108 protein-coding genes, 1 pseudogene and 1 riboswitch (2 of these 110 cut by a window edge) are annotated in these 112106 nt (G+C 68.4%); of the genes and pseudogenes, 60 read left to right on the top strand and 49 right to left on the bottom strand.

Annotated features, from left to right (window positions below; all coding sequences use genetic code 11):
- The 4 genes from BM345_RS03800 to BM345_RS03780 form a co-directional block, all read right to left on the bottom strand.
- Positions 1-131, bottom strand: the 5' portion of a protein-coding gene (locus tag BM345_RS03800) for a porin (protein ID WP_093375710.1). Its footprint begins 994 nt before the window's first position; the window shows 131 of its 1125 coding nt (coding positions 1-131); the start codon lies at positions 129-131; its stop codon lies beyond the left edge, outside the window.
- Between the two features lie 437 nt (positions 132-568).
- Positions 569-805, bottom strand: coding sequence for a DUF6364 family protein (locus BM345_RS03790; protein ID WP_093375708.1), 237 nt, complete (start codon positions 803-805; stop codon positions 569-571).
- Between the two features lie 58 nt (positions 806-863).
- Positions 864-2357 carry a glycerol kinase GlpK gene (glpK, locus tag BM345_RS03785; RefSeq protein WP_093375706.1) on the bottom strand — a complete coding sequence of 498 codons (1494 nt, stop codon included), beginning with the start codon at positions 2355-2357 and terminating at the stop codon, positions 864-866.
- Positions 2358-2370: 13 nt separating this feature from the next.
- Entirely contained in the window at positions 2371-3147 is a 777-nt protein-coding gene (locus BM345_RS03780) for a DeoR/GlpR family DNA-binding transcription regulator (protein WP_093375704.1), read from the bottom strand.
- Between the two features lie 177 nt (positions 3148-3324).
- Here BM345_RS03780 and glpD point away from each other — a divergent pair, with 177 nt between their 5' ends.
- The 14 genes from glpD to BM345_RS03710 all read left to right on the top strand — a co-directional run bounded on the left by glpD (position 3325) and on the right by BM345_RS03710 (position 17922).
- Complete coding sequence (gene glpD, locus BM345_RS03775; protein WP_254789508.1) at positions 3325-4935, top strand: glycerol-3-phosphate dehydrogenase; 1611 nt, start codon at positions 3325-3327, stop codon at positions 4933-4935.
- Positions 4919-5992 (top strand): ABC transporter ATP-binding protein, encoded by a 1074-nt coding sequence (locus tag BM345_RS03770; protein WP_093375700.1) that lies wholly within the window; start codon positions 4919-4921, stop codon positions 5990-5992. The genes glpD and BM345_RS03770 overlap by 17 nt, the downstream gene beginning before the upstream one ends.
- 4 nt (positions 5993-5996) lie before the next feature.
- Entirely contained in the window at positions 5997-7067 is a 1071-nt protein-coding gene (locus tag BM345_RS03765; protein ID WP_093375698.1) for an ABC transporter ATP-binding protein, read from the top strand.
- A complete protein-coding gene (locus BM345_RS03760; protein WP_093375696.1) occupies positions 7064-7954 on the top strand; it encodes a carbohydrate ABC transporter permease in 891 nt (296 codons plus the stop codon). Before BM345_RS03765 ends, BM345_RS03760 begins: the two co-directional genes overlap by 4 nt.
- Before the next feature lie 16 nt (positions 7955-7970).
- On the top strand, positions 7971-8783 hold the full coding sequence (locus BM345_RS03755; RefSeq protein WP_093375694.1) for a carbohydrate ABC transporter permease: 813 nt from the start codon (positions 7971-7973) through the stop codon (positions 8781-8783).
- Position 8784: 1 nt separating this feature from the next.
- Positions 8785-9093: a DUF2160 domain-containing protein gene (locus BM345_RS03750; RefSeq protein ID WP_093375692.1), complete on the top strand. Its 309-nt coding sequence runs from the start codon at positions 8785-8787 to the stop codon at positions 9091-9093.
- Between the two features lie 90 nt (positions 9094-9183).
- A complete protein-coding gene (locus tag BM345_RS03745; RefSeq protein WP_093375690.1) occupies positions 9184-10917 on the top strand; it encodes an ABC transporter substrate-binding protein in 1734 nt (577 codons plus the stop codon).
- A gap of 125 nt (positions 10918-11042) precedes the next feature.
- Positions 11043-11732, top strand: coding sequence for a response regulator (locus BM345_RS03740; protein ID WP_093375688.1), 690 nt, complete (start codon positions 11043-11045; stop codon positions 11730-11732).
- Complete coding sequence (locus BM345_RS03735) at positions 11713-13299, top strand: sensor histidine kinase (RefSeq protein WP_093375686.1); 1587 nt, start codon at positions 11713-11715, stop codon at positions 13297-13299. The genes BM345_RS03740 and BM345_RS03735 overlap by 20 nt, the downstream gene beginning before the upstream one ends.
- Before the next feature lie 294 nt (positions 13300-13593).
- Complete coding sequence (locus BM345_RS03730; protein WP_254789506.1) at positions 13594-14013, top strand: tripartite tricarboxylate transporter TctB family protein; 420 nt, start codon at positions 13594-13596, stop codon at positions 14011-14013.
- A gap of 10 nt (positions 14014-14023) precedes the next feature.
- Complete coding sequence (locus tag BM345_RS03725; protein ID WP_093375684.1) at positions 14024-15556, top strand: tripartite tricarboxylate transporter permease; 1533 nt, start codon at positions 14024-14026, stop codon at positions 15554-15556.
- A gap of 50 nt (positions 15557-15606) precedes the next feature.
- A complete protein-coding gene (locus BM345_RS03720; protein ID WP_093375682.1) occupies positions 15607-16161 on the top strand; it encodes a histidine phosphatase family protein in 555 nt (184 codons plus the stop codon).
- Positions 16162-16241: 80 nt separating this feature from the next.
- On the top strand, positions 16242-16913 hold the full coding sequence (locus BM345_RS03715; protein WP_093375680.1) for a helix-turn-helix transcriptional regulator: 672 nt from the start codon (positions 16242-16244) through the stop codon (positions 16911-16913).
- Between the two features lie 70 nt (positions 16914-16983).
- The gene (locus tag BM345_RS03710; RefSeq protein WP_093375678.1) at positions 16984-17922 is read left to right on the top strand and encodes a DMT family transporter; all 939 of its coding nucleotides are present in this window, start codon (positions 16984-16986) and stop codon (positions 17920-17922) included.
- 10 nt (positions 17923-17932) lie between these two features.
- On the opposite strand, the gene pepE is transcribed toward BM345_RS03710, so the two are convergent.
- The 5 genes from pepE to BM345_RS03685 are packed head-to-tail and all read right to left on the bottom strand — an operon-like array spanning position 17933 to position 23744.
- Positions 17933-18631: a dipeptidase PepE gene (pepE, locus tag BM345_RS03705; protein WP_093375676.1), complete on the bottom strand. Its 699-nt coding sequence runs from the start codon at positions 18629-18631 to the stop codon at positions 17933-17935.
- 17 nt (positions 18632-18648) lie between these two features.
- Positions 18649-19773: a lytic murein transglycosylase B gene (mltB, locus tag BM345_RS03700; protein ID WP_093375674.1), complete on the bottom strand. Its 1125-nt coding sequence runs from the start codon at positions 19771-19773 to the stop codon at positions 18649-18651.
- Positions 19774-19826: 53 nt separating this feature from the next.
- Positions 19827-21854 carry a transglutaminase TgpA family protein gene (locus BM345_RS03695; RefSeq protein WP_093375672.1) on the bottom strand — a complete coding sequence of 676 codons (2028 nt, stop codon included), beginning with the start codon at positions 21852-21854 and terminating at the stop codon, positions 19827-19829.
- Positions 21848-22816, bottom strand: a complete 969-nt coding sequence (locus BM345_RS03690) for a DUF58 domain-containing protein (protein WP_093375670.1) — start codon at positions 22814-22816, stop codon at positions 21848-21850. The genes BM345_RS03695 and BM345_RS03690 overlap by 7 nt, the downstream gene beginning before the upstream one ends.
- Positions 22817-22823: 7 nt before the next feature.
- Complete coding sequence (locus BM345_RS03685; RefSeq protein WP_093375668.1) at positions 22824-23744, bottom strand: AAA family ATPase; 921 nt, start codon at positions 23742-23744, stop codon at positions 22824-22826.
- Between the two features lie 66 nt (positions 23745-23810).
- Here BM345_RS03685 and BM345_RS03680 point away from each other — a divergent pair, with 66 nt between their 5' ends.
- From BM345_RS03680 to cydX, 12 genes are all read left to right on the top strand, one after another.
- Positions 23811-24764 (top strand): histone deacetylase family protein, encoded by a 954-nt coding sequence (locus tag BM345_RS03680; RefSeq protein ID WP_093375666.1) that lies wholly within the window; start codon positions 23811-23813, stop codon positions 24762-24764.
- The gene (locus tag BM345_RS03675; RefSeq protein ID WP_093375664.1) at positions 24764-26047 is read left to right on the top strand and encodes a mechanosensitive ion channel family protein; all 1284 of its coding nucleotides are present in this window, start codon (positions 24764-24766) and stop codon (positions 26045-26047) included. Before BM345_RS03680 ends, BM345_RS03675 begins: the two co-directional genes overlap by 1 nt.
- Positions 26048-26193: 146 nt before the next feature.
- Positions 26194-26943 (top strand): electron transfer flavoprotein subunit beta/FixA family protein, encoded by a 750-nt coding sequence (locus BM345_RS03670; protein ID WP_093375662.1) that lies wholly within the window; start codon positions 26194-26196, stop codon positions 26941-26943.
- A 19-nt stretch (positions 26944-26962) separates the two neighbouring features.
- Entirely contained in the window at positions 26963-27898 is a 936-nt protein-coding gene (locus BM345_RS03665; RefSeq protein ID WP_093375660.1) for an electron transfer flavoprotein subunit alpha/FixB family protein, read from the top strand.
- 83 nt (positions 27899-27981) lie between these two features.
- Positions 27982-29772, top strand: coding sequence for an acyl-CoA dehydrogenase (locus BM345_RS03660; protein WP_093375658.1), 1791 nt, complete (start codon positions 27982-27984; stop codon positions 29770-29772).
- Positions 29773-29888: 116 nt separating this feature from the next.
- Complete coding sequence (locus BM345_RS03655; RefSeq protein WP_093375656.1) at positions 29889-30848, top strand: NAD(P)H-dependent flavin oxidoreductase; 960 nt, start codon at positions 29889-29891, stop codon at positions 30846-30848.
- The gene (locus tag BM345_RS03650) at positions 30845-32008 is read left to right on the top strand and encodes an acyltransferase family protein (protein ID WP_254789503.1); all 1164 of its coding nucleotides are present in this window, start codon (positions 30845-30847) and stop codon (positions 32006-32008) included. The genes BM345_RS03655 and BM345_RS03650 overlap by 4 nt, the downstream gene beginning before the upstream one ends.
- 262 nt (positions 32009-32270) lie before the next feature.
- Complete coding sequence (gene cydD, locus BM345_RS03645; protein WP_093375654.1) at positions 32271-33959, top strand: thiol reductant ABC exporter subunit CydD; 1689 nt, start codon at positions 32271-32273, stop codon at positions 33957-33959.
- Complete coding sequence (locus tag BM345_RS03640) at positions 33946-35661, top strand: amino acid ABC transporter ATP-binding/permease protein (RefSeq protein ID WP_093375652.1); 1716 nt, start codon at positions 33946-33948, stop codon at positions 35659-35661. The genes cydD and BM345_RS03640 overlap by 14 nt, the downstream gene beginning before the upstream one ends.
- Positions 35662-35709: 48 nt before the next feature.
- On the top strand, positions 35710-37299 hold the full coding sequence (locus BM345_RS03635; RefSeq protein WP_093375650.1) for a cytochrome ubiquinol oxidase subunit I: 1590 nt from the start codon (positions 35710-35712) through the stop codon (positions 37297-37299).
- Positions 37300-37316: 17 nt separating this feature from the next.
- Positions 37317-38471, top strand: a complete 1155-nt coding sequence (gene cydB / locus BM345_RS03630) for a cytochrome d ubiquinol oxidase subunit II (RefSeq protein ID WP_093375648.1) — start codon at positions 37317-37319, stop codon at positions 38469-38471.
- 19 nt (positions 38472-38490) lie between these two features.
- The gene (gene cydX, locus BM345_RS03625) at positions 38491-38622 is read left to right on the top strand and encodes a cytochrome bd-I oxidase subunit CydX (RefSeq protein WP_093375646.1); all 132 of its coding nucleotides are present in this window, start codon (positions 38491-38493) and stop codon (positions 38620-38622) included.
- A 19-nt stretch (positions 38623-38641) separates the two neighbouring features.
- On the opposite strand, the gene BM345_RS03620 is transcribed toward cydX, so the two are convergent.
- A complete protein-coding gene (locus BM345_RS03620; RefSeq protein ID WP_093375644.1) occupies positions 38642-38929 on the bottom strand; it encodes a 2Fe-2S iron-sulfur cluster-binding protein in 288 nt (95 codons plus the stop codon).
- Between the two features lie 86 nt (positions 38930-39015).
- Between BM345_RS03620 and BM345_RS03615 the strand changes: the two genes are divergently transcribed.
- The 5 genes from BM345_RS03615 (at position 39016) to BM345_RS03595 (ending at position 44941) form a co-directional block, all read left to right on the top strand.
- Positions 39016-39534, top strand: a complete 519-nt coding sequence (locus tag BM345_RS03615) for a GNAT family N-acetyltransferase (protein WP_093375642.1) — start codon at positions 39016-39018, stop codon at positions 39532-39534.
- A gap of 13 nt (positions 39535-39547) precedes the next feature.
- Positions 39548-39653: riboswitch (TPP riboswitch) on the top strand.
- Between the two features lie 118 nt (positions 39654-39771).
- Positions 39772-41664, top strand: coding sequence for a phosphomethylpyrimidine synthase ThiC (gene thiC, locus BM345_RS03610; RefSeq protein WP_093375640.1), 1893 nt, complete (start codon positions 39772-39774; stop codon positions 41662-41664).
- Between the two features lie 125 nt (positions 41665-41789).
- A complete protein-coding gene (locus tag BM345_RS03605) occupies positions 41790-42713 on the top strand; it encodes a DUF808 domain-containing protein (RefSeq protein ID WP_093375639.1) in 924 nt (307 codons plus the stop codon).
- A gap of 135 nt (positions 42714-42848) precedes the next feature.
- Entirely contained in the window at positions 42849-44267 is a 1419-nt protein-coding gene (locus tag BM345_RS03600) for a selenium-binding protein SBP56-related protein (RefSeq protein WP_093375637.1), read from the top strand.
- Positions 44264-44941 carry a hypothetical protein gene (locus tag BM345_RS03595; RefSeq protein ID WP_254789501.1) on the top strand — a complete coding sequence of 226 codons (678 nt, stop codon included), beginning with the start codon at positions 44264-44266 and terminating at the stop codon, positions 44939-44941. The genes BM345_RS03600 and BM345_RS03595 overlap by 4 nt, the downstream gene beginning before the upstream one ends.
- A gap of 10 nt (positions 44942-44951) precedes the next feature.
- Here BM345_RS03595 and BM345_RS03590 read toward each other — a convergent pair whose 3' ends face one another.
- A complete protein-coding gene (locus BM345_RS03590) occupies positions 44952-47513 on the bottom strand; it encodes an ATP-binding protein (protein ID WP_093375635.1) in 2562 nt (853 codons plus the stop codon).
- A gap of 16 nt (positions 47514-47529) precedes the next feature.
- Positions 47530-51093 carry a cytochrome P450 gene (locus tag BM345_RS03585; RefSeq protein WP_175544895.1) on the bottom strand — a complete coding sequence of 1188 codons (3564 nt, stop codon included), beginning with the start codon at positions 51091-51093 and terminating at the stop codon, positions 47530-47532.
- 175 nt (positions 51094-51268) lie between these two features.
- On the opposite strand from BM345_RS03585, the gene BM345_RS03580 reads away from it, so the two are divergent.
- The 4 genes from BM345_RS03580 (at position 51269) to BM345_RS03565 (ending at position 54272) form a co-directional block, all read left to right on the top strand.
- Positions 51269-52072: a helix-turn-helix transcriptional regulator gene (locus BM345_RS03580; RefSeq protein ID WP_175544894.1), complete on the top strand. Its 804-nt coding sequence runs from the start codon at positions 51269-51271 to the stop codon at positions 52070-52072.
- Positions 52073-52082: 10 nt separating this feature from the next.
- A complete protein-coding gene (locus BM345_RS03575; protein ID WP_093375629.1) occupies positions 52083-52820 on the top strand; it encodes an adenylate/guanylate cyclase domain-containing protein in 738 nt (245 codons plus the stop codon).
- 25 nt (positions 52821-52845) lie between these two features.
- A complete protein-coding gene (locus BM345_RS03570; protein ID WP_093375627.1) occupies positions 52846-53766 on the top strand; it encodes a lipase family protein in 921 nt (306 codons plus the stop codon).
- A 122-nt stretch (positions 53767-53888) separates the two neighbouring features.
- Positions 53889-54272, top strand: coding sequence for a hypothetical protein (locus BM345_RS03565; protein ID WP_254789499.1), 384 nt, complete (start codon positions 53889-53891; stop codon positions 54270-54272).
- Between the two features lie 116 nt (positions 54273-54388).
- On the opposite strand, the gene BM345_RS03560 is transcribed toward BM345_RS03565, so the two are convergent.
- From BM345_RS03560 to BM345_RS03525, 8 genes are all read right to left on the bottom strand, one after another.
- Positions 54389-54646: an oxidoreductase-like domain-containing protein gene (locus BM345_RS03560; protein WP_093375625.1), complete on the bottom strand. Its 258-nt coding sequence runs from the start codon at positions 54644-54646 to the stop codon at positions 54389-54391.
- Positions 54646-55575 (bottom strand): DMT family transporter, encoded by a 930-nt coding sequence (locus tag BM345_RS03555; RefSeq protein WP_093375623.1) that lies wholly within the window; start codon positions 55573-55575, stop codon positions 54646-54648. The genes BM345_RS03560 and BM345_RS03555 overlap by 1 nt, the downstream gene beginning before the upstream one ends.
- Positions 55576-55744: 169 nt before the next feature.
- Positions 55745-56719 (bottom strand): Bug family tripartite tricarboxylate transporter substrate binding protein, encoded by a 975-nt coding sequence (locus tag BM345_RS03550; RefSeq protein ID WP_093375621.1) that lies wholly within the window; start codon positions 56717-56719, stop codon positions 55745-55747.
- A 51-nt stretch (positions 56720-56770) separates the two neighbouring features.
- Positions 56771-57130, bottom strand: coding sequence for a cupin domain-containing protein (locus BM345_RS03545; RefSeq protein ID WP_093375619.1), 360 nt, complete (start codon positions 57128-57130; stop codon positions 56771-56773).
- 22 nt (positions 57131-57152) lie between these two features.
- Positions 57153-58157, bottom strand: coding sequence for a quinone oxidoreductase family protein (locus tag BM345_RS03540; RefSeq protein WP_093375617.1), 1005 nt, complete (start codon positions 58155-58157; stop codon positions 57153-57155).
- A gap of 1 nt (position 58158) precedes the next feature.
- Positions 58159-59049, bottom strand: a complete 891-nt coding sequence (locus tag BM345_RS03535) for a beta-keto acid cleavage family enzyme (protein WP_093375615.1) — start codon at positions 59047-59049, stop codon at positions 58159-58161.
- On the bottom strand, positions 59046-59813 hold the full coding sequence (locus BM345_RS03530) for an SDR family NAD(P)-dependent oxidoreductase (RefSeq protein WP_093375613.1): 768 nt from the start codon (positions 59811-59813) through the stop codon (positions 59046-59048). The genes BM345_RS03535 and BM345_RS03530 overlap by 4 nt, the downstream gene beginning before the upstream one ends.
- Positions 59814-59862: 49 nt before the next feature.
- Positions 59863-60729 (bottom strand): dioxygenase family protein, encoded by an 867-nt coding sequence (locus BM345_RS03525; protein WP_093375611.1) that lies wholly within the window; start codon positions 60727-60729, stop codon positions 59863-59865.
- Between the two features lie 131 nt (positions 60730-60860).
- Here BM345_RS03525 and BM345_RS03520 point away from each other — a divergent pair, with 131 nt between their 5' ends.
- Positions 60861-61910 carry a LacI family DNA-binding transcriptional regulator gene (locus BM345_RS03520; protein ID WP_093375609.1) on the top strand — a complete coding sequence of 350 codons (1050 nt, stop codon included), beginning with the start codon at positions 60861-60863 and terminating at the stop codon, positions 61908-61910.
- 9 nt (positions 61911-61919) lie between these two features.
- Here BM345_RS03520 and BM345_RS03515 read toward each other — a convergent pair whose 3' ends face one another.
- From BM345_RS03515 to BM345_RS03505, 3 genes are read right to left on the bottom strand one after another with little or no spacing between them, the layout of a single operon-like run.
- Positions 61920-62402 carry a GNAT family N-acetyltransferase gene (locus BM345_RS03515; RefSeq protein ID WP_093375607.1) on the bottom strand — a complete coding sequence of 161 codons (483 nt, stop codon included), beginning with the start codon at positions 62400-62402 and terminating at the stop codon, positions 61920-61922.
- Between the two features lie 41 nt (positions 62403-62443).
- Positions 62444-63022, bottom strand: coding sequence for an NADPH-dependent FMN reductase (locus BM345_RS03510; RefSeq protein WP_093375605.1), 579 nt, complete (start codon positions 63020-63022; stop codon positions 62444-62446).
- 11 nt (positions 63023-63033) lie between these two features.
- The gene (locus BM345_RS03505) at positions 63034-63927 is read right to left on the bottom strand and encodes a dioxygenase family protein (RefSeq protein ID WP_093375603.1); all 894 of its coding nucleotides are present in this window, start codon (positions 63925-63927) and stop codon (positions 63034-63036) included.
- 156 nt (positions 63928-64083) lie between these two features.
- On the opposite strand from BM345_RS03505, the gene BM345_RS03500 reads away from it, so the two are divergent.
- Positions 64084-65013, top strand: a complete 930-nt coding sequence (locus BM345_RS03500) for a LysR substrate-binding domain-containing protein (RefSeq protein ID WP_093375601.1) — start codon at positions 64084-64086, stop codon at positions 65011-65013.
- Positions 65014-65027: 14 nt separating this feature from the next.
- On the opposite strand, the gene BM345_RS03495 is transcribed toward BM345_RS03500, so the two are convergent.
- Together BM345_RS03495 and BM345_RS03490 are read right to left on the bottom strand one after the other, a co-directional pair.
- Entirely contained in the window at positions 65028-65723 is a 696-nt protein-coding gene (locus BM345_RS03495; RefSeq protein ID WP_093375599.1) for a hypothetical protein, read from the bottom strand.
- Positions 65724-65761: 38 nt separating this feature from the next.
- Positions 65762-66088 carry an EF-hand domain-containing protein gene (locus BM345_RS03490; RefSeq protein WP_093375597.1) on the bottom strand — a complete coding sequence of 109 codons (327 nt, stop codon included), beginning with the start codon at positions 66086-66088 and terminating at the stop codon, positions 65762-65764.
- 285 nt (positions 66089-66373) lie between these two features.
- Here BM345_RS03490 and BM345_RS03485 point away from each other — a divergent pair, with 285 nt between their 5' ends.
- Positions 66374-66625: a hypothetical protein gene (locus BM345_RS03485; protein ID WP_093375595.1), complete on the top strand. Its 252-nt coding sequence runs from the start codon at positions 66374-66376 to the stop codon at positions 66623-66625.
- A 27-nt stretch (positions 66626-66652) separates the two neighbouring features.
- On the opposite strand, the gene BM345_RS03480 is transcribed toward BM345_RS03485, so the two are convergent.
- The 5 genes from BM345_RS03480 to BM345_RS03460 all read right to left on the bottom strand — a co-directional run bounded on the left by BM345_RS03480 (position 66653) and on the right by BM345_RS03460 (position 70927).
- Positions 66653-67525, bottom strand: coding sequence for an alpha/beta fold hydrolase (locus BM345_RS03480; RefSeq protein ID WP_217653958.1), 873 nt, complete (start codon positions 67523-67525; stop codon positions 66653-66655).
- A 25-nt stretch (positions 67526-67550) separates the two neighbouring features.
- Positions 67551-68372 carry an alpha/beta fold hydrolase gene (locus BM345_RS03475; protein WP_093375593.1) on the bottom strand — a complete coding sequence of 274 codons (822 nt, stop codon included), beginning with the start codon at positions 68370-68372 and terminating at the stop codon, positions 67551-67553.
- 111 nt (positions 68373-68483) lie between these two features.
- A complete protein-coding gene (locus BM345_RS03470) occupies positions 68484-69569 on the bottom strand; it encodes an SMP-30/gluconolactonase/LRE family protein (protein WP_093375591.1) in 1086 nt (361 codons plus the stop codon).
- Entirely contained in the window at positions 69566-70090 is a 525-nt protein-coding gene (locus tag BM345_RS03465; protein WP_093375589.1) for a hypothetical protein, read from the bottom strand. Before BM345_RS03465 ends, BM345_RS03470 begins: the two co-directional genes overlap by 4 nt.
- An 18-nt stretch (positions 70091-70108) precedes the next feature.
- Entirely contained in the window at positions 70109-70927 is an 819-nt protein-coding gene (locus BM345_RS03460) for an alpha/beta fold hydrolase (RefSeq protein WP_093376221.1), read from the bottom strand.
- 216 nt (positions 70928-71143) lie between these two features.
- Between BM345_RS03460 and BM345_RS03455 the strand changes: the two genes are divergently transcribed.
- From BM345_RS03455 to BM345_RS03440, 4 genes are all read left to right on the top strand, one after another.
- The gene (locus BM345_RS03455; RefSeq protein WP_175544893.1) at positions 71144-73987 is read left to right on the top strand and encodes an ATP-binding protein; all 2844 of its coding nucleotides are present in this window, start codon (positions 71144-71146) and stop codon (positions 73985-73987) included.
- Between the two features lie 129 nt (positions 73988-74116).
- Positions 74117-75106 carry an ABC transporter substrate-binding protein gene (locus BM345_RS03450; protein WP_093375585.1) on the top strand — a complete coding sequence of 330 codons (990 nt, stop codon included), beginning with the start codon at positions 74117-74119 and terminating at the stop codon, positions 75104-75106.
- A gap of 62 nt (positions 75107-75168) precedes the next feature.
- On the top strand, positions 75169-75669 hold the full coding sequence (locus BM345_RS03445; protein WP_139237460.1) for a hypothetical protein: 501 nt from the start codon (positions 75169-75171) through the stop codon (positions 75667-75669).
- Between the two features lie 32 nt (positions 75670-75701).
- Positions 75702-76172, top strand: coding sequence for a GFA family protein (locus BM345_RS03440; protein WP_093376219.1), 471 nt, complete (start codon positions 75702-75704; stop codon positions 76170-76172).
- Between the two features lie 22 nt (positions 76173-76194).
- Here BM345_RS03440 and BM345_RS03435 read toward each other — a convergent pair whose 3' ends face one another.
- Together BM345_RS03435 and BM345_RS03430 are read right to left on the bottom strand one after the other, a co-directional pair.
- The gene (locus BM345_RS03435) at positions 76195-77019 is read right to left on the bottom strand and encodes a transporter substrate-binding domain-containing protein (RefSeq protein ID WP_093375581.1); all 825 of its coding nucleotides are present in this window, start codon (positions 77017-77019) and stop codon (positions 76195-76197) included.
- A gap of 84 nt (positions 77020-77103) precedes the next feature.
- Complete coding sequence (locus BM345_RS03430; protein ID WP_093375579.1) at positions 77104-78024, bottom strand: LysR substrate-binding domain-containing protein; 921 nt, start codon at positions 78022-78024, stop codon at positions 77104-77106.
- Positions 78025-78135: 111 nt separating this feature from the next.
- Here BM345_RS03430 and metC point away from each other — a divergent pair, with 111 nt between their 5' ends.
- The 4 genes from metC to BM345_RS03410 all read left to right on the top strand — a co-directional run bounded on the left by metC (position 78136) and on the right by BM345_RS03410 (position 81490).
- Positions 78136-79305 (top strand): cystathionine beta-lyase, encoded by a 1170-nt coding sequence (gene metC / locus BM345_RS03425; RefSeq protein WP_093376217.1) that lies wholly within the window; start codon positions 78136-78138, stop codon positions 79303-79305.
- On the top strand, positions 79302-79952 hold the full coding sequence (locus tag BM345_RS03420) for an amino acid ABC transporter permease (protein WP_093375577.1): 651 nt from the start codon (positions 79302-79304) through the stop codon (positions 79950-79952). The genes metC and BM345_RS03420 overlap by 4 nt, the downstream gene beginning before the upstream one ends.
- A complete protein-coding gene (locus tag BM345_RS03415) occupies positions 79949-80722 on the top strand; it encodes an amino acid ABC transporter ATP-binding protein (protein ID WP_093375575.1) in 774 nt (257 codons plus the stop codon). Before BM345_RS03420 ends, BM345_RS03415 begins: the two co-directional genes overlap by 4 nt.
- Positions 80723-80911: 189 nt before the next feature.
- Positions 80912-81490 carry a putative pterin-binding protein gene (locus tag BM345_RS03410; RefSeq protein ID WP_093375572.1) on the top strand — a complete coding sequence of 193 codons (579 nt, stop codon included), beginning with the start codon at positions 80912-80914 and terminating at the stop codon, positions 81488-81490.
- A 178-nt stretch (positions 81491-81668) separates the two neighbouring features.
- On the opposite strand, the gene BM345_RS03405 is transcribed toward BM345_RS03410, so the two are convergent.
- Both BM345_RS03405 and BM345_RS03400 read right to left on the bottom strand, forming a co-directional pair.
- Entirely contained in the window at positions 81669-82277 is a 609-nt protein-coding gene (locus tag BM345_RS03405) for a glutathione S-transferase family protein (RefSeq protein ID WP_093375570.1), read from the bottom strand.
- Positions 82278-82414: 137 nt separating this feature from the next.
- Positions 82415-83479 (bottom strand): glutathione S-transferase family protein, encoded by a 1065-nt coding sequence (locus BM345_RS03400; RefSeq protein ID WP_368086471.1) that lies wholly within the window; start codon positions 83477-83479, stop codon positions 82415-82417.
- 254 nt (positions 83480-83733) lie between these two features.
- Here BM345_RS03400 and BM345_RS03395 point away from each other — a divergent pair, with 254 nt between their 5' ends.
- From BM345_RS03395 to BM345_RS03365, 7 genes are all read left to right on the top strand, one after another.
- Entirely contained in the window at positions 83734-85125 is a 1392-nt protein-coding gene (locus BM345_RS03395; protein WP_093375566.1) for an amidase, read from the top strand.
- 35 nt (positions 85126-85160) lie between these two features.
- On the top strand, positions 85161-86060 hold the full coding sequence (locus tag BM345_RS03390) for a tryptophan 2,3-dioxygenase (RefSeq protein ID WP_093375563.1): 900 nt from the start codon (positions 85161-85163) through the stop codon (positions 86058-86060).
- A 142-nt stretch (positions 86061-86202) separates the two neighbouring features.
- Positions 86203-86919, top strand: a complete 717-nt coding sequence (locus BM345_RS03385; RefSeq protein ID WP_254789496.1) for a nitroreductase — start codon at positions 86203-86205, stop codon at positions 86917-86919.
- Between the two features lie 76 nt (positions 86920-86995).
- Positions 86996-87946 (top strand): ring-cleaving dioxygenase, encoded by a 951-nt coding sequence (locus BM345_RS03380; RefSeq protein WP_093375558.1) that lies wholly within the window; start codon positions 86996-86998, stop codon positions 87944-87946.
- Positions 87947-87964: 18 nt separating this feature from the next.
- Positions 87965-88600, top strand: a complete 636-nt coding sequence (gene wrbA, locus BM345_RS03375) for an NAD(P)H:quinone oxidoreductase (protein WP_093375556.1) — start codon at positions 87965-87967, stop codon at positions 88598-88600.
- 157 nt (positions 88601-88757) lie between these two features.
- On the top strand, positions 88758-89669 hold the full coding sequence (locus BM345_RS03370; protein ID WP_093375554.1) for a LysR substrate-binding domain-containing protein: 912 nt from the start codon (positions 88758-88760) through the stop codon (positions 89667-89669).
- A gap of 115 nt (positions 89670-89784) precedes the next feature.
- The gene (locus BM345_RS03365) at positions 89785-90903 is read left to right on the top strand and encodes an iron-containing alcohol dehydrogenase (RefSeq protein WP_093375552.1); all 1119 of its coding nucleotides are present in this window, start codon (positions 89785-89787) and stop codon (positions 90901-90903) included.
- Between the two features lie 82 nt (positions 90904-90985).
- On the opposite strand, the gene BM345_RS03360 is transcribed toward BM345_RS03365, so the two are convergent.
- The 5 genes from BM345_RS03360 to BM345_RS03340 are packed head-to-tail and all read right to left on the bottom strand — an operon-like array spanning position 90986 to position 96268.
- Positions 90986-91321 carry a potassium channel family protein gene (locus BM345_RS03360; protein WP_217653957.1) on the bottom strand — a complete coding sequence of 112 codons (336 nt, stop codon included), beginning with the start codon at positions 91319-91321 and terminating at the stop codon, positions 90986-90988.
- Between the two features lie 36 nt (positions 91322-91357).
- Positions 91358-92389, bottom strand: a complete 1032-nt coding sequence (locus tag BM345_RS03355; RefSeq protein ID WP_093375549.1) for a DUF2955 domain-containing protein — start codon at positions 92387-92389, stop codon at positions 91358-91360.
- Between the two features lie 15 nt (positions 92390-92404).
- On the bottom strand, positions 92405-93553 hold the full coding sequence (locus tag BM345_RS03350; protein ID WP_093375547.1) for an HlyD family secretion protein: 1149 nt from the start codon (positions 93551-93553) through the stop codon (positions 92405-92407).
- Positions 93550-95109, bottom strand: a complete 1560-nt coding sequence (locus tag BM345_RS03345) for an efflux transporter outer membrane subunit (protein WP_093375545.1) — start codon at positions 95107-95109, stop codon at positions 93550-93552. The genes BM345_RS03350 and BM345_RS03345 overlap by 4 nt, the downstream gene beginning before the upstream one ends.
- A 1-nt stretch (position 95110) precedes the next feature.
- Complete coding sequence (locus tag BM345_RS03340) at positions 95111-96268, bottom strand: AI-2E family transporter (protein WP_254789494.1); 1158 nt, start codon at positions 96266-96268, stop codon at positions 95111-95113.
- A 225-nt stretch (positions 96269-96493) separates the two neighbouring features.
- Between BM345_RS03340 and BM345_RS03335 the strand changes: the two genes are divergently transcribed.
- The gene (locus tag BM345_RS03335; protein ID WP_175544891.1) at positions 96494-97123 is read left to right on the top strand and encodes a carbonic anhydrase; all 630 of its coding nucleotides are present in this window, start codon (positions 96494-96496) and stop codon (positions 97121-97123) included.
- A gap of 13 nt (positions 97124-97136) precedes the next feature.
- On the opposite strand, the gene BM345_RS03330 is transcribed toward BM345_RS03335, so the two are convergent.
- The 3 genes from BM345_RS03330 to BM345_RS03320 form a co-directional block, all read right to left on the bottom strand.
- Complete coding sequence (locus BM345_RS03330; RefSeq protein ID WP_093375541.1) at positions 97137-97538, bottom strand: c-type cytochrome; 402 nt, start codon at positions 97536-97538, stop codon at positions 97137-97139.
- A complete protein-coding gene (locus BM345_RS03325) occupies positions 97535-98119 on the bottom strand; it encodes a ferritin-like domain-containing protein (RefSeq protein WP_093375539.1) in 585 nt (194 codons plus the stop codon). The genes BM345_RS03330 and BM345_RS03325 overlap by 4 nt, the downstream gene beginning before the upstream one ends.
- A 105-nt stretch (positions 98120-98224) precedes the next feature.
- Positions 98225-98923 carry an RNA polymerase sigma factor gene (locus tag BM345_RS03320; protein ID WP_093375537.1) on the bottom strand — a complete coding sequence of 233 codons (699 nt, stop codon included), beginning with the start codon at positions 98921-98923 and terminating at the stop codon, positions 98225-98227.
- 265 nt (positions 98924-99188) lie between these two features.
- On the opposite strand from BM345_RS03320, the gene BM345_RS03315 reads away from it, so the two are divergent.
- The 4 genes and pseudogenes from BM345_RS03315 to BM345_RS30375 all read left to right on the top strand — a co-directional run bounded on the left by BM345_RS03315 (position 99189) and on the right by BM345_RS30375 (position 101939).
- Positions 99189-100994, top strand: a complete 1806-nt coding sequence (locus BM345_RS03315) for a PQQ-dependent methanol/ethanol family dehydrogenase (protein WP_093375535.1) — start codon at positions 99189-99191, stop codon at positions 100992-100994.
- Between the two features lie 157 nt (positions 100995-101151).
- Positions 101152-101277 carry a high-potential iron-sulfur protein gene (locus BM345_RS30475; protein ID WP_254789491.1) on the top strand — a complete coding sequence of 42 codons (126 nt, stop codon included), beginning with the start codon at positions 101152-101154 and terminating at the stop codon, positions 101275-101277.
- A 19-nt stretch (positions 101278-101296) separates the two neighbouring features.
- Positions 101297-101461: pseudogene (locus tag BM345_RS30835) on the top strand (response regulator transcription factor); the annotation flags it as partial.
- Between the two features lie 85 nt (positions 101462-101546).
- The gene (locus tag BM345_RS30375) at positions 101547-101939 is read left to right on the top strand and encodes a LuxR C-terminal-related transcriptional regulator (RefSeq protein ID WP_217653956.1); all 393 of its coding nucleotides are present in this window, start codon (positions 101547-101549) and stop codon (positions 101937-101939) included.
- A 304-nt stretch (positions 101940-102243) separates the two neighbouring features.
- On the opposite strand, the gene BM345_RS03295 is transcribed toward BM345_RS30375, so the two are convergent.
- Complete coding sequence (locus BM345_RS03295) at positions 102244-104364, bottom strand: sigma-54-dependent Fis family transcriptional regulator (RefSeq protein WP_093375531.1); 2121 nt, start codon at positions 104362-104364, stop codon at positions 102244-102246.
- Between the two features lie 310 nt (positions 104365-104674).
- Here BM345_RS03295 and pedF point away from each other — a divergent pair, with 310 nt between their 5' ends.
- Both pedF and BM345_RS03285 read left to right on the top strand, forming a co-directional pair.
- Entirely contained in the window at positions 104675-105118 is a 444-nt protein-coding gene (pedF, locus tag BM345_RS03290; RefSeq protein ID WP_254789547.1) for a cytochrome c-550 PedF, read from the top strand.
- An 11-nt stretch (positions 105119-105129) separates the two neighbouring features.
- Complete coding sequence (locus BM345_RS03285) at positions 105130-105972, top strand: type 2 periplasmic-binding domain-containing protein (protein WP_093375527.1); 843 nt, start codon at positions 105130-105132, stop codon at positions 105970-105972.
- Between the two features lie 19 nt (positions 105973-105991).
- On the opposite strand, the gene BM345_RS03280 is transcribed toward BM345_RS03285, so the two are convergent.
- From BM345_RS03280 to BM345_RS03255, 6 genes are all read right to left on the bottom strand, one after another.
- Positions 105992-106399: a DUF779 domain-containing protein gene (locus tag BM345_RS03280; RefSeq protein WP_093375525.1), complete on the bottom strand. Its 408-nt coding sequence runs from the start codon at positions 106397-106399 to the stop codon at positions 105992-105994.
- A gap of 19 nt (positions 106400-106418) precedes the next feature.
- A complete protein-coding gene (gene adh, locus BM345_RS03275) occupies positions 106419-107939 on the bottom strand; it encodes an aldehyde dehydrogenase (protein ID WP_093375523.1) in 1521 nt (506 codons plus the stop codon).
- A gap of 207 nt (positions 107940-108146) precedes the next feature.
- Positions 108147-109298 (bottom strand): CaiB/BaiF CoA transferase family protein, encoded by a 1152-nt coding sequence (locus tag BM345_RS03270; protein WP_093375521.1) that lies wholly within the window; start codon positions 109296-109298, stop codon positions 108147-108149.
- A gap of 16 nt (positions 109299-109314) precedes the next feature.
- Positions 109315-110283, bottom strand: coding sequence for a Bug family tripartite tricarboxylate transporter substrate binding protein (locus BM345_RS03265; protein WP_093375519.1), 969 nt, complete (start codon positions 110281-110283; stop codon positions 109315-109317).
- A gap of 50 nt (positions 110284-110333) precedes the next feature.
- A complete protein-coding gene (locus BM345_RS03260) occupies positions 110334-111140 on the bottom strand; it encodes a citryl-CoA lyase (protein WP_093375517.1) in 807 nt (268 codons plus the stop codon).
- Between the two features lie 146 nt (positions 111141-111286).
- Positions 111287-112106: the 3' portion of a Na/Pi cotransporter family protein gene (locus BM345_RS03255; protein ID WP_093375515.1), read on the bottom strand. Its footprint extends 869 nt past the window's final position; the window shows 820 of its 1689 coding nt (coding positions 870-1689); the start codon falls outside the window, past its right edge — the gene reads right to left on this strand; the stop codon is at positions 111287-111289.

The following is a 112106-nucleotide window of genomic DNA, read 5'->3' as shown; positions in this document are numbered from 1 at the left end:
GTGCGCTTGGCACCGTCCATGTCGATGGACTGCAGGCCCAGGTCCACGCGGCCGAAGACCGTCGAATTCTGCGCCATGGCGCAGGTGCCCATGGCGGCCATCGCCACGGGCAGGAGGCATGTTGCCTTCATTGTTGACTCCCTCAATCTCTTTGTATGTGTGTGTTCGTCGCTCGAAGAGAGCGAACGGAAATGCGCTGCCGGGGCCGTTGCTTTCAGCCCTTGTCTGCTCCTGAACTCGGATGCCGGGACCGCGCGCCCGGACTCGCGTGCCTGCTCAGCGAAGCGCGATCAGGCGGTGGCGGCCGCACGCACAGGGTCGTGCGGGGCCATGCGAGGGAACACGCCGCGCGTGACAGGGCGGGCGTGAATGCTCGATGGGGCAGCTTGCGGCGAGCGCGGGCAGGGCGCGCAAAGGCTGCGCGCCGTGGCATGGGCCGCCATGGGCTGAAGCATGAGCACTTTGCCTCTGCCGGCGTCCGCCTAGGCTTGCTGCAGCCAGCGTCGTGCGGCACCGTGCTGGGGATGGTCGCTGCGAGAGGCGGCCACCAGCACGCTGACGTCCGGCGTCATTCCTGGTCTGCCGCGTCCAGCATGGCCTTGTTGCTGCGGCCATCCAGTCCGGGCACCAGGCCGCCGCGGCCGCGATAGACGGGCAGGCGCGGCGCTTTGGCAGGTGCCTTTTGGGCACGGAGCCGAAGCTGCAGGCCCTCTTCGATCAGCCTTGTGAGGCTGGTCTGCTGCCGGGCGGCCAACGCCTTGGCATCGGCCAGCAGCGCGTCGTTCAGATCGAGTGTTGTTTTCACGGTTCGAAAGCTCCCCAATACAGATTTCTGTACTGTAGGGCGCTTTCATAGGCAGCGCTCAGTTCGCAGTCGCCTGCCGCACCGCGCGCTCCCAGCGCCCCATGGCCGCCTCGGAACGCTCGCGGCTCCAGGTGGGCATGAAGCGCCGCTCCACCTTCCACTGCCTCGACAACTGCGACACGTCGCCATACACGCCACAGGACAGCCCGGCGAGGTAGGCGGCGCCCTGGGCCGTGGTCTCGGTCACCTCGGGCCGCACCACCGGGATCCCCAGCAGGTCGGCCTGGAACTGCATCAGCAGGTCGTTGACGCTGGCGCCGCCATCCACCCGCAGCTCGGCCACCGGGGCGCCGCCGGCGGCCACCGCATCGCGGCTCATGGCCTGCAGCAATGCGGCGCTCTGGTAGGCGATGCTCTCCAGCGCCGCGCGGGCGATGTGGCCCAGCGTGGTGCCGCGCGTGAGTCCGGTGATGATGCCGCGCGCATCCGCGTCCCAGTAGGGCGCGCCCAGGCCGGTGAAGGCCGGCACCATCATCACGCCGCCGGCATCGGGCACGCTCTCGGCCAGCGACTGCACCTGCGCGCTGCCCGGGATGGCCTTGAGCCCGTCGCGCAGCCACTGCACCACGGCGCCGCCGACGAACACGCTGCCTTCCATGGCGTACTGCGGGGTCGCATCGATCTGCGCCGCGCTGGTGACGAGCAGGCCGTTGTGCGAAGGCTGGAATTCCTTGCCCGTGTGCATCAGCAGGAAGCAGCCGGTGCCGTAGGTGTTCTTGGCCATGCCGGCCTGGAAGCAGGCCTGGCCGAAGAGGGCGCTCTGCTGGTCGCCGGCCACGCCGCCCACCGGCAGCGAGCCGCCGAGCAGGGCCGCGTCGGTGTCGGCGAAGTGCGCGCTGGAGGGCTTGACCTGCGGCATCAGCGAAGCGGGAATCTTGAGGGCGCGCAGCAGTTCTTCGTCCCACGTGTTGTGGTGCACGTTGAAGAGCATGGTGCGCGAGGCGTTGCTGACGTCGGTGACGTGCACCTTGCCGCCGGTGAGCTGCCAGATGAGCCAGCTGTCGACGGTGCCGAAGGCCAGCTCGCCGGCCTCGGCCTGCGCGCGCACGCCGGGCACGTTGTCCAGCAGCCAGCGCAGCTTGGTGGCGGAGAAGTAGGCGTCGATCACCAGGCCGGTCTTCTCGCGGATGGTACCTTCCAGGCCCTCCTCCCGCAGCTGCGCGCACAGGGGCTCGGCGCGGCGGTCCTGCCAGACGATGGCGTGGTGCACCGGGCGGCCGGTCTTGCGGTTCCACAGCACGGTGGTCTCGCGCTGGTTGGTGATGCCGATGGCGCGGATGTCCCTGGCCTGCAGCTTCGCCTTGGCCAGCGCCTCGCGCGCGGTCTCGATCTGGCTGGTCCAGATCTCCATCGGGTCGTGCTCGACCCGGCCGGGCTGCGGGTAGATCTGCGTCAGCTCGCGCTGCGCCATGGCCACGATGTGGCCCGTCTCGTCGAACACGATGCTGCGCGAGCTGGAAGTGCCTTGGTCGAGTGCGAGCAGGTAGGTCATGGCGATGATTGGATCAGGCTTTGGCGATCTCCAGGCGGACCTGGGCGCGCTCCAGCAGTTCGGGGAAGGGCGGTGGCGGATCGGCGTCGGTGAACAGGCAGTCGATCTGCGACAGGTCTGCCAGTTGCACCATCGCCGGCCGGTTGAACTTGCTGTGGTCGGCCGCCAGCCACACCTCGCGCGCCTGCGAGATGATGGTCTGCGCCACCTTCACCTCGCGCAGGTCGAAGTCGCGCAGGCTCCCGTCCGACTCGATGCTGGAGATGCCGATGAGTGCGATGTCCACCCTGAACTGGCGGATGAAGTCCACCGTGGCCTCGCCCACGATGGCGCGGTCGCGCGGGCGCACCGAGCCGCCCGCCACGATCACCTCGCAGTCCGGGTTGCCCGAAAGAATGTTCGCCACGTGCAGGTTGTTGGTGATGACGCGCAGGCCGCTGTGGCGCATCAATGCCTTGGCCACCGCCTCGGTGGTGGTGCCGATGTTCAGGATCAGCGAGCAGCCGTTGGGGACCTTGGCGGCCACGGCCCGTGCGATGCGCGACTTGCCCTCGGCATGCAGGGTCTCGCGCTGCTGGTAGCCGATGTTCTCGATGGTGGAGCTGGGCACGCGCACCCCGCCGTGGAAGCGGGTGAGCAGGCCGGCGTCGGCCAGGCGCTGCACGTCGCGGCGCACCGTCTGCAGGGTGACGCCCAGCATGTCGGCCAGTTGCTCCACTGTCACGGAACCGCGCGAACGTACGGTGTCCAGCAGGTTGATCTGGCGCGGATTGGAGTTTTGCAGGGCCATTCGAACAGGCGCGGCTGCCGCAGCCGCGGTTCGCTGGACTTTAAAACGAAACAAAACGAATCTGAGTTTGGGTAAACCCCAGGGAAAATAGCGTTCCGGAGAATCAAAATGAAAAAATACGAACCGCATACGCCAGCCACTGCTGGCAAAAGCACACAAAGGAATGGGGAGCCTTCGGTGAGTTCAGTTCCTTCTTCTTCGCAACCTGAAGACCGTGAACGCTGCGACGTGCTGATCGTCGGCGGCGGCATCAACGGCTGCGGCATCGCGCGCGACCTGGCCGGCCGCGGCTTCAAGGTGGTGCTGTGCGAGAAGGACGACCTGGCCGCGCACACCTCCTCCTCGTCCACCAAGCTCATCCACGGCGGACTGCGCTACCTGGAGTACTACGAGTTCTCGCTGGTGCGCAAGGCGCTGCAGGAGCGGGAGGTGCTGCTCAAGAGCGCGCCGCACATCATGTGGCCGCTGCGCTTCGTGATGCCGCACGACCCGGCCCAGCGGCCGGCCTGGATGATCCGCATCGGCCTGTTCATGTACGACCACCTGGCCAGGCGCGAGGTGCTGCCGCCCTCGCGCGGCATCGACCTGCGCGAGCATGTGGCCGGCGCAGCGCTCAAGAAGGAATTCAAGCGCGGCTTCGTCTACTCCGACGGCTGGGTGGACGACGCACGCCTGGTGGTGCTCAACGCCATCGATGCGCGCGAGCGCGGCGCGCAGGTGCTCACCCGCACCCGCTGCACCAGCGCCCTGCGCGAGGCCGGCGGCTGGAACGTCACGCTCGAAGGCCCCGAAGGCCGACGCGAGCTGCGGGCGCGTGCGGTGGTCAACGCGGCCGGGCCCTGGGCCGAGTCCTTCCTGCGCGGCGTGGCGCGGCCGGCCGCCGGCGAGGCGCTGGCCACCAAGAGCCTGCGGCTGGTCAAGGGCAGCCACATCGTGGTGCCGCGCATCTTCACGCACGCCCATGCCTACATCTTCCAGAACCCCGACAAGCGGATCATCTTCGCCATTCCCTACCAGGACAGCTTCACGCTGATCGGCACGACCGACATCGAGATCGAGGGCGACGACCCCGGCGCCGCGAAGATCAGCCAGGACGAGATCGACTACCTGTGCGTGCAGGCCAGCCGCTACTTCGCCAAGCCGATCACCAAGGCCGACGTGGTGTGGACTTATTCCGGCGTGCGGCCGCTGCTGGACGATGCCTCGGGTGATCCGTCGGCCGTCACGCGCGACTACCTGCTCGAATCCAACACCGGCGCCGCGCCCCTGCTGTCGGTGTGGGGCGGCAAGATCACCACCTTCCGCAAGCTGGCCGAGGACGCGGCCGACGAGGTGGCCCGCATGCTGGGCGAAGCGCGGCCGGCCTGGACCGAAGGCGCCTTCCTCGCCGGCGGCGACCTCTCGCCATGGATCGGCGCAGCCAGCCGGCCCGATGCCGATTTCGAGCGCTTCGTCGACGCGCTGCACGCCCGCTACCCCTGGCTGGGCGGCGCGCTGGGCCGGCGCCTGGCGCGGGCCTACGGCACGCGGGTGGAAAAGATCATCGGTGACGCCAGGTCCATGGCCGACCTGGGCGAGCAGGTGGCGCCCGGCCTGTACGAAAGCGAACTGCGCTACCTGCAGCGCGAGGAATGGGCGACCAGCGGCCAGGACGTGCTCTGGCGCCGTTCCAAGCTGGGCCTGCACCTCACGCCGCAGGCCCGCGCGCAGGTCGACGAATGGATGCGCACCCATGCCGCCCCGGCGGCGCAGCAACGGAAGGAGGCACCTCTTGCAGCTCAGCCTTGAGCGCGTCACCAAGAAGGTGGGCGCCCAGACCTGGTTGTACGAGCAGAGCATCGCGCCGGAAAGCGGTGCGGTCACCGTGCTGCTGGGCGCGACCCAGGCCGGCAAGACCAGCCTCATGCGGCTGATGGCCGGGCTGGACGCGCCAACCACCGGCAAGGTGTGGGTCAACAAGGAGGACGTCACCGGCGTGCCGGTGCGCCAGCGCAACGTGGCCATGGTGTACCAGCAGTTCATCAACTACCCCTCCCTGACGGTGGCCGAGAACATTGCCTCGCCGCTCAAGCTGCGGGGCGAGGCGCGTGTGGGCGAGCGCGTGGCCGAGCTGGCCGAGAAGCTGCACATCGGCGCCTTTTTGGAGCGCTACCCCGCCGAGCTGTCGGGCGGCCAGCAGCAGCGCGTGGCGCTGGCGCGGGCCCTGGCCAAGAGCGCGCCGCTGATGCTGCTGGACGAGCCCCTGGTGAACCTCGACTACAAGCTGCGCGAGGAATTGCGCGAGGAGCTGAGCCTGCTCTTCGCCAGCGGCGATTCCACCGTGATCTACGCGACGACGGAGCCGGGCGAGGCCTTGCTGCTGGGCGGCTACACCGCGGTGATGGATGCGGGCGAGCTGCTGCAGTACGGGCCCACCGTCGAGGTCTTCCACGAGCCGAAGTCGCTGCGCGTGGCGCGCGCCTTCAGCGACCCGCCGATGAACCTGCTGGCCGGGCGCTCCAGCGCCGGCGGCGTGCAGCTGGACGGCGGCGTGCTGCTGCCCATGGCGCTGCCGCACGGTCTGGAAGGCGCCGTCACCGTGGGCCTGCGCGCCAGCGCCCTCGCGGTGCGCGGTGGCGACGGCCACGTGAGCCTGCCGGCCCGGGTGGAGCTGGCGGAGATCTCCGGCTCCGACACCTACGTGCACCTGCAATGCGCGGCCGGCGACCTGGTGGCACAGCTCACCGGCGTGCACCGCTTCGGGCTGGGCGAGTCGGTGCTGCTCAGCTTCGGGCTGGACAGCGTCTATGTGTTCGACGGCGCCGGCCAGCTCGTGCTGGCGCCCCAGTGGCGCAAGGAAAGCTGACACCATGGCGCGCATCGACCTCGACCTGGCCCATGCCTACGGGCCCGACCCGAAGCAGGACAGCGACTATGCGCTGCTGCCGCTGAAGATGAGCTTCCGCGACGGCGGCGCCTATGCATTGCTGGGCCCCTCGGGCTGCGGCAAGACGACGATGCTCAACATCATCTCGGGCCTGCTCACGCCCTCGCAGGGCACGGTCAGGTTCGACGACAAGGACGTGACCCGCGCCACGCCGCAGGAGCGCAACATCGCCCAGGTGTTCCAGTTCCCGGTGATCTACGACACCATGACGGTGGCGCAGAACCTGGCCTTTCCGCTGCGAAACCGCAAGGTGCCCGAAGACCGCATCCGCCAGCGCGTGGGCCGCATCGCCGAGATGCTGGAGCTGTCGGGCCAGCTCAACCAGCGCGCGGCGGGCCTGGCGGCCGATGCCAAGCAGAAGATCTCGCTGGGCCGCGGCCTGGTGCGCGAGGACGTGTCGGCGGTGCTCTTCGACGAGCCGCTGACGGTGATCGACCCGCACCTGAAGTGGCAGCTGCGGCGCAAGCTCAAGCAGATCCACCACGAGCTCAAGCTCACGCTGATCTACGTCACGCACGACCAGGTGGAGGCGCTCACCTTCGCCGACGAGGTGGTGGTGATGACCCGCGGCAAGGCCGTGCAGGTGGGCAATGCGGAGGCGCTGTTCGAGCGGCCCGCCCATACCTTCGTGGGTCACTTCATCGGCTCGCCCGGCATGAACTTCATCGCGGCCGAGAACAGCGGCGGGCAACTGCGCCTGGCGGGCGCCAGGCTCGACCTGACCCGGCCGCTGCCCGAGGGCGCGCTCAAGGTCGGCATCCGTCCCGAGTACCTGCGCCTGGCGCCCATGCACGGCCACGGCGCGGTGCCCGCCACCGTCACGCGGGTGCAGGACGTCGGTACCTACACGCTGCTGACCGCCCAGGCCGACGGCGTGACGCTGCGCGCGCGCCTGTCCGACGGCGACGAGGTCCCGGCGGTGGGCGAGGCCGTCTGGCTGCGCGTGCTGGACCTGCACACCTGCTTTTATCGCAACGAGGAGCTCGTCACATGAACCCGACGACCAAGCCGCTCAACCAGAAGGCCTGGCTGCTGGTGCTGCCGGTGTTCATCTGCGTGGCCTTCTCGGCCATCCTGCCGCTGATGACGGTGGTGAACTACTCGGTGCAGGACATCATCTCGCCCGAGCGCCGCGTCTTCGTGGGCACCGAATGGTTCGCCGCGGTGATGCGCGACGACGAGCTGCATTCGGCGCTCCTGCGCCAGCTGGGTTTCTCGCTGGCGGTGCTGGTGGTGGAGATTCCGCTGGGCATCGCGCTGGCCTTGTCGATGCCGGCCACCGGCTGGAAGGCCTCGGCGCTGCTCGTGGTGGTGGCGCTGTCACTGCTGGTGCCGTGGAACGTGGTGGGCACCATCTGGCAGATCTACGGCCGCGCCGACATCGGCCTCCTGGGCCACATGCTGCAGCGCATGGGCATCGACTACAACTACACCGGCAATGCCACGCACGCATGGCTCACCGTGCTGGTGATGGACGTGTGGCACTGGACGCCGCTGGTGGCGCTGCTGTGCTTCGCCGGCCTGCGCGCCATTCCCGACGCCTACTACCAGGCCGCGCGCATCGACGGGGCCAGCAAGTTCGCCGTGTTCCGCTACATCCAGCTGCCCAAGATGCGCGGCGTGCTCATGATCGCGGTGCTGCTGCGCTTCATGGACAGCTTCATGATCTACACCGAGCCCTTCGTGCTCACCGGCGGCGGCCCGGGCAATGCCACCACCTTCCTGAGCCAGTACCTCACGCAGAAGGCGGTCGGCCAGTTCGACCTGGGGCCGGCGGCGGCCTTCTCGCTGATCTACTTCCTCATCATCCTGCTGCTGTGCTTCGTGCTCTACAACTGGATGCAGCGCGTGGGCACGCAGGACACGCGGCCGCAGGAATGAGGACGGAGGCATCGCCATGAACGAGAACCGCTTTCGCCTTCGCAGCATCTTCCTGGTGCTCTACATCGTCTTCGCCCTGTTGCCCATCTACTGGATGATCAACATGAGCTTCAAGACCAACGAGGAGATCCTGTCCAGCTTCTCCTTCTTCCCGGTCGAGTTCACCTGGGCCAACTACAGGCGCATCTTCACCGACGCGTCCTGGTACTCGGGCTACATCAACAGCCTGATCTACGTGTGCATCAACACGGTGATCTCGCTCACGGTGGCGCTGCCGGCGGCCTATGCCTTCTCGCGCTACTCCTTCCTGGGCGACAAGCACGTGTTCTTCTGGCTGCTCACCAACCGGATGACGCCGCCGGCTGTGTTCCTGCTGCCCTTCTTCCAGCTCTACACCACGGTGGGCCTCATGGACACGCACCTGGGCGTGGCGCTGGCGCACCTGCTGTTCAACGTGCCGCTGGCGGTGTGGATCCTGGAAGGCTTCATGAGCGGCATCCCGCGCGAGATCGACGAGACGGCCTACATCGACGGCTACTCCTTCCCGCGCTTCTTCCTCACCATCTTCCTGCCGCTTATCAAGGCGGGCGTGGGCGTGGCGGCCTTCTTCTGCTTCATGTTCAGCTGGGTGGAGCTGCTGCTGGCGCGCACGCTCACCAGCGTGAACGCCAAGCCCATCGTGGCGACCATGACGCGCACGGTGAGCGCCTCGGGCATGGACTGGGCCACGCTGGCGGCGGCCGGCGTGCTCACCATCGTGCCGGGCGCGATCGTGATCTGGTTCGTTCGGCACTACATCGCGAAGGGTTTCGCGATGGGGAGGGTCTGACATGCTCGACTGGATGGTCTGGACCACGCCCGTGGCCATTTTCTTTTCCTGCATCGCGCTGGCGCTGGTGGGCATGACGATCTGGGAGATCCGGTCGCCCACCACCCTGCGGCGCGGCTGGCTGCCCATGGAGACCACGCGCGGCGACCGGCTCTTCATCGGCCTGCTGGCCGCCGCCTACGTCAACCTGGCCTTCGTGGGCCTGGCCGGCAAGCTGCAGGAGTGGCTGGCCCTGGAGGCCGAGCCGTCCATCTGGTGGGGCTTCGCGCTGTCGATGGCCGTGCTGCTGCTGGTCATGCGCAAGGGCTGAGAGCACTCGTCATTCGGATCCGGCTCCAAGCTGCCCCGGAGCCGATTTGAATACCAAGGCAAGGGGCAGCACCAACGAGGAGACATTGCTATGAAGATGCGCCACACCGCACTGGCATTGGCCGCTGCAGCCCTGTGCGCCGGACAGGCCGCCTGGGCCGGCGAGGCCGAGGCCAAGAAGTGGATCGACAGCGAGTTCCAGCCCTCCACGCTCAGCAAGGACCAGCAGGCTGCGGAGATGAAGTGGTTCATCGACGCCGCGGCCAAGCTCAAGGCCAAGGGCATCAACGAGATCTCGGTGGTGTCCGAGACCATCACCACGCACGAGTACGAATCGAAGACGCTGGCCAAGGCCTTCGCCGAGATCACCGGCATCACCGTGAAGCACGACCTGATCCAGGAAGGCGACGTGGTCGAGAAGCTGCAGACCTCCATGCAGTCGGGCAAGTCGATCTACGACGGCTGGATCAGCGACTCCGACCTGATCGGCACGCACTACCGCTACGGCAAGATCATGAACCTGACCGACTACATGGCCGGTGCGGGCAAGGAGTTCACCAACCCGGGGCTGGACATCAAGGACTTCATCGGCACCAGCTTCACCACCGCGCCCGATGGCAAGCTCTACCAGCTGCCCGACCAGCAGTTCGCCAACCTCTACTGGTTCCGCGCCGACCTGTTCGCGCGCCAGGACCTGAAGGACAAGTTCAAGGCCAAGTACGGCTACGACCTGGGCGTGCCGCTGAACTGGAGCGCCTACGAGGACATCGCCGAGTTCTTCTCCGTCGACGTGAAGAACCTGGACGGCAAGCCCATCTACGGCCACATGGACTACGGCAAGAAGGACCCGTCGCTGGGCTGGCGCTTTACCGATGCCTGGCTGTCCATGGCCGGCACCGCCGACAAGGGCATCCCCAATGGCATGCCGGTGGACGAGTGGGGCATCCGCGTGGCGGACGACAAGTGCACGCCGGTGGGTGCCTCGGTCTCGCGCGGCGGCGCCACCAACTCGCCGGCCGCGGTGTATGCGCTGACCAAGTACGTGGACTGGATGAAGAAGTACGCGCCCAAGGAAGCCACCGGCATGACCTTCGGCGAGGCCGGCCCGGTGCCCGCGCAGGGCCAGATCGCGCAGCAGATCTTCTGGTACACCGCCTTCACCGCGGACATGACCAAGGCCGGCCTGCCGGTGGTGAACTCGGACGGCACGCCCAAGTGGCGCATGGCGCCCGGCCCCAACGGCCCGTACTGGAAGCAGGGCATGCAGAACGGCTACCAGGACGTGGGCAGCTGGACCTTCTTCTCCGGCCACGACGCCAACAAGACGGCCGCGGCCTGGCTGTACGCGCAGTTCATCACCGCCAAGACCACCTCGCTGAAGAAGACCATCGTGGGCCTGACCCCGATCCGCGAGTCCGACATCCAGAGCAAGGCCATGACCGACATGGCGCCCAAGCTGGGCGGCCTGGTGGAGTTCTACCGCAGCCCCGCCCGCGTGGCCTGGACGCCCACCGGCACCAACGTGCCTGACTACCCCAAGCTGGCGCAGCTGTGGTGGAAGAACGTGGCCGAGGCGGTCACTGGCGAGAAGACGCCGCAGAAGGCCATGGACAACCTGGCCGAGGAGATGGACCAGGTGATGTCCCGCCTGGAGCGCGCCGGCATGGCCAAGTGCGCGCCCAAGCTCAATCCCAAGAGCGATCCGGGCAAGTGGCTGAGCGACCAGCATGCACCGTGGAAGAAGCTGGCCAACGAGAAGCCCAAGGGCGAGACCATCGACTACAACAAGCTGCTGACGGCCTGGAAGGAAGGCCGGGTTCGCTGACCGGCGCTGGCTGAGCGGTTGCGCGGCGCGGGGCGGTGCCGCGCAACTGCTGCCAGAATCGGGCCCCACGGCCCCGGCCCGGGGCCGCTGAACTCCGGGCCGATTCCCGAACACTCTGCTAGCCCATGCGCCTCCTGTTGGTCGAAGACGAAGCCGAGATGGCCGCCTGGTTGATGCGCGCCTTCAAGCAGACCGGCTATGTCTGCGACCATGCCCCCGATGCCGCCAGCGCCGAATCGCTGCTGGCCGTGGGCGAATACGACGCGGTGGTGCTGGACCTGCGCCTGCCCGACAAGCACGGGCTGTCCATCCTGGCCGAGATGCGCAACGCCGGCAACCGCACGCCGGTGCTGGTGCTCACGGCCCAGGGTTCGCTGCAGGATCGCATCAAGGGCCTGAACACCGGCGCCGACGATTTCCTCACCAAGCCCTTCGCCGTCGAGGAACTGGAAGCCCGGCTGGAGGCCCTGGTGCGGCGCAGCCGCGGCAGCGCTGCGCAGCCGGCGCTGCAATGCGGCTCCCTGGTCCGCGCGCATGGCAGCAAGGCATTTACCCTGGACGGCGAGCTGCTCTCGCTCACCCCGCGCGAAAGCGCTGCGCTGTCGGTGCTGCTGACGCGCGCCGGCACGCCGGTGGAGAAGGCGCAGCTCTCGCACAAGGTCTTTCCCACCGCCAGCAATGCCGGCCCCGACGCCATCGAGCTGGTGCTGCACCGGCTGCGGCGCAAGCTGGCCGGCGCGGATGTGCGTATCGTCACCGTGCGCGGCCTGGGCTACATGCTGGAGAGCGTGAAGCATGGCCACGGCGACGCCTGAGCAGCGGGGCGCGCGTTTCGGCATCCGCGCGCGGCTGCTCACGCTGCTGATTCCCTGCATCCTGGCCCTGCTGGCCTTCGACAGCTGGAACGACCTGGGCGCGCTGCGCACGCAGGTGCAGGCCGGCTATGACCAGGCCATGCTGGACACGGGGCGCGCCCTGCAGCGCAGCGTGGTGGCTGGGCCGGACGGCACGCTGCGCCTGGACAGCAGCGCGGCGCAGGTGCTCGCCTTGTTCGAGTCCGGCAGCGCCGAACACAAGCACCTGCATGTGGACATCGCGCCGCTGGACCGCAGCGCCCCTGCGCAATTGCTGATGGGCGATGCCGACCTGCCGCCGCCCGGAGCCGGAGGTGGCGGAGCCGATCCGCAGTGGTACGACAGCGTCTACCGGGGCAACGAGGTGCGCATGCTGGCGCTGCGCAGCGAACTGCGCGACGGCCAGGGCCGACCCTGGACCGTGACGGTGCAGGCAGCCGAAGGCACCAAGCCGCGCGCCGTGGCCGAAAGCGCCGCCCTGCGCCAGGCGCTGGTGCGCGATGCGCGCATGGTGGTGCTGGTCGTGGTGCTGGTGGCGCTGGGCGTGACCTGGTCGCTGCGGCCTTTGCGCCGGCTGCGCCGCGAGGTGCGCGCGCGCCGCGGGCAGGCGCCCCAGCCGCTGACCCTGGCGGGCGTGCCACGCGAAGTGGCGCCGCTGGTGGATGCCATCAACGAGCAGGTCGCCAGCTACCGCGAGCTGCTGGATGCGCAGTCGCAGTTCCTCGCCGATGCCTCGCACCAGCTGCGCACGCCGCTGGCCATCATGCTCACCCAGGCCAGCGTGGCGCTGCGCGAGAAGGAGCCGGCGCAGATGCGGACCACCCTGCGCGCGATGGTGACCCAGCTCGAGCGCAGCCGGCGCCTGTCGGAGCAGCTTCTCTCCCTGGCGCACGCCAGCGAAGTGGCGCCTGCCGCCGGATCGCACCCGGTGGCGGACCTCAACGCGATCGCCCGCGACGTGGTGCTGCAGCACCTGCAGCTGGCGCACGAGAAGGAGCAGGACCTGGGCTGGATCGATGTGCGCGATCCGCCGGGCGATGAACGCATGCCCGTGGACGGCGAGGACGACGAGGAAGCCGATGCTGCCCTCGAGGAGGAAGAGGCCGCCGCATCTGACGAGCCGCCGGTCGCCACGCCGCCTGCCGTCCCCGTTCGCGCCAGCGCACCCGAACTGCACGAGGTACTGGCCAACCTGGTCCACAACGCCATCGCCCACACGCCCGAAGGGGGCCACATCACCGTGCGGGTGAGCATCGCGAACGGCCAGGCGCAGGCCGAGGTGAGCGACGACGGGCCCGGCATCGCACCGGAGCGGCGCGACGAGGTGTTCGGGCGCTTCCGCCAGGGCGGCGAGGGCAAGGGCTCGCGTGGCTCCAGCACCGGGCTGGGGCTGGCCATTGCACGCGCCTATGCCAGGCGCAACGGCGGCGACATCGTGCTCGCCGACGCACAAGGCCACGGCGGCAAAGGGCTGCGCGCGATCCTGCAATTGCCGCTGGCTGAGGGCGCGCCTGCCAGCGTGAACTGAGTGCGAACCGCGCGCGCCGCGCGCTCGTGCTGAAGCGATTGCCGCAGGCCCGGAAGTACCGCTGTCCACTGCGTGACAGGGGTGCCACGAGGGGCCTCCCCACTGTTAGTGATAACACGTATTTCGCACTCCCCAAGGTGAAACGAAAGCCGTTTGGAAGCCTCGCTTTCTAAGCTTCGCCGCAGCCTCGCCCATGGTCCAAGGCGGCCCACCGAGCGAGAACACATCACCTGGAGACAACAACGTGAGCCCCTGTACATCGCTGCGCTCTTCGCATCGCGAGGAGACCCCTTCATGAACCGTGTCCTGGTCCGAGGCCTGGTCCTCATGGGCATCGCGCTGCTGTTCGGACTGAATTCGTTCCGCTACCAGCTGGGCGACCTCAGCCGCGCCGGCGCCGGCCTGTTCCCGCTGATCATCAGCAGCATCCTGTTCCTCATCGGCGCCATCACGGTGCTGACCACGCGCGTCATGCCCTTCGAGACGCTGGACTACAACGTCAGGAACATCTCGATCATCTTGCTGAGCTTCGTCGGCTTCGCGCTGATCTCGCAGTTCATCAACATGCTCGCGGCGATCGTGTTCCTGGCCTTCTTCAGCACCCTGGCCGGCACCTCCTACTCGCTCAAGCGCAATCTGAAGATCGCGATCGGCCTGGTGATCGTCGCCTTTGGCTTCCGCGACCTTCTGGGTCTGAACCTGCCCCTGTATTGAGATCGACGCCATGGAACTCTTTCACAACCTGGCGTTCGGCTTCGAGCACGCGCTGACCCTGCAGAACCTGCTGTACTGCGCCATCGGCTGCGTGGTGGGCACGCTCATCGGCCTGTTGCCCGGCCTGGGCCCGCTGTCCACCATCAGCTTGCTGCTGCCGCTGACCTATTCCATCCCCACCGGCGGCGCCCTGATCATGCTGGCCGGCATCTACTACGGCGCGCAGTATGGCGACAGCGTGAGCGCGATCACGATGAAGATCCCGCACGCGAGCAGCATCGTGGCCTGCATCGACGGCTACGCGATGACGCTCAAGGGCAAGACGGGCCTGGCGCTCTTCACTGCCGGCATATCGAGCTTCATCGGCGGCACCGTCGCCATCGTGGTGCTGTCCACGCTTGCCCCGGCGCTTGGCGAAGTGGGCCTGCTGTTCGGCCCCGCCGACTATTGCGCGCTGATGCTGCTGGGCTTCTTCTGCGTGAGTTTCGTCTCGGGCGGCAACATGCTCAACGGCCTGGCCATGGCCATGATCGGCGTGCTGCTGGGCGTGGTGGGCACCGACGTCAACAGCGGCGTCGAGCGCTTCACCATGGGCTTCACCTTCCTCACGGACGGCATCGGCCTCATCAGCATCGCGCTGGGCTGCTTCGGCATCGCCGAGGTGGTGAAGAACCTGGACAACAAGAGCACGCACACGCCTTTCAACGGCAAGATCAAGCTGATGCCCACCTGGCCGGAGTTCAAGCGCATCATCCCGAGCGCGCTGCGCGGCAGCGTGATCGGCTCGGTGCTGGGCATCCTGCCCGGCGGCGGCCCGACCATTGCCCAGTTCGCGGCCTATGCGGCGGACAAGCGCTTCTCCAAGCACCGCGACGAGATCGGCACCGGTGCCATCGAAGGCGTGGCAGGCCAGGCGGCGGCCGACGAGGCAGCGGCTCGCACCAGCTTCATCCCGCTCATGGCCATCGGCATTCCCGAGAACCCGGTCATGGCGCTGATGCTGGCGGCCTTCATCATCAAGGGCGTTCAACCTGGCCCGAACATGATCTCGACCCACGCCGACCTGTTCTGGGGCCTGGTGGCCAGCATGTGGGTGGGCAACGTGTTCCTGGTGGTGCTGAACGTGCCGCTGGTGCGCTACTGGCTGTCGGTGTTCAAGATCCCCTACACCGTGCTGTTCCCCTGCATCCTGTTCTTCTGCTGCGTGGGCACCTTCAGCATCAACAACAACCTGGACGACCTCTACACCACCGCGGTGTTCGGCGGCGTGGGCTACCTGTTCCTGCGCTTGGGCATGGAGCCGGCGCCATTGCTGCTGGGCTTCATCCTGGGGCCGATGCTGGAAGAGAACTTCCGCCGCGCCATGCTCATCAGCCGCGGCAGCTTCGCGCCCTTCGTCACGCGGCCGATCAGCGCCACGCTGCTGGGCGTGATCACCGCGATCGCCGTGTGGCAACTGGTGAGCTTCCTGCGCAACCGCGGCAAGAAGAAGATGACAGAAGTCGAAGGCGCTCCGCCAGCGACCGCGGTGGAAGGCGTCTGACGACGCCCCTGCTTGCATCGGGGTCGGTGCGCCACGCATAGTGGCGCACCATGTTTCAACAGCGGCGAACCCTTCTTCTATCGATCGCGGCCTGGCCCCTCGCGGCCACGGCCCAGCCGGTGCAGGACCTGGCGGCGCGCCTTCGCAGCGGCCGCTGCGCGATCCTGATGCGACACGGACAGACCGATCCCGGCGTGGGCGACCCGCCGGGATTCGTCATGGGGCAGTGCGCCACGCAGCGAAACCTGAGCGAGGCGGGCAGGGCGCAGTCGCGCGCCACCGGCGCCTGGTTCCGCGAGCGCGGGCTGCAACCCTCGGCCGTGCTCAGCAGCGCCTGGTGCCGCTGCATCGACACCGCCCAGCTTGCCTTCGGACGCCAAGAGCCGTGGGCGCCGCTCGATTCCAGCTTCGGCCGCGGCGAGGCGCGCGACGAGGCGCGGCTGTTGCTGCTCGAGCGGCTGTCGCGCATCGGCGCCGGCCGCTTCGAGGTGTGGGTGACGCACCAGGTCAACATCAGTGCCTTCGCTGGTGAGGCGACCTCGATGGGCGAGGGGCTGCTGGTGGATGCGTCCGGCAAGGTGCTGGGGCGAAGCAGCTTCAGCTGAGGCGAAGCTGCGGGTGGGGCCGCCGATGTGCCGCGCGGTTGCGCGGGGTGGCCACCGTCCCCTAGAGTGCAGGCCTGCCCATGACCCACGCCACGCTCGACCACGCCGAAGCCTCGCTGCGCCGCTACACCGGCGGATACGGCGCGCACGAGCATGAGCATGCGCAGGTGCTGGTCGGCCTGAGCGGCCGGCTGGAACTGGAACTCGATGGCCGCGCCGCCTACGTCGACGCCGCCTGCGGCCTGATCGTGCCGGCCGGCGTGGCGCATGGCTACCTGGCGGAGGCACCGGCCAGCGTGCTGGTCATCGAAAGCCCGATGCGCGCCGGCCTGGGCCGCATCCGAAGGTTTGCACCACCGACGCACTGGAAAGGCCAGGGCGCCGCGCTGGACGTGGCCGCCGCGGTGGACGAACTGGCCGGCGCCGACACCCTGCTGCAGCGCCGGCCCATCGACCTGGCCCTGCTGCAGGAGCGCGTGGACGGTGAATTGCACGGCGACTGGAGCACCGCGCGGCTCGCGGCGCTGTGCCAGCTGAGTCCGCAGCGCTTTCATGCGCGCTTCGTCGAGCTCAGCGGCATGGCGCCGGCCGCCTTCGTGCGGCGTCGCCGGCTGGACGAGGCGCAGCGCCTGCTGCGAGCCGGCCTCTCGCTGGAGTCGGCAGCGCTGCAGGTGGGCTACGCCAGCGCCAGTGCGCTGGCCTTCGCGCTGCGGCGCGAGCGCGGCACGGGTGCCCGCGGCCTGCGCGCCTGAGGCGCTCGCCCGTCGCCGCAGGACGAGAGTTTCTCGACATTTGGCGGGCCGCCAGGGCGCACGATGGGGCATGCAGATCCGTCCCGGACTCGGCGTGGCCATGGTGCTGGCCGCCGCCGCCCTGTGGGGAACCACCGGCACCTCCCAGAGCCTGGCCGAGGGCCAGCTGAGTGCCGGCTGGTTCGGCGCGCTGCGGCTGGCGGTGGCCTCGGCCTTCTTCGGCCTCTATGCCTGGAGCACGCGGCGCGGGCCGAGCGGCCTCGCGCACGCCGGCGCACCCTTGCCCTGGCCGGGCGTGCTGGGCGCGGGCCTGTGCATGGCGGTCTACAACCTGGCCTTCTTCGCGGGCGTGCGGCTGACCGGCGTCGGCCTGGGCACCGCCATCGCCCTGGGCAGCGGCCCGCTCTGGGCCGGCATGCTGCAGGCGCTGGTGTCGCGCCAGCTGCCTTCGCTGCGCTGGTGGATCGGCACGGTCGCTGCCGTGGGCGGTGGCGCGCTGATGACGCTGTCCAGCGGCAGTGCCGGCCATGCGCTGAGCACGGCGGGCATCGGGCTGTGCCTTGTCGCGGGCCTGTCCTATGCGGTCTACACGCTGATCAACAAGTCGCTGGTGCGCGAGGTGGGCGCGGCAAGGGCCACCCTGAGCGCCTTCACCGTGGCCGCGGTGGTGGCCCTGCCCGCCGCCTGGATCGAGGGCGGCACGCCCACGCCCGTGGCGGCGGACTTGTGGGCCGCGCTTTATGTGGGCGTGGTCACTGCCGGCGTGGCCTACCTGCTGTTCAGTCATGCGCTGCGCCACATCTCGGCCGCCACGGGCGTCACCCTGGCGCTGTTCGAGCCGGTGGTGGCCTTCACGCTCGCCACGCTGGTGCTGGGCGAGCGGCCCGGGGCCATGGCCTTTGCAGGCCTGGTACTGGTGGTGGCCGGCGTGCTGGTGGTGGTGCGGGCGGAACTTCGCGATGCGCGGGCCATTGCCGGCTCGGGCGAGCCAGGCGTCCAGGCAGGCTGAGGTCCGGGCTTCAGAGCGGCAGGAAGGCCGCCGCGTCGAAGTCCTGCACCGGCTGGCCGGCACGGAACAGGCGCGCAGGCTTGGGCCCGTGCAACTGCACGCCCTGGGGACTCACGCGCAGCCAGTCGCCCTCGGGCAGGCCCAGCACCTTGGCCGCCGGATTGGCCACGAGGAATTCGGCCAGGCGCTGGTCGCGCGTCTCGCCCTGGTGGCCGGCGGGCAGCTCGTTGGTGTAGTGGGGATTGAGCTGGAAGGGCACCAGCCCCAGCGCGTCGAAGCCGCCCGGCTCGACGACCGGCATGTCGTTGGTGGTGCGGATCGAAGGGCAGGCCAGGTTGGAGCCGGCGCTCCAGCCGATATAGGGCACCTGCTGCTCGCGCACCCGCGCCGCGATGCGCGGCAGCAGGCCGCGCTCGCGGCATTCCTTGAGCAGCGCGAAAGTGTTGCCCCCGCCCACGAGGATGAGCTCGGCCGCATCGAGCGCCGCATGCGCATTGGCAGCGCGGTGGATGCCTTCGATTTCCAGGGGCAGGGAGGCCAGGGCCTCCTGCACGCGCTCGGTGTAGGCGTCCCACTCGATGGTCACGCCGGCGAAGGGCACGAACACCGCGCGCTTGCGCGAGCCGGCGATCTCCGCGACGGCCTCGAGTGCGTGCTGCAGGTAGTGGCCCTCGGGGCTGCGGGAGTTGCTCAGTAGAAGAAGGTGCATGGCGGCGGTGTCTTGTGTCAGAGCCCGGAACCGAGCGCCGCCTTCACTTCCTCGCCCAGCTCCAGCACCGACATGGCGTAGTAGGCGCTCCAGTTGTAGCGGGTGATGACGTAGAAGTTCTTCGTGCCGGCCACGTAGGTGGGCGTGTCGTAGCCGTTCTGCAGCTCGATCAGTGCGAGCAGGCCGGGGTAGTTCTGCGCGTTGGCCGGGAGCACCGCGCCGGCGGCGACGAAGCTGTCGGCACTGAAGGTGGGCAGGATGTCGGGCGCGAGCAGCACCGGCTTCTTCAGTCGGCTCTCGTCGAAGCTCACGGGGAAGATTGCCGGCTGGCCGGGCTGCCAGCCGAAGGCCTTGAAGTAGTTGGCCACGGAGCCGATCACATCGGTGGGGCTGCCCACCAGGTCGATGCGGCCGTTGCCGTCGTAGTCGATGGCGTACTTCGCGATGCTGCTGGGCATGAACTGGGGCATGCCCATGGCGCCCGCGTAGCTGCCCAGTGGCGCGAGCGGATCTTCGGCAGTGCGGCTCTCGGTGCTCAGGAAGCTTTCCAGCTCGCCGCGGAAGAAGGCCACGCGCTCGGCGGCGCGCGGGTGCCCGTCGGGGAAATCGAAGGAAAGGGTGGCCAGCGCGTCGATGACGCGGAAGCTGCCCATGTTGCGGCCGTAGATGGTCTCCACGCCGATGATGCCCACAATGATCTCGGCCGGCACGCCGAACTCGCGCTCGGCACGCTCCAGCGCCGGTGCGTTGGCGCGCCAGAAGCGCACGCCGGCAGCGATGCGCACCGGGTCGATGAAGCGGCCGCGGTACACGCGCCAGTTCTTGGGCGCGCCGCCCTGGGCCGGCAGCATGAGGCGCGGCACGTTGGGCAGGTAGCGGGCGGCGCCGATGGTGCTGCGCACCCATTCGCGGTCCAGGTTGCGGCGCTGCGCGATCTCGTCGGCGAAGCGCATCGCGTCGTCGCGCGTGGCGTAGAGCGCGCCAGTGGCCGCGACGGAAGGCCGCGTGGGCGGCTTCTTGGCAGCAGGAGGCGACGCGTTCTTGCGCTTGGGCTCGGCGGCGGTGGCACTGGGGCCGCCGATGACGGCGAGCACCAGCAATGAGGCGAGGGCGAGGGTCGTGCGGATGGGGCGGCGGCGCATCGGCCGATTGTGCCGTCCGTCCACAACGCCCCCGTCCGACTTCACACGCCGTTTCACCGAGGCCAGCGCAAGCGTGCGAATTCCGCACGCAAGGCCGCCAGGCCCTGCGCGGGCTGCGGGCTGTAGCGCTGGCGCTCCAGGCGCAGCAGCCATTCGTCGATCTCGCGCACGGCCTCGGCCTGCGCGGCACCGAAGCGCTCGCGCACCTGGCGCGCGATCTCGCGCGGCGGCGCGGAGTCGGGCAGCGTCAGCCCGGCCCGCTGCAGCCGGGCGCGGGCGTTGGACAAGAGGCGCAGCCACGGGTCCTGCCGCTGGCGCTCCCACAAGGTCCAGAGCGCGCCGGCCAGGCTGGCCGTGACCAGCAGGCCCAGCAGCAGCGTCACCAGGTCCTGCGGACTGGGCGCGCTGAAGCCGATGTCCTTGAGCAGGTCCAGCTGGCGCCCCTGCGTGTAGTTGAGCACCCACTGGTTCCAGCCGTTGTTGATCGCCTCCCAGGTCGCGCGGACGTTCTGCAGCAGCGTGGGATTCATCGCGCCGATGGCGCCGGCCAGCACCCCCTGCGGCACCGCCAGGCGCCGGAAGGCGCCGACGCGGTCGGGCGAGATGGCGCCGGTGGGGTCCACGCGCACCCAGCCTTCGCCTGACACCCAGACTTCGGCCCAGGCATGGGCATCTCTGTTGCGCAGGGTCCAGACGCCGTCCACCGAATTGCGATCGCCGCCCTGGAAGCCGGTGACGATGCGCGCAGGCACGTCGGCCGCGCGCATCAGCACCACGAAGGCCGAGGCGATGTGCTCGCAGAAGCCCGCCTTGCGGTCGAACCAGAATTCGTCGGCGGTGTGCTCGCCGTACTCGCCCGGCTCCAGCGTGTAGCTGTAGCCGCCGGTGCGCAGGCGCTCGAGCACGGTGCGCACGAGCGCGCGCGTGTCGGCGCCCTGGGCGGTGCGCAGCTGCTGGGCGAGTTCCGCGGTGCGGGGGTTGTTGTCCGGCGGCAGTTGCGTGTAGGCGGCCAGGCCCGGCACGCGCTCCAGCGGGCCGCTGCGGAACTGCGGGTAGCTCTCGGCACGGTAGCGCAGCATGTCGCGCGTCGGGCGCTCGGCGATCCATTGCAGGTCGGGCGTCTGGCGAGGCGGCGCCATCCCGGTGACCTGCGGCGGGTTGGGCGCGACGTCCAGGGTCAGCAGCCAGGGGCGCTGGCTGGGCTCCAGGGTGATCTGGTAGCGCACCGGGTCGCCCTGCACGCGCAGGTCGGGTGGCAGGCGCCCCAATTGCCAGGCGGGCAGGGCATTCCATTCGCGGCCGTCGAACTGCGCAAGCACCGGGCCCCGGAAATACATGTCCCGCTGCGCAGGGACTCGATCGCCGTCGAATTCGACGCGGGCAGCGATGCTGTCGTCGAGCGCGAGCTCGGCGACAGCGCCCACCCGCATGTTGTTGGACAGGCCGGTGCGCCCGCTCATCGCATCGCTGGGCGTGCCCCACAGCGGCGCCATGCGCGGGAACAGCACGAACAGCGCCAGCATGACCGGCGCGCCCAGCAGGGCCATGCGCGCGGCCATGCGCGCCGATTGCCACAGCGGGGGCCGGCCCACCGGCATGTGCGCATTGACCAGTGCGGTCAGCAGGCCCAGCAGTGCCACCAGCATCGCCATCGCCGTCAGCAGTGACTGCGAGTAGAAGAAGTTCGTGAGCATCGCGAAGAAGCCCAGGAAGAACACCACGAAGGCGTCGCGCCGCGCACGCAGTTCCAGGGTCTTGAGCGCCAGCAGCAGCACCACCAGCGTGACGCCGGCATCGCGGCCCAGCAGCGTTCGGTGGGTGAGGGCGGTGGCGCCCAAGGCGATCGCCAGCAGGCCAACGAGCCACCAGCGACTGGGCAGCGGCTGCGAATTGAACGCCAGCGTCCCGCGCCAGAACAGGATGACCGCGGTGAGCGCCGTGCACCACCAGGGCAGGTTGCCGGCCTGCGGCAGCACGACGACCGCGATCACGCCCAGCAGGAAGAGCGTGTCGCGCGATTCGCGCGGCAGGGTGGACAGCCGCGCGGTCTTCGTGCCGGGCGTGAGAGTGGAACTCAGCATGTGGCCAGCAGCTCCAGGCATTGACGCTTGTGCGCCTCCCCCTGCGAGGGGGCGACCTGGCGGCCAGCCACACGCAGGCCGTAGTCCAGGCCCAGCTTGTCGGCCATCAGCACCCAGGCGCACAGGCGCGACAAGCGCGCCTCGTGTTCAGGCAGCCCGCAGTGCTGGGCGTCCAGCCACAGCTCCTGGCGCTGCGCCTGCTGCGTGTCGCGGCTGAAGAGGTCGTCCGAGCCTGTGGCCTCGGCGCGGGCCACCTTCTTCCACGCCACCATCTTGAGCGGATCGCCGCGGCGATAGGCGCGGATGCCGTCGTACTCGCCGGCATGCTGCGCGCGCGCGCCGCCGACCTGGCCGGCATCGCTGCGCGGCTCGCCCGGCGGCAGCGGCGGCGGATGCGCTTCGGGAGCAGGGTAGACCAGCACCCGCGCGGCCGGCCGCCACACTGTCCAGACGCGGAAAGTGCCAAGCGGAAAGCGCGTCTCGGCGGTGAAGGGCGGCACCGGGTGCAGGCCGCGGTGCTCGGGCTTGAAGGCGATGTCCAGCGTGCTGCTGCCTTGCGCCGGCACGTCGCACCAGGCCCATGCGCCGCTGCCGCGCACCGCCATGCCGATGCCGTAGCGGGCACTGCGCCGCGCGTTGTCCAGCACCACGCGCAGCACGGCGGCGGCGCCGGCGAACTGCGGCTCGGGCGGCAGCAGGTGCATGGCCAGCCCGCGCAGCGTGCCGTGGCACACGTGCATGCCCACCGCCACGCTGCCGGCCAGCAGGAAGGTGAGCAGGTAGCCCAGGTTGAGCTGGTAGTTGATCGAGGCGATCAGCAGCACCAGCAAGGTCAGGCCCAGCAGCCATCCCGCCTTGGTGGGCAGGATGTAGACGTTGCGCTGCGTGAGCTCCAGGCGGTCGGAAGGCGGCCGGCGCGAGAGGAACCAGCCGTCGATGCGATGGCGCAGGGCGGCGATCATGCGGCGCTCAGGGCAGGGGCACGGCGGCCATCATGGCGCGCACCTGCTCGACCGCGCCGCGGCCGGCGTCGCCCACGGGCGTCAGGCGGTGGGCGATGGTCTGCGGCAGCACGGCCTGCACGTCGTCGGGCGCCACGTAGTCGCGGTTGGCCAGCAGAGCCTGGGCCTTGGCGGCGCGCAGCAGCGCGATGCCCGCGCGCGGCGACAGCCCCTGCAGGAACCATCGGCCCGAGCGGGTTGCGGCGATCAGGTCCTGCACATAGTTCAGCAGCGGCTCGGCCGCGTGCACCTGCTGCACGCGCTGCTGCAGCGCCTGCAGCTCGCCCGGGGTGAGCAGCGCCGGCAGCCCGGCCAGCATCTCGCGCCGGTCCGCGCCGGCCAGCAGCTCGCGCTCGGCGGCGCGGTCGGGGTAGCCCAGCGAGATGCGCATCAGGAAGCGGTCCAGCTGCGACTCGGGCAGGGCGAAGGTGCCCAGCTGGTCGAAGGGATTCTGCGTGGCGATGACGAAGAAGGGCGTGGGCAGGGCGCGGGTCTCGCCCTCGATGGTCACCTGCTTCTCCTCCATGGCCTCGAGCAGGGCGCTCTGGGTCTTGGGGCTGGCGCGGTTGATCTCGTCGGCCAGCAGCACCTGGGCAAAGATGGGGCCCGGGTGGAACACGAAGCCCTGCTGCCCGCGGTCGTAGATGGCCACGCCCGACAGGTCGCCCGGCATCAGGTCGGCGGTGAACTGCACGCGCGAGAACTGCAGGCCGAAGGTGTGCGACAGCGCGTGCGCCAGGGTGGTCTTGCCGACGCCCGGCACGTCCTCGATCAGCAGGTGTCCGCCGGCCAGCAGGCAGGCCACGCACTCGCGCACCTGCGCCTCTTTGCCCACGATCACCGTGTTAAGCTGACCCAGCAGACTGGCGAGCTTCGCAGCGACGTCCATTTTTGTATCCATATGCAAACCATACCGTAGGTCGGCAAGTCCCTTCGTTCCGACCTGCCACCGAACATGGGCAAAACCGGCTACTTCACACACCGAGACTTCTGGAAGCACGAGATGGGACGGGGCCATCCGGAATGCCCAGAGCGGCTGGACGCCATCGAGGACCGGCTTCTTTCAAGCGGTGTGGGCGATGCGCTGGAGCGCGGCGAGGTGCCCCTGGCCACCCTGGAGCAGCTGATGCTGGCCCACACGCCCGAGCATGTCGAGCACCTGCAGTCCCTGGCCCAGCGCCTGGTGGCCGACGCCCCGGCCGGCGGCCCCGACCACGCCCAGATCGACCCCGACACCAGCATGAACGGCTTCACCATGCTTGCCGCCCGGCGCGCCGCCGGCGCCGGCATCGCCGCCACCGACGCGGTGATCGCGGGCGAGCTGGAGAACGCCTTCTGCGCCGTGCGCCCGCCGGGCCACCATGCCTGCCACGACAAGGCCATGGGCTTCTGCTTCTTCAACAACGTGGCCATCGCGGCGCGGCATGCGCTGGAGAAGCACGGCCTCAAGCGCGTGGCCATCGTCGACTTCGACGTGCACCACGGCAACGGGACGGAAGACATCCTGTCCAACGACCCGCGGGTGCTCATGGTGGGCATCTTCCAGCACCCCTTCTACCCCTTCAGCGGCGCCGACCATCCGGCGCCCAACATGTGCAACGTGCCGGTGCCGGCCTACACCCGCGGCATGGACGTGCGCGAGCTGGTCGAGGCGATGTGGATGCCGCGCCTGGAGGAGTTCAAGCCACAGATGATCTTCGTGAGTGCCGGCTTCGACGCGCACCGCGACGACGACCTGGCGCAGCTGGGGCTCAACGAGAACGACTACTACTGGATCACCAGCCGCATCCACGACGTGGCACGCCGCTTCTCGCAAGGGCGCATCGTCTCGATGCTGGAAGGCGGCTACAACCTCGACGCGCTGGCCGGCAGCGTGGAGGCGCACCTGCGCGTGCTGGCGGAGGTCTGATGCTGCGCCTGGACGAGTTCCTGGAGCGCCTGTCCCAGGTCGATCCGCGCACGCTCTGGATCGAGGCGGGCGTGCTCGCCCTGTGCGTGCTGCTGGCCTGGAGCGTGTGCCGCTGGTTCGGCCGCGACCAGCCCAAGGATTCCATCTGGTTCGGCCGCAACATATTCGACGGCCTGCTGTTTCCGCTGCTGGCGCTGATCTTCACCGACCTGGGGCGCCGCGCCCTGCTGGAAGTGCAGACGGTGCTGATCCTGCGCATCGCGGTGTCCGGGCTGGTGGCGCTGGTGGCCATCCGCTTCGTGGCACGGGTGCTGGCGGCGGTGTTCCCGGCCTCGTCGGTGATGCGGCTGATCGAGCGCACGGTGTCGTGGGTGGCATGGATCGGCGCCATCCTCTGGATCGTCGGGCTGCTGCCTACGGTGCTGGAAGAGCTGGACTCCATCCACCTGGCCTTCGGCAAGTCGCCGGTGAGCCTGCGCACCATTCTCGAAGGCGTGGCCTCGGCCGGCCTGGTGCTCATCGTCGCGCTGTGGATCTCGGCCACCATCGAGAAGCGCGTGCTGGCGCAGGCGGTGCACGACCTGTCGATGCGCAAGGTGGCATCCAACGCGATGCGGGCCTTCCTGCTGCTCATCGGCCTTCTGTTCGCGCTGTCGGCGGTGGGGGTGGACCTGACGGCGCTGTCGGTGCTCGGCGGCGCGCTCGGCGTGGGCCTGGGCTTCGGCCTGCAGAAGCTGGCGGCCAACTACGTCAGCGGCTTCGTGATCCTGTTGGAGCGCTCCATCCGCATCGGCGACAACGTGCGGGTCGACACCTTCGAGGGGCGCATCACCGACATCAAGACCCGCTACACGCTCATCCGTGCGGGCAACGGGCGCGAGGCCATCGTTCCCAACGAATCGCTCATCACCAGCCGCGTCGAGAACCTGACGCAGGCCGACCTGAAATTCAACATCACGACCAACATCGTGGTGGGCTACGGCAGCGAGGTGGCGCAGGTGCAGGGCATCCTGACGGGCGCAGCGCGTGCCCATGCTCGGGTCATGGCCGACCCGGCGCCGGTCGCCTTCCTGATCAACTTTGCGCCGGACGGCCTGGAATTCAGCCTCAACTTCTGGGTGAAGGATCCGGAAAAAGGGCAGGCGAACGTCCGCTCGGACATCAACATCGCCGTCCTCGAAGGCCTGCGTGCGGCGGGCATCGAGATCGCCGGCCCACGCCGCGCCGTGCGTATCGAATCCTTACCCGATGCCATGTTGCAGCGCAGCGAAGCTCCCCTATAATTACAAGAAAAAAGCACGACCGTTCGCTTTTTGACGACGGCACGTGCTGGGTGATTGAAATGAACAGATGCCCCTCGGGCACCGCCCTAAAATGGCGGGCTGCCCGTCGCGCATCCCCCGGTTTTGCAATTCAATGGAGTCAACCCATGAAGGTATTGGTCCCCGTCAAGCGGGTCGTCGATTACAACGTCAAGGTCCGCGTCAAGTCTGATGGCTCCGGCGTCGACATCGCCAACGTCAAGATGAGCATGAACCCCTTCGACGAGATCGCCGTCGAAGAGGCGGTGCGCCTGAAGGAAAAGGGCGTGGTCACCGAGATCATTGCCGTCTCGTGTGGCGAGGCCAAGTGCCAGGAAACGCTGCGCACCGCCATGGCCATCGGCGCCGACCGCGGCATCCTGGTGGAGAGCACCGAGGAACTGCAGCCCCTGGCCGTGGCCAAGCTGCTGAAGGCCCTTGTCGAGAAGGAACAGCCCTCGCTGATCATCCTGGGCAAGCAGGCCATCGACGACGACAACAACCAGACCGGCCAGATGCTCGCCGCCCTGGCGGACCTGCCCCAAGCCACCTTCGCCTCCAAGGTCGAAGTCGCTGGTGACAAGGTCAACGTCACGCGTGAAGTCGATGGCGGCCTGGAGACCATCTCTCTCAGCCTGCCCGCGGTCATCACCACCGACCTGCGCCTCAATGAGCCGCGCTACGTGACGCTGCCCAACATCATGAAGGCCAAGAAGAAGCAGCTGGACACCTTCAGCCCCGCCGACCTGGGCGTGGACGTGGCGCCTCGCCTGAAGACGCTCAAGGTCGCCGAGCCCCCCAAGCGCGGCGCGGGCATCAAGGTGCCCGACGTGGCCACCCTGGTGGACAAGCTCAAGAACGAAGCCAAAGTGATCTGAGGAAGAGGGAGATAAAGACATGACCGTACTCGTCATTGCCGAACACGACCACGCCACCGTCAAGCCGGCGACCCTGAACACCGTGACGGCGGGCATCGCCTGCCAGAGTGGTGATGTGCACGTGCTGGTGGCTGGCGCCAACGCTGCCGAAGCCGCAGCGCAAGCGGCCAAGATCGCCGGCGTTTCCAAGGTGATCGCCGCCGACAGCGCCAGCCTGGCCGAGAACCTGGCCGAGAACGTGGCCGCGCAAGTTGTGGCCATCGCCGGCAACTACAGCCACATCCTGTTCCCGGCCACCGCCAACGGCAAGAACGTGGCGCCTCGCGTGGCGGCCAAGCTGGACGTGGCCCAGATCAGCGACATCACCAAGGTGATCGCCGCCGACACCTTCGAGCGCCCCATCTACGCGGGCAACGCGATTGCCACGGTGCAGAGCAGCGACGCCACCAAGGTGATCACCGTGCGCACCACGGGCTTCGACGCGGCAGCCAAGGAAGGCGGCAGCGCCTCGGTCGAGAATGCCGCGGGCGTGGCCGACAGTGGCAAGAGCGCCTTCGTGGGCCGTGAAGTCACGAAGAGCGAACGCCCCGAGCTGACGGCCGCCAAGATCATCGTCTCGGGTGGCCGGGCGCTGGGCAGCGCCGAGAAGTTCCAGGAGGTGATGGCACCGCTGGCGGACAAGCTCAACGCGGGCCTGGGCGCCAGCCGCGCGGCCGTGGACGCGGGCTACGCCCCCAACGACTGGCAAGTGGGCCAGACGGGCAAGATCGTGGCGCCGCAGCTGTACATCGCTGCCGGCATCTCGGGCGCCATCCAGCATCTGGCGGGCATGAAGGACTCCAAGGTGATCGTGGCGATCAACAAGGACCCCGAAGCGCCGATCTTCTCGGTGGCCGACTACGGCCTGGAAGCCGACCTGTTCACGGCCGTGCCGGAACTGGTCAAGGCACTGTAAAGAAGAGGCGTTCACACGCTGAAGCCACAAGAGGCATCGTTCGCGATGCCTTTTTCGTATCTGCACCCAGGAGGAGACACATCATGAGTTACACCGCCCCGCTCAAGGACATGCTGTTCGACATCGAGCACCTCGCCCGCATCGACCAGATCGCCCAGATGCCCGTTTTCGAGGATTCCGGACTGGAGACCGCGCAAGCCGTGCTCGAGGAATGCGCCAAGTTCAACGAGGGCGTGGTTGCCCCGCTGAACGTCGAGGGCGACCGCAACCCGTCCTCGCTCAAGGACGGCGTGGTCACCACCACCCCCGGCTTCAAGGAAGCCTTTGCACAGTACGCCGCCGGCGGCTGGCAGGGCCTGCAGCATCCGGTCGACTTCGGCGGCCAGGGCCTGCCCAAGACCATCGGCGCGGCCTGCCTGGAGATGCTCAACTCGGCCAACCTGAGCTTTGCCCTGTGCCCGCTGCTGTCCGACGGTGCCACCGAGGCGCTGCTCACGGCTGGCTCCGACGAGCTCAAGGCCGTGTACCTGGAGAAGCTGGTCACCGGCCAGTGGACCGGCACCATGAACCTGACCGAGCCGCAGGCCGGCAGCGACCTGTCGCTGGTACGCAGCCGGGCCGAGCCGCTGCCGGACGGCACGTACAAGGTCTTCGGCACGAAGATCTTCATCACGTACGGCGAGCACGACATGGCAGAGAACATCGTGCACCTGGTGCTGGCCCGCGTGGCCGGCGCGCCCGAAGGCGTGAAGGGCATCAGCCTGTTCGTGGTGCCCAAGTTCATGGTGAACAAGGACGGCTCGCTGGGCGCGCGCAACGACGTGCACTGCGTGAGCATCGAGCACAAGCTGGGCATCAAGGCCTCGCCCACCGCCGTGCTGCAGTACGGCGACCACGGCGGCGCCATCGGCTACCTGGTGGGCGAGGAGAACCGCGGCCTGGAGTACATGTTCATCATGATGAACTCGGCCCGCTACGCGGTGGGCATGCAGGGCATCGCGGTGGCCGAGCGCGCCTACCAGAAGGCGGTGGCCTACGCGAAGGATCGCGTGCAGAGCCGTCCGGTGGACGGCTCCATCAACGCCAGCGCGGCCATCATCCATCACCCCGACGTGAAGCGCATGCTGATGACCATGCGCGCCCACATCGAGGGCTGCCGCGCCATGGCCACCGTGGCCGCCGCCGCCTACGACGCGGCGCACCATCATCCGGACGGCGAGGTGCGCAAGCAGAACCAGGCCTTCTACGAATTCATGGTGCCGCTGGTCAAGGGCTACAGCACCGAGATGAGCCTGGACGTGACCTCGCTGGGCGTGCAGGTGCACGGCGGCATGGGCTTCATCGAGGAGACCGGCGCGGCGCAGTACCTGCGCGACGCGAAGATCCTCACCATCTACGAAGGCACCACCGCCATCCAGGCCAACGACCTGGTGGGCCGCAAGACCGCGCGCGACGGCGGCCAGGTGGCCAAGGCCATCGCCGAGCAGGTGAAGAAGACCGAGGCCGAGCTGGCCGAGCAGGGCAGCGATGACGCCAAGGCCGTGCTCAAGCAACTGAGCGCCGCACGCGAAGCCTTCGTGAAGATCGTCGAGTTCGTGGCCGGCCAGACCAAGGCCTCGCCCAACGCGGTGTTCGCGGGCAGCGTGCCCTACCTGATGGCCGCCGGCAAGCTGGTGGCCGGCTGGCAGTTGGCCCGCTCGCTGCTCATCGCGCAGAAGCTGGCCGCCGATGGCCAGGACGTGAGCTTCATGAAGGCCAAGGCCGTCACGGCGCGCTTCTACGCCGAGCACATCCTCAACGGCGTGCCGGCCGCCGCGCACAGCATCGTCGAGGGTGCGGCCAGCGTCACGGCGCTGCCGGTCGAGGCCTTCTGAGGCCATGCCCCTCGCGGGCGCAGAAAAGGGCGGCGGCGCCTGTCACAAAAAGCACTGGTGCCGCCCGTCTCGAAACATATAAACCTCCATCCAGTTTTTCCCCTTTCGGAGACTTCATGTCCAAGCTGCCGCCCGTGCTCGCGAACCTGCCGCTGCCCATCATCGGTTCGCCGCTCTTCATCATCAGCAACCCCAAGCTCGTCATTGCACAGTGCAAGGCCGGGGTGGTGGGGTCCATGCCCGCGCTCAACGCGCGCCCGGCATCGCAGCTGGAAGACTGGCTCGCGGAGATCACGGAAGAACTGGCCGCCTACAACAAGGCCAACCCGGACAAGCCGGCCGCGCCTTTCGCCATCAACCAGATCGTGCACAAGAGCAATGACCGCCTGCAGCACGACATGGAGATGGTCGTGAAGTACAAGGTGCCGATCGTCATCACCTCGCTGGGCGCGCGTACCGACGTCAACGAGGCGGTGCACAGCTACGGCGGCGTGACGCTGCACGACGTGATCAACAACGCCTTCGCGAAGAAGGCGATCGAGAAGGGCGCCGACGGCATCATCGCCGTGGCGGCTGGTGCCGGCGGCCATGCGGGCGTGAAGAGCCCCTTTGCCCTCATCCACGAGATCCGCCAGTGGTTCGACGGTCCGGTCGCGCTGAGCGGCGCCATCGCCACGGGCGGTGCGGTGCTCGCCGCGCAGGCCATGGGCGCGGACTTCGGCTACATCGGCACGGCCTTCATCGCCACGCACGAGGCCCGTGCCAGCGACGAGTACAAGAAGGCGATCGTCGAGGGCAACTCCGATGACATCGTCTACTCGAACCTCTTCACCGGCGTGCACGGCAACTACCTGGCACCCTCGATCCGCGCCGCCGGCATGGATCCGGAGAACCTGCCCGAAGGCGACCTGAAGACCATGAATTTCGGCGGCGGTGAAAGCGCGAAGAAGGCCTGGAAGGACATCTGGGGTTCCGGCCAGGGCATCGGCGCCATCACCGAAGTGACCAGCGCGGCGGCTTTCGTCGAGAAGCTCAAGCGCGAATACTTCGAGGCACGCAAACGCCTGGCCCTTTGAGCGCGGTTCTCGCGCAACCCGCGCCGTCGCCGGCCGCCTGGGCCGGCCGCATGCCGCTTCTCGATGCGGCCAAGGGCGTTGCGTGCCTGTTCATCGTCGGCCACCACCTGTGCCGCTACGGCCCGCTGCCTGAAGCGGCTGCGCTGCTGGCGCCGCGGCTCATCGGCTGGCTGGCCGAACACGGCCGCCTCGCGGTCCAGGTTTTCCTGGTCATTGCCGGCTTCCTGGCGGCGGGTTCGCTTGCGCCCGAGGGTGTGATGCGCGCCAGCGCGGGCAACTGGCAGCGCGTGTGGCAGCGCTACGCCCGGCTGGCCATGCCCTACCTGGCGGCACTGAGCGTGACCGTGCTGTTGGCCGCGGCCATCCGGCCCTGGTTCGACAACGAGGTGGTGCCCGCCGCGCCGGTGTTCTCGCAACTGCTGGCCCATGGCCTGCTGCTGCAGGACGTGCTGGGCTACGAGGCGCTGTCCACCGGTGTCTGGTACGTGGCGATCGACTTCCAGCTTTTCGTGCTGGCCCTGGCGGTGGTGTCGCTGGCCGAATGGCTGCAGCGGCGCTGGCAGTTGGAGGCCGTGCGTGCGGCCTGGCTGCTGGCCCTGCTGGTGCTGATGCTGGCCTGCGCCTCGCTGTTTGCCTTCAACCTCAAGTCGGGGCTGGACGCCACGGCCTTCTACTTCGTCGGCTCCTATGGGCTGGGCATGCTGGCCTTCTGGGTCGGCCGCATCCGCAACCCCTGGCGCTGGGGCGCCGCCCTGGCGCTGCTGGCGGCCATCGGCGCCGAGGCGCTGGCCTGGGAATGGCGCATCCGCATCGCCATCGCCCTGGTGTCCGCCTTGCTGCTGGCCCTGTCGCTGCGGCGCGGCTGGCTGGCCGATCCGCCGGCCTGGCTGGTGACGCGGCCCGTGATGTGGTTGGGGCGGATCTCCTATTCGCTGTTCCTCATCCATTTCCCGGTGATCCTCCTGGTCAACGCGCTGGTGTCGCGCGCCGGGCCGCATTCGCCCTGGATCGACCTGCTGGCCATGGGCGCGGCGCTCGCGCTGGCGATGGGCGCAGCGACGTTGCTGCACCGGTGGGTGGAATCGCGCCCCGCAACCGGGCGCCTGACCTTCTCGCTGCTGGCCGTGCTGCTGGCCAGCGGCGCCCTCGTCGCTGCCTGAGCGCGGGGGGCCGCATTCTCGGCCCGAATCCGACTTTCGCAAGCCAATAGCCGACTGGACCGCTGTGCATGTCACACGGTCTGCGCGCCCGTGCGCACAATGGCCCGGCCGCTGCGGGGGTGGCTTGCGCTGACGCATGCCAGGTCGCCGAACCGATGCCGTTGCTGCGCCGGGGTATTGGCGCGCCATGTATGATTTCGCGTAATTTCAGAAAAACCTGAAAGTTCAAGAAACCTTGGCTACCTCGCAAGACCTCCCTGCCGTGCAAACGCTTCGCCGCTGGACGCGGCGCCTGCCGTCCGGTGCCGGCCTGCAGGTGATTGCCGCCTTGCTGTGGACGGCGCAGGCCGCGTTGATCGCAATGGCAGTGCAGGGCATGGCGAACGGGCGCGGCCTGGGCGCCGCCTGGCCCCCCGCCGCAGGCGTGCTGGCGCTGGGCCTGCTGCGCGCGGCCTGCGAAGCGGTGGGGTCCCGCCTGGTGTTCGGCCAGGCGCGCAGCCTGCTGAGCGACTTGCGCGTGCAACTGGCCCGCGCCCTCGCGGCGCGCTCGCCCCTGGACCTGGCGCGGCCCGCCTCGGGCGCCGCAGCCAGCCTGGTGGCCGAGCAGGCCGATGCGCTGCTGCCCTTTCTCACCCGCTACCAGCCGGCGCAATGGAAGATGAGGCTGGTACCCCTGGCGATCCTCGCCTGCGTGTTGTGGTTTTCGTGGACGGCCGCGCTGGTGCTGGCGCTTGCGGCGCCGCTGATCCCGTTGTTCATGGCCATCGTCGGCTGGCGTGCCAAGGCCGCCAGCGAGGCGCAGATGCTGGAGCAGGGCGGCATGAACGCCTTCTTGCTCGACCGTCTGCGCGGCCTGGCCAGCCTGCGCGCCTTGGGCGCGGTCGATGCCACCGCGACGCGCCTGCGCGAAACGGCCCGCGCGCTGCAGGAACGCACGATGGCGGTGCTGCGCATCGCCTTCCTGTCTTCCGCCGTGCTGGAACTGTTCTCCGCGCTGGGCGTGGCGATGGTGGCGGTCTACGTGGGCTTCCACCTGCTGGGCCAACTGCCCTTCGGTACCTGGCATGGCCAGCTGGACCTGGGCGAGGGCCTGTTCATCCTGCTGCTGGCCCCGGCCTTCTTCGAGCCCCTGCGCGAGCTGTCGGCGGTGTGGCATGACCGCGCCGCGGGCGAAGCTGCGCTGGCCGCAATCCGGCACAGCACCCAGGGCGCCGAGCCCTTGCCCGGCGCTGCGCTGGCGACCTCGCCCGCAGCGGTCGCGCAAGGCGCGCCGCCCGGTGTCGTTCTGCACGATGTGCGGCTTGCGCATCGCGAAGCCGAGAATGTGCTGGACGCCATGTCGATGGCCATTGCACCGGGCGAGCAGGTGGCGCTCTTCGGCCCCAGCGGCTGCGGCAAGTCGAGCCTTCTCGCGCTGATCGCGGGGCTGATGCCGCCGCGCTCGGGCCGCATCGAGATCGGCGGCATCCGATTGGACGACGGCAGCGCCGCGCAACTGCGCCAGCGCATGGCCTGGATGGGCCAGCGGCCGCATGTGTTCGCCGGCACGGTGCATGCCAACGTGGCGCTGGCCGACCCCCAGGCCTCACGCACCCGCGTGCAGCAGGCCCTGCGCGATGCAGGGCTGCAGCGGGTGGATCAGGCCCATCCCGCGGCTGCGGTGGGGGAGGGTGGGCTGGGCCTTTCGGGCGGTGAAGCCCTGCGCCTGGCGCTGGCCCGCCTGGCGGTGCGCGCCGATCATGCCGACCTGCTGCTGGTCGACGAGCCCACCGCGCACCTCGACAGCGAGACCGCGCGACACGTGAGCGAATCGCTGCTTGCGCTTGCGCAAGGCAGGACGCTCATCGTCGCCACGCACGACCCGGTCCTGGCCGCGCGCATGGACCGCGTGATCCACCTGGGTGCCGCGGCGCAATCGCTGAGAAAGGAGGCCGCGGATGCGCTCGCCTGAACTGCATGCCGGCGAAGTGAGGACGGTACTGCGCGCCTGCCTGCAGGCGCAGCCACGCACGCTCGCGCTCGGCGCCGGCCTCGCGCTGCTGACGGTGCTGGCGGGCATGGCGCTGCTTGGGCTCTCCGGCTGGTTCATCGCCGCCACCGCATTGGCCGGCCTGCAGGCGGCCACTGCCATCGTGTTCGACGTCTTCATGCCTTCGGCCGGCATCCGGCTGCTGGCCATCGGCCGTACAGCCTCGCGCTACGGCGAGCGGCTGTTGACGCACGATGCGACGCTGTCGGTCACCGCGGGCCTGCGCGAACAACTCTTCAGGGGCTGGGCACAGCCCGAGGCAGCGCGACGGCTGCATGCACGTCCTGCGCGGCTGCTGTTCCGCCTGACCGCTGACATCGATGCGTTGGAGTCGCTTTACCTGCGCGTCATGGTGCCCGCCCTGTCGGCGCTGGGCGCCGCCCTGCTGGCCGCAGTGGCCTTCGGCGTGTTCGCCGCTGCATGGGTGGGCGGGGCCGTGGTGCTGTGGCTGCTGCTGTGCGGCGCGGGCATCGCGGTGCTGACGGCGTTGCGCGCGCGGCGCGCATCGATGCGGCGCGGCCTCGCGCTGGAGCGCCTGCGTGAGCGCGTGGTGGACCTGGTGGCGGGCCAGACGGAACTCGTGATGGCCGGGCGCATCGATGCGCAATGCGAGGCAGTGGCCCGCGCCGATGCGCGCCTGCTGCGCGCCGAGACTGAACTGCATCGCCTGGAAGCCCGCGCGGGTTGGGCTTGGGGCGCCGGCAGCGCGTTGCTGCTCTCCGGTTCACTGATGGCCGCCGCCTGGCTGGTGGACGCCGGGCGCATCGGCGCCCCAGTGGCCGCCTTGCTGGTGCTGCTGTCGCTGGCCGCGATGGAGCCCTTTGCTGCATTGCGGCGCGGTGCCGTCGAACTGGGTCGCAGCCTGCTCGCCGTGCGCCGCATCGCGCCGCGCCTGAAACTGCCGCAAGCCGAAGCGACCACGCCCGCTTCGCCGGAGGCCGGCATCGCAGCGCAATGCGTAGGGCTGGTGCTCGCGCATGCAGGCAGCGCGCTTCCGGCCGTTGCCGGCTTCGACCTTTGCCTGGAGAAGGGCGAGCGCGTTGCGATCGTCGGTGCCAGCGGTGCCGGCAAGTCGACCGTGCTCGCGGCCATCGCCGGCGAGCTGCATCCGCGCGGCGGCACGCTGAAGGCGCTGCCTGCCTGCTGGCTCACGCAGCGCAGCGAACTCTTCCAGGACGACGTCCGCGGCAACCTGCGGCTGGCCGATGAAAACGCCGACGATGCGCGCCTGTGGCAGGCGCTGCAGGACGCGGGACTGGCAGAGGACGTGCACGCCATGCCGCAGGGCCTGGGCACCCGTCTGGGCGAGGGCGGCCTCGGCCTGTCGGGCGGGCAGGCGCGCCGGCTCGCCCTGGCGCGCCTGCTGCTGAGAAAAGACACCCCCTTGTGGCTACTGGACGAACCGAGCGAAGGATTGGACACTCGCACCGCGCAAGACGTGCTCGAGCGTCTTGGCCATGAGGCGCAGCGGCAGCGGCGCAGCCTCGTCGTCGCGACCCACCTGCGGCGCGAGGCGGCGCTGGCCGACCGGCTGCTGTGCATGCGAGGGGGAATCGTGGTTGCAGATCATCGGCGCGGCACGCCCGGCTTCGAGGCGGCGCTGCGCGAGCTCAGACCGGACTGACGAATCACTGATCGGGCGCAAGCCCTCACAGGAGAAGAAAGGAACCCCATGGATCTCGACATCGTCGCGTTGTCACGATTGCAGTTTGCAACGACAGCGCTCTATCACTTCCTGTTCGTTCCGCTCACGCTGGGGCTGTCGATCATCCTGGCCATCATGGAGACGGTCTACGTGATGACCGGGCGCAGCATCTGGCGCGACATGACCAAGTTCTGGGGCGTGCTCTTCGGCATCAACTTCGCCATGGGCGTGGCCACGGGCATCGTGATGGAGTTCCAGTTCGGCATGAACTGGTCCTACTACAGCCACTACGTGGGCGACGTATTCGGCGCGCCGCTGGCCATCGAGGGGCTGATGGCCTTCTTCCTCGAGGCCACGTTTGTCGGCCTGTTCTTCTTCGGCTGGGACCGCATGTCCAAGGTGGGCCACCTGATCACCACCTGGGCGGTGGCGCTGGGTTCCAACTTCTCGGCGCTGTGGATCCTGATCGCCAACGGCTGGATGCAGAACCCGGTGGGCGCCGCCTTCAACCCGCAGACCATGCGCATGGAGGTAACCGACTTCGCCGCGGTGCTGACCAACCCGGTGGCGCAGGCCAAGTTCGTGCACACGGTCTCGGCCGGCTACGTGACGGCCGCGATCTTCGTGCTGGGCGTGTCGGCCTGGTACGTGCTCAAGGGCCGGCACCTGGAGCTGGCCCGGCGCTCGATGACGGTGGCCGCCTCCTTCGGCCTGGCCGCCGCGCTGTCGGTGGTGGTGCTGGGCGACGAGAGCGGCTACATGACGACGGAACACCAGAAGATGAAACTGGCCGCCATCGAAGCCATGTGGGAGACCGAGCCGCCGCCGGCCGCCTTCACCGTCTTCGGCTTTCCCGACCAGGCCTCGCGCGAGACGCACTTCGCCGTGCACGTGCCATGGGCGATGGGCCTCATCGGCACGCGCTCGCTGGACACCGTGATTCCCGGCATCGACGAGCTGGAGAAGCGCGCCGAGGAACGCGTGCGCAGCGGCCTGCTGGGCTACGAGGCGCTGCAGCGCATCCGCGATGCCGGCAGCACCGCCAACATCCCGCCGGACGCGAAGGCCACCTTCGAGGAGCACGGCGGCGACATGGGCTACGCGCTGCTGCTCAAGCGCTACGTGGACGACCCGCGCGATGCGACCGACGCGCAGATCAAGCAGGCCGCCTGGGACACGGTGCCGCCGGTGGCGCCGCTGTTCTGGAGCTTCCGCATCATGGTGGGCCTGGGCATCTTCTTCATCCTGCTCACGGGCACCTTCTTCGTGTTGTCGGCCATGCGCAGGCTGGACCGCTGGCGCTGGCTGCTGTGGGTGGCGGTGTGGAGCATCCCCTTGCCCTTCCTGGCGGCCGAATGCGGCTGGATCGTGGCCGAGCTGGGCCGCCAGCCCTGGGTGATCGAGGGCGTGCTGCCCACCGCGGTGGCCGTGTCCAATCACGGCGCGGGCTCGGTGCTGCTGACACTGCTGCTCTTCATCGCCATCTACACGGTGCTGATCGTGGTCGAGTGGAAGCTGCTCTTCAAGGCCATCCGCAAGGGGCCGGAGCTGCAGCCCGACACGCTGGCGGAGGCCCGCGCGCGCGGCCATGCCACGCTGGCCACGGCCCGGAACTGAAAGACGAGGAGCAAGACATGGTCCTGCATGAACTGATTTCGTACGAGATGCTGCGCCTCATCTGGTGGCTGCTGCTGGGCATCCTGCTGACCGGCTTCGCGGTGATGGACGGCTTCGACCTGGGCACCGGCATGCTGCTGCCCTTCGTGGGCAAGACCGACCTGGAACGGCGGGTGGTCATCAACGCGGTGGGGCCGGTATGGGAAGGCAACCAGGTGTGGCTGATCCTGGGCGGCGGCGCGATCTTCGCGGCCTGGCCGCAGCTCTATGCCGTGTCCTTCTCGGGCTTCTACCTGGCGATGTTCGCGATCCTTGCCGCGCTCATCCTGCGGCCGGTGGCCTTCAAGTTCCGCGGCAAGAACGAGAGCGCGCGCTGGCGCACTACCTGGGACTGGGCGCTGTTCATCGGCGGCCTCGTGCCGGCGCTGATCTGCGGCGTGGCCATGGGCAACGTGCTGCAGGGCGTGCCCTTCAGGCTGGAGCCGGACATGCAGATCCACTACACCGGCTCCTTCTTCGGCCTGCTCAATCCCTTTGCGCTGCTGACGGGCCTCGTCTCGGTGGCGATGCTGGTGATGCACGGCGCCAGTTGGCTGCAGCTCAAGACCGAGGGCGAGGTGCACGAGCGTGCGCGCCGCTTCGGCGGCATCGCGGCCATTGCCACGGCGGTGCTCTTCGTGCTGGCGGGCCTTCTGCTCTACAAGTTCGTGGAAGGTTACAAGATCACCAGCGCGATCGTGGCCGACGGTCCTTCCAACCCGCTGCTCAAGACGGTGGCGCATCAACCCGGCGCGTGGTTCACCAACTACTTCGCCAACCCGCTGCTGTACCTGGTGCCGCTGCTGGGCATCGGCGGGGCGGTGCTTGCCTGGCTGGCCATGGCGGCGCGCAAGGCGTTGCTGGCGCTGCTGGCCAGCGGGCTGAGCGTGGCCGGCATCGTGCTGAGCGTGGGGGTGTCGATGTTCCCCTTCATCCTGCCTTCGTCGGTGGACCCGCGCGCCAGCCTCACGGTGTGGGACTCCTCGTCGAGCCACCTCACGCTCTTCATCATGCTGGTGTGCGTGATCATCTTCCTGCCCATCATCCTGGCCTACACGAGCTGGGTGTACTCGGTGATGCGCGGCAAGGTCGACGCGCGCGAAATCGAGCAGGGCAGCGGCCACGCCTACTGACCCATAGGGAGGATTCGACATGTGGTACTTCGCCTGGATTCTCGGCCTGCCGCTGGCGGCCGCCTTTGCCGTGCTCAACGCGATGTGGTTCGAGCTGATGGAGGACGAAGCCGTCCGCCACGACAAGATGGACAAGCCGCCGCGGCGTTAGCCCGCTCGTGCTCGCCGGCTCAGTCGAACAGGGACAGGGCGTAGGGGATGTGAAGCGTCATGTCCCCGAGCGGCTCGGCCACGCAGGGGAGGATCCAGCCCTCGTCCTTCTCGTCCAGCGATACGCCCGGCCATTCGACGCGGTAGCGCACCGCTGCGCCGCCGCTGGCCCGGCACAGGCAGGTGCGGCAGGTGCCGTTGCGGCAGGACGCGGGAATCTCCAGGCCGGCGTCTTCGGCTGCCTGCAGGAGGGTGCGTCCGGGCGCGGCCTCGAATTCGAAGCCGGCGGGTTCGATGCGGATCTTCATGGGAGAGCGGGCAAGTTTATTCGCCTGCCCAGCCGCAAGAGCGACAATAGGGGGCTTTCCGGTTTCCCTGTTTGATTGTTTTTCCGATGCCTGACTACAAAGTCCGCCCCGCCACCTTGCGCGACGCCAAAGCCGTCGCCGAAGTCCATGCCGCCGCCACCCAGGCGGCCTACAAGGACATCCTGCCCGAAGACCAGCTGGCCCTGCTCGCACCTGCCTCGCGTGAAGGCAAGTGGCGCGATGCCATCGAGTACGGCGAGCCGCAGGTCCACGTCGCCGAGATCGACGGCGCCGTCATCGGCTTCGTCGGCTTCGACCGCTCGCGCGACCCCAAGACGCCCGCCACTGCCGGCGAGATCTGGGCCCTGCACATCAAGCCCGAGCACTGGGGCAAGGGTGTGGGCGTGGCCCTGTGGGACGCCGCACGCGAAGGCCTCGACGACGAAGGCTGCACCACCGTCACCATCTGGGTGCCGCTGCGCAACGACCGCGCCATCCGCTTCATCGAGCTGGCCGGCTTCAAGCGCGAGATGAAGACCGCCAAGACCACCGCCATCGGCGCCACGCGCATCGAAGAGATTCGCCTCAAGCGCGACGTGGCCTGACGGGACTACAATCGCGGTCGCTCCGGGGTGCACAGTGTGCTGAGACGGCCTGATCCAAGGCCGGACCCGATGAACTTGATCCGGTTAATACCGGCGGAAGAAGAGCTGATCCTGAGAAGACCGCCCGCGATGGGCATGTGAACCGCCCAGGCGGTGCATGTGCCGGCCGCAGTGGCACCTCCCCAGGGCACTTTCCGGAGCAACTTGTCGCAGTTGCCACCCACGGAAAGGACCCTGATGAACGCCCCCCTCGACCCCCGGCTCGCCAGCTTCACCGAGTTGCTCGCACGCGCCCGCGAGCAGTTTCCCGCTTCGACCAAGACGCACGTGCCCGGCGCGCTGCATCCGGCCATCCGCGTGCCGATGCGCGAGGTCAAGCTTACCAACGGCGAGCAGGTCTCGCTCTACGACACCTCCGGCCCCTACACGGACCCGACGGTGGACATCGACATCCGCACCGGCCTGCCGCAGCCGCGCCTGGACTGGATCGACGCGCGCGCCGACACGGTCTACTACGACGGCCGCGCCCCGCAGGCCCTGGACGACGGCGCCAAGGACGAGGCCAGCGAGCGCCTGGCCTCGCTGCGCCGCGAGGCGGCCCGGCTGCAGCGCATGCCGCGCCGCGCGAAGCCCGGCGGCAACGTTACGCAGATGCACTATGCGAAGCAGGGCATTGTCACGCCGGAGATGGAGTACGTGGCCATCCGCGAGAACGGACGGCGCGAATGGATGGCCGAGTACATGGCCGATGCCAGCCGCGAAGCGCGCCTGGCGGGCAACCCCATGGGCGCGAGCATTCCGCGCATCGTCACGCCCGAGTTCGTGCGCGACGAGGTGGCGCGCGGGCGCGCCATCATCCCGGCCAACATCAACCACCCCGAGGTGGAGCCGATGGCCATCGGCCGCAACTTCCTGGTGAAGATCAACGCCAACATCGGCAACTCGGCCGTGACCTCCAGCATCGAGGAAGAGGTGGAAAAGCTGGTGTGGGCCATCCGCTGGGGCGCGGACAACGTGATGGACCTCTCCACCGGCCGCAACATCCACACCACGCGCGACTGGATCGTGCGCAACTCGCCTGTGCCCATCGGCACCGTGCCCATCTACCAGGCGCTGGAGAAGGTGGGCGGCGTGGCCGAGGACCTCACGTGGGAGATCTACCGCGACACGCTCATCGAGCAGGCGGAGCAGGGCGTGGACTACTTCACCATCCATGCGGGCCTGCGCCTGCCCTTCATCCACCTCACGGCCAACCGGCGCACCGGCATCGTCTCGCGCGGCGGCTCGATCATGGCCAAGTGGTGCATCGCGCATCACAAGGAGAGCTTCCTGTACACGCACTTCGAGGAGATCTGCGAGGTCATGAAGCAGTACGACGTGAGCTTCTCGCTGGGCGACGCCCTGCGCCCCGGCTGCGCGGCCGATGCCAACGACGAGGCCCAGTTCGCCGAGCTGCGCACCCTGGGGGAGCTCACCAAGATCGCGTGGAAGCACGACGTGCAGACCATGATCGAAGGCCCCGGCCACGTGCCCATGCACATGATCCAGGCCAACATGGAAGAGCAGCTCAAGCACTGCCACGAGGCACCGTTCTACACGCTGGGCCCGCTGACCATCGACGTGGCGCCGGGCTACGACCACATCGCCAGTGCCATCGGGGCGGCCATGATCGGCTGGTTCGGCACTGCCATGCTTTGCTACGTCACGCCCAAGGAGCACCTGGGCCTGCCCGACCGGGAGGACGTCAAGGCGGGCATCATCGCCTACAAGATCGCGGCGCATGCCGCGGACGTGGCCAAGGGGCACCCGGGTGCGCGTGCGCGCGACGACGCGCTGAGCAAGGCGCGCTTCGAGTTCCGCTGGCACGACCAGTTCAACCTCAGCCTGGACCCGGAGACGGCGCGCGACTTCCATGACGAGACTTTGCCCAAGGACTCGAGCAAGGAAGCGCATTTCTGCTCCATGTGCGGGCCCAAGTTCTGCTCGATGAAGATCACGCAGGAGGTGCGCGAATTCGCCGCCGCCCAGGGCGTGAGCGAGCAGGCCGCGCTGGCGCAGGGCATGGCGCAGAAGGCGGACGAGTTCCGACGCGCGGGCGGCGAGATCTACATCCCCATCGCGCAGGGTTGAGCCCTTGCGCCGATGGCGCGGCCCCAGGTCGCGCCATCGGCCGACAGCCCGGCGAGCCTCGCGGACTGGGGCTTGCCTTGCGCCGCCCTTACCATCGGCGCTTTCAACCTCTTTGCGCCCGATCTATGGCCTCCAGCCTGCTGCTGCTGCTCGACGACATCGCCACCGTGCTGGACGACGTCTCCGTCCTCACCAAGGTGGCCGCCAAGAAGACGGCCGGCGTGCTGGGCGACGACCTGGCACTCAACGCGCAGCAGGTGTCGGGCGTGCGGGCCGAACGCGAGATCCCGGTGGTGTGGGCGGTGGCCAAGGGCTCCTTCGTCAACAAGGCGATCCTGGTGCCGGCGGCGCTGCTGATCGGCACCTTCCTGCCCTGGGCCGTGACGCCGCTACTGATGATCGGCGGCGCCTTCCTGTGCTTCGAGGGCGTGGAGAAGCTGGCCCACAAGTTCCTGCACAAGGAAGAGGCGCAGGCCGAGCGGGCCGAGCTGGAAGCCGCGCTGGTCGAGGAGAAGGTGGACCTGCGCCAGGTGGAGAAGGACAAGATCAAGGGCGCCGTGCGCACCGACTTCATCCTGTCGGCCGAGATCATCGTCATCACCCTGGGCACGGTGGCGGGCAAGCCCTTCGGCACGCAGCTGGCGGTGCTGGTGGGCATCGCCATCGCCATGACCGTGGGCGTGTACGGCCTGGTGGCCGGCATCGTGAAGCTGGACGACCTGGGCCTGTACCTGAGCCGGCGTGCCAGCAGCGCGGTGCAGGCCATCGGCCGCGGGCTGCTGTGGCTGGCGCCCTGGCTGATGAAGACGCTGTCCGTGCTGGGCACCGCCGCGATGTTCCTGGTGGGCGGCGGCATCCTGGTGCATGGCGTGCCGGCGCTGGGCCATGCGATCGAAGCCTGGCTGGCGCAGTGGGGCGGTGCAGCGTCGGTGCTGGGCTCGATGCTGGCCAACCTGGTGGTGGGCGTGATCGCCGGCGCGATCGTCCTGTTCGCGGTGGAACTGGGCAAGAAGCTCTTCGGCAAGAAGGGCCACCAGGCGGCCGCCTGAGGTCTCCGGCGCGCGCTGTAGCGCGCCGTAAGGTGTGTATCGGCCCTTGGTGAGGGATGAAGCCTGGCGCATACTTTTGCGCCTGTTTCGTTTCGCGTGTGCTTTCCATCGTCCCTTGCCCGCCGAGGAGCCGCCATGCCCGATTCCCTCCGAACCGACCCGAGCTTCCATCCCACGCCGCGCCTGGCGATGGAAGCGGAGCCGGAACGCATCGCCTACACCGCGCTTCTCTCGCCCGATGCCTCGCGGCCGGACGCGCTGGCGGTGGTGGACGTCGATCCTTCGTCCAAGACCTACGGCACAGTGCTGTACCGGCTGGACATGCCCAACAAGGGCGACGAGTTCCACCACTTCGGCTGGAACGCGTGCAGCTCGGCGCTGTGGCCCATGTCGGGCCATGCCTTCCTCAAGCGCCGCTACCTGATCATCCCGGGCATCCGCTCCTCGCGGGTGTACGTGGTGGACACAGAGCCCGACCCGCGCAAGCCCAGGCTGGTGCGCACCATCGAGCCCGAGGAAGTGCTGAAGAAGACCGGCTACTCGCGCCCGCACACCGTGCACTGCGGGCCCGAGGGCCTGTACATCAGCACGCTGGGCGGTGGCGGTGCCGACGGCACCGAAGGGCCACCCGGCGTGTTCCTGATGGACTGCCAGACCTTCGACATTCTGGGCAAGTGGGAGATCGAGCGCGGTCCGCAGAAGCTGCACTACGACTTCTGGTGGAACCTGCCGCGCGACTACATGGTGTCCAGCGAATGGGGGCTGCCGCCGCAGTTCGAGAACGGCGTGGTGCCCGAGGAACTGCTGGGCAACCGCTACGGCCACCAGCTGCATTTCTGGGACCTGCGCGGGCGCCGACACGTGCAGACCATCGACCTGGGCGCCAACCACCAGATGGCGCTGGAGGTGCGGCCGGCGCACGACCCGGTGCGCGAATGGGGCTTCGTCGGCGTGGTGGTGGACACCACCAACCTCGAAGGCTCGATCTGGACCTGGTGGCGCGACAAGGACGGCAAGTTCAACGCGAAGAAGACCGCGGTGATCCCGCCCGAGCCGGCCGACGCCTCGGTGCTGCCGCCGCTGCTGCAGGGCTTCGGCGCGGTGCCACCGCTCATCAGCGACATCGACCTGTCGATGGACGACCGCTTCCTGTACGTGGCCTGCTGGGGCACGGGCGAGCTGCGGCAGTATGAGGTGAGCGACCCGATGAACCCGAAGCTGGTGGGCAGCGTGCGCATCGGCGGCATCGTGAACAACGCGAAGCATCCCAACGGCAGCGCCTTCGGCGGCGGCCCGCAGATGACCGAGATCAGCCGCGACGGCAAGCGCGTGTACTTCACCAACTCGCTCTACAGCCGCTGGGATTCGCAGTTCTATCCGCACTACGCCAAGGGCATCCCGGGCCGGCAGGTGATGTGCAACGTCGGCAAGGACGGCGGCATCGAGCTGGACAAGAACTTCTGCGTGGACTTCGGCGACGACTACGCGGCGCACCAGGTCCGGCTGCAGGGCGGCGACTGCTCCACCGATTCCTTCTGCTACTCGTCGGCGTGAACGTGCAGCAGGGCACCCTCGTGGCCAGCGCCTGGCTGTGGGCCGGCGTTGTGCTGCTGGGCGTCTATCACGGCCTGAATCCGGCCATGGGCTGGCCGCTTGCGGTGGCGCGCGGCCTGGACGGGCGGCGGGCCCGGGCAGTGTGGAGCGCGTGGCTGCCGCTGGGCGCCGGGCACCTGCTGGCCATGGCCCTCGTGCTGCTGCCCTTTGCGCTGCTGAGCTGGCTGATGCAGTGGAGCCGCGAGATCCGCATCGGCGCCGGCCTGCTGGTATTGCTCTTCGGCGTGGTGTTGCTCACGCCCTGGTCGCGCGTGCTCCACCGCCATCGCTGGATGGCGCGCATCCGGCCCACGCAGCTGGCGCTGTGGTCCTTCGTGATGGCGAGCGTGCATGGCGCGGGACTGATGCTGCTGCCGATCTTCATCGGGCTGTGTGGTCCGGCCCCGCAGGCAGAAGCCTCTGCGATGCGCATGCTGATGGCGGCGAGCCTAGGCACCGCGCTGACGGTGGCGCTGGTGCACACGCTGGTGATGATCACCGCCGGTGCGGGGATCGCGTGGCTGGTGTATCGCTATCTGGGGCTGCGCATGCTTCAGCGCACGTGGCTGAACCTGGACAGGGTTTGGGCGCTGGGACTCATGGCGGCAGGCGGGGCGGCGCTCGCTGCGGCTTGAGCCACGGGAATCAGCGCGGGCTGGCCTTCGCGTTGGACGGCAGCAGTGCCACCAACTCGGCCTCGGTCGCACCGGCACCGGCCGTCATCCATTCGCGCAGCTGCGTCTGGCCAACTGCCCCTGCGAGAAAAGCCATTGCATCGGCGCGGCAGCGCCGTTCGACCGGGTCGCGCGGCGTCTCGCAGCTGGCTCGGAAGTGCTCCGATGCGCCCAGCAGGCGCGCCGCGGCCTCGTGTCGTCCACGCTGTGCCATCAGCAGTGACAGGATGTCGGCGCGTGCCACCAGGATGGAGCTGCGGGACAGGACGGGCACAGCCTCGGCCGCCACCGCCTCTGCTTCGTCCAGCTGCTTTTCCGCGGTCAGCGCCGCGATCAGGCCCGACAGTGCGTTGGACAAGGTCAGGCCTGCCTGCGCATGGCGCGAGCGGTCGACCAGGGCGCTGTAGCGCTCGGCAGCTTCATGGGCGTTGCCCGCCTCCAGGTGGAAGCGCGCAATGTCGTCCAGCAGCACCAGTTGGTAGCGGCCGATGTTGGTGTCCTGCGCCTTCTCGAGCGCCAGGGCGGAGCAATGCAGGGCCTCTTCAGTGCGCCCGGCCTTGGCGAGCCACAGCCCTTGCACGCGCATGCGGCGCATGGTGTCGACCGGCGGCCAGCCTTCGATTTCCATCATCCTCGCGCGCTCAAGCGCCTGCGCGGACCCTGCCAGGTCGCCCGCATCGAGCAGGGCCTCGGCCAGATGACGCCGGCAGGCGTGCACATGGCGTTCGCGGCCCAGCTCGCTGAACATGCGTTCGGCCCGCTGCAGCGCATCGACGCAGCGCGAGGCTGGAAGGCGGCCGCCCAGGCCAATGCGGGCATACCATTGCCAGTACTGCGCGACCAGCGGCTTGGGCAGGTCGTCTCCCACCAGCGGTTCCACTTCGAGCAGGCGCTCGCGCGCTTCCTGCACTGCGCCGCGGACCGCGACGATCATCGAGGGCAGGGTGGCCAGTGCCACTGCCTCGACGCGCGCCTGCGGCGTCGTTCGTGCCCACTCGTAGGCGCTGCGCACATTGGGCATCTCGGCCAGGATCGCCTCCGTGCGCCGGCCCTTGACGTAGTGCTGAAGTGCGTGCCAGGTGACCTCTGCATGGCGCGCCAGCCAGGTGTAGGTCTCGCCCGCGCCGGCGAGTTGCTCCAGGGCGTGCTCCCGCGTCGATTCGAGCATGCGGTAGCGCGGTCGTGGCTCGCCTTCGGCGATGACCAGGGACTTCTCGACCAGGCTGCTGAGGTATTCGAGCGCGGACCAGGCGTCGATGTCTTCCGAGGCCACCAGTTCCTGTGCACCTTCGAGAGAGAAGCTGCCGACGAATGCGCCCAGGCGCCGGTAGACCGCGCGCTCGTTCTCGTCCAGAAGCGCATGGCTCCAGTCGAGCGCGGCGCGCAGCGTCTGGTGGCGCTTGGGAGCCACGCGCGAGCCGCCGGTGAGCACGTGGAAGCGCTCGCCCAGGCGTTCTTCCACGCCCATCACCCCCAGCATCGGCACGCGCGCAGCCGCGAGCTCGATGGCCAGCGGCAGACCGTCCAGCCGGCGGCAGATATCCACCACCGCTTCCACGTTGGAGCTGTCGATGTTGAACTGCGGGCGCAGCGCGCGCACGCGTTCGAAGAGCAGGCGCACCGCGCCATAGCTGAGCGGATCCGCGACCTGTGCGTTGGCCGGCACTGAAAGCGGCGAGAGACGGTAGACGCATTCCTCGGGCAGCTTCAGCGCCTCCTGCGTCGTGGCCAGGATGCGAAGTGCCTCGCCGTCGTTGAGCAACCGTGCAATCAGCGTGCTGATGTCCTCGATCAGGTGCTCGCAGTTGTCCAGTACAAGCAGCGCGCGCCGGGCGTGAAGCGCGGCGCACAGCTCGTCGATGGGCTCTCGCAGGCCAGGCAGGGCGAGCCGCATGCCCTGGGCGACGCTCTGCACCAGCAGGCGCGGATCGTTGACCGCCGCCAGTTCGATGAGCCAGGCCCCGTCGGGACACTCGCGCGCCATCGCCGCGGCCACCGCCATGGCCAGGCGCGTCTTGCCGATGCCTGCGGCGCCGGCGATCGAGACCAGGCTGTGTTCCTGCACCAGTGCCTGGACGGCGGCGCTTTCGTCATGCCGCCCGTAGAGCTCGGGCAGGCGTACGGGCAGGTTGCCCGCGTTGGCTGCGCGCCGCATCGGCTCCCCGTTCGCCGGGCCCCGCAGGGTCCCGTTCGCTTCCGATGGATCGGGGGGCTCGCCTTCCAGCGGCAGCATGAAGCGGTAGCCCCGACCCGGGATGGTCGCGATGGCGTGAGGACCCAGCAGGCGGCGCAGCGTGGAGATCTGCACCTGCAGGTTGTTCTCCTCGACGATCACGCCGCTCCACACCTTCTCCAGCAATTCGTGCTTGGAGACGGCCGCCTGCCGCCGCTCGATGAGCATGCGCAGCAGGCCGACGCCGCGTGCGCCCAGGGGCGCACGCTTGCCGTCGATGGTCAACTCCTGGGCAGCCGCATCCAACTCGGCTCGGCCGAAGCGGTAGAGGGGGGCTTCGTCGGGGGCGCCTGGGAGCATGTGATGCAGTGGAGTGTCAGGTCAGGTCGATGGTGAGTTTCGTCAGCGAGCGGAAGTAGGGGTCGGGCAGCCATTCACCCTGGTCCTTGGAGGACAACCTGGCGTTGGGGAATTTTCGAACCAGCGCGCCGATTGCGGCACTGGCGACAACCAGTGCCAGGCGCTCGCCGATGCATCGATGGATACCGTGGCCGAATCCGTAGATCGCCTTGGCGTCGAAGTCGCGCGTGATGTCGAATCGATCGGGGTCGGTGAAGATTGCGGGGTCACGGTTGGCCGATCCGTAGACCACCGTCACCTTGCTGCGCGGAGGGATCGTGACGCCTCCCAGTTCCGTCTCAGCCTCGACCCAGCGATCTGCCATCTGGAAAGGAGCGTCATAGCGCAACATCTCCCATACGGCCTTGCCGATCAACGCGGGCTCGTCATGCAAGCGCGTCCATTGGTCATGCTTCAGCAGGTTGTAGATGCCGGTGATGATGAGGAATTCGGTCGAGAGATAGCCGCCCAACGCGAAGTGCGATGCGGTGTTCACGACTTCGTCGGCATTGAGCGGCGGCGCGATCTCCGAGCACGAGAGCTTGCGCAGGCCGGACATGAGATGGGTCGATGCCATGGGGCAGGTGTTGTCCGTTCCCACCTGTTCTCGAGCCAGTGCGGCCAGGTAGGAGTGCAATGCCAAGCCCGAGGTACCACCCGCAACGCGCAGTTCGGCCGGCAGGCTGGGGCTGCGCCCGCTGAGCATGGCTCTTGTCCACGCTTCGACCATGAATCGCTCCATGTCGGGCGGAGCGCCTTCGGGGCCAGGCGGGATTCCCATGGCCTCCATGAACGCCCAAGGGGCAATCCGGCCGGCATAGCCTTTCACGATCTCGAGTCTCGGCAGGCCCGCGACGCTGTCGACCAAGGCATCGGCCTGGGCCTGCACGCTCTTTAGCACGGGTCCGATAGCCGTCGCGAACACTTCGTCCATCGCAGGGCGGACGACAGTGTGGCGCGGCGGATCCATGAAGAACAGGCCGTCGTCGGTCTCCGCCGAGATGCCGAAGGGCCTGGGTGTGTGGAGGCGGTTTCTTCCAGGCTTGAGGAAGACGTTCTGGTTTGCGGGGTCGCAAACCTTGGTCACAAGGTCGTGGCTGAACACCCAGTAGCTGTTCTGTTCGAAACCCATCTTCTCGACCGGACTGCCTTTCCTTCGATTGGCGTAGGACGGGTAGGGGTCGTTGCGGAACGCGGGCGAGGTGGGATCGAGCCCTCGCTCCTGCGCACGAGTGGCCACTGCCATCATGCGCTGGGCCAGCGCCGCGTTCTCGCCTTGAAGCCAAATGCCCGAGCCGATCCAGGCGAGGCCCTTAATGCCGGGCATGAACAGGTAGAGGCTGCCCAGCGTTCGCGTCAGGCGATCGACGGGGATTGAGCGGCAGCCCTTGTCCCCGTCCATGAGGTGGAAGCGAGTCGGCGCGTGGGCCGTGAATGGATCTTGTGTGCCGCGAAGGCCATAGGCAGACAAGTCCCTACGGCCCCACACGTTCAGAAGGAATTCGAACTGCGCTTCGAGGTCACCGCATATGAACATGCCGACCAGTCCGCGCTGGACGCTGCCCTCGTCTTTGCCGACATAGCGCGGGCCGAAGGGAAGGCCGCGCCGAATGAGGTGCCTGCCCCAGGGCAGACCCAGCACAAGGCCGCTGCGCGGATTGAAGCGCCGAATGTGAGCCCCGATGGGGCAACGAAGACCATTGGGGTCGCCGGCCGTCGATTTCTCATCCGGGCCCGCATAGTCGAAATCGTCGGTCGGGTCGCTCGCCGGCGTGTCGTACTTGGCGATGGGCGTCCCATCCCTGAATCGGCCCATGAGCTTGGCCGCAAGCACTTCGGTCGTCAGGCCCGAGGCCTGTGCAGTGACTTCGAGCCAGTGCTCGAACTCGGCAACCTTCTGCTCGATGATCCTGAAGGCGGCGTAGGTTCCGTTCCTGGCCAGGGGCTCGAACAGCTTGCCGATGTAGCGGCCGCCGCGGGAGTTCAGGTAATCATGTCCCAACAGGAAGTCGCCCGCCACGGCGTTCGCTTTCTGGTCGCGTCCTGTGAGGTCGGTGATGCCTTCGATCCGAGGCTGCGAGATGCCATCGCGATACCCGAAATGAATGGTGTCAGCCGCTCCGGCGAGCGTTTCCGCCTTGATCGCATAGACCTGCCCGCTTGCGCAGAGCTGCGGCTGCACTCCGTACGCGACGATCAAGGCTTCGACCTGCTGGCGGGCAGCGGCGTCGTCGGCGCCCGGCCGGCACAGGACTGACACCACGGCATGCACGGCTGGGCTTGTAGGGCCCCCAACGGACCAGTTGCCAAGGGCGTCATCGCCTGCGTCCCCCGTGCGCTCGGCGCGTGCCGCCGGGCCCGCGCGAAAGGCCTCGGGAAAAGCGCCAAGGATGGGCTGCGGCACACCGAGATTGGCGAGGCCGGCATGCGTGAAGCCGATGTTGAAGCAGACGCTGTCGTTCGAGGGCTTGCCCTGTCCGCTGGTGACCGGGAACTTGCTCACGAACGCACGGCCCTTGCTAGCGTCGGGGAATGTCAGGTAATAGTGGAAAGCCTTGCTGGGTCGAAAGCCCCTGAGCACATTGCCTTGCACGTCAGTTTGATCAACGGCGGGCGCAGGCCCTCTGGGCTGATCAGGGGCGTTCTTGGGCTTGTCGGCACCTACGATGTCGAGCACTGTCTTGCCCGGGTAGGCTGAATACAGTCCCGTATCCTCGACCAGGTTCGCGCTGACATAGTCCCAAAATTCAGCAGGGTACTCGCTCACCGGCAGCATCGGACGGCCCTTCATGTAGGCCAGGATCAGCGAGAACTCACGGTCCAGGGCTGCTGCGAAGTCCATCACGTAGTCGCGCATGATCCCGTCGAACTCGGTAATGATCATCAGCGCGCCGCGGTCGATAAGCGGAAGGAAGCGGGCGTAGTGGACGTAGTCGAGCGATCGCAGCGCCGCGTCGATCCGGCCTTTCGTATAGGGGTCTGCAAGGCGGGACAGCAACTCGGGCAGCTTGTGCGGGTCTTCCAGCCGCATGAGCAGGCTGAAGGGGCCGGCGATGCGCGAGGCGGTTGCTTCGTCTCCGACCCGGGACGCGGCGCGCCCTGCATCCCCGGCGCAAGGCGGCGGTTCGGTATCCAGCACCTGCTGTACGGTCTTTTCCTCGTAGGCGCCGAACGGCGACGTGTCGAGGCCCCTTGCCTTCTCCACATACGCCTTGAAATCCTCGGGATGCAACTCGATCGGCAGAGGCGGCCCGGCCTTCACTTCGTGCAGCAGCATGTTCAGGGGGGCCTTCAGCGCGCGTGCTAGTTCCTCGACGAAGGTGTCTGAGGGGCCGTCGTACTCGGCGACAAACAGGATCTGCCCCAGGGCCTCCAGCGGCAGGAAGCGAGCGTAGTGCAAGCTCCTGATGGTCGACAGCCCGGCGTTGATGGCATCCCGCTGCAGCGCAAGCAAGGCACGCAACTGAGAAACTTTGGTGGGGTCTGCCAGCGTCAGCGCGAGGCTGAAGGCATTGCAATGTTGAGCGACGTCTTGGGCCATGTCGATCCTCCATCCGTTTCCCATCGCGGGGCAGTCATCCTGCCATGCAGACTTTTGGTCTACAACTGATTTCAGGGTCCGCCCGTCCATCTTTAAGGGGATGCCCAAAGACCTGAAAGCTGCTTCGGATCGACAGTGCTCACACCCGGGAATCAACCCGCTGGAGGAGAGCGATATGGACCAGGGCAGCCTTGCAGTCGATCGCGGCACGACCAGCAGCAACAGCACTCACCTCGCGGCGCGCGTCGCGCCCACGCCGATCAGTCAGGAGCCAGCGGGCCCCGGTGCAGGTGTCTCGGCGGTGATACAGGAGCGCATCCTCTTCGACGTCGATCTGGCGCAGGCGGTGCTCGACCACCTGAGCGTGGGCGTGGCCCTGTTCGGACGCGGCACGCAGCTGCTGTTCATCAACCGCGCAGCGCTCAACCACTGCAGGCGCTTTCCCGGCCTGCGCGTCGATGCCGGTGCGCTGGTACTGCAGGACGATCGGTCGCGCAACGAGTTCCTGCGGGCGCTGCGCTCGGCGCGAGACGGCGTGTGGTCCTTCGTGCAGATCGCCGGCGGCGCCGAGCGCCTGATCCTCGGCCTGCGGCCAGCGCGCGGCGCGCCGGTCGCGGCGGATACGCCGGTGCTGGTCACTTTTGGCATGCGCGATCCGTCGGAGCAACTGTCCATCCATTTCTTCGCGCGCGCCTGCGGTCTTTCGCCTGCCGAGGCGGAAGTGGTGCGGCGGCTATCGGAAGGGTTGTCGCCCAAGGAGATCGCGCGTTGCCACGACGTGGCGCTGTCGACGGTACGCACCCAGTTGCGGTGCGTGCGGACCAAGACCGGCGCACGCAACATCACGGAACTGGTTCGGGCCGTGGGCTGCCTTCCCGCCATGATGCCGGTCGATGGCAGCCTGACCCGCGCCAGCGCGGCCGCGCAGAGCGAGCCGCCGTTCTCGCACGCCGGGGGCATGGCGATGTCGATGAACTGAGGAGCCGGCCATGTCGCAATCACTGTCCGCTTCGAATGTGCTCGCCAGCGTCCTGGCCCCACCCTTGTCGCTGAACGGCACGGACCCGGGCGACTTCGCGCTCTTCGCGCCTGCCGGCTCGGCCTTCGGCGAATACGCGGGCGCCGCGCCGGCGCCGGCGCCCTCGGACCTGCAGCGCCAGCTGACCATCCTGTTCTCCGACCTCAGCAGCTCCGTCGGGCTGGCTGCGGAGATGGACTGGCAGCCCTACGTCCAGTTGATGCGCGAACTGCGCGAACTGTTCAGGGCCACGGTGGCCTGCCACGGCGGCACCATCGCCCGCATGCAGGGCGACGGCATGCTCGCCGTGTTCGGGCATGCGGGCCACCCTGGCGATGACGGCTACCACGCCATCCGCTGCGCACTGGCCCTGCACGGGGCGGTCCGGGCGATCTCGCCGGACGCGCCGGATGCCTCTGGTGCGGCGCTGCACTCGGGCATCTACGCCGGCCTGACCTACGTGGAGAGCGGTGACCTGGAACGTGGCCGCTTCGACCTGGTAGGCAGCGCACCCAGCCTGGCATCGCGCCTGTCGGGGCTGGCCGGGCGCAACGGCATCCTGGTTGCCGAGCAGGTCATCGCCGCGCGGCTGGAAGCCTTCGAGGTATCGGAACGCCTGACGCTGGCGGTGAAGGGCTGGCCCAGTCCCCTGCGCGCTTACCGCGTCCTCGGTCTTTCCGCCAGTGGCCTGCGTCCACAGAAGTGGTGATGAGGGGCCTTCCGGGGTCGCTGGAATGGCAGAAGAATCGCTGGCCAGGTTGCTTTCCGGCGGCCTGGTCACCATCGAAGTACAAGGAGGCATCTGGATGAACATCGAGTACGACGCTTCGCTGGAGGCACTCATTTGTCCAGGTGCGCGCGCAACCGTGTTGGCGGCCGGCGCCCAGCCATCGCTGCAGGCGCTGGCCAGCGAGGCTGCCCGGCTCGCCTATGTGCAGGCCGAAACCAGCCTGGCGGATCGCGCGCGGCTCGACGATGCGCTGGACCGGGTGGGATTCGGCCCGGCCAGCAGCATGTTCGACGTGCGCACAGGCGGCTACGTCTACTGCAGCCGGAAGAAGACGGGGGGGCAGGTGCTCGTTGCCTTTCGCGGCACCGAACCGCATGACCTGCGCGACTTCATGACCGACTTGCAGGCCCAGCCCGCCCCATGGAGGGGCGTGCGGGTCCACACCGGCTTCCTGGTGGCGGCACAGGCGCTGGAAGGGCCCGTGCAGGACTGGCTGGCACGGCACCGTGAAGGCGGCGACGCGCTGCTGCTGTGCGGCCACAGCCTGGGCGCGGCGCTGGCGACGCTGTTTGCCTTGGTGGTCGAGTCGGCGCAGGTGGTGACCATCGGCTCGCCGCGCGTGGGCAACGCCGATTTCGTCGCCGCACTGCAGGGCATTCCCATCACGCGCATCGTCGACTGCTGCGATGTGGTCGCGACCCTGCCGCCCGCGCTGGCGGCCTACCGCCACGCGGGCCAACTGCTCTACATCGACAAGGACGGCGCCACCCACCTCGACGCCGAGCCGGACTTCATGCTCAAGGACCAGGCCAGGGGGCAAGCCGAATTCACCTGGAAGAACCTGGTTTCCGCCAACCTTGCCGCCGTGCCGGTGCGGGCGCTTTCGGACCATTCGCCGATCAACTACGTGCGCGCGCTGTTCTGAAGCATCCGCTTGTTCGTTTGCGCGGCGGACCGCTTCCTTGCCACTACCCGGATTCAAGCCGCCGTCCGACGCGGCACGCACGGACGGCAGGGCATGCTGGCGTCGATTCGAGGAGCCCCGCCATGCAAAGTCGTCCCGCATTCTTCTTGGCTGCAGCCGCCGTGGCCGCGACGCTGGCCTGGCCGGCGCTCCAGGCCAGTGCTCAGACCACACCACCCCCCGCGGTCGTCCAGTGCGACGGCGTCCAGCAGGACAAGGCAGCCTGCCAGCGCGAGGCCGGTGCCGCGAAGCAGGAGGCCGCGCGTGGCGGCCTCACGTCGCCCGCGCCCAGTAGCCAGGAAGCCAATGCGATGGCACGGTGCCAGAGCCTGGCCGGCGCCGACAAGGCGGATTGCGAAGCCCGAATGCGCGGGGCCGGCAGCAGCTCCAGCAGCGGCAGCGTGATGGGCGGCGGCGTCATCCGGGAGACGGTGACGCCGGTGCCTGCGCCTTCGCCGGCCAAGTGATCCGGAATGCGCAGGCCCTCTAAGTGCCTGCGCAACGTCGCGATCACTTGTCCAACAGCAGCGGCACCTGGGATGCTCAGTGCGTCGTGCGACGCTTGCGTGAAACTTGATCGTCTTTACTTGACGCTGAGTGCTGCGGCCAGCAGGTCGATGGCGTCCTCGCGCCACCATTGCAGCGCGGCGTAGTAGCCCTCCCACACGCAGCCGTTGCAGCCGCGGCCGCAGCAGCCCGTGGGCTCGGGCGGTGGCTTGCGAAAGCCTTCGCCGGGCTCGATTCCGAGGGCGCGCAGATGCGCGCTGAGCGCGGCGATCAGCTCGCGCGCCGAGGCGGCGTCGACCACCTGCGGCAATGCATCCATCACCGCTGGGGCCATCACGCGCGCCCGGAGCCCGCCGCGCCCGAAGGGGCAGCCTGCGTGCCGGCCGGCGTGCGCGAGGGCCACAACACCGAGGCGATCGCCACCACCATCAGCACCACCGCCGTCCAGTCTTGCCAGTGCACCACTTCGCCCAGCCACAGGGCGCCACTGAACACGCCGATCACCGGGATCAGCATCACGCTGAGCGTGGAGGCCACCGGCGGCAGGCCGCGCGCCAGGAAGAACCAGGCGGCGTGCGCGAAGCCGAAGATCAGCACCGCGTTGTAGAGGATCGCGCCCCAGGTGGCCGGGCCCGGCGCAGCCCACTGGTCGCGCTCGAGCAGCAGGGCCAGCAGCGACATCACGGCGGCGGTGAGCGTGGTCATCCAGAACGAGATCGTGAGCGTGGGCACGGTGAGCGTGGTGCGCCGAAGCAGTTGTGTGCCCAGCGCCCAGGTGCAGGCCGCCATCAGTGCGAGCGCGACGAAACCCGGTCGCCCCGCCAGGGTGCTGAACTCGTGCCACAGCAGCAGCGCCACGCCCAGCGCCGCCGCGCTCACGCCGACCCAGCCGCGCTTGCTGAGCGCGGTCTTGAAGATCAAGGCGCCCAGCAGCGCGGAGAAGATCGGCATGCTGTAGCCCAGGATGGCCGCACGACCGCTGGACAGATGCTTGACCGCCAGGATGATGCAGGCGTGCCAGACGAACATGTTGGTGGCCGCCAGCCACAGCAGCTGCAGCCAGTCCTTGCGCGCCACCCTGAAGGGCACCTTCATCGCCACCAGCGCCAGTCCCAGCACCGGCACGCCAAGCCAGATGGACATGGCGCGGAAGGTGAGCGGCGGGTAGTCGGCGATGCCCAGCTTCATCACCGGCCAGTTGAGGCCCCAGACCAGGGTCAGGGGGATGAGCAAAGCCAGCTGGAGTCGGGTGAGGGAAGGCATCGGGCGGCCATTGTTGCAGCAATGGCCCGGGGCTGTCCGGTCGGCGCCAGTGGCCGGGCAGCGCGATGAGCTGCAGCGCCACGCGCTGTGCCGCGGCGCGACTGTGGGGGCGAGGGGTGACCAGGCCATGACGAAGGCGTGACGGCGCCGGCCGCCATGATGCGCCGGTTCAATCCACCTTGATGCCCGCGGCCTTCACCACCTGCTGGGCCTTGGCGGTTTCTCCTGCGATGAACTGGTCGAACTGCGCAGGCGCCATGGTGAAGGGCTCGGCGCCCAGCTTGTCGAGGCGCTCGCGGAGGTCTGGTGCCGCCATGATCTTCCTGATCTCCTCGTTCAGGCGTTCCACGGCCGGCTTGGGCATCTTCGCCGGGGCAAACAGGCCGACCCAGAACAGGTAGGACGAATCGGGTACGCCGGCCTCCACCGTGGTGGGCAGTTCGGGGAATGCACCGGAGCGCCTGGCCGTGCCCACGGCCAGCGCCTTCAGCTTGCCGTCCTTCACCAGCGGCGCGGCCGACACCATGGGCGCGAAGAACCAGTCGACGCGTCCGCCCATCACCTCCGTCATGGCTTCGGGCGTGCCCCGGAAAGGCACGTGCTGTGCCTGGATGCCCGCCGCGAGGCGAAACACTTCCGCGTTCATGTGCGTGGCCGAGCCGTTGCCGGCCGAGCCGTAGTTGAAGCCGCCGGGCTTGGCCTTGGCCTGCGCGACGAGGTCCTTCACGTCGGCAAATCGGCCCGGCGGCACCACCAGCATGTTGGGCAGGCTGGCCAGCGGCGTGACGCCGGCGAAGTCCTTCAGCGTGTCATAGCTCAGGTTGGAATAGATGGCCGGGTTGACCAGGTGCCCCGCCGAATGGACGAGCAAGGTGTAGCCGTCCGGCGCCGCCTTGGCGACCTGCGCCGCGCCCAGGGTGCCGCCGGCGCCGGGCTTGTTCTCCACGACCACGGTGGTGCCCAGTGCCGGCCCCAGGCGCTCGGCCACCAGGCGCGCGACCACGTCGGTGCCGCTGCCGGCCGTGAAGGGCACGATGAGCCGGATGGGCTGGGCCCGTGGCCAGTCTCCCTGCGCCTGTGCGCCGGCGCAGGTGGCGGCCAGCATGGCGGTGATCAGAAGTTGGCGGCGATGAAAGCGCTGCATGTCATGTCTCCGTTCGTTGTCGTGTCGTTGCTGTTGGCGGGATCGAAAGAGTCAGGGCGCAGGCGGCGTGGTGGGCATCACCAGCGCCACCAGCACCGGGCGGTTGCTCCTGTTGACCAGCTGGCGCTTTTCGCCGGGTGCGAAGCGGCAGGAGTCGTAGGGGTTCAGCACGTGTTCGACGCGCACGCCATCGAGTTCGCCGACCACGTGCAGCTGTCCCTCCAGCACGAGGTAGAGCTTCTCCATGGGCGATTCGTCCAGGCCGGTGCGGCCGCCGGGCAGGATCTGGCTCATGCCCATCCACATCTGCACCGAAGGTCCGGCTTCCTTGCCCTGCAGCCGCAGGCAGCGCATGTCGAAATGGTTGGGCGCCTCGTAGGCGGGCGCCTCGTGCAGCCGGGTCACGTGCATGGTGTCGTCTCCTCCAGGTTGTTCACGGCCGCAGCACCACGCGGTCGGTGCTGCCCGAGAGCACCAGCCGGTAGGCCTCGGGGGCTTCGTCCATCTCGAAGGCCCGTGCGATGGGAAAGGGCTTGAGGCTGCCGCGCTCGAAGCCCTCCCGCATGGCGTCGAGCTGGGCGGTGGCGGCCACGCAGTCCAGTGCCAGCGAATCGATGCCCACGTAGGTGTGCATGCCGCGGTAGAAGGCGAAGATGTCGAATGGCACCGCCCGGTCGTGCGTGGCGATGAAGATCTGCGTTCCGCCCTTGGCCATCGACTTGTTGCCCGCCTCGAAGTAGGCGCTGCCCACGGTGTTGTAGACGAGGTCGGCGCCGCGCCCGCCCGTCAGTTCGCGCACCTGCTCGGCGACCTGGCCGTTGCCGGCGTCCACCGCGTCCACGGGTGCGCTGGCAAAGCCCTCGAAGGGGCCGGGCCGGCGTTGCACGGCGATCACGCGCGCACCGGCCTGCGCCGCGAGCTGCACTGCCGCCTGGCCCACCTTGCCGTTGGCGCCCAGCACCAGCACCGTATGCCCGGGCCGGGGCATGCCGCTGCGGCGAAAGCCCTCGTAGGCGGTGACGAAGGGCACGCCTACCGCGCCCGCCTCGTCCATGCTGATGCGTTGTGGCCGCTCGCGCAGGGCCGCCACCGGCAACACGAGAAAGCGCGCATGCGAGCCGTCGCGGGTGATGCCGATGTCGCCGCCGGAGCCGTACACCTCGCGGCCCAGCCAGTCGCCTGGGCCGTCCACCACCGTGCCGGCGAAGTCGCGGCCGGGCGTGCGCGGCCACACGGCCTGCGGCATCAGGCCCAGGCTGGCCTTCACGTCGCTCGGGTTGACCGCGGCGGCGCCCACGCGTACCACGGCGAAGCCGGGCCCTGCCGCGGGCTCGGCCTGCGGCGCCAGTTCGAGCTTCAGTGCATCGAGGTTCGCGGCGGCCGACTGCACGCGCAGCGCGCGCGCATTCGTGGCCTGGAGTTCGGGCCGTGCGTTCATGTCAATGCCCTCCCGGCAGGCCGAGCATCTGCCGGGCCTCGGTCGCGCTGGCCACTTCGCCGCCCAGGCTGCGGATGATGTCGCGCGCCTTGGCCACGAGCTGCGCGTTGCTGGTGGCCAGCACGCCCTTGTCCAGGTAGATGTTGTCTTCCATGCCCACGCGCACATGCCCGCCCATGAGCCAGGCCTGCGCCACGATCGGGAACTCCATGCGCCCGATGCCGAACGCGCTCCAGAAGGCGCCGGGCGGCAGCATGTTGCGTGCGTACAGCAGCGTCTCGGGCGTGGGCATGAAGCCGTACTTCACGCCCAGCACCAGGGTCCACATGCCCGGCCCCTGCAGCGTGCCGTCGGCGATCAGGTCCAGCGCCATGTGGATGTCGCCGGAGTCGAAGATCTCCAGCTCCGGCTTCACGCCGGCCTCGCGGATGATCTTGGCCATGCGCCGCACGTTCTTCGGCGTGTTCATCACCACGTCCGGACCGGAGTTCATGGTGTTGAGGTCCAGCGAGCACACGTCAGGCTTGATCAGCGCGATGTGCTCCACCCGCTTTTCCGGCGGCAGCAGGCTGGTGCCCGGCGCGTAGACCTTGGGGTCGTCGTCGCTGGGGATGAAGCGCCCGCCCGGCCCGGTGGTGAGGTTGATGACCAGCGCGCGGTTCTCGCGGCGGATGCGCTCCACCACTTCGCGGTAAAGCTCCACCTGCATCGAGGGCCGGCCGGTCTCGGGGTCGCGCACGTGGATGTGCACCTGGCCCGCGCCGGCTTCGGCCGCGGCCAGGCATTCGTTGGCGATCTGCTCGGGCGTGATCGGGAGGTGCGGCGTCTGCTCGGGTTTCACCAGGTTGCCGGTGACGGCGCAGGTGATGAGGGTCTTGTTCTGCTGGCTCACAGGTGCCTCCCGCCGTCGACCACGATGCGCGTGCCGGTGACGAAGCGCAGCGTGGTGGCCAGTGCCTCGACCGTGGCCGCCACGTCCTGCGGCAGACCGATGCGGCCCAGTGGCGTGGTCTGCGCCATCTTTGCCTTGAAGTCTTCGCCGCGGCCGGGCACGAAGGCCGATTCCACCGCGCCGGGCGAGACCGACACCACGCGCACCGCCGGTGCCAGCGCCTTGGCCAGCGCGTCGCCCACCACGTCCAGCCCGGCCTTGGCGGCCACGTAGGCCAGGTTGCTGCCCGTGCCGGTGAAGCCCGCGATGGAGGAGACGTTGACCACCAGGCCGTCGCCGCCTTGCTTGAGCAGGGGCACGAAGGCGCGGATGGTGGCGAACACGCCGCGGAAGTTGGCCTGCAGGAGCTCGTCGATGAGCGCGTCGGTCAGCCCGTCGAGGTCCGCGGCGGCCACCGGCCGCGTGTGGCCGGCGCTGTTGACCAGGATGTCACAGCGTCCGTACTGCTGCGCCACCTGCGTGGCCGCGCGCTGCAGGCTGGGCGTGTCCACGATGTCGGCCACCAGCTCGGCGTGGCGCTGGCCGTGGGCCGAGGGAAGGGCGTCGGCGCGCGCGGCGGCGTCGGCGGCGCTGCCGCGGTGCAGCAGCACGCAGCTCGCCCCCAGGGCGGCCAGCCGCTGGGCACTGGCGTAGCCGATGGCGCCCAGGCCACCGGTGATGACGGCCACCTTGCCGTCCAGCCGGGAAACAGGGTCGAAGCTCATGGGTTTGCTCGTTGCTTTCTCAGGATCGAAGGAGGAGGTGAGGCATTCATCAGGGGATGGGCGCGTGCGGGAACTTCATCTCGCCGGCCTCCAGCACGAAGTCGTGCTCCAGCGTCGCCTCGGCGCCGTCAGCACCGGGCTGGAAGCGTCCGATGAGCCGGCGCGTGACGCCGAAGACCGGGTCGCTTTCGAGGTTCTGGTCGTCGTCCGCGAACACCTGCGTGACCAGCACCTTGTGCCCCGGCTTGCTCACCATGAAATGGATGTGCGCCGGCCGGTTCGGGTGGCGCAGCTGCGCGTGCAGCAGCTCGCCGCAGGGGCCGTCCGTGGGCACCGGGTAGCCGGCCGGCCGGACGGTGCGGAAGTGGAAGCGGCCCTCGCTGTCGGTCTGGAAGCGCCCGCGCAGGTTCATGTCGCATTGCTGCGGGTCCTGGTTCTCGTACAGGCCGACCGGCGAGGCCTGCCAGGCGTCGACCGTGGCGCCGGCCAGCGGGCGGCCTTGCGCATCGCGCACCACGCCGCGCACCGACAGCGCAGCGCCTTCGGTGTCCGAGCGTGCAATCGATTCGCCAGTGTCGCAATGCGGCGCGTTGGCGCGCCAGAAGGGGCCGAGCAGCGCGGCCGGCGATTCGCCTTGCGGGTCCTGGTTGTTCAGCAGCGCCACCAGGGTGGAGACACCCAGCAGGTCGGCCGCCAGCACCACCTCGTTCTTGCTGGCGTTGGTGGCCTGGCCGATCTGCACGATGAACTGCAGTGCGCGCTCGAATTCCTCTTCGCTCAGGCTCACCTCCCGCACGAATTTGTGCAGATGCCGCGTGAGCGCGCTCATGACGGTGCGAAGGCGCTCGTCGGGCGTGCGCGACATGGCATCCAGCGCGATGCCGAGTACCGATTCGGGGGTGGTGACGATGTTCATGGGGTGGTTCCTGCAAACGTTTGCATAGATCGTGCAGCAAGACTTGGCATCAGCGCAATAGGGAAGTCGAGAATCCTTCAAGCAAGCCTGGCTATACTCGGTGCCTTGATTTGTTCAATCGTTTGCATTAAATGGCCAACCCTCCGCTTCCGGCAGTGACCATCCGCGAAGTGGCCGAGGCGGCAGGGGTGCATGTCTCGACCGTGTCGCGCGCACTCAGCCCGACCAAGCGCGGGTTGATCAGCGAAGAGGTTCTGCAAGTCGTGGAGGCCGCGGCGCAGCGGCTGGGCTACCGGCCCAATCGCGCCGCCTCGGCGCTGCGCACCGGCCGCACCCACACCATCGGCGTGCTGGTGCCCGACATCACCAATCCGGTGTTCCCGCCCATCCTGCAGGGCATCGAGGCAAGTGCCGCGGCGCGCGGCTACTTCGTCTTCGTCGCCAACGTGGCCGACCCGGTCCTGGCGCCGCCCATCGTGGAGCGCATGCTGGCCCAGCAGGTCGACGGCCTGGTCAACGCCATCGCCCTGCGCGACGACCCGCTGCTTGCCTACCTCTCGCGCGTGGGCATGCACACGGTGCTGGTCAATCGCGCGGACGAGAGCGGGCAGCTCGCAGCCGTGGTGAGCGACGACCGGCTGGCCATGAAGCTGGCGGTGGAGCACCTGCTGGCCCTGGGCCATCGCCGCATCGCGCACCTGGCGGGGCCGCAGAGCGTGCCCACCGGCGTGGGCCGCCGGCAAGGCTTCGAGCAGGTCCTGCGCGACCACGGCCTGGCGCCGGCCTGCGTGATCGAGTGCGACAGCTACAGCCGCGAGGCCGGCCGCGCCGCCATGCGCGCGCTGCTGGCGGCACCGGGCAAGCGGCCGCAGGCGCTGGTGTGCTGCAACGACCTGGTGGCCCTGGGCGCCTACGACGAGTTGCGAAGCGTGGGGCTGCGCGTGCCGCAGGACATCTCGGTCACCGGCCACAACGACATGCCGCTGGTCGACATGGTGGAGCCCCCGCTCACCACCATCCGCCTGCCGCACCGCGAACTGGGCTGGCGCGCGGCCGAGATGCTGTTCGACGAGATCGAGGGCCGCTCGCTCTCGGCTTCCACCGTGGTGCTGCGCCCGGAGCTGGTGGTGCGCTCGTCGACGCAGGCGCCCGCGGCCGAAAAGGGCCGGGCCGCCCGCTAGCTTCCTGCGTCAGCGCAGCAGCAGGCCCATCACCAGCTCGTCGACGTAGTGCTGCTGGTCGGCGCGCTTGTAGAAGTCGCGCAGCCGGCCTTCCTCGACGAAGCCGAGCTTCCTGTAGAAGCGCAGGCCACGCTCGTTGTCGGCCTCGGCGTAGAGCTCGACGCGGCGGATGCCCTCGGCCCTCAGGCGTTCGATGGCATCGCCGATCATGGCCTGCGCCACGCCCTGGCCGTGGCGGCGCGGGTCCACCGCCAGCGTGCCCAGCTGCCCGACATGGCTCACGCGGCCCGGCAGGCGCGTGCACTTGTAGAAGCCGGCCACCTCGCCAGCTGCGTCCCAGATGTAGAAGCAGCGGCTGTCCAGCAGCTGCTGGTAGATGGGGCGGAAGTCTTCGAGCGGCATGCGCTCGTAGGTGAGGAAGGGCAGTACCTGCTCGTGCGAGTAGATGGCGTGGACGGCTTCGATGTCCTGGGGCGTGGCGAGTCGGCGCATGCGACGAGTCTATAGACGCCGCACGTGCGCTGCGCCCGGCATCAGCGCCGCAGGGCGGGCAGTACCTGGGCCCAGCGCAGCAGCTCGTCGAGCATCGCGCCGGCCGCGGCGTCGGTGTCGGCCGGCACGTTGAGGCGTCCCGCCTCCACCTTCTGCGCCACCCAGGGCAGCACCACGCCCTCGAGCATCGGCACCATCTTGAAGGTGGTGAGGATCTGCTTGGCCATCTGCACGCTGCGCATGCCGCCCGAGACGGCGCCGTAGCTCACGAAGGCGGCGGGCTTGTAGTGCCACTCGCGCACCAGGTAGGTCATGGCATTGAGCCAGGCCGGGGTGGGCGCGTAGTTGTACTCGGGCATCACGAACACGAAGGCATCGGCGCCGGCCACGCTGGCGCTCCAGCGTCTGGTGTGCTCGTGCTGGTAGCGGCCGAAGCGCGGATGCTCGGGCTCGTCGAACACCGGCAGCGCGAAGTCGGCCAGCTCGATCAGCTGCGCGTCGAAGCCGCCGTGCGCGCCTGCCTGCTCATTGGCCCATGTGCCCACGGTACTGCCGATGCGGCCGGGGCGCGTGCTGCAGACGATGGTGTGGAGGACGGGGCGGGTCGTGGGTTCGCTCATGGGTCTTGCGCTCAGCCGGCGGACGGTGCCAGGCGGAAATCGTAGTGCGCAGTCCAGTAGGGACGCGGCATCTCGCGGCCATCGTCCGCGGTGCCGGCGGGGCGCTGCTCGAAGGGCACGATCAGGCTGTCGCGCACGCCGAACACCACGTCGGTCTGCAGGTAGGGGCTGTCGGCCACGAAGAGGTGGGTGGTCACCGGCACGTGGCCCTCGGCCGAGACGATCATGTGGATGTGGCCGGGCCGGTTGCAGTCGCGGCCCATGCGCTCGATCATGCTGCCCACCGGGCCGTCCATCGGAATGGGGTAGTAGCTCGGGCGGATCGACCAGAACCAGTAGCGGCCCTGCGCGTCGGTGCGCAGGCGCCCGCGCGCGCGCATCTGGGCCGGGCCTTCGATCTGCATGTCGTACACGCCTTCGCCGTCGCCGGACCACACGTCCAGCACCGCGTTGGCGATGGGGCGGCCCTCGGTGTCGGTGACGCGGCCGGCGTAGAAGGCCGGCTCGCCGGGCACGCCGACGGCGATGTCCTCGCCCAGGTCGCGATCGGGTGCGCCTTCCCAGTAGTACGGGCCTTGCACGGTCGCCTCGGTGGCGGGCGTGGCGGCGCGCTCGCTGGCCGAGGCGCGGGCCTGCGCCAGCGCCACCACCATCATCGACACGCCCAGCGTGTCCGACAGCAGGATGAACTCCTGGCGCTTGTCGTCGCAGGTCTGGCCGGTGGCAGTGAGGAACTGCAGGGCCGCCATCCATTCCTCGGGCTTGAGATCCACCTTGCGCACGTAGTCGTGCAGGTGCTGGATCAGCTCGCTCATGAGGAACCTGAAGCGCTCGTCCTTGCAGCCTTCAAGGGTGGCGAGCACCTCTTTCGTGAGGCTCTGGACAGTGGGTTCGTGTGCGGTCATCGGGGCATGTCTCCTGTCTTTGTGCAGCGACCATATCCAAAGATGGGCTGTGACAAAAATGATGTTCTTCGATACATTCGATCGATACGGACGATAGTTTCCCGGCAAACCGGGCAAGCCCGGACCTGCATTTACCCTGGCCGCTGCCGGCAATCCATGGAACTTCGCCACCTGCGCTACTTCGCCGCGCTCGCGGAATGTCTCAACTTCACGCGTGCCGCCGAGCGGGTTCACGTCACCCAGTCCACCCTGTCGCACCAGATCCGCCAGCTCGAGGACGAGCTGGGCCACCCACTGTTCGACCGCATCGGGCGCAAGGTGCTGCTCACCGAGGCGGGCGAGACCTTCCTGGGCTATGCGGCCAAGGCGCTGCGCGAGGTGGACCAGGGCCTGAGCGAGCTCAGCCGCGCCTCCGACGCGCTGGCGGGCGAGGTGCGCATCGGCGCGACGCCCACCTTCAACATGGACTTCTTGCCCGAGTGCCTGGGTCGCTTCATGGCCAGGCGCCCCAACGTGAAGGTGTCGGTGCACGAGCTCTCGGCCGAGGCCATTGCCGGGGGGCTGCTGGCGGGCACGCTGGACATCGGCGTGTCCTACCAGCCGGCGGACGCCGACAGGCTCTGGTTCGAGCCCCTGCACAGCGAGGAAATGGTGCTGGTGGTGTCGGCCGAGCATCCGCTGGCCAGCCGCAAGCGCGTGCGCATGGTGGAACTGCACAAGCAGCGCATGGTGATGCTGCCGGCCAAGTTCGCCACGCGCGCCATGCTGGACGAATGCTTTCGCAGCTGCGGCGCCGAGCCGGTGGTGGCGGCGGAGATGGATGCGGTCTCGCCCATGATCGCGCTGGTGGCGCACACGCGGCTGGCGGCCATCGTGTCGGAGCATGCGCTACCGGCGCGCAGCGACATCTGCGTGGTGCCGCTGGAGAGTCCCACGCCGCTGCGCACGCCGGGCCTGCTGTGGCGGCGCGAGCGCAATCCGGGTCCGGCGGTGAAGGCGCTGGCGGCGGACATCCGCCGACTGGCCCTGAAGCGCAGCCTGCGTGCCAGTTCGCAGGGCCGCGCTCGCGCAGAAGCCGGTCACTAAGCCTGGGTGCATCCTCAGGGCTTCAGCCGGGTCCACTGCCGTCCCAGCCAACGGCCTGCAGGATCCGTCTGCCTGGTGGCAGGGGCATCGCGCATCCGGGCGTAGAGCGCGCGTTGCTCGAACAGCTCTGCAGCCAGTGCAGCCAGGTTGAAGCCGCTGTAATTCCACGCGCCCTGAACCACGAAGCTGCCGAGCAGGACTGGATCCCGGCCCGGGGTCATCTGCAGGTCGGTCGCGCCGCTTCGCTCCAGCAGCGCCAGCCGCGACAGAGCTCCTGCAAATTCGCCATCGCGAATCTCGACCGGTGGCTCCAGGGTGAAGTGGACGCTCCCGACGTCGCGGAATCGCTGCGCGACGAACATGATGGCCTCCACCAGCAACAGCGGCGCGAACTGACGATGCTGTCCTTCGGGAACCGAGGGCGATGGGGAGAAGCGCCCGAGATGCACGATCGATCGATCACGACTGATGACTGGCGCCTCGATCGTCCCCAGAAGCAGCGCCAGGTCGTGGATCAGCATCGGATCGCCCAGCCGGTATTCGCCGTTGGGGCCGGAGATGAACAGCGTTTGCAGGGGCGCCGATCGCGCCCCGCACATGTCGGTGTCGGTCTTTCGGTCCTGTTGCAGCCCGGGACGATCCCTGGCGGCAGGACCAGCCGGCCTTGGATAGACCGGGTTGAGCGCGCTCGGCGCGGCATCGTGGAACATGCGCATTCCTGCTCGATCCGATGGTGTGGCGCGGCGGCTCAGCGCATCCCGCCGCGGCGCGACATGCCCTGGCGCGCGGCATAGGCCTCGATCTGCGCCATGGTCACGTAGCCCTTGTGCGCCGTGTCGATGGCGTCGAAGTTGCGGTACACGAAGGGCATGCGGTCACGGGCGTCCTCGCGGGAGATGCGGCCGTCATGGTTGCTGTCGGCGCTCTCGAAGCGCTGGTGCATCACGGTCAGCGCTTCCTCGACGTGGCCGCTGCCCATGGGCTGGGCGTTGGCCGAGAGGGCAGCGCCGGCCACCAGGATGGCGGCGAGGGTGGCGCGCAGGGCGTTGCGGGCGGGGGTGGTCAGCTGGGTCACGGAAGGCTCCTTTGAAAAAGACAGTGGTGTTGAAGAGGCGCCTCCACTGTCTTCCCCAGGTGTGAGCCAACCATTGCGGGAAACGGGCCATTCATGACGATCCATGACAGCGCGCCAGGGCGCTGTCATCGTCCGTCATGGGATGGGTTGCCTTGCCCGCGATGCCACCGGCGACGGGTGCGTCCCGCGACGCGGAAATTTGTCACGAAACCGCGGCCCAATCGGCCGGTTTTCTTTACACGCTCTCCCTGGCGAGGATGATCGCGCCGCAACTGAAACAATGCGATGACCATCTTGACCGGGACCCAGCAGTGGTCCGACTCGAATCACCTCTGGGGCAACATCGGGATCGTGCTGATCGTCGTGATGCTGGGCCTCATCGCGCTCGTGTTCTCGGGCGAGGGCAACTGGCCTGCCTATAGCAGCGCCCACCACTGCAAGCCCGTGGACGTCAGTTCGGTGGACCCGGGCCATCATCCAGGCGGCTATGGCAAGAGCGCCTGGAAGTGCGACGACGAGCAGATCGTCTGGCGCTAGCCAGGCGAACGCGGCCGCAGGCCTGATTCATCCGAGGAAGCGCACTACCTCGTCCGCGAAATCCTCCGGATACTGGAACAGGAAGCCGTGGCCCGAGTCCGGGTACACGAGCAGCCTCGCATTCGGCAGCGCCTGCGCCATGGCGTAGGACGCATAGGTCGGAACCATGATGTCGTGGCGCCCGTTGGCCACCAGCACCGGATGCTGCACCTGGCCCAGCCGCGGCAGCAGCGAGGTGCCTTCCGTTCCCACCGCCATGGCCGCCTTGAGCTGGTTCTGCCAGGCCGCCGGTTCCACCTGCCTGGCGAATGCATCCTCGCGCGCATTCAGCCGCGAGAGATAGGCCTCGCCCGCAGCGCGGCTCGTCGCGCTCGGCTCGAAAAACAGGAACAGGAAGTCCTGGTCGTCGTTCACGGGCTTGGTCGCGACCTGCCATATCGAGGCATCCGCCGGCCGGCTCGACGGCGGCGCGTCCGCGACGAAGCCCGGGCCTGAACCCGCAACCACCAGCCGGCGTGCGAGGTGCGGATGGTCGAGCACGAATTGCAGGGCCACCGTGCCACCCATCGAGAAGCCCAGCACGTCGACCTGCGGGTGATCGAGTGCGCCCACCACCCGCGCGGCCATGGCGGCGAAGGCCTGGAGCGAATCGGCCGGCGTGCCGCCCGATCGCGCGAAGCCGGGCTGGTCGAACAGGATGACCTTGCGCCTGGCCGCGATGCGATCGATCAGCGCCGGATCCCAGTGGTCCATCGTTCCGCGGAAGCGGTTGAGCAGCAGCAGGGGCACGCCGGCCCCGCTGCCGATGACGCGATAGGCGATCCGCTGCCCGCCGATGTCCATGTGCAGCGTGGGCGCGGTGGCGGTGGCCCCGGCCACCGGAAGCTGGAGGGCGTTCATGATGGCTGTCGGGCGTGCGTGGACTTCAGCCCTTGATGAACGCGAGCAGGTCCGCGTTGATCACGTCCGGGTGCGTCGCGCACATGCCATGCGGCAGGCCGGCATAGACCTTGAGCTGCGCACCCTTCACCAGCTCGGCCGACATGCGCGCCGACGCGTCGATGGGCACGATCTGGTCGTCGTCGCCGTGCATCACCAGGGTGGGCACGTCGATCTTCTTCAGGTCTTCGGTGAAGTCCGTCTCCGAGAAGGCCTTGACGCAGTCGTAGTGGGCCTTGATGCCGCCCATCATGCCCTGCAGCCACCAGTGCTGGCGGATGCCCTCGGAGATCTTCGCGCCCGGGCGGTTGTAGCCGTAGAAGGGCAGCGTGATGTCGCGGTAGAACTCCGCCCGGTTGCCGGCCACGCCCGCGCGGATGCCGTCGAACACGTCGATGGGCAGGCCGCCCGGGTTGGCCGCCGTCTTGAGCATCAGCGGCGGCACCGCGCCGATCAGCACGGCCTTGGCGACGCGCTTCGTGCCGTGGCGCCCCAGGTAGCGCGCCACTTCGCCGCCGCCGGTGGAGTGCCCCACGTGGATCGCGTCCTTCAGGTCCAGCGCGGCGGTGAGCGCGGCCAGGTCGTCGGCGTAGGTGTCCATCTCGTTGCCGGTCCAGGTCTGCGAGGAGCGTCCGTGTCCGCGGCGGTCGTGCGCGATCACTCGAAAGCCCTGTGCCAGGAAGAACAGCATCTGGTTGTCCCAGTCGTCGGCCGACAGCGGCCAGCCGTGGGAAAAGACGATGGGCTGGCCCTTGCCCCAGTCCTTGTAGAAGATCTCGGTGCCGTCCTTGGTGGTGATGGTGCTCATGGTGTCTGTCCGGAAAAATGGGTTGCCGCGCAAAAGCCTGGGCGGACGCCGGCGCGGAATCGGCGACCGAATGAAGTGGGGGATTGAAACTTGATTCCGGGCGCAGCGTGGTTACCGATTGATGTCCGGGATCCTGAAGCGCACCAGGTTCCAGCGGCTCACCTGTTCCTCCCACTCGTCGCCCTCGGCGGCGGTCAGCGGCAGGGCCAGGTTCGTGACGACCATCCAGTCGCCCACCACCGCCGTCGTTGCCGGGAACAGCAGGCCACGCGGGGCGCCGTCGCTGCCGATGCCTTCGAACTCGCCGGCACGAACCACGGTGCGGCCCTTCTCGTTCACGCCCAGGACCACGTCCGCCTGGTTGGACGCGATCCAAAGCAGGCCCTTGTGGAACAGCAGGCCGTCTGCGCCGAACACGCTCTCGGCGACGATCTCGACCGCGCCGGTGGAGGGCGTCAGTCGCAGCAGCCGGCCGTCGCCGGCGTTGTTGAGGTAGAGCACGCTCTCGTCGGCATTGAAGGCCAGGCCGTTGGCGCCGAAGGGCAGGGCGCCCGCGGTGGCGAGCAGCGAATCGCGCGACAGCACCTGCAGCGTGCACGGCGCGCAACTCGTCGCCCGCTCGATGCGGTAGACCGCGCCCTGGAACGAGTCGGAGACGTAGAGATTGCGTGCCTTGTCGAAGACCATGCCGTTGGGTGCCGCGAAGCCGCTGGAACCGAAGGTGACGAGGTCCTTGCTGCCATCGGGGTTCTGGACCGATCTCGCAGTGGGCGCAGGCGGCGTCAATGCCTTGAATTCGATCAGGTCCTCCACCCGGGTGGAGGCGTTGAAAGCCGCATCGATGCGCTGCAGCTTCGAGGCGCCGAAGTTCAGGATGTAGAGCTTGCCGTCGGCATACTCGATGCCGGTCAGTGGCGTGGGCCCGAAGCTCCTGCGAGCGAGCAGGCGCCCGTCGGACGTGTAGCGCATCACCTGGTTGTTGCGCGCCGACTCGGGCATGCGGGCATCGAAGGTGGCGACGAAGATCTCGCCGTTTGCCGGGTTGGTCGCCAGCCCTTCCGGGTGGCGCACATCCTCGGGAAGCGTGATGAAGGGCTCCACCTTGACGCGGACCGGACCCGCATCGGCCGCCTGCACCGCACCGGCGACGCCGAGCAGCAGCAGGGCGGTTGCAAGAGCATGCCCGAGCCGGTTCACGGCCGTGCTCCCTGGCGGCCGAGCGCCATGGCGCCCTGCGCACGCTGCCCCCACAGGCGCCGAACCTGCAGAGCAGCGCCCACGACGAACACGACGAAGCAGGCCCCGACGGCCTTCTGCAGCGCCGGGTCCTCGGGGCGGGTGAACAGCGGCGCACCGAGCGGTAGGCGCGTGAAGGTCTCGGTCAGGCCCGGGATCATGTGGAAGAACAGCGTGGCGCTGTAGCTGACTGTCGCCACGTAAGGCGAGGCCTTGCCGAACACTCGCCGCCGGGTCGCCAGCGCCGCCACGCCCAGCACCAGCAGCGTGAGGACGCCCAGCGCATGGGGCTTGCCGAAGCCGCCGTGCTGGAAGATGCCGAAGCCGGTGAGGCAGGTCAGCACCGTGGCCCACACGTAGATGCGCCCCAGTGAGGTGCCGGGCGATATCTCCAGGTGCCTTGCGAGTGCGAGCACGCCCGCTGCCAGCGCGACGAGGCTGATCGCGGTGTGCAGGGTGCCCAGGGCTGTCAATCCGAACATGGTGATCTCCTTTCGGTTTCAGTCTTCGAGAAAGGACAGCAGGTCGGCGTTGACCCGGTCCGAATGCGTCGTGCAAATTCCGTGCGAGCCGCCCGCGTACACCTTGAGCGTTGAATTGCGCACGCACCTGGCCGCGACTGCGGCGGAAGCGGCCAGGGGCACGATCCGGTCCTCATCGCCATGGATGAAGAGGGTGGGAACGTTGAACCTGCGCAGGTCCTCGCGGAAGTCCGTTTCCGAGAAGGCCCGGATGCCGCCGTACTGGGCCGGGATGCCGCCGCGCAGGCCGAGCAGGCAGAGCCGGTCGGCCGCTGCTTTCGAAGGCTCCACGCCGGGCCGGCCGCCGTGGAAAGGCCGGGCCAGATCCAGGAAGAACTGCGCGCGGCCGCCCGCCAGGCCGGCCCGCATGCCGTCGAACACCTCGGCCGGCGAGCCCTGGGGGTTGTCGGCCGTCTTCAGCATCAGCGGTGGTACCGCGGCAATCAGCACGATCCGGTCGATCCGCCCCGTGCCGTGGCGCCCGACGTAGCGGGCGATCTCGCCCCCGCCGGTCGAGTGGCCCACCAGGGCGGCGGAGCGCAGGTCCAGGGTGTCGACGAGGACCGCGAGGTCGTCCGCGAAGCTGTCCATGTCGTGGCCGGCCGCGGGCTGGTCGGAGCGTCCGTGCCCGCGGCGGTCGTGTGCGATCACCCGGTAGCCGTTGTGCAGCAGGAAGAGCATCTGCGCATCCCACGCATCCGCGTCCAGCGGCCAGCCGTGGCAGAAGACGACCGGCCGGCCGGTGCCCCAGTCCTTGTAGAAGATCCGCGTTCCGTCCCTGGCGGCGAGGTGGCTCATGGTTGCGCGCGATCCGTTGCAGAAGTGGAGGAAGCCATGGCGCAACGGTACGGACGCAAGAGCTGGCCGTCCCGGAGCGGCGCTTGCAAAAGCTGAAAACTACTGAAGACCTCGCGGCGCCTGGGCGCATTCGGCCTCGGGCAGGTCGGCACTTACACTCCGACCTCCCCGGTTGCGCAGGTCTCTTTCAGGATGAAACTCGCCGCTGCTTCCCCCGTGCCCTCTTTCGCGTTTGGCAACTGCCAGGTGTCCATCCCGCGGCGCGAGCTGCTGCGGCATGGCCTTCCGGTGAGCCTGGGGGGCCGGGCCTTCGACATCCTGCTCACGCTGGTCGACGGGCGCGGCGCGGTGGTCACCAAGGACGAACTCATCCTCAAGGCCTGGCCGGGCCGCATCGTCGAGGAGAACACGCTGGAGGCCCAGATCTCGGCGCTGCGCCGCGCGCTGGGTGATGACCGCACGGTGATCCGTACCGTCGCCGGCCGCGGCTACCAGTTCGTCGCCGAGCTGGCCGATGCGCCCGCGTCGACGCAGGCCGGCGCCCCGGCGCAGGAGGCGCCGCTCGCGCTGGCCGTGCCCCAGCTGCCGGCGGCGATGACGCCGCTGGTCGGCCGCGATGCCACGCTGGCGGAGATCGTCGAGCTTGCCGCCAGCAACCGCCTCATCACCCTGGTGGGCGCAGGCGGCGTCGGCAAGACGCGGCTGGCCATCGAGGCGGCGCGCAGCCTGGCCGCGGATTTTCCGGATGGCGTGTCCATCGCCGAGCTGGGGCCGGTCGCTTCGGCCGAGTTCCTGCCCGCCACGGTCGCCGAAGCGCTGGGCTTTCCGCCGGGCGCAGGCACGCCTTCGCTGGACCGCATCGCTTCGGCGATCAGCCAGCGGCGCATCCTCCTGGTGCTGGACAACTGCGAACACCTGATCGACGCCGCGGCCCGGATCACCGAGAAGCTGCTGCGTGCCGGCGCCTTCGCCAGCGTCATCGCCACCAGCCGCGAGGCCCTCAAGGTGGACGGCGAGTACGTCTACCGGGTCGCATCGCTCGACGTGCCGGGCGAGGAGCTCAGCGACATCGACCAGATGCTGGCCTTCGGCGCCATGCAACTCTTCGACGCGCGAGCCGTATCGACCAGTGGTGACGGAGCACCCGGCAGGGACGTGGCGGCAGCACTCAAGGCGCGCATCTGCAGGCGGCTGGACGGCATCCCCCTGGCCATCGAGCTGGCCGCGGCGCGTGTGCGGGTCTTCGGCCTGGAGGGCGTGGCCGAGCGCATCGACGACCGCTTCAGCCTGCTCACCGGCGGCGCCCGCACCGCGCTGCCGCGGCAGAAGACCCTGCGTGCCGCCCTGGACTGGAGCTACGAACTGCTGTCGGTGCAAGAGCGCGAGGTGCTGGCCAGGCTGGGTGTCTTCTCCGGCGCCTTCTCCATGGCGTCGGCGTGCGCCGTGGCGTCCTGCGCGGAGATCGCGTCGTCCACCGTGGTCGACTGCATTTCGCAACTGGTGGAGAAGTCGCTCATCAACGTGGACGGCGCAGCGCGGGCGAAGTACCGGCTGCTGGAAACCACCCAGGTCTATGCGCGCGAGAAGATGCAGTCGCGCGGCGTGCTGCGGGAATATTCGCTGCGCCACGCGCAGCACCAGCGCGACATCGTCGAGCGCGCCGAGGTCGAATGGGAGAGCTTGCCCACGCCCGAGTGGGTCGCCCGCTATGCCGTCCATCTCGAAGGGCTGCGTGCAGCCATTGCCTGGAGCTTTTCGCCTCAGGAAGAAGGCGATGCACCGCTGGGTGTCGCGCTGGTCACAGGTGCCATCCCGCTGTGGACGCAGCTCGGCCTGCTCGAGGAATGCCTGGCGCGCGTGAACCAGGCGCTGGCCCATCTGGACGATGAGGAGTTGCCGGACAGCCGGGCGCGCATGAAGCTGTATGCCGCCAAGGGCGCGGCCCTGCTCTACCAGGGCGTGGGCTCGGAGACCGGCGCTGCCTTCAGGCGTGCGCTGGACTACGCGCAGGGACTGGGCGATGGCGAGTACCAGCTGCGGGCGATCTGGGGGATTTGGAGCGTGAGCTACCTCAACGGCAGCTACGCCACCGCCCTGGGCTTTGCCCAGCGCTTCTCTTCCTTGTCCGATGCGCGGCCGCACAAGGCCGACCGCCTGATCGGCATCCGCATGACCGGCATGTCGATGCTCTGCATGGGGCGCCTGGGGGAGGCCCGCGGCGGGCTGCAGCGCGTGGCCGAGGAATACGACGCGCCGGTGTACCGCTCGCACCGGGCCCGCTTCATCTACGAGCAGAAGACGATCGCGCTCAGCTCGCTGGCCCACACCCTGTGGCTGCAGGGCTTCGCGGACCAGGCCGCGCGGGCGGCGCAAGAGGCGGTGGCAGGCGCGCGCGCCCTGGACCATGCGCCTTCGCTGTGCTATGCCCTCACCGAAGGCCTGTGCGCGATCAGCCTCCTGACCGGCGGCACGTCTGCGCTGGGCGAGCCGGCCGAGGCCGCATTGGCGGCGACGCGCCGCCACGGCATCTCCACCTGGAAGGCCCGCGGACGCATGTGGAGTGGCCTGCTCGCATTGGGCGGTGGCGACGCATCGGCCTACGAGCGCGACCTGCGTCCGGCATTCGACGAAATCGGCGAGGCGCTCTACGTGCTGCACTACACCGGCTTCGTCTCGACGGTCTGCGAGGCGCTGGGGCGGCTAGGCCGCGAAGCCGAAGGCATCGCGCTGGCTGGCGCAGGCATCGAGCGCGCACGGCGCTTCAAGGACCAATGCTCCCTGTCGGAGCTGCTGCGCGCGCAGGCGGAGCTCATGGACCGAAGGCCGGAGACGAGCCAGGGGGCCGAGCCCCTTCTGATGGAAGCCGTGCAGGTTTCCCGGCGCCACGAGGCGCTCGCGTGGCGGCTTCGCTGCGCCACCAGCCTGGCGCGCGTGTGGGTGAAGGCGGGCCGCACCGAGGATGCACGCGGCCTGCTGCGGCCGGTGTACGAAAGCTTCTCCGAGGGCTTCGGCACGGATGACCTGCGGGCGGCCCGGCTGCTGCTGGAGGCGATGCGCTAGGGGATTCGCTCGGCAGCCCGCGCATCCAGATACTTCGGGCAACGCGAAGTGCCGCGACCGTTTGAATGCGCACGGGGAGTGGCGTAGCATCTCCGGGTCTGTCACGGGCGCAGGCCCCGAGGAGCTGAAGTGCTGCGCAGGTCGGTGCTGGCGCATTCCCTCGCGCTTGGCGTCTGGACGATCGCCAGGCCGCTTGCCGTACGTGCTCAACAGGCCCGCAGGGCGCACAGGATCGGCGTTCTCAGCCTCGCCGCGTTCGAAGGCACCACCCTGGCGGAGGTGATGGCGCAAGGGCTTGCCCGGCGTGGCTATGTGGTCGGCCAGAACATCGACATCGAGGACAGGTTCGCCGATGGAAAGGCCGACCGGCTGCCAGGGCTTGCCACGGAGCTCGTGGCACTCAAGGTCGATCTCGTCGTTGCGGGATCGGCGACGGCCATTCGCGCGGCCCGCGACGCCACGACAACCGTCCCGATCGTCATGGCGTTCAGTGGCGAAGACCCTGTGAAGAGCGGATTCGTGGCCAGCCTGGGTCGGCCGGGCGGCAACGTCACCGGGGTCACCGCCGTTGCGCGCGACATGGCCCCGAAATCGCTCGAGATGCTCCGCTATGCGGTGCCTGCGCTGAACCGCGTCGCCGTCCTTGCCAATCCAGCCCGGACGGAGCACGCCGAATACCTGCGTATGGTGCAGGCGTCGCTGCCCCCGGGCGTGCAGCTGCAGGTGGCACAGGCGTCGGGACCTCTCCAGTACGACGCGGCGTTTGCGTCGATGAGCCAAGCGCACGCGCAGGGGCTCGTCATCTTCGGCGATGTGGTGTTCACCCGGGACGCCGGGCGGCTTGCCGAACTCGCGCGCTTGCATGCGCTGCCCTCTGTCTACCTGCACAGGGCATTCGCCGTCGCCGGCGGCCTGATGACCTACGGCCCCGACCTGCGGCAGCTCCTGGACCTCGCCACGGAATACATCGACAGGATCCTCCAAGGCGCGGATCCGGGCACACTGCCGGTGCAGCAACCCACCAGGTTCAAGCTGGCCGTCAACGCCAGGACTGCGAGGGCGCTTGGGCTGACGATCCCGCCGGCGCTGGCGCAGCGCGTGGACGAGGTGATTCAATGAGCCGTTCTTGAGATGCGCCGGCGATCTGCAGCTTCGATGTTCCCCTTCGTTCTGGAGGACCTATGCGAGCAATTCCACTGTCGGCCATTGCCTTGACCGCCGCGCTTGCGGGTTGCGCCAGTGCCCCTTCGTCGAACCCTTCCGAAGACCCGCGTGCAGACAGGCTGGTCAACATGCGCCTGACGGCCAGTCGCCTGAACGCCGGCGAGACCGGCTGGGCGACGCTGGTGGGGCGCGGGGATCAGACCGACGCAACGGTCATGGCCTCCGGCGTTCCACCGCAGGTCAGCCGGCCGATCCATCTCTACACCTACATCTACGACGGGGTTTGCGCTTCCTTGGCGGCGCGGCCCTCGCATTCGCTCACCGCCGTGGTGCTCGCCCGCTCGGGTGCTGCGGCGGGCCAGATGGGCCCGCCCTACACAGTCTCGAACACGGCGGCGGTCCGGCTGTCCGAGCTTCGGGCGACGCCGCACGCGATCGTCGTGAGAAGCGCTCCGGCCGATGGCAACCAGAGTCTTTTCTGCGGCGACATCGCCCTCCGTTCGCCCAACGACGGGTGATGCGAGCCCCCGGTGCGCAAGGGATCCTCGTGATGGCGCCGCCCTATCCCGGCAGCTGCCTGTGCGGACAGGTCAGGTTCCGGCTGAACGCCGAACCGCTCACGCTCTATGCCTGTCATTGCACGGATTGCCAGCGCCGCTCGGGCGGTGCCCTGCTCCTGTCGATGTGGGTGGAGCGAGCATCGCTGGAAGTGCTGCAGGGGGCGCCCGAACTGGTTTCGTCCATCGCGAAGGACGGAAGGGAACGCAGGAACAGGGTTTGCCCCGCCTGCCAGATCCGCCTGTGGTCGGAGCCTACGAACCGCCCAGCGCTGGCGATCCTGCGGCCGGGCACGCTGGAGCATGCCGGGATATTCACCCCCATCGCCCATCAGTTCGTTCGCAGTGCGCTGCCGTGGTTCGTCTTCGCCGATGGCGTGGCGCGCTACGAGACGGCGCCGGATGATCCTGCCGAGTTCATCCGCCTGTGGAAGGAGGCGAAGAAGCAGTTCGCTCGCGGATGACAACGGCTACTGTGAACGCCGGCTAGCGGGCCTGGGCGCGGCGGATCTCCTCGGACATGCGGTAGCTGACGCCGACCCAGCGCTCGGAGAGCCGGTCGATGGTTCCGTCGGCGATCATCGCCTCCACCGCGGCGCTCACGGCGGCGCGCAGGGCCGGTTGCTGCTTGGGCATGGCGGCGGCCGAGAGCTGGTAGCTCAGGATCGGCCCCACTTCCTTGATCGGCAGGTTCTTGTCCTTGGCGTACTTGGTGCCCCCGAAGTAGGAGCTGATGGTGGCGTCGATGCGCCCGATCGCCAGGTCGTTGAAGACCAGCGCGCCGTTGTCGTAGCTGACGATGGTGGACCCGGGCAGGTTGGCGCGGGCCCAGCTCTCGTTGCTTGAACCGGTCGTGACGCCCACCCGCTTGCCGCGCAGGTCGGCCGTGTCCTTCAACTCGCTGGGCACGCGCACGAAGATGCGGAAGTCCTCGACGCCGTAAGGCGCGCTGAAGTCCACCTGCTTCTCGCGCTCGGGTGTGGGCGTCATGTCGTTCATCACCAGCTCGTACTTGCCGGCCTTGAGGCCTTCCACGAAATTCTTGCCGGCGTCGGCGATGAATTCGATGCGCGCAATGCCGATGCGCCGCGCCACCTCTCGCGCTACCTCCACGTCGTAGCCGGCCGGCTGGTTGTCGGCGCCCACGTAGGTCCAGGGCGGGCTCGACTGCGTGTTGGCGATGCGGATGAAACCCTTGGCGCGCGCATGGGCGAGCAGGTCCTGCGGCGCCTGCGCGAAGGCGGGCGCGAGGAGGCAGGAGGAGAGGGCGCCCAGCAGGAGGCGGCGGTTCAGCGTTGGGAAGATGTTCAAGCGCCAGCGATTTTGCGAGCCCGCGGCGCCTTCGCAAGGCGCCGGCGAACTAGGTCGAGAAGCGCCGCTTATGAGGCGTGGTGCTCAGGCGCGGTGCGCCAGCTGCTTGCCCAGCTGGCGCAGTTCCGCGTCCAGCTGGATGCGCATGACCTTGAGCAGGGCCTTGGCGTTGTCCGACAGCGGCGCGCCGGAGCGGAACACCATCAGCGTGCGCGCCTTCACCTCCACCGCCATCGGCTTCATCACCAGGCCGCGCTGCACGTGGTCCAGCGCGGTGATGGGGTGGGCCATGCCGATGCCCAGGCCGCGCAGGGCGAACTCGCACACCGAATGCGAGTAGGGCGTCTCGATCACCGGCTCGAGCCGGTGCCCTTCCAGCGCCAGGGCCTGCTCGAGCCGACGCTGCCCGCTGTCCTCGGGGTTGAGCGCGATGAAGGGATGCGCGGCCATGTCGGCGGCCGTCACGACGCGGCGCTCTGCCAGCGGATGCCGCGCGTTCATCACGACCACGCCGGGCACTTCGAGGAAGGTCGAGTGCTCCAGGCCGGCGGTGGGCAGCTCGTCGGCCATGAGGCCGAAGTCCACCTGCCCGCTGTGGACCTGCTGGTACACCTCGCGCGAGCTCATGACCTGGAAGGACATGCGGATGCGGCGCGCGGGCAGGTCGAAGGCCTGGATCGCGCGCGGCATGAAGCCCCCGCCCAGCGCCGGAAAGGAAGCGACCGCCAGCCGCCCCGTGCCGACATTGCGCAGGCTGCGGATGCGGTGCTCGATGAGCTCGAAGCCGGTGAAGTAGCGCTCGACGTCCGCCATGAGCATGACCGCCTCCTGCGTGGGCACCAGGCGCCCGCGCAGGCGCTCGAACAGGCGCAGGCCCGAGCCGGTCTCGAGCTTGCGGATGGCCTGGCTGATGGCGGGCTGGGACACGTCCAGGAGGGCGGCCGCCTTGCTGGTCGTGCCTGTCTGCATGACCGCGCGGAAGGCCTGGATCTCGCGCACTTCCATGGTTTGCTATTAGCTTCTCTTATGGACCTAGACGATGGAGCGGTTGAGCGTAGGCCCGTGCGCGTCGAAGAATCCGGCACTTTAAACGAACAGCATTTGCCGCGCTCGCGCATGACGACCGACACCGAACCCAGCAAGGCCTTCGACAGCCTCTCGCCGCCCGTGTGGCGTGCCTCCACCATCGTGTTCGACTCGCTCGACGACTTCGTGGCGCGGCGCACGCGGCAACCCGACGGCTTCAGCTACGGCGTGACCGGCACGCCCACCACGCGCGAGCTGGAGCGCCGCATCGCCGCGCTGGAGGACGGGCGGCACTGCATCGTCCTGCCCTCGGGGCAGGCCGCGCTGGTGGCCTCGCTGCTGACCTTCGTGCGGCGCGGCGACCACCTGCTGGTCTCGGCCGCCTGCTATGGCGCGCTGAAGGCCTTTGCGGACGGATGGCTCGCCAGCTTCGGCGTCGCGGTGGAGTACTTCGACCCGGCCATCGGCGAGGAGATCGAGGACCTGTTCCGGCCGCAGACCCAGATGATCTACCTGGAGGCGCCTGGCTCGATCACCATGGAGATGCACGACTCCACCGCCATCGCCCGCGCGGCGCGCCGCCACGGCGTGACGACGATGATGGACAACACCTGGGCCGGGCCGTTGGGCTTCAGGCCGCTGGCGCATGGCATCGACCTGAGCATCGAGGCCGCGACCAAGTACATGGGCGGCCACTCGGACCTGCTGATGGGCAGCATCGCCACCAACGACGCAGTACGCCACGAGCGCCTGCGCGAGACGCAGAGCGTGCTGGGCCACTACGTGAGCCCCGAGGACTGCTTCCTCGTGATGCGCGGCCTGGAGACGATGCGCCTGCGGCAGGAGGCCCAGTCCGCGGCGGCGCTGTCCATCGCCCGCTGGCTGCAGAGGCAGTCCGCGGTGCAGGAGATGCTGTACCCGCCGTTGCCCGCAGACCGCGGGCATGCGCTGTGGAAGCGGGACTACAAGACCAGCGGGTGCCTGTTCTCCATGGTGCTGCGGCCGGCGCCCGAATCCGCCCATCGCGCCTTCTTCGACGCGCTGGAGCGCTTCGCCATCGGTGCCAGCTGGGGCGGCGTGCACAGCCTCGCCGCCTACTACCCGGCCGCGCTGCAGGCCGCGCGGCCCTTCGCGCGCACCGACCAGCCGATCGTGCGCCTGTCCATCGGCCTGGAGGGCGCCGAGGCGCTGATCCCCGACCTGGAACGCGCCCTGGCCGCCTACGGGCGCGCGGCCGATGCCGGAGCGACGGCGCCATGATCGAGCTGTTCCTGCGTGCGCTGCCGCTGCTGCAGAAGGCCGTGCTGGTGACCATCGGCCTGGGCCTGAGCGCCTTCGTCCTGGGCTGCGCCCTGGGCCTGCTCATCGCGCTGGCGCGCATCTCGCCGTACCGGCCGCTGCGCTGGTTCGGCTTTGCCTATGTTTCTGTGTTCCGTGGCACGCCGCTGCTCATCCAGCTGCTGCTGATCTACTTCGGCCTGCCGAACTACGGCATCGTGCTGGAGCCGATCCCCTCGGCGCTGCTCGCGCTCACGCTGTTCGCCGCGGCCTACCTCAGCGAGAACTTCCGCTCGGGCATCTCCGGCGTGGACAAGGGGCAGTGGGAGGCCGCGTGGTCGATGGGCATGGGCTACTGGAAGACGATGCACCGCGTGGTGCTGCCGCAGGCCGTGCGCATCGCCCTGCCGCCGATGGGCAGCCGCCTGGTCGGGCTCATGAAGGACACCTCGCTGGCCTCCACCGTGACGGTGGTGGAGCTGACCCGCGTGGCCGAGCAGATCGGCGCGACCACCTTCCGCTACCTGGAGATGTTCGTGCTGGTGGGCGCGATCTACTGGCTCATCAACCAGGTGCTGACCATCGGCCAGACCTGGCTGGAGTCGCGCCTGTCGAGGCAGCTGCCATGAGCGGGGCCGTGGAACCGGTCATCCGCGTGCAGGGCCTGCACAAGCGATTCGGCGGCAACGCCGTGCTGCGCGGCGTCGACCTGGAGGTGCCGCAGGGCCAGGTGCTGATCGTGATGGGCCCTTCGGGCTCGGGCAAGACCACCTTCATCCGCTGCCTCAACTTCCTGGAGATGCCCGACCAGGGGCAGGTGCGGGTGTGCGGCGTCGAGCTGTCGCCGCCGCGCGGCGCGCTGCCCGATGCGGCGATGCGCCGGCAGATCCGGCAGATCCGGCTGCAGACCTCCATGGTGTTCCAGTCCTTCAACCTCTTTGCGCACATGAGCGCGCTGGACAACGTGATCGAGGGGCTGGTGTCCGTGCAGGGCTGGAAGCGCCCGGCCGCGAGCGAGCGGGGCATGGAGCTGCTGGCCAAGGTGGGGCTGGCCGACAAGGCCCGTTCGCTGCCGGGCCAGCTGTCGGGCGGGCAGAAGCAGCGCGTGGCCATCGCCCGCGCGCTGGCGACCGGCCCCAAGGTCATCCTCTTCGACGAGCCGACCTCGGCGCTGGACCCCGAACTGCGCGACGAGGTGCTGCGGGTGATGCGCGCGCTGGCCAGCGAGGGCATGACCATGGTGGTGGTCACGCACGAGGTGCGCTTCGCACGCGAGGTGGCCGACCGCGTGATCTTCATGGAGCAGGGCGTGGTGCAGACCGACCTGCCGCGCGACGCCTTCTTCGGCGCGCAGGCTGGCGAGCGCGTGCGCCAGTTCCTGGGCGCTGTATCGTGCTAGCGGGCCGCGCGGCAGCGCGCCGGCCCGTGGGGTCGCGGCGACGCGGGTTGCCACGCCGCTCGAGCTCTGCCTGGACGAATTCCCGCGCACCAGCTCGCTGACGCTGCCAGAGTGCGCACGTTCTTTTGCACACCCCCCGTTACAGCAAGCCCGTGGACGCCGCCGAATCCGCCGCTCCACAATGAGCCGATGAACAAGCGCCACTTCCTCGGTGCAGCGGCCCTGGGCGGCGTGCTGCCTTCCCTGCCCGCGCAATCCGCGGCCCAGCAGCACAAGGGCCCGGGTCTGCTGACCGTCAGCGGGCTGGTGGGCAAGTCCAATCGGGGTGCCGTCGACCCGGCGCTGGACCAGCTGCTGGTCAAGCACAAGGTCAGCTTCGACAAGGCGTTCGTCCTCGATGCCGAAGCACTGCAGCGCCTACCCGCGGTCAGAATCAAGCCGACGCTGGAATACGACGCCAAAGTTCATTCGCTTTCTGGCCCCCTGCTGACCAGCGTGCTCGAAGCGGTGGGTGTCACGGTCGACGCGATGCTCGGCCTGCGCGCCGTGGACGGCTACGTGGTGCCCCTGAAGATGGCCGAAGCTCGCGCGTATCGCATGATCGTTGCGACCGAGATGGACGGGGCGCCGCTCATGCTCGGCGGGCTGGGGCCTCAATGGGCGATCTACGAAGCCGACACGCTGCCTGCCTTCAAGGACAAGCCGCTCAAGGAGCGCTTCGCGCTGTGCCCGTGGGGGCTCTACAGTATCGAAGTCTCTCGGGCCTGAGGTCTCCCGCAACGGCGACCGCGAATGGCGCGAGCGCCATCCCGAGGCGGCGCCGGGCCGCGAATGATCGGCCGCCAGGTCTGCTGTCCCCCTCCCGCGCGCCACGCCGCTGGCCTTCCAATGCCCTGAGCCCGGGCTCGCGTTGCATGAGCGTTGGCATGACTCGACCGGGCATGACTCAACCGGCTTCCGGGATCAGCTCGACCCATCCGGCCTGGCCCTTGACTCGCGCGATCCATTCGCGAATCGAAGGAAAGCGCTCCATGTCGTAGCCACCTTGGGAAGCCAGCGAGACGTACGCGAAAACAGCAGTGTCCGCGACGGTGTAGCGCTCTTCGACCAGCCAGGTTCGCCCAACCAGCCATTGTTCCAGCATCTCGAGGGCTGGGTAACCCTCGGCGTGAAATCGCCGTATCTCCTGCTCCCTGCCGCTGGCGAGGCCGCGCAAATGCCATACGCGTGGTATCGCAATCGACTTTTGCAAGTCGGCCTGCTCGAAGAAAAGCCAGCTCATCACTTGCGCCCGAACGAGCGGATCGTCCGGTAGGTAGGGCGTGCCTTGCGCAAGGTAGAGCAGGATCGCACCGGACTCCACGATCGTCTGGGCATTCTCGAGTTGGAGGACGGGAACGCGTGCAAAACGGCTGAGCTCGCGAAACGCAGGTTCCTGCGTCTGTCCCTTGGCGAGATCGAGCGTGACACGCTCATACGGCAGCCCGAGCTGGCTCAGCAGGATTCGCACCTTCCACGAATTCCCGGACAGCCGACTGTCATAGAGGCGAAGCATCTGTTGACTCCAACATTGATCGGGCGCCGCCATTTTCCCACCAGGGAAGTGGTGCGCAAAGCCCTGCTCGGTGCGCAGCGCAGGCGCCGAACGACAGCGAGATCAATGCTGGAGCCCAAGGCCCGCCTTTTCTGCGGTCAATGCATGAGCGCATCCATGGGCTTTGAGTGCGGCAGGCTCCGGACCGAGGCTTCGATCGCCTCCTTGTACAGCGAAGGCCGGCGGACCAGCGCATCGAAATACCGGGTGACGTTCGGGAGTCCGCCCCACAAGGAGGCCAGGCCAAGATAGGCCAGGCGAACGAGATTGACGCCCCAGACCACGTCGCCGAGAGAAAAGGCGTTCCCCATCAAGTACGGCGACTGCCCATCCAGGTCACGGTCGAGATCCTCGAGCAGCTTGCGCGCATGGTGGCGGGCGGCGCGCTGGAATTCCGCGTCCCGTCGCCTTGGCAGGCCGCCGCTTTCCTTGGTGATCTTCGCGCGGTAGGCGGCGACGAGTTCGGACTCCCCGGCATTGGCAGCGATCAATCCCTCCAGCACCTGGATCTTGTACTCGTACACCGTCTCCATCACCGCCTTGAGCGCCTCCGGCCGCATATCGGCATCCGGATGGAAGCCATAGAGCAACGCAGTATTTGGAATCCGGTCGACGATCCCCACCTGGCGCATCACTTCGGCAACCGCTTCGGGGTCATCCGGCACAAGCTGGATCGTCTCGCGGACCGTCGAGTCGAGATAGGCGCAGATCCGCAGCGAATCCGCGATCACGCGGCCCGCCTGGTGATCGACGAGCAACGGAACGACGCAAGGGTCGAAGCCTTCGGTTTCCACCGACGTCCGCCCGCTGTAGCCCTTGACGAACTCCCGACCCAACTCGCGGCCGGCGACCAGCCGCAGACGGACATAGGCAGGGCTGTAGTGCTCGGCCGGCACAAGCCCGTCGGCGCCCATCGAACTCAGGATGAGCATGTCGTTCGATCGATAGGGTGATCGCTTCTCGTGCAGCACCGCCCGCACCTTCTGCGAGCACAGCGAGCTCGCAGCATGGAACAGCTCGAAGCGCGGGTTCTCGACATCGCCAACGATGGTCGAGCGAGCCCGATCCACCATGGCCGCGCGGGCGGCGGCCGCCATCTTCATCAACGACTCGTTACTCGACGTCGAATCGCTCTTGCTTGCATCGCTCTTGGTTGCATTCACTGCAGTACTCCATCAGGCCCTGGCAAAGATTCCAGTGGAAGTTCGAGACACACGTCTCGGCGCCTGACTCTAGGCACATCCACATCCGCGGTGAAGCCTGCTTTTCTTGCACGCACGGTTCGAGGACGCCGAACGATCTCACCACATGCCGTCGTCCATATCGCTGGACGCTGTGTCCCGCAGAGAGCAGCACACGACGGGCGCTTGTTGGCATATCTTTTTGCTCCAGAGAACAGGCATCGAGACCCCACGCCATGAGCCCCGTCCATCAGTCATTCACCGCGACGTCGCGCGCCCCGGCCCTTCGAGCCGCGCGCGATGCGCTCGCTGCGGGTCGCATCACCACTGTCGAACTGATCGAGCAGTCGCTGGAATCCGCGCAGGCCTGCAAGCGAGCTGTCAACGCCTTCTCTGTCGTCGACGGGAATCGCGCAATGGCTGCCGCGGCGGCCAGTGATCTGCGCTATGCCGAAGGCACGCAGCGACCGCTGGAGGGCCTGCCGATCGGCGTCAAGGACCTGATCGACACGAAGGATCTGGAGACCCGGTATGGCTCCGCAGCCTACCTCGGCCATATCCCCACCGCCGATGCCGACATCGTGAGAGCCCTCGTGGAGCAAGGCGCGATCCCCATCGGCAAGACAAGCACGCATGAGTTCGCGTGGGGCGTCACCACGGCCAGCAGCGTCTTCGGTGACACGTTGAACCCACTGGACACGCAACGCATTGCCGGAGGCTCCAGCGGCGGCGCGGCTGCGGCGATTGCCTTTGGTTCGATTGCCGCCGGATTGGGGACGGACACCGGTGGCTCCGTCCGCATCCCCGCTGCGCTGTGCGGCGTAGTGGGCTTCAAGCCGACGTTCGGGACACTCTCCACGCGCGGCATATTCCCATTGGCGCCGACGCTCGATCATCCAGGCCTTCTCGGAGCAACAGTCGATGACGTGGTCCTTCTTGCGAAGGCCCTGCAGATCGAAGTTCCCACGCGCCATGCCTCGGCTTCCGCACGTCTGGGCGTCATACGTGAGATCGAACCAGTGCCCCCCAGCCCGGAGATCGCTTCTGCCTTCGAGAACGCCGTCGAAAGCATCGGCGAAGCAGTCGAGTGCGTGGAGATCGATGCATCCGCATCCGGTCTCTTCGACAAGCTCTACGACGCCTTCGCGAGCATCGTGCTGACCGAGGGCGCCATCGAGCATTTCAGGCGAAACGACTGGGACCGCATCGCCACGCACTATGGTGCAGAGACCGTCGACCGGTTGCAGCGGGCAAAGAAGATGGAGTTGCGTGCCTATGCCGATGCACAGGAGATGCGTCGGCTCTTCGCAGCCAGGCTGCACCGGGTCATGTCGACGGTCGACTATCTCGTGCTGCCGACCTGCCCGTGCACTGCGCCGCTGCGGGACGCGCAATCGGCCTCGATCGGCGGCTGGTCCGGCACCGTGCGCGAGGCGCTGATGACCTACACCGCGCCTTTCAACCTGGCGGGATTCCCCGCCATCTCCATTCCCCTGACGCACGCTGGCTGCGCGCTGCCCGCATCGCTGCAGATCGTGGCGCGGTCGGGACAGGACGGCGCTCTCCTGCGGCTTGCGCAGCAGTTGGAGTCGATAGCGCGCGTCCCATCGCCTCGACCAGAACCATGAACCCCACCCCGCAAACGCAACCCAAGGAGACGACAGTGAGCAACAACCCTTCAAGCCTGGACATCCAGGCATCGTCAAGCCACGAAGCAGGGCAGACGCCCTACAGCGCATGGATGCAGACGGATGCACTTCACTCCCTGCAGCGCACGGTGAGCGACCACCCCGGAGAGCATGCGTGGATCACCCACGTGCAAGTGTCCGAGCTCTACTGGATGCTCATCATCAAGGAGATCCAGACCGCGCAGGCGTTTCTGCGCGCCGACAACCTGCGCGAGGCGCATCGAACGCTGCGCCGCGTCGTCGCACATCACGCGCCTCTCCAGGCCATCTGGCGCTCGATCGACTGGATGACCCCCACCGACCTGTTCGCCATGCTTTCCCGCGCGGTTGCGAAATATGGCAAGGACACGGCACTCCAAGGGTGGACGTATCGGCAGATGGTCTACCTGCTCGGCATCAAGCAGTCCCAGCACCTGGAGCACTTCGCGCCGCAACCCGAACGGCTGGCACAACTCGAAAAGGTGCTTTCCGAGCCGAGTCTCTACGACGACGTGCTCGCATACTTCAGCCGGATCGGCCGGCCTGTGCCCACCTCATTGCTCGATCGCGACCTGAGCGCACCCTACAGCCCCAGCAAGGAGGTCGAGCAGATCTGGCGAGACATCTACGCGGATCCGGACAAGAACGCAGAGCTCCAGCAGTTGGGCGAGACGCTCGCCGACATCGCCGAGGGATTCACCGAATGGAAGCATCGCCACCTCATGGCGACGCGCAGGACCTTCGGCACCAGGCCGGCCTACTTCGGCACCGAAGGCGTTGCGTGGCTCATGCCCACGCTGAATGAGATCCCGTTTCCGGAGCTCTGGTCGGCACGCACCTTCATCGGCGATCCGCCTGCGGCATGCCCGCACATGTCCAAGGCAAGAGGCGCCTGACGCCCCGCTGCCGAGCTGCAGCGAGGTCGATCGTTCGGCAATCCGGGACCGTGCGTACACGCACCGACGCCTTCTCAGCCGCAAGTCCCGTCCCTACGATTTCCCTGCATTCATCAATGCGTCACACACAGAGGAAACCACCATGTCAGCGAACCCACGGATGGAAAGTATGGAGTTGAGTGCGAACCCTTTCATTGACGACCTGATCCGGGATCGGCGCACCAAGCGCGGCTTCCTCGACCGCCCTGTCGCGCTCGACATGGTCAGGGACATCCTCGAGGTCGCGAGGTACGCGCCCAGTTCGAGCAATACACAACCCTGGCGCTGCTATGTCGTGACAGGTGAAGCGCGCAAGCGCGTGACGACCGCTGCCGTCGCTGCATTCCGCGCTGGCCCGGAGAAACTGGAACCCGAGTACCCGTTCTTCCCGCAGCCCCTGCCCGATCCGTATTCGACGCGGTTCAACACTTTTCGCGGCCAGCTCGGCGATGCGCAAGGCGTGGATCGCAGCGACAAGACGGGACGCATGCGCGACGTCGAGCGCCAGTTCCTGTTCTTCGATGCGCCTGTGGGCATCATCTTCACGATGGATCGATGCCTGGAGCGGGCGAGCTTCATCTGCTACGGGTGCTTCCTGCAGAACGTGATGCTCGCCGCCAGGGGCCGCGGACTCGACACCTGCCCTCAACAGATCTGGTCGCTGCAATACCCGGTGCTGCGCGCCGAGGTCGGCATCCCCGAAAACGAGATGGTGATTGCCGGCATGTCGCTGGGCTGGGCCGACAACAGGCTCCCCGAGAACCGGATGGCCCTGCACAAGGTGGCGGTCGACGACTTCACCTCGTTCATCGACGCATAGCAGCGACAAGCTCCCCGCCGGGAGATTCATCGAGTCGCCATCCATCAACCATTCGAGTCATTCACAGGAGACTTTCATGTCAATCATCAAGGGCTTTCATCATCTGACCGCGTGTGTCAGCGGCGCACAGGAGGATGTGGACTTCTATGTCAAGCTGCTCGGGCAGACACTCGTCAAGAAGACGGTTCTTCTCGACGGAGAAGAACCGGTCTACCACCTCTACTACGGCAATGCGCGAGGTGACGCTGGCACGCTCGTGACGTCGTTTCCCTTCAAGCAGAAGGGTGTGAAGGGACGACGCGGCTCCGGCCAGATCAAGGTGATCAACTACTCGGTGCCGAGGGATTCGCTCGAATTCTGGCGCGAGCGCTTCAGCGCGAAGGGCGTTGCCTTCGACAAGGACGTCGTCGAGCGATTCGATGAAAGACGGCAGCGCTTCCAGCATCCTTGCGGCATCGAGTTCGATCTCGTCGAATCCGACCGGGACGCGCGTCCACCCTGCTCCGCGAGCGATATCCCGGAGCAGTTCGCGATCCGCGGTGTTCACAGCATCACGCTGTCGCTTCGCGAGGTTGCCGAATCGATCATCTTCATGCAGGAGGCGCTGGACTTCCGGTACGCAGGCCAGTCCGGTCCCTATCACCGCTTCGAAACCGCGGACGGCGCGCCCGGCACGGTCGTCGAGTTCATTCACGAACCCGACCGGCTGCAAGGGTCGTCGATCTACGGCGAAGGCACGATCCATCACGTCGCCTTCGCGGTCGACAACGTCGAGCAGCAGATGCTCATCAAGGACAAGCTCATGTCGATGGGCCACATCGACACCTCCGAGTCGGTCAACCGCAACTACTTCCGATCGATGTACTTCAAGATGCCCGGCGGTGTGATGTTCGAGGCAGCCACCACGGACATCGGCTTTGCCATCGACGAGGCGCCGGGGCACTTCGGCTCGGAGTTCCAGCTCCCGCCGTGGCTGCGCGAGCGCAAGAACGAACTGCTCGGGCGCCTGGAACCGATCGCTGTCTGAACCCCAAGGAAAAAAACCATGTCCAAACCCAAGATCCTCATCGCCTTCTACTCCCGCAACAGCTCGACCGAGCTCCTCGCAAAGGCCATCGCCGAAGGCGCCCTGTCCGAGGGCGCCGAAGTGCGGCTTCGCCGAGCCCGCGAATTCGTCGGACCCGAGGTCATGCGCCAGTCACCCGGCTGGTCGGAGCGGGCCACCGAAATGAACGCGAAGTACGAAGCCCCGACCGAAGCTGACGCCGAATGGGCAGATGCCATCGTCTTCGGAACGCCAACCCGGTTCGGCTCGATCTCGGCCGAGCTGAAGGCCTACATCGACGGGCTCGGTGGCCTCTGGTTCCAGGGAAAGCTCAATGGCAAGGTGGGCTCGGTGTTCGGATCGACCTCGTCCAGGCACGGCGGCAACGAATCCACGCTCCTGTCCATCTATGGGCCCATGGCGCACCTCGGCTTGATCATCGTTCCGCTGGGTTACGCCGACGCGGCAATGTTCAGCGCCGGCACGCCGTACGGTGCGACCCATGTGTCGCAGCGGGATACGGTGATGCCCGACGCCGAGCACCTGGCCGTGGCGAACTTCCAGGGACGGCGAGTGGCGTCGGTTGCGCGCGCATTGGCTGGCCCGCGCATCCGCGTTCCCGACACGGTCTCCTGAGTGAGAAGGGCAGGCCAGTAACGCGGCCCGAGGGGTCGCGTGATCCGGGTCGCAGGCAGTATGCTTGCAGGACCGGGTCGATGAACCGATGCGTGCCCGGGCATCGGTTGATCCGACCTCATCCGCCAGAGTTGCGCCTCCTTTCTCCAGGCTTCGCATGTTGGACTTGAAGGACGTCTTCTATTTCGTTCAGGTGGTCGACCGTGGTGGGTTCACCGCCGCCGGCACGAGCCTGCGCTTGCCCAAGTCGACACTGAGCCACCGCGTTCAGGAACTGGAGACCTCGCTGGGCGTTCGTCTCCTGAACAGGACTTCACGCCAGTTCGGCATGACCGACATCGGCAAGGAGTTCTACGAGTACGCGGTCGCGGCGTTGCGCAGCGCGGAGATCGCCGAGGAGGCAGTTCGTCAGAGACTGACCGAGCCCAGCGGCGTGATCCGCTTGACGACGGCTGTGGAGATTGCGCAATTCGCCCTCAGGGATCTGCTGCCGATATTCCTCAATCGCCATCCGAAGGTCCGGATCGTCGAGATCGCAACCGACCGTTACGTCGACATCGTCGGGGAAGGTTTCGATCTCGCGATACGCGGGCACACGTCGCCGCTGCAGGATTCATCGCTGGTGCAGCGGGCCATCTCCCACGTCCCCTGGTATTTCTTCGCGGGCCCCAAGTACCTCGAGCAGATGGGCGTGCCCGAACGACCCGAGGATCTCGCGCAGCACATGGCCATTTCGATGGTGCTCAACGGGCCGCCGATCTGGCAGTTGCGCGGGCCGGACGGCGAGGAAATCTCGATGCCCATCGAGCCCCGATTCCAGAGCAACAACATGGTCGCGCTCAAGGAAGCGGCCTGCGCCAACCTGGGCATCGCCGCGCTGCCGGGTTACATCTGCAGGTCGGAACTGCAAAGCGGGGCCTTGCAGCAACTCCTGCCCGACTGGATGGCGGCCGATGCGCGCATATCCGCACTGATTCCCTTTCGCACAGGCCTGCTGCCCGCGGTGCGATCGCTTGTCGACTTCCTGTCCGTGGAGATTCCCGTCATCACCGCATTCGATCGACAGTAGCGCGCGCAGGGCTCGATCGTCCACCGGCGTGGACGCTGCGTTTGATGTTTGACGGCTTGTGAGCAGAGGGCGCGGACACTATCTTCTGGGCCTCAATCTGAAAGGCCCGATCGAGATGAACCAATACAACTGCCTGCCGCAAGACGGCGTGTTCTGGGGCGAGCACATCCTGCAAAGCACCGTGGCGCGGCTCGGGGACTATGGAATCCATCGCGCAATCACCTTCACGGTCGAGCCATTGGCGAAGCTGTACGACACCTACGTCCGGCCCAACGTGAAGCTGGGTGTAGGCACCTTCACGGACCTTCCGGCGCATGCCCCCGACATGGCGGTACTGAAGGGGCTCGATGCGTGCACGAACGCCGGAGCCGAATCGATCATCGCGCTCGGCGGCGGGTCCGTGCTCGATGCCGCCAAGGCGGTGTCGCACCTGCATCATGAGAAGACCGGCCGCTTCCTTCCCATCGCGGCGCTTCCCACCACGCTGTCAGGCTCCGAGTTCTCTCACTACTTCGGCATCACCGAGACCGATGGCGCACAGAAGTTCAAGCGCAGCTACGCTGTCCGTGAAACTGTTCCCAAGGTTGTCGTCATCGACCCCGTGCTTGTGCTCGACACGCCGCGCGCGCTGCTTCTGTCGTCGGCGATCAAGGGCATGGACCACGCGGTCGAAGGCATGCGCAAGGTCACCGGCGAGCACCCTCACGCGGTCATGGCCGCGAGCGGCGTCGCACGATTCCTTCGGGTTCTCGAGAAGTGGCCCAAGGCGATGCAAACCCGCGAGGCCATCGACGAGGGGCTGGTCACAGCCAACGACCTCCTGCAGCTCCAGCTTGCCGCGTGGCAGTGCTACTTCTCCCCGGCGTCGGTCATCTACGGCCTGAGTCACCGCATCGGGCACATCCTTGGCGGGACCTTCGGACTGCCGCACAGCGCGACCTCCTGCATCACGCTGGGGCCGGTCATTCGCGCCTGTGCGGCTTTCTATGGCGACAAGCTCGAAGTCTTCGCAGAACGGCCGGGTGACAAGCGCGCGGCAGTCGATCTGGCCGACAGGATCACCGGGGTAGTGAAATCACTGGGATTGCCCGATCGCGTCAGTGCCTTCGATCTCGACAGGGCAAGGTTGCCCGAGGTCGCCACGCTCCTCAAGAAGAACTACCCCAACGAGGTCGCCGACCTCGGCACCAACGCCACGGCCAAGCTCGACTCACTGCTCGAGAGCCTGTGGTGAACCACCTGAATCCCCGCTCGTCGGACGAGCTGCTCCAGCACCCGGTCGGCGCCCTGGACGACCCGCTTTGCGTTCTTGGCCGTCATTGCGCTGCCTGCTCGCTGTCCAGCGCCACGCGCAGTGCCTCCACGGCGACGGCGACGACGATGCCCGTCAGCACGATGCCTGAGAGTCCGATCACCATGGCCAGGCCCCGTGCCCATGCCAGCTTGGGCGCCAGGTCGCCATAGCCGACCGTCAGGCCCGTGACGAAGGAAAAATACAGGCTGTCGCTCCAGGGCCACCCTTCCAGGTGGCCGACGGCAAGGCCCAGCAGGGCCATCAATACCAGGAGTGCGGAGATGACGGGCCAGACGATGCCAAGCCCGCGCCAGAGTTCAAGGAGGAAGCGCCGTCGCAGGGGTTTGGGGTTTCGCATGGGCGACCTGGTCTTGGGTTGGATGAATCGGATCGATCAGCCAGGCTGCGGGCCACGGCGCCGGGCTCGCTCGGACCGCGCGGCCTTCCAGCGCTCCAGCACCCAGACGGTGCCGGTGGCGTAGAGCGCCACTCCCACGAACAGGCAGGTGCGCATGACCGAGCCTTCGAGCACGCTCTTGCCGCTGGCGCTGTCCTCGATGGCCGGGCCGAGCAGGATCAGCGCCGTGATCAGTGCATTGCTCCAGAACGAAGGCGCGAAGCGCGTGCGCCGCGTGCCGAACATGGCCGAGCCGGTCCACAGCGCGGCGGCCATCAGCCACAGCGTGAGCATCCACAGGCTGGGCCACAACGAAAGGCCCAGCCAGACCACCATGCCGATGAAGGCGCCCATGAGGGTGGAGCCGACCAGCTCGCGGCCGGCCGTGCCGGCGTGGGTCTCGCTGGCCTGCTGGCCCAGCGCCGCGGTCTTCATCACCGCGGCGAGGTAGAAGGACGGGTTGGTCAGCGCGAGCAGGAACACCGGCATCACGATGAGCGTGCCGCGCAGCGCGATCCAGCCGGCCGAGTCGGTGGCGGCGCGTTGTGCGGGCGGTGCAGCTGGCTGCGGCGGGTCCGGGAAGAGGGCGATGGACAGCGCGCTCACCAGCGCCCCCACGGCCAGGCCGACGGCCAGCGTCGCGGCCAGCACGCTCACCAGCGCCTGGTCCGCCACGCCGGCCACCGGGATCATCGCGAAGGCAATCACCAGCAGCGTGGTCAGTGCACCGCCCCGGGCCTGCCCGACGCGAAACACCGCATGCAGCACCGCGCCCGTCAGCAGCACGCCGGCCAGCGCGTAATGCTCCAGCAAGGGGACCATCAGAACGCCGGCGGCCATCAGCGCTGCCAGTACCACGGCCCCGATCACGGCCTTGAGCAGCGGCATGGGCGGCCCGGGCTTGCAAAGCACCAGCACCGCCATCACGCAGACCACGAAGGGCAGCATCAGCGCCGCCCCGTAGGCGACGAAGGTGGCCAGCCCCAGGCCGAGGGTCAGGCGCAGGCTTGCCTTGTCAGCGCGGGTCATGGCGCGGCACTTTTCTCAGTAGAGGTAGGACAGCCAGCTCATCACGCGCATGTAGAGCGAGCCCAGCGCGTTCATCACCGGGTTGTCGCCGGTGAAGACCAGCACGTCGGCCTGGCCGCCCACCTGCACGCCGCGCAGCCGGGCCAGATCGGCCGGGTCGATCTCGATGGCCACCGGGAAGCGCTGCGCCTGCCGCAGCCAGTCGCGGCTGTTCTCCACGGTGGGCAGGGAGCCGGGCGACCCCGGCTTGCCGCTGCTCACGCCACGGCCCACGCTGCGCACGCGGCCCTTGAGCACCTGGCCCGGCTGCACGTCCAGCACGATGGCGGCCTCGTCGCCGGGCTCGATGTTGCCCAGGTTGTTCTCGGTCATCTCGGCGCTGATCCACAGGTCGTGCATGGCGATCAGCGTCATCAGCGGCGCGCCGGGCTGCGCGAAGTGGCCGACGTCGGTGCGCAGGTCCGTGACCTTGCCGCGCGCCGGTGCGAGCACGCGGGTGCGCGCCAGGTCCAGCTCGGCCTTCTCCACTGCCGCGCGCGCGCTCTGCAGCTGCGCGTTGCCTTCGCCGCTGTCGCCGGCCGCCTCCTGCGCCTTGCGCAGGTCGGCCTCTGCGCGCCGGGCCTTGCTGCGCGCCTCGTCGCGCGTGGACTGCGCGATCTCCAGCCGCCGCACCGAGATGGCGCCGGGGTCCTCCTCGTGCAGGCGCTCCTGCCGGCGGGCGTCGCGCTCGGCCATGTTGCTGTTGGCCTGGGCCGCGGCCAGGGCAGCGCGCGCTGCGTCCACGCCGGCCTCGGAGCCCAGCACCGAGCGGCGCACGGATTCATGGTCGGCCCGTGCCCGGCGCAGTGCGATGCGGAAGGGCTCGGGGTCGATGTCCAGCAGCACCTGCCCTGGGAGCACCTCGTCGTTGTCGCGCACATTCACCGACAGCACCTTGCCGGCCACCTCGGCGGCCACCGGCACCACGAAGGCCTGCACGCGCGCCTGCGAGGTGCTGGGCGTGAGGCGGTCGCCGACGAAGTAGATGAGCAGGCTGCCGACGATGAGAGCCACGAGCACCAGCGCGCCGATGCGCGTGCCGGTGCCGGTCTTGGGCGCCTGCGAATCGGACGGCGACCCGGGCGGCGGATCGGCGGGCGGAGGAGGGGCGGTGTTCTGACTCATGGCGTCCTGTGCCGCCGCGGCGGCTGCAGCTGCGCCGCCGGTGGCGGCAGGGGATCGTCGATCAGCGTCTTCCAGTCGCTGCGTGCGCGCAAGGTGCGGCGGGTGTCCTCGTCCAGCAGCGGCAGCTCTCGGCCCGCCTGCCAGCCGCCGCCCAGCGCCTTGTACAGCGCCACCAGGTTCTGCACCACGCTGCCCTGGGTGCTCACCAGCCGTTCCTGCTGGCTGAACAAGGTGCGCTGGGAATCGAGCACGCGCTGGAAGTCGATCAGGCCTTCCTGGTACTGAATGTTGGCGATGTCCAGCGAGCGCCGCGCCGCGCGCACCGCTTCCTGCAGGATGTCCACCTGCGTGCGGCTGCTGGCGAAGGCGACCGCGGCGTCGTCCGTCTCGCGGGCGGCACGCAGCACCGTGTCCTGGTACTGCTCGTTCAGCTGCTGGAAGCGCGCGTCCTGCACCAGCACCTGGTTGCTCAGCCGGCCGTGGTCGAACACGTTCCACACCAGGGCCGGTCCCACTGCCCACGACAGGGTGCTCGGCGACGCCGCCAGCGAGGTGGCCGACAGGCCGATGGAGCCGCCCAGCGCGATCGAGGGGTAGAGCGCGGCCTCGCTGATGCCGATCTGCGCAGATTGCGCCGCCAGCAGCATCTCCGCGGCGCGCACGTCCGGCCGGCGCCGCAGCAGCTCGGCCGGCACTTCGACGATCAGGCCCAGCGAGGCCTGCGGGATCTTGCCGCGGCCGACCTCCAGCTCGGGCAAGGGCCCGGGAGGACGGGCAAGCAGCACGTTCAGCGCGTTGTGCGTCTGGCGCAGCGCGCTTTCCAGGTCCGGAATGGTGGCCAGCGTGCCCAGGTACTGGGACCGCGCCTGCTGCACGTCCAGCTCGGATTCGTTGCCGCTGCGAAAGAGGTTCTGCGTGATCTCCAGGCTGCGCTTCTGGATGGCCGCGTTCTCGTGCGAGATGTAGAGCCGCTGCTCGGTGGTGCGGATGCTGCCATAGAGGCTGGCCGCCTGCGCCGCCACCAGCACCTGCATGTCGTCGTACTGCGCGATGCTCGCGAAGTAGGCCGCATCCGCCGACTCGATGCCGCGCCGGTACTTGCCCCAGAAATCAATCTCCCAGGCGATGTCGAAGCCAGCGCCCGCGCTCCAGAAGGCGCTGTCGGTGCCGCGCGACTGCCGCTGGCCCGTGCGCAGGGCGGAGGCCGAGACCTCCTGCAGTTGGGGATAGAGGCCGCTGCCCGCGATGCCCAGCAGGGCGCGCGATTCGAGGATGCGCATGCCGGCGATGCGCACGCCGGTGTTCTGCCGCTGCGCCTGCGCCACCAGCTGCGTGAGCACCGGGTCATCGAAGTTCGTCCACCAGGCGTCGAGGTCGGGCTGGGCCTTGGCCTTCGGATCGGCCGGCAGCGCCTGCTGCGCGCTGCTCGACCACGCGGGGAGCCACGGCACCGTCGGCGAACTGAAGTCCGGGCCCAGCACGGTGCAGCCGCCCTGCATCAGGCTGCAGGCAATTCCGGCAAGCCAGCGGCCAGTCAGGCGCGGCAAGCGAAGCATCCTATTGGCCGGCTGTCGGCGGGCCGTCCTGCGGTCCTGGCATTGCTGCCCGTGCGGCCGCGGGGTTGGCCTCCACCCAGCCCATGAAGATCTGGTAGCCCAGCGCCAGCAGAGTGGCGCCCACGAACATGCCCAGGATGCCCGCGGTGGCCATGCCGCCCAGCGCGCCGATAAGGATGACCGGCATGGGCGCGTCCACGCCGCGGCCCAGCATCAGCGGCTTGAGCACGTTGTCCGCCATGCCCGCCACGAAGAGCAGGATGCTGTAGAGCGTTGCCGCGCCGGTGCCGTGGTCCGAGCCGGTCCACAGCCAGATGATGGCCGGCAGCGTGACGATGATCGCCGGCACCTGCGCGATGCCCAGCACCAGCACGATGGCCGCCAGCACCCCGGGCCAGGGCACGCCGGCCACCAGCAGGCACAGGCCCACCAGGATCGCCTGGATGAATGCCACGCCGATCACGCCCTGCGCCACCGCACGGATGGTCGCGGTGGAGAGGGCAGCGAATTCCGCGCCCCGCGCCGGTCCGATGATGCGCACGAAGATGGCCCGCATGCCGCGCGTACCAGCCTGGCCGAAGGCCATGACGATGCCCGCCACGATGATCGCGCCCAGGAACATCAGCAGCCCGCCGCCGATGCCGGCGACCACGCCCAGGGCCGTGCGTGCCAGCTCGCCGATCTTGGGCTGCAGCGACTGCACCAGCGCGGGCAGGTCGGTATGCGCCTGCGACCAGAGCGCGAACACCCGCTCGCCCACCACCGGCCACTGCGCCACGGCCGGTCGCGGCTCGGGAATGCGCAGCGTGTTGTTCTGCACGTCGTGCACCAGCTGCCGGACCGTGTCGCCGAAGGAGCTCATCAGCACCGTGGTCGGCACGAGGATGAGCACGACCCCGGCCAGCACGACCAGGGTGGCGGCCAGGCCTTGCCGGCCGCCCATCCTGCGCGCCAGCGACTGGTGCATGGGGTAGAGCGTCACGGCCAGGATCAGCGACCAGACCATGAGGATCAGGAAGGGCGCGAAGATCCGGTAGCACAGGAGCGCCAGTGCCAGCACCAGGCCGGCACGGATGAAAACGTCCATGAGCGCCGACGCGTTTCGCTGCGTGAGCTCGATCCTGGGTTCGCCGGGCATGTCGATGCTTGACTTGTCCATCTCTCCTCCGTGAGTAGCGATGCCATTCCCCGCAGCCATTATGGGGACGCCCCGTGTCGCAGGCACTGGGTTCTCTCCCCAGCCGGAGCGTCCGCCCGGTCTGGCGTCCAGAAAACAACAGTTCGCACCTTCGGGCCGACCGGAACGCCCGCACCCCAAGATGCCCCCGATTGACACGGCTCGACCGCGACTTCTATGGTGCGGAACCACGCCGATTGTCGATCCATGGAATCCCACCAGCCCCTGCCCACTGCCGTAGAGGCGCTTGCACGTCTGCAGCAAGGCAACGAGCGCTTCGTGCAGGGGCGGGCGCGTTTTCCGACGGTGCAGAAGGAAATCCTGGCCGAGCTCGCCAAGGGGCAGCGGCCCTACGCGACCATCCTGGGTTGCAGCGACAGCCGCGTGCCGCCCGAGCTGGTCTTCGATGCCTCCTTCGGCGAACTGTTCGTGATCCGCGTGGCGGGCAACGTCCTGGGGCCCGCCATCCTGGGCACGCTGCAGTACGCGGGCGCGCACCTGAAGACACCGCTGTTCGTCGTGCTCGGGCATGAGGGATGCGGCGCCGTGGAGGCCGCCATCGGCACGCACTTCCACGCCGCACAGCACAGAAGCCGGATCGAGCTGCTGCTCGAGCAGATCACGCCGGCACTGGCCGGACTGGATGTGTCGCAGCCGCCCGAGACACTGCTCCAGCAGGCCGTGGAGGCGAACGTGCGCCACACCGTGGCCAGCCTGCGCGCGACGCCCGAGGCGCAGGCGCGCGAGCAGGAGGGCCTGATGCAGCTGGTCGGCGCCGTGTACGAACTGCAGACGGGCCGCGTCCGCTTCCTGGCGCCCGACGCCCAATCAGCCTGAGGGCCTGGCCACTTCAACGCTGCGCGCTTCCCGGCGGCCGGCACTCGGACGACGCGTTCGCATGGCGCAGGTAGGCGATCAGGTCGCCGCGGTCCTTCGCGTCCGGCACGCCGTCATAGGTCATCGAGGTGCCCGGCACGGCCGTCGTGGGCTTCGCCAGGAATCGGTCCAGCGTCTTCTCGTCCCAGGTGATGCGCGAATCCTTCATCGCCTCGGAGTAGGGGAAACCGGAGACGCTGCCGGCGCGCCGGCCCAGCAGCCCGCAGTGGTGCGGCCCGACGCGGTCGTAGGCGAGTGCATGGCATGCCAGGCAGCGCGCGTAGACCTGCTCGCCATGCACGAGCTGATCGGGCGCGGCCTGCGCCGCACCGGCGACGACGAGGAGCAGCGCAGCGGCAGGCAGCCAGCCGCTCATGACATGAAGGCCGAGGGCACCGGCGCCTCGCCCAGCGCATTGCGCAGCACGGCCCAGTGCATGGCTTCGTCGCCCAGGATGCTGGCCGCTGCCTTGGACAGGTCGCGGTTGCCGAACAGGGGAACAGCCCCCAGGTAGGCGCTCACGGCGCCTTGCTCCAGCTTGGCCGCGAAACGCAGCACGTCGGCCTGCGACTTCAGCTGGGCCACGGGAAAGTCGTAGCTGGACCTGGCGAGCACCGGCTTGCCACCGAGTTTCTCCACCGTCCTGGCCAACACCTGGGCGTGCTCCTTGTGATGGCCCTGGAAGGTCGCGGCGAGGTCCAGCACCGGCTTTTGCAGCAGCTTGCTTTCGGCGCCGAGCTGGTAGGCGGCAATGGCCTCGAGCTCCGCGCCCAGCGCGGTGTTCAGGATCTGGATGTCCTGCGGCGCACCGCCGCCGTCACTGCCGGCCTGCTGCGCGGCGAGCGCGTCCTTGCCGGCCAGCAGCGCGACCGCCACGCCGGAGAGTGCGAGGCCGCCGGTGCGGCCCAGGAAGATGCGGCGTGCCGCGGCAGGGTGAGGCATCTGAAGGAATGACATGTGGCAATCTCCATGGAAGGTGGGCGGATCAGATCGACCCTGCCCATTCGATGGAGTGGCTCTTCGCCACGTTCCCGCCGCGCCGATGCGGGCCTGCACCCTGGTCTACGTTTCGGACCCGACCCGCGCCATCACGCTGGCCACGATGCGGTCGCAGCGCGCGCCGTCGAAGGCGAAGGCATCGCCCAGCGCCGTGTCGATCTCGCTCGTCAGCCCTTCGCGCAGCAAGCTGCGGGCACGGAAGAAGCGGGTGCGCACCGTGGCCTGCGGGATCGCCAGCGCCTGAGCGACGTCCTCGACCGACATCTCCTCCACGGCGCGCAGCATGAACACGCTGCGGAAAGCCTCGGGCAGCAGGTCGATGCGTGCCTCCATCAGCTTGCGGATCTCGGCGCGCATGGCCACGCGCTCGGGCTGCCGGTCGGGATCGGCGGTGAGCGAGGCCTGGGTCTCGGGTTCGGTCGAGTTCATGGCGGCATCCAGGGGAATGACCTGTGCATCGCGCCGCCGCACCCGCCCGAGGGCCTCGTTCATCACGATGCGCACCAGCCAGGTCGAGAGTTTGGCGTCGGCACGGAAGCTGCCCACCGCCCGCCAGGCGCGCAGGTAGGCATCCTGCAGCGCGTCCTCCGCTTCGGCGTCGCTTCGGAGGATGCTGCGCGCAGTGCGGAACAGCAGGCGGTTGTGGCGCCGCATGATGCATTCGAAGGCACCGGCGTCGCCGGCGGCGGCGCGGGCCGCCAGTTCGGTGTCCTGCGGCATGCCGGTCGGGGCCGCGGGTGGTGCGTGTTGCAGGTCTTGCATGGGTTCTCCGCCCATTGGATGCGATGCCGGGCGCCGGCGTTCCCGGCCGCTTCACTGTGGCGCGATGTCACGCCCGTATCGTGCAACCACTGTTCAACCCTGTAGCAACCCAACGGGAAAACCCGCACGCCGAAGGGCGATAGCGGGCCATTCGCACGGTGGCTGGGGCTCCAGTCGCATGGCATGGCCCTTGCCCCCTGGGTCCGTGGAGGGCGCGCATCTCGAGCGCTCTCGCCAACCACGATCCACCCCGCAAGGAGACACCATGCAACTGAAGCTTTCGGCCGCCCTCGTCGCGGCTGGTCTGGCCGCAAGCGCGGCGAACGCGCAGGTCACGGACCGGATGATCCAGTCCGAGGCCACCGCCAAGGGCAACGTCCTCACCTGGGGCATCAACACCCAGGGCCAGCGCTATTCGCCGCTCAAGCAGATCAACACCGGCAACGCCGCGAAGCTGCTGCCGGTGTGGGCTTTCTCCTTCGGCGGCGAGAAGCAGCGCGGGCAGGAGTCGCAGCCGGTGATCATGAACGGCAAGATGTTCGTGACCGCCTCCTACTCGCGCATCTACGCGCTCGACGCCGCCACCGGCAAGAAGCTGTGGAAGTACGAGCACCGCCTGCCGGAAGGCATCATGCCCTGCTGCGACGTGGTCAACCGCGGGGCGGCGCTCTACGACAACCTGGTCATCTTCGCCACGCTGGATGCCCAACTCGTCGCGCTCGACCAGAACACCGGCGACGTGGTGTGGAAGGAGAAGATCGACGACTACGCCGCCGGCTACTCGGCCACGGCCGCGCCCATCATTGCCGAGGGCGTGATGCTCACCGGCGTGTCGGGCGGCGAGTTCGGCGTGGTCGGCCGCGTCGAGGCGCGCGACCCGAAGACCGGCAGGCTGCTGTGGACGCGCCCCACCGTCGAAGGCCACATGGGCTACGTCTACGACAAGGACGGCAACAAGAAGGAGAACGGCGTCTCCGGCACCGTCAACAAGAGCTGGCCGGGGGACCTGTGGAAGACCGGCGGCGCGGCGACCTGGCTGGGCGGCACCTACGACGCCAAGACCGGCCTGGCGTATTTCGGCACCGGCAACCCGGCACCCTGGAACAGCCACCTGCGCGAGGGCGACAACCTCTACTCGTGCTCCACCGTGGCCATCGACGTGAAGACCGGCCAGATCAAGTGGAGCTACCAGAGCACGCCCAACGACAGCTGGGACTTCGACGGCGTCAACGAGTTCGTCACCTTCGACATGGACGGCCGGCGCGTGGGCGGCAAGGCCGACCGCAACGGCTTCTTCTACGTCAACGACGCCAGCACAGGCAAGCTGGTCAACGCCTTTCCCTTCGTCAAGAAGGTGACCTGGGCCAGCAGCATCGACTTGAAGACCGGGCGGCCCAACTTCATCGCCGACAACCGGCCCGGCGACCCCACCGCATCGCCGGAGGGCAACAAGGGCAAGCCGGTGTTCGCCGCGCCCGGCTTCCTGGGCGGCAAGAACCAGATGCCGATGGCCTACAGCCCCGACACGAAGATGTTCTACGTGCCGGCCAACGAGTGGGGCATGGACATCTGGAATGAGCCGGTCGCGTACAAGAAGGGCGCGGCCTACCTGGGCGCCGGCTTCACCATCAAGCCGCTGAACGAGGACTACATCGGTTCGCTGCGCGCCATCGACCCCAAGACCGGCAAGATGGCCTGGGAAGTGAAGAACACCGCGCCGCTGTGGGGCGGCGTGCTCACCACGGGCGGCAACCTGGTGCTGTGGGGCACGCCCGAGGGCTACCTGAAGGCAGCCGACGCAAAGACCGGCAAGGTGGTCTGGGAGTTCCAGACCGGCTCGGGCGTGGTCGCGCCGCCGGTGACCTGGATGCAGGGTGGCGAGCAGTACGTGAGCGTGGTCTCGGGCTGGGGCGGCGCGGTGCCGCTGTGGGGCGGCGAGGTGGCCAAGAAGGTCAACCTGCTGGAGCAGGGCGGCATGGTGTGGGTCTTCAAGATCCCGGGCGCCAGCGGCAGCTCGCGGACCGCGAAGACTGCGCAAGCGGGCGGCGCCACCCGCGTCGCGGCCAACTGAAGCGGGGCAGGGACATGAGCCACATCGACGAAGGCCGGGCCCTCGCCATGACGCGCAGGTCCTTCGCGGGCCGCACGATGGCCGGCGGCTGCATCGCGGCACTGCTGCCCGCAACGATGCGAAGAAGTACCCGAAGCACACGGCGGCCCAGCGCTGCGTGAACTGCTCGATGTGGCAGGGCGCGGCCACCGAACCCTGGGCCGGCTGCGCCATGTTCGGCCGCAAGCAGATCGCGGCGGAAGGCTGGTGCATGGCCTGGGTCACCAGGCCGGGCGCCGGGTGAAGCGGGGAAGGGGCCGCGCGTGATCCGCCTGCTGCTCGTCGACGACCACCCGGTGGTGCGGGCCGGCTACCGCCACCTGCTGGAGCTTGAAGGCGACATGCAGGTGGTGGCGCAGGCCGGCCACGCGGACGAAGGCTGCGCACTCTTTGCCGCGCAGGCACCGGACCTCACCATCACCGACCTGTCCATGCCCGGCAGCAGCGGGCTGGAGTTGATCCGGCGTTTGCGCGAGCGCATGCCGCAAGCGAGCGCGCACGCTGGTCTTCAGCATGCACGACAGCGAGTTGATGGTGCGCAGGGTGCTGGAGGCCGGCGCGCGGGGCTTCGTCTCCAAGAGCAGTGCGCCCGAGTGCCTCATCGATGCGGTCCACGCGGTGATGGCGGGCCGCCGCTATCTCAGCCCGGGCCTGCCATCGCAGCTTCTCCAGCAGGGCGTCACCCCGGCGCAGCCGCTGGCGTCGTTGACGCAGCGCGAGTTCGAGATCTTCCGGCTGCTCTCGCGCGGCGATTCGCCGGAGGACTGCGCGCGCTCGCTGCACCTGAGCCGCAAGACGGTGTCGAACCACCAGAGCCTGATCAAGGAAAAGCTGGGCCTGTGCACCACGGCGGCCATGGCGCACCTGGCCCTTCGGCATGGACTCATCCAGCCAGAGGTGTGCTGAGAGCGCGTGAGTCCGGGTCGCTGCGTGGCGTCTTCGCGTGAAGCAGCGTCTCGTCGTGCCGGTCAGTGCAGCTCGGGCTGATAAGCGCGGTTGAAGCGCACTGCCAAGCCGAGAAGCCTCTTGTCGGATGTCCACAGCTGCGCAGAAGGCGTGAGCATCGTGGAGGCCAGCAACAGGATGTCGGGGGCCGGCATTCTGGGGAAGCAAGCCCAGCCGGCGACGGCGCCGACTGCTCCACGCTGGTACAACGCCGTTCGACGCTGGCACAGGGTAGTCCCTGAGGACTGTCCCGCGCCCGCCTGCCTCACTTGCTCCAGCGCAGCTTGCGGTAGATGGTGTTGCGGCTGATGCCCAGCCGCTTGGACGCGACCGAGATGTTGCCGTTGGCTGCGGCCAGGGTGCTGCGGATCAGCTCGACTTCCGCCTCACCCAGGGTGAGGGGCGTTGCCGGCTCCGCCGCCTGGAGCGGCGCACTGGCGCCGTCCGGTGCCCGCTCGCTGCCGGCTGCAGGCAGGAAGGGCGGGGGCGCGGCATGCGCCACCCCTGGCTCCGTGCGGATCGGCATGGACAGCTGCGGCGGCGGCGCGATGCGCCCGCTGCGCACGTCCTCCAGGAAGTCGTCGGAGAGATGCTGCTCCTGGATCTGCCCCTCACCCGCTGCCATGACGGCGGCGGTGCGCAGAACGTTCGCAAGTTGCCGGACGTTGCCCGGCCAGGCGCAGGCCTTGAAGAGCGCCATGACCTGGGCGCTGATCTCGGGCGTGCCGTGCGGGCAATCGCTCAGCAGGATGCGCCGCGCCACCACGTCGAGGTCGCTGCGCTCGCGCAGCGCGGGCAGCTTCACCACCAGGCCGTTGAGGCGGTAGTACAGGTCTTCGCGGAAGGAGCCGGCCTCGATCATGTCGCGCAGCTTGCGGTGCGTGGCGCCGATCACCGCGATGTCCACGGGGATGGACTTGAGGCTGCCCAGCGGCGTCACCTGGCGCTCCTGCAGCACGCGCAGCAGGCGCGCCTGCAGGGCCAGCGGCATGTCGCCGATCTCGTCGAGGAACAGCGTGCCGCCGTTGGCCTGCACGATGCGGCCCACCGAGCCCTTGCGGCGCGCGCCGGTGAAGGCGCCGTCCTCGTAGCCGAAGAGTTCCGCCTCGATCAGCGACTCGGGGATGGAGGCGCAGTTGACCGCCACGAAGGGCTGCCTGGCGCGGTTCGAGTCTTGGTGCACGGCGCGGGCCAGCAGTTCCTTGCCCGTGCCGGTCTCGCCCAGGATGAGCAGGGGAATGTCGCGGTTGATGACGCGCTGCACTTTCCGGATCAGCGTGGCGATCTGCGGGTCCCCGGTGTCCAGGTAGTGCAGGCCGGAGAACAGCGTGCCTTCCGCGGAATGCGCCGTGGCGCCGGCCAGCATGCCCGCGGGGCGGCGGGCATCGGCCCCGTCCGAACTGCGCAGGGCAGCCGTGTCGCCCCCGCCCGCGGCGCGCAGTTCGCCGGCCGCCGGACGCTGCGGCCCGTTGAAGCGCGCGCTGACATGGAAATGCCGCCCGTCGGGCAGGCTCAGCGCCATGGGCGTGGCCAGCGGCGCGCGGAAGTGATCGAAGACGGCCGGCGCGGTGGTGCCGAACAGGCTGGTCAGGCTGTGCATGCGCAGCGCCGCGCTGCTCATGTCCAGCTGGTCCAGCGCGCTGCGGTTGGCACCCAGGATCTTGCCGTCGGCGCCCACCACGATGATCCCTTCCAGCAGCGTGCCGATGAATTCGACCCGGGTGTGGAAGTGCAGGCGCAGCCGGTTGCCGTAGTCGTCGGACAACCACTGGTTCTCGATCATGCGCGCCGACATGCGCACCAGGCCCATGGTGTGGCGGTGGTAGGAGCGCTGGTCACCGGTGACGTCCAGCACGCCGAGCATGTTGCCGCGTGGGTCGAAGATGGGCGCGGCCGAGCAGGTCAGGAAGTTGTTGGCGTGAATGAAGTGCTCGCCCCCGTGCACGACGGTGGGCGCCTCCTCGAACAGCGCCGTGCCGATGGCGTTGGTGCCCTTGGAATGCTCCGCCCAGTTCACGCCGGGCGTCAGCGCGACCTTGTCGGCGCGCTGCAGGAAGCGGTCGTCGCCCACCGAGTGGAGGATGGTGCCGCTCACGTCCGCCAGCACGATCATGCTTTCGGTGTCGACGATCTGCTCGAAGAGCATTTCCATTACCGGGGCGGCATGGGTGAACAGGCGCTGGTTGCGTTCGCGCGCCACCGCCAGGTCGCTGCGCATCAGCGGTTCGAAGTGGGGCCGCTCGACGCGCGTGAGGCCCAGGGCCGAGCAGCGCTGGTGCCACTGCTCGATGAGTTCCGTGCGTTCACGCTGCTCGGACACGGGCAGTGCCTCTGGGGTGGTCCAGGTCCTGGCAGTCGCGGCCAGCGCTCGTGGGGTTGCAACCATGGTGTTGTCTCCGCTGCTTCTGCTGAGCAGGTGTCTGTCTCGTCAAAACTCTAGTCTGTCGCGACCTTGTGTCCCGTTCTGGTACAGCGGACACACAGCTCTTCGCTACATCTCGCCCTGCAGCTCCAAAGGATGCCACACGCGAGGCAATCCACGCAATTTGTGTTCCTGCCTGCAACAACCTCGCGTGGCATAGCGTTTGCGCACTCCGGCGCGTCATCAACTGAACGTGAACGGAGACGAAACCATGAAAGCCACGCGACCGACTGCAAGGGGCCTGCCCCCCGGGACCCGCAAGGGATTGAAGCTGATGGCCGCTGCGCTGGGCCTGGCCTGCGCCGGCCTGGCCTGGTCGCATGGCGACGTGACGCCGCAGGCGGTGGACACGCACGGCCTGCCCGAACTGGGCAAGGAATGGCGTCCGGAGAACCCGTACCGCGGCAATGCTGCGGCGGTGAAGATCGGCACCTCCGCGTACAACCAGAACTGCGCCCGCTGCCACGGCATCGAGGCCATCTCGGGCGGCATCGCGCCGGACCTGCGCAAGATCGACAACGACTGCGCCTCGCTCAAGGACGCGGGCAAGAAGGCGGCCTGCGTGAAGGAGATGGACGACTTCTTCCTGACCACCGTGCGCCATGGCCGCACGCGCAACGGCGCGGTGTACATGCCGCCCTTCGAGGGCGTGATGAACCAGGAGGCGATCTGGTCCATCAAGGCCTACCTCGAGACCCGCCGCGACAAGCCGATGTAAGGAGGGCGAACATGCGTGCATCACATCTCTCGCGCCGCGCCGCCCTGCAGTGGATCGGCGCCGCATCGCTCGCGGGGCCGGCGCTCGTCGCGCGCGCGGCGCCGATGGACCGCATTCGCGAGCGCGGCAGCCTCACGGTCGCGCTCTACAAGGACATGCCGCCCTTCAACGCCGAAGGCAAGGGCATCGACGTCGAACTGGCGCGGGAGCTGGCCGAGTCGCTGGGCCTGCAGCTGTCGATGCTGCCCTTCAACGCCGACGAGAACATGGGCGACGACCTGCGCAACATGGTCTGGCGTGGCCACTACCTGGGCTTCGGCCCGGCCGACGTGCTGCTGCACGTGCCGGTGGACAAGCCGCTCATCGACGAGACGCCGCAGGCCCGCATCTTCGCGCCCTACTACCGCGAGCGCGTCGTGCTGGCGCGCCGGCTCGATCGGCAGCCGCAGCTGGACAGCCTCTCCGCTCTCGGCGATGCCAAGGTGGCCGTGCCCGGGCAGACGCTGGCCGGCTGGCTGATGATCGGTGCCGACGGCGGTGCGTACCGCAACCAGCTTTCCACGCAATGGAAGGACGGCGCCGAGGCCGCGCGCGCCCTGCAGCGCGGCGAGTTCGCCGCCGCGGCGGGACTGGCCTCGGAGATGGAGTCGGTGCTGCGCGGCGATGCGCGCTTCGCCATCACGCCGCTGCCTTCGCCGCGCGCCCGGCGCGACGGCTGGGCAGTGGGCATGGCGGTGAAGAAGGATGCGACCGACCTGGCGCAGGCGCTGCAGGCCGGCATCAACCAGCTCGCAGACAGCGGACGCCTGCGCCAGATCTTCGAGGGCGCCAACGTCGCCTGGCAGGCAGGCTGAAAGAACGCGCGGGCCCCGCTCAGGCGGGCCGGCCCTGCGCCTGCAGCGCCTGCCATTCCGCATCCTCGTACAGCCGCGAGCGCGTGAGGAAGCGCATGCCCGTCGGCCGCTCCAGCGAGAACATGCCGCCGTTGCCGGGCACGGCATCGATGATCAGGTGCGTGTGCTCCCAGTATTCGAACTGCGAGCGGCTCATGTAGAAGGGCGTGCCGGCGATCTCGCCCAGGCAGATGTCGGCGTCGCCTGTGATGAATTCCCCGAGGGCGAAGCACATGGGCGCGCTGCCGTCGCAGCAGCCACCCGACTGGTGGAACATCAGCGGCCCATGCGCCGCGCGCAGGCGCTCGATGAGCGCCTGCGCGGCCGGCGTCGCGGACACGCGAGCGACCACCGGCGCGGAGGGCGCGCCGACCTGCGTATCGCTCATGCGTGGCTCCTTTTCTTTCTCAGAAGAAGCCCAGCTTGTTCGGGCTGTAGCTCACCAGCAGGTTCTTGGTCTGCTGGTAGTGGTCGAGCATCATCTTGTGGTTCTCGCGGCCGATGCCCGACTGCTTGTAGCCACCGAAGGCGGCATGGGCCGGGTACTGGTGGTAGCAGTTGGTCCACACGCGGCCGGCCTGGATGCCGCGGCCCATGCGGAAGGCGCGCGCGCCGTCGCGGCTCCACACGCCGGCGCCCAGGCCGTACAGCGTGTCGTTGGCGATCTCCAGCGCTTCCTCCTCGGTCTTGAAGGTGGTCACCGACAGCACCGGGCCGAAGATCTCCTCCTGGAAGATGCGCATCTTGTTGTGGCCCTTGAACACGGTCGGCTTGACGTAGTAGCCGCCGGCCAGGTCGCCGCTCTTCTCGTTGCGGCCGCCGCCGGCCAGGCACTGTGCGCCTTCCTGCTTGCCCAGGTCGATGTACGAGAGGATCTTCTCCATCTGCTCCTTCGAGGCCTGCGCGCCCAGCATGGTGGCGGTGTCCAGCGGGTGGCCTTGCGTAATGGCTTCCACGCGCTTGAGCGCACGCTCCATGAACCGGTCGTAGATCGATTCCTGGATCAGCGCGCGGCTGGGGCAGGTGCAGACCTCGCCCTGGTTCAGCGCGAACATGGTGAAGCCTTCGAGCGCCTTGTCGAAGAAGGCGTCGTCGGCCGAGAGCACGTCCTCGAAGAAGATGTTGGGCGACTTGCCGCCCAGCTCCAGCGTCACGGGAATCAGGTTCTGGCTGGCGTACTGCGAGATCAGGCGGCCGGTGGTGGTCTCGCCGGTGAAGGCGATCTTGGCGATGCGCGGGCTCGATGCCAGCGGCTTGCCGGCCTCCAGGCCGAAGCCGTTGACCACGTTGAGCACGCCCGCAGGCAGCAGGTCGCCGATGATCTCCATCAGGACCAGGATGGACGCGGGCGTCTGCTCGGCCGGCTTGAGCACCACGCAGTTGCCCGCGGCCAGCGCCGGCGCCAGCTTCCACACCGCCATCAGGATCGGGAAGTTCCACGGAATGATCTGGCCCACCACGCCCAGCGGCTCGTGGAAGTGGTAGGCATAGGTCTCGTGGTCGATCTCGCTGATGCCGCCTTCCTGCGCCCGCACGCAGGATGCGAAGTAGCGGAAGTGGTCGATGGCCAGCGGCATGTCGGCGGCCATGGTCTCGCGCAGGGGCTTGCCGTTGTCCAGGGTCTCGGCAACCGCGAGCGTCTGCAGGTTCTGCTCCATGCGGTCGGCGATCTTCAGCAGGATGTTGGCGCGCTCCGTGGTCGAGGTGCGACCCCATGCGGCCTTGGCCTTGTGCGCGGCGTCCAATGCGGCCTCGATGTCCTTTGCGTTGGAGCGCGGGATGCTCGTGAAGGGCGTGCCCGTGACCGGCGTCAGGTTGTCGAAGTACTGCCCGTCGATGGGCGCGACCCACTGCCCGCCGATGTAGTTGCCGTACTGCTTCTTGAAGGGGTTCGCAATGCCGAGATTGCGCATTTCAGCCATGTCCATGAGTTCATCTCCGTTGAAGTTGAGGAAGGAAGCGCATGGAACACAGCGCAATCGGCGGGCCAATGCGGGCCACCGCCTGCGCGTGGGGCGCAAGTCCTTGTCAGGCAACGGGAATGCATTCGGCCGCTGGCCGAGGCTGCGCCAGCCCCGCGGCGGAGGCTGTACCGCACAGGAGCAGCGTGCTGCAGATTGGATCAGCGCGCCCGGCTAGCCGCGCTGGCGCAGCCGCTCGCGCAGCGGCGCGATCACTTCCTCGTCGTGCTCGCCCAGCACGGGCGGCGCCGTCACCGAGAGGCTGCGCTCGCCGTCGAAGCTCACCGGCGAGCGCACCGTGCGCCACGGCCCCATCACCGGGTGCTCGGTCTCGATGGCCAGCTGCAGGTGCTTGGCCTGCGGGTCTTCCAGCGCCTCGCTGGTGTCGTACATGGGGGCATGGGGCACGTCGCGCGCTTCCAACCGCTCGCACCACTGCGCGCGCGTGCGCTGGCGGAAGGCGGCGCCCAGCAGTTCGATCAGCTCGGGCTGGTGCTTGATGCGGCCTTCGCGGTCGGCGAAGCGCTCGTCCTTGAACAGCCCGGGCTGCTCGATCGCATCGGCCAGGCCCTGCCAGAACTTCTCGGGCGAGGACATGTGCAGCGCGATCCACTTGCCGTCCTGGCATTCGAGAACGTAGGACTGCGACACGCTCGGCCGGCTGAAGGGGCCCATCACCTCGCCTTCGGAAAAGAAGTGCGTGAAGGCGTCGAGGTTGAAGTGGCACATGGCCTCCAGCATCGACACCTCGACGCGGCTGCCCACGCCGGTGCGCTGCCTCGCGATGAGCGCGCCCATCACGCCGTAGGCCGCGTAGAAGCCCGTCATCGCATCGGCCAGCGCCGGGCCCACGACGCGCGGGTTGGCCGGGTTGATGAGCAGGTTGAGGTAGGCGCTGGCGGCCTGCGCCACCGTGTCGTAGGCGGGCCGGCCCGATGCGGGTCCGTCCTGGCCGAAGCCGCTGATGGCGCAGTACACCAGGCGCGGGTTGAGCTCGTGCAGCCGCTCCCAGCCCGCGCCCAGGCGCTCGGCCGCGCCAGGGCGAAAGTTCTGGATGTACACGTCCGCCTCGCGCACCAGCTCGTCGAACACGGCGGCATCGCCCGCGTTCTTGGTGTTGAGCGTCACGCTCTTCTTGTTGCGGTTGTAGGTCTGGAAGTGCGGGCTGTAGAGGCCACCGCGAAAGGCGCGGAAAGGGTCGCCCGTTTCCGGCTGCTCGATCTTGATGACCTCCGCGCCCAGGTCGGCCAGCAGCATGCCGGCCGCCGGCCCGGTGATGAACGTCCCTTGTTCCAGGACCTTGATTCCCTCGAGTACCTTGGGCATTGCGCTTGTTTCCTGTTCAATCCACGCGGATGTTCTTGGCCTTGACGATGCGGCCGTAGATGTCCGAGTCGCGCTTGACCATGGCGGCCATTTCCTCGCGGCTGGCACCCAGCGGCTCGGAGTTCAGCTCCTTGATGCGGCGCTGGATGTCCGGGTCCTGGCTGGCGGCCAGGAAGGTTGCATGCAGCTGCGCGACCACCGCGGGCGGCATGGTCGAGGGGGCCCAGATGCCGTGCCACGACATCATCGACAGCCCCGGCACCACTTCCGCGAAGGTGGGCACATTGGGCATGGCCGGATGGCGCTGCTCGCCCGAGTAGGCCAGGGCCTTCACCTTGCCTGCGGCGATCAGCGGGTAGGCCGAGGCCATGGGCTCCAGCACGGTGTCGACCTGCCCGCCCAGCAGCTCGGTGATGGGCGAGGTGCGGTAGGGCACGTGGATCATGCTGGTCTTGGTCTCGTCCTTGAGCCATTCCATGATCAGGTGCGAAGGGCTGCCGGCGCCGTAGGAAGCATGCGAGATGGTCCCCGGCTTGGCCCTGGCCTGCTCCAGCAGCGCCTTGAGCGAATCGGCCTGGAACTGCGGGCCCGCGATGAGCACCAGCCCCTGGCGCATGGTGGTGGCCACGGGCACCAGGTCCTTGGCCGGGTCGAAGACCAGCTTGCCGTAGATGGACGGGTTGATGGTGAAGGCGGTCGACACGTTGTAGAGCACCGTGTAGCCGTCGGTGGACTTGGCCACCGCATCGGTGGCCAGGTTGCCGGCCGAGCCCGGCTTGTTGTCGATGACGAAGGCCTGGCCCAGCTTCCTGGCCGCGTACTCGCCGTAGATGCGGGCGAACACGTCCGGCGGCGTGCCGGCCGCGAAGCCGACGATCACCCGCACGGGCTTGGTGGGCCAGGCGGGCGCCGTCTGCTGCGCGCTGGCCGATGCGCCGGCGAGCAGGGCGACGGATGCCGCCAGAAGTTCTCTCCTCGTTGCCATGTCTTCTTGTCTCCTGTCTTGTGAATGGTGTGGGGTTGCGTTGCGTTGCTCTAATTCTTCTTGCCGAAGCCCTCGGGCACTTCGCCTTCATAGACCAGCTCCCGCGTGGCCTGATAGGAGAGGGCGAAGCCGATCGAATGCTGCATCTCCTCGACCAGGTGCCCGATGAGCCCCGCGGTGCGCGCCAGGATCGGCACGCCGCGCAGGGCCGTGACCGGGAAGCCCACGTCCAGCAGCACCGCGGGAATGGCGGCCGACACGTTGAGCTTGAGCGCCTTGCCGGTCGCATCGCCGATCACGCGCTCCACCGCCTCGGCGATGGCCACGAAGCGCTGGCCCGCGCCGCAGTCGCGGGCTACGCGGAAGAGGGCGTCGACCCGCGGGTCGCGCGCCTTGTGCAGCGGATGGCCGTAGCCCGGGATCGGCTTGCCCGCAACGCGATAGTCCTTGAGCACCGCCAGGGCCGCTGCATCCAGGTCGCCATCGGCGCCGGCCTTCTGGTCGATCTCCACGAACATCCGGCCCGCGTTCTCCGAGGCGCCCAGGATCACCGAGCCGCAGCCCAGGATGCCCGCCGCCACCGCGCCCTGCAGTGCATCGGGCGCCGCCGCCAGCGTCATGCGGCTGGCCTGCACGCTGGGCACCAGGCCGTGCTCGGCAATGGCGACCAGGGTCGCGTCGAGCACGGCCGTGGCCGCGGGCGTGGGGCGCTGGCCGGTGACCAGCAGGTGGAAATAGTCGGTGAACGAGGTCTTGCCGATGAGGTCCGCGCACAGGTCCTGCCCGCGCACGACGATGGTGTCTTCATCCGAGGTGGAGATGCGCGTGCGCGGCACGGTCTCCTTGCCGATCTTCATGGTCCTGTCCTTGGGTCTTGTCTCGATGGGCGTACCTTATCCATGAAGATTCGCGGCAGGAAGTGAAGAGTTTCGATGCTTTCGATCGACGGCATCGATTCGATGGATCGCGCCGCGCCGCGCGGCTTCGCAGGCCCTGCTGCTGGCTACTGGCGACCGAGCAGATGGGCCATGGCGAGCCCGGTGTAGCGCGCCAGCGCTTCGAGGCGACGGACCGCGTCGACGCGCGCCATCGCTTCGTCCGCGCTCGTGGCGCCGCCGGCCACCGAGCCCAGCGTCGCCTTGCGGTGGGCTGGCTGCAGCTCGCGCAGTGCCTCGGCGGATTGCTCGAGACGCAGCATGGCGTGCTCGATCGACGCGCCATCTGCGGTGACTTCCGTCTCTTGGTCGAGCACCACGGCAGAGGCGGCTTCGCGGGATGTGCTGGGCAGGGCGCCCACTTCGTCGGCGATCAGCACGGCGCTTCGCATCACTTGCGCACACAGTTGCGCGGCGCGTGCGTCCTCGGGCGCGCTGGCCACCGCGCCGAATGCCGGGTTCTCGCCGGTGAAATCGGCCAGCCGCGAGGCTTCGTCGAGCGCGTGCAGCGTGCTCGTGAGGCGGTCCTGCTCCTCGTCCGATTCGGGTGGGCCACTGCTTTCCGAGATGAACTCGCGCGCCTGGCCCAGCGCGGCGCTGGCATCGGCCACCGAAGCGCTTGCCTTGCCGGCACGCGCCGGCGTCCCATGGCCCTTGGCCGCCAGGGCCTCGCCGACCGAGCCGCAGATCGCCCCCAGTGCGCGCGCCACGGTGCGCCGCACGGCTTCCTCGGCGGCCAGCGGCGTCATCAGCGCCGCGGGGTCCAGGCATTGCGTGAGGTGCGACCTGCGCTCCGGAAGCAGCCGCGTGACGAAGTGGGTGAAGCGGTCGATCAGCGGCAGCAGCACGGCCACGCCGATCACGTTGTAGGCCGTGTGGTACGCCGCC

This window comes from Variovorax sp. OV329, assembly GCF_900114785.1.
GTDB lineage: Bacteria > Pseudomonadota > Gammaproteobacteria > Burkholderiales > Burkholderiaceae_C > Variovorax.
This window is presented reverse-complemented; position numbering and strand designations above follow the sequence as displayed.

Excerpts from the sequence above, each read along its gene's own strand:
- BM345_RS03395 (WP_093375566.1), top strand. The coding sequence starts at position 83,734 with ATGAGCCCCGTCCATCAGTCATTCACCGCGACGTCGCGCGCCCCGGCC.
- BM345_RS03465 (WP_093375589.1), bottom strand. The coding sequence starts at position 70,090 with ATGTTCGGATTGACAGCCCTGGGCACCCTGCACACCGCGATCAGCCTC.
- BM345_RS03440 (WP_093376219.1), top strand. The coding sequence starts at position 75,702 with ATGGCGCCGCCCTATCCCGGCAGCTGCCTGTGCGGACAGGTCAGGTTC.
- BM345_RS03505 (WP_093375603.1), bottom strand. The coding sequence starts at position 63,927 with ATGACCGCACACGAACCCACTGTCCAGAGCCTCACGAAAGAGGTGCTC.
- BM345_RS03495 (WP_093375599.1), bottom strand. The coding sequence starts at position 65,723 with ATGTTCCACGATGCCGCGCCGAGCGCGCTCAACCCGGTCTATCCAAGG.
- pepE (WP_093375676.1), bottom strand. The coding sequence starts at position 18,631 with ATGCACCTTCTTCTACTGAGCAACTCCCGCAGCCCCGAGGGCCACTAC.
- BM345_RS03720 (WP_093375682.1), top strand. The coding sequence starts at position 15,607 with ATGTTTCAACAGCGGCGAACCCTTCTTCTATCGATCGCGGCCTGGCCC.
- mltB (WP_093375674.1), bottom strand. The coding sequence starts at position 19,773 with ATGCGCCGCCGCCCCATCCGCACGACCCTCGCCCTCGCCTCATTGCTG.
- BM345_RS03270 (WP_093375521.1), bottom strand. The coding sequence starts at position 109,298 with ATGCCCAAGGTACTCGAGGGAATCAAGGTCCTGGAACAAGGGACGTTC.
- glpK (WP_093375706.1), bottom strand. The coding sequence starts at position 2,357 with ATGACCTACCTGCTCGCACTCGACCAAGGCACTTCCAGCTCGCGCAGC.
- BM345_RS03665 (WP_093375660.1), top strand. The coding sequence starts at position 26,963 with ATGACCGTACTCGTCATTGCCGAACACGACCACGCCACCGTCAAGCCG.
- BM345_RS03345 (WP_093375545.1), bottom strand. The coding sequence starts at position 95,109 with ATGCTTCGCTTGCCGCGCCTGACTGGCCGCTGGCTTGCCGGAATTGCC.
- BM345_RS03725 (WP_093375684.1), top strand. The coding sequence starts at position 14,024 with ATGGAACTCTTTCACAACCTGGCGTTCGGCTTCGAGCACGCGCTGACC.
- BM345_RS03590 (WP_093375635.1), bottom strand. The coding sequence starts at position 47,513 with ATGCTCCCAGGCGCCCCCGACGAAGCCCCCCTCTACCGCTTCGGCCGA.
- BM345_RS03295 (WP_093375531.1), bottom strand. The coding sequence starts at position 104,364 with ATGGTTGCAACCCCACGAGCGCTGGCCGCGACTGCCAGGACCTGGACC.
- BM345_RS03330 (WP_093375541.1), bottom strand. The coding sequence starts at position 97,538 with ATGAGCGGCTGGCTGCCTGCCGCTGCGCTGCTCCTCGTCGTCGCCGGT.
- BM345_RS03735 (WP_093375686.1), top strand. The coding sequence starts at position 11,713 with ATGGCCACGGCGACGCCTGAGCAGCGGGGCGCGCGTTTCGGCATCCGC.
- BM345_RS03320 (WP_093375537.1), bottom strand. The coding sequence starts at position 98,923 with ATGCAAGACCTGCAACACGCACCACCCGCGGCCCCGACCGGCATGCCG.
- BM345_RS03480 (WP_217653958.1), bottom strand. The coding sequence starts at position 67,525 with ATGAACGCCCTCCAGCTTCCGGTGGCCGGGGCCACCGCCACCGCGCCC.
- BM345_RS03565 (WP_254789499.1), top strand. The coding sequence starts at position 53,889 with ATGCAAAGTCGTCCCGCATTCTTCTTGGCTGCAGCCGCCGTGGCCGCG.
- BM345_RS03635 (WP_093375650.1), top strand. The coding sequence starts at position 35,710 with ATGGATCTCGACATCGTCGCGTTGTCACGATTGCAGTTTGCAACGACA.
- BM345_RS03515 (WP_093375607.1), bottom strand. The coding sequence starts at position 62,402 with ATGCGCCGACTCGCCACGCCCCAGGACATCGAAGCCGTCCACGCCATC.
- BM345_RS03715 (WP_093375680.1), top strand. The coding sequence starts at position 16,242 with ATGACCCACGCCACGCTCGACCACGCCGAAGCCTCGCTGCGCCGCTAC.
- BM345_RS30375 (WP_217653956.1), top strand. The coding sequence starts at position 101,547 with ATGCACGACAGCGAGTTGATGGTGCGCAGGGTGCTGGAGGCCGGCGCG.
- BM345_RS03510 (WP_093375605.1), bottom strand. The coding sequence starts at position 63,022 with ATGAGCGAACCCACGACCCGCCCCGTCCTCCACACCATCGTCTGCAGC.
- adh (WP_093375523.1), bottom strand. The coding sequence starts at position 107,939 with ATGGACATGGCTGAAATGCGCAATCTCGGCATTGCGAACCCCTTCAAG.
- BM345_RS03520 (WP_093375609.1), top strand. The coding sequence starts at position 60,861 with ATGGCCAACCCTCCGCTTCCGGCAGTGACCATCCGCGAAGTGGCCGAG.
- BM345_RS03560 (WP_093375625.1), bottom strand. The coding sequence starts at position 54,646 with ATGGCCCCAGCGGTGATGGATGCATTGCCGCAGGTGGTCGACGCCGCC.
- BM345_RS03385 (WP_254789496.1), top strand. The coding sequence starts at position 86,203 with ATGTCAGCGAACCCACGGATGGAAAGTATGGAGTTGAGTGCGAACCCT.
- pedF (WP_254789547.1), top strand. The coding sequence starts at position 104,675 with ATGGCCGCTGCGCTGGGCCTGGCCTGCGCCGGCCTGGCCTGGTCGCAT.
- BM345_RS03280 (WP_093375525.1), bottom strand. The coding sequence starts at position 106,399 with ATGAGCGATACGCAGGTCGGCGCGCCCTCCGCGCCGGTGGTCGCTCGC.
- BM345_RS03585 (WP_175544895.1), bottom strand. The coding sequence starts at position 51,093 with ATGGCCCAAGACGTCGCTCAACATTGCAATGCCTTCAGCCTCGCGCTG.
- BM345_RS03730 (WP_254789506.1), top strand. The coding sequence starts at position 13,594 with ATGAACCGTGTCCTGGTCCGAGGCCTGGTCCTCATGGGCATCGCGCTG.
- BM345_RS03365 (WP_093375552.1), top strand. The coding sequence starts at position 89,785 with ATGAACCAATACAACTGCCTGCCGCAAGACGGCGTGTTCTGGGGCGAG.
- BM345_RS03575 (WP_093375629.1), top strand. The coding sequence starts at position 52,083 with ATGTCGCAATCACTGTCCGCTTCGAATGTGCTCGCCAGCGTCCTGGCC.
- BM345_RS03405 (WP_093375570.1), bottom strand. The coding sequence starts at position 82,277 with ATGCTTCGCCTCTATGACAGTCGGCTGTCCGGGAATTCGTGGAAGGTG.
- BM345_RS03745 (WP_093375690.1), top strand. The coding sequence starts at position 9,184 with ATGAAGATGCGCCACACCGCACTGGCATTGGCCGCTGCAGCCCTGTGC.
- BM345_RS03545 (WP_093375619.1), bottom strand. The coding sequence starts at position 57,130 with ATGCACGTGACCCGGCTGCACGAGGCGCCCGCCTACGAGGCGCCCAAC.
- BM345_RS03380 (WP_093375558.1), top strand. The coding sequence starts at position 86,996 with ATGTCAATCATCAAGGGCTTTCATCATCTGACCGCGTGTGTCAGCGGC.
- BM345_RS03570 (WP_093375627.1), top strand. The coding sequence starts at position 52,846 with ATGGCAGAAGAATCGCTGGCCAGGTTGCTTTCCGGCGGCCTGGTCACC.
- cydB (WP_093375648.1), top strand. The coding sequence starts at position 37,317 with ATGGTCCTGCATGAACTGATTTCGTACGAGATGCTGCGCCTCATCTGG.
- BM345_RS03500 (WP_093375601.1), top strand. The coding sequence starts at position 64,084 with ATGGAACTTCGCCACCTGCGCTACTTCGCCGCGCTCGCGGAATGTCTC.
- BM345_RS03485 (WP_093375595.1), top strand. The coding sequence starts at position 66,374 with ATGACCATCTTGACCGGGACCCAGCAGTGGTCCGACTCGAATCACCTC.
- BM345_RS03355 (WP_093375549.1), bottom strand. The coding sequence starts at position 92,389 with ATGACCCGCGCTGACAAGGCAAGCCTGCGCCTGACCCTCGGCCTGGGG.
- BM345_RS03755 (WP_093375694.1), top strand. The coding sequence starts at position 7,971 with ATGAACGAGAACCGCTTTCGCCTTCGCAGCATCTTCCTGGTGCTCTAC.
- BM345_RS03660 (WP_093375658.1), top strand. The coding sequence starts at position 27,982 with ATGAGTTACACCGCCCCGCTCAAGGACATGCTGTTCGACATCGAGCAC.
- BM345_RS03460 (WP_093376221.1), bottom strand. The coding sequence starts at position 70,927 with ATGAGCCACCTCGCCGCCAGGGACGGAACGCGGATCTTCTACAAGGAC.
- BM345_RS03680 (WP_093375666.1), top strand. The coding sequence starts at position 23,811 with ATGGGCAAAACCGGCTACTTCACACACCGAGACTTCTGGAAGCACGAG.
- BM345_RS03620 (WP_093375644.1), bottom strand. The coding sequence starts at position 38,929 with ATGAAGATCCGCATCGAACCCGCCGGCTTCGAATTCGAGGCCGCGCCC.
- BM345_RS03675 (WP_093375664.1), top strand. The coding sequence starts at position 24,764 with ATGCTGCGCCTGGACGAGTTCCTGGAGCGCCTGTCCCAGGTCGATCCG.
- BM345_RS03765 (WP_093375698.1), top strand. The coding sequence starts at position 5,997 with ATGGCGCGCATCGACCTCGACCTGGCCCATGCCTACGGGCCCGACCCG.
- BM345_RS03670 (WP_093375662.1), top strand. The coding sequence starts at position 26,194 with ATGAAGGTATTGGTCCCCGTCAAGCGGGTCGTCGATTACAACGTCAAG.
- BM345_RS03410 (WP_093375572.1), top strand. The coding sequence starts at position 80,912 with ATGAACAAGCGCCACTTCCTCGGTGCAGCGGCCCTGGGCGGCGTGCTG.
- BM345_RS03350 (WP_093375547.1), bottom strand. The coding sequence starts at position 93,553 with ATGAGTCAGAACACCGCCCCTCCTCCGCCCGCCGATCCGCCGCCCGGG.
- BM345_RS03315 (WP_093375535.1), top strand. The coding sequence starts at position 99,189 with ATGCAACTGAAGCTTTCGGCCGCCCTCGTCGCGGCTGGTCTGGCCGCA.
- cydX (WP_093375646.1), top strand. The coding sequence starts at position 38,491 with ATGTGGTACTTCGCCTGGATTCTCGGCCTGCCGCTGGCGGCCGCCTTT.
- BM345_RS03360 (WP_217653957.1), bottom strand. The coding sequence starts at position 91,321 with ATGCGAAACCCCAAACCCCTGCGACGGCGCTTCCTCCTTGAACTCTGG.
- BM345_RS03600 (WP_093375637.1), top strand. The coding sequence starts at position 42,849 with ATGCCCGATTCCCTCCGAACCGACCCGAGCTTCCATCCCACGCCGCGC.
- BM345_RS03420 (WP_093375577.1), top strand. The coding sequence starts at position 79,302 with ATGATCGAGCTGTTCCTGCGTGCGCTGCCGCTGCTGCAGAAGGCCGTG.
- wrbA (WP_093375556.1), top strand. The coding sequence starts at position 87,965 with ATGTCCAAACCCAAGATCCTCATCGCCTTCTACTCCCGCAACAGCTCG.
- BM345_RS03260 (WP_093375517.1), bottom strand. The coding sequence starts at position 111,140 with ATGAAGATCGGCAAGGAGACCGTGCCGCGCACGCGCATCTCCACCTCG.
- BM345_RS03430 (WP_093375579.1), bottom strand. The coding sequence starts at position 78,024 with ATGGAAGTGCGCGAGATCCAGGCCTTCCGCGCGGTCATGCAGACAGGC.
- BM345_RS03415 (WP_093375575.1), top strand. The coding sequence starts at position 79,949 with ATGAGCGGGGCCGTGGAACCGGTCATCCGCGTGCAGGGCCTGCACAAG.
- BM345_RS03690 (WP_093375670.1), bottom strand. The coding sequence starts at position 22,816 with ATGATCGCCGCCCTGCGCCATCGCATCGACGGCTGGTTCCTCTCGCGC.
- BM345_RS03685 (WP_093375668.1), bottom strand. The coding sequence starts at position 23,744 with ATGGACGTCGCTGCGAAGCTCGCCAGTCTGCTGGGTCAGCTTAACACG.
- BM345_RS03285 (WP_093375527.1), top strand. The coding sequence starts at position 105,130 with ATGCGTGCATCACATCTCTCGCGCCGCGCCGCCCTGCAGTGGATCGGC.
- BM345_RS03335 (WP_175544891.1), top strand. The coding sequence starts at position 96,494 with ATGGAATCCCACCAGCCCCTGCCCACTGCCGTAGAGGCGCTTGCACGT.
- BM345_RS03655 (WP_093375656.1), top strand. The coding sequence starts at position 29,889 with ATGTCCAAGCTGCCGCCCGTGCTCGCGAACCTGCCGCTGCCCATCATC.
- BM345_RS03760 (WP_093375696.1), top strand. The coding sequence starts at position 7,064 with ATGAACCCGACGACCAAGCCGCTCAACCAGAAGGCCTGGCTGCTGGTG.
- BM345_RS03710 (WP_093375678.1), top strand. The coding sequence starts at position 16,984 with ATGCAGATCCGTCCCGGACTCGGCGTGGCCATGGTGCTGGCCGCCGCC.
- BM345_RS03695 (WP_093375672.1), bottom strand. The coding sequence starts at position 21,854 with ATGCTGAGTTCCACTCTCACGCCCGGCACGAAGACCGCGCGGCTGTCC.
- thiC (WP_093375640.1), top strand. The coding sequence starts at position 39,772 with ATGAACGCCCCCCTCGACCCCCGGCTCGCCAGCTTCACCGAGTTGCTC.
- BM345_RS03580 (WP_175544894.1), top strand. The coding sequence starts at position 51,269 with ATGGACCAGGGCAGCCTTGCAGTCGATCGCGGCACGACCAGCAGCAAC.
- BM345_RS03605 (WP_093375639.1), top strand. The coding sequence starts at position 41,790 with ATGGCCTCCAGCCTGCTGCTGCTGCTCGACGACATCGCCACCGTGCTG.
- BM345_RS03325 (WP_093375539.1), bottom strand. The coding sequence starts at position 98,119 with ATGTCATTCCTTCAGATGCCTCACCCTGCCGCGGCACGCCGCATCTTC.
- BM345_RS03525 (WP_093375611.1), bottom strand. The coding sequence starts at position 60,729 with ATGAACATCGTCACCACCCCCGAATCGGTACTCGGCATCGCGCTGGAT.
- BM345_RS03340 (WP_254789494.1), bottom strand. The coding sequence starts at position 96,268 with ATGGACAAGTCAAGCATCGACATGCCCGGCGAACCCAGGATCGAGCTC.
- BM345_RS03550 (WP_093375621.1), bottom strand. The coding sequence starts at position 56,719 with ATGCAGCGCTTTCATCGCCGCCAACTTCTGATCACCGCCATGCTGGCC.
- BM345_RS03555 (WP_093375623.1), bottom strand. The coding sequence starts at position 55,575 with ATGCCTTCCCTCACCCGACTCCAGCTGGCTTTGCTCATCCCCCTGACC.
- BM345_RS03640 (WP_093375652.1), top strand. The coding sequence starts at position 33,946 with ATGCGCTCGCCTGAACTGCATGCCGGCGAAGTGAGGACGGTACTGCGC.
- BM345_RS03530 (WP_093375613.1), bottom strand. The coding sequence starts at position 59,813 with ATGAGCTTCGACCCTGTTTCCCGGCTGGACGGCAAGGTGGCCGTCATC.
- BM345_RS03750 (WP_093375692.1), top strand. The coding sequence starts at position 8,785 with ATGCTCGACTGGATGGTCTGGACCACGCCCGTGGCCATTTTCTTTTCC.
- BM345_RS03265 (WP_093375519.1), bottom strand. The coding sequence starts at position 110,283 with ATGGCAACGAGGAGAGAACTTCTGGCGGCATCCGTCGCCCTGCTCGCC.
- BM345_RS03475 (WP_093375593.1), bottom strand. The coding sequence starts at position 68,372 with ATGAGCACCATCACCACCAAGGACGGCACCGAGATCTTCTACAAGGAC.
- BM345_RS03740 (WP_093375688.1), top strand. The coding sequence starts at position 11,043 with ATGCGCCTCCTGTTGGTCGAAGACGAAGCCGAGATGGCCGCCTGGTTG.
- BM345_RS03445 (WP_139237460.1), top strand. The coding sequence starts at position 75,169 with ATGCGAGCAATTCCACTGTCGGCCATTGCCTTGACCGCCGCGCTTGCG.
- BM345_RS03540 (WP_093375617.1), bottom strand. The coding sequence starts at position 58,157 with ATGAACGCACGGCCCGAACTCCAGGCCACGAATGCGCGCGCGCTGCGC.
- BM345_RS03615 (WP_093375642.1), top strand. The coding sequence starts at position 39,016 with ATGCCTGACTACAAAGTCCGCCCCGCCACCTTGCGCGACGCCAAAGCC.
- metC (WP_093376217.1), top strand. The coding sequence starts at position 78,136 with ATGACGACCGACACCGAACCCAGCAAGGCCTTCGACAGCCTCTCGCCG.
- BM345_RS03780 (WP_093375704.1), bottom strand. The coding sequence starts at position 3,147 with ATGGCCCTGCAAAACTCCAATCCGCGCCAGATCAACCTGCTGGACACC.
- BM345_RS03370 (WP_093375554.1), top strand. The coding sequence starts at position 88,758 with ATGTTGGACTTGAAGGACGTCTTCTATTTCGTTCAGGTGGTCGACCGT.